The organism is Mycobacterium heidelbergense, from assembly GCF_010730745.1.
In the GTDB taxonomy this organism is placed as follows: domain Bacteria; phylum Actinomycetota; class Actinomycetes; order Mycobacteriales; family Mycobacteriaceae; genus Mycobacterium; species Mycobacterium heidelbergense.
In genome coordinates, this window is sequence record NZ_AP022615.1 from 1,593,521 (window position 1) to 1,708,863 (window position 115,343).

102 protein-coding genes, 1 tRNA gene and 2 pseudogenes (2 of these 105 running past the window's edge) are annotated in these 115,343 nt (G+C 69.0%); 52 read left to right on the forward strand and 53 right to left on the reverse strand.

All coding sequences use genetic code 11. The features are described from left to right. The 3 genes in view from rfbA to G6N25_RS07625 are tightly spaced (at most 26 nt apart) and all read right to left on the reverse strand, a layout consistent with a single transcriptional unit that may run on beyond the window. Window positions 1–637: the 5' portion of a glucose-1-phosphate thymidylyltransferase RfbA gene (gene rfbA / locus G6N25_RS07615; protein ID WP_083077099.1), read on the reverse strand. It extends 230 nt beyond the left edge of the window; the window shows 637 of its 867 coding nt (coding positions 1–637); the start codon lies at window positions 635–637; its stop codon lies off the left edge, out of view. Window positions 638–660: 23 nt separating this feature from the next. Further along, the gene (locus G6N25_RS07620) at window positions 661–1,029 is read right to left on the reverse strand and encodes a nuclear transport factor 2 family protein (RefSeq protein WP_083077114.1); all 369 of its coding nucleotides are present in this window, start codon (window positions 1,027–1,029) and stop codon (window positions 661–663) included. Between the two features lie 26 nt (window positions 1,030–1,055). After that, window positions 1,056–1,811 (reverse strand): maleylpyruvate isomerase family mycothiol-dependent enzyme, encoded by a 756-nt coding sequence (locus G6N25_RS07625; RefSeq protein ID WP_083077103.1) that lies wholly within the window; start codon window positions 1,809–1,811, stop codon window positions 1,056–1,058. 265 nt (window positions 1,812–2,076) lie between these two features. Here G6N25_RS07625 and G6N25_RS07630 point away from each other — a divergent pair, with 265 nt between their 5' ends. Further along, complete coding sequence (locus G6N25_RS07630) at window positions 2,077–2,367, forward strand: CDGP domain-containing protein (protein ID WP_083077106.1); 291 nt, start codon at window positions 2,077–2,079, stop codon at window positions 2,365–2,367. A 36-nt stretch (window positions 2,368–2,403) separates the two neighbouring features. On the opposite strand, the gene G6N25_RS07635 is transcribed toward G6N25_RS07630, so the two are convergent. The 7 genes from G6N25_RS07635 to G6N25_RS07665 form a co-directional block, all read right to left on the reverse strand. Further along, complete coding sequence (locus G6N25_RS07635; RefSeq protein ID WP_083077110.1) at window positions 2,404–3,729, reverse strand: UDP-glucose dehydrogenase family protein; 1,326 nt, start codon at window positions 3,727–3,729, stop codon at window positions 2,404–2,406. An 88-nt stretch (window positions 3,730–3,817) separates the two neighbouring features. Beyond that, entirely contained in the window at window positions 3,818–5,317 is a 1,500-nt protein-coding gene (locus G6N25_RS07640; protein ID WP_456299215.1) for a DUF7159 family protein, read from the reverse strand. A 21-nt stretch (window positions 5,318–5,338) separates the two neighbouring features. Continuing rightward, complete coding sequence (locus G6N25_RS07645) at window positions 5,339–6,571, reverse strand: DUF7159 family protein (RefSeq protein WP_232065714.1); 1,233 nt, start codon at window positions 6,569–6,571, stop codon at window positions 5,339–5,341. 168 nt (window positions 6,572–6,739) lie between these two features. Then, window positions 6,740–8,233, reverse strand: coding sequence for a DUF7159 family protein (locus G6N25_RS07650; RefSeq protein WP_083077116.1), 1,494 nt, complete (start codon window positions 8,231–8,233; stop codon window positions 6,740–6,742). 254 nt (window positions 8,234–8,487) lie between these two features. Beyond that, complete coding sequence (locus G6N25_RS07655) at window positions 8,488–10,362, reverse strand: DUF7159 family protein (RefSeq protein ID WP_083077118.1); 1,875 nt, start codon at window positions 10,360–10,362, stop codon at window positions 8,488–8,490. 107 nt (window positions 10,363–10,469) lie between these two features. Continuing rightward, a complete protein-coding gene (dcd, locus tag G6N25_RS07660) occupies window positions 10,470–11,042 on the reverse strand; it encodes a dCTP deaminase (protein ID WP_083077120.1) in 573 nt (190 codons plus the stop codon). A 45-nt stretch (window positions 11,043–11,087) separates the two neighbouring features. After that, complete coding sequence (locus G6N25_RS07665; protein WP_083077152.1) at window positions 11,088–11,723, reverse strand: hypothetical protein; 636 nt, start codon at window positions 11,721–11,723, stop codon at window positions 11,088–11,090. A gap of 186 nt (window positions 11,724–11,909) precedes the next feature. Between G6N25_RS07665 and G6N25_RS07670 the strand changes: the two genes are divergently transcribed. The 3 genes from G6N25_RS07670 to G6N25_RS07680 all read left to right on the forward strand — a co-directional run bounded on the left by G6N25_RS07670 (window position 11,910) and on the right by G6N25_RS07680 (window position 13,564). After that, window positions 11,910–11,983: transfer RNA gene (locus tag G6N25_RS07670), tRNA-Gly, on the forward strand. 154 nt (window positions 11,984–12,137) lie between these two features. Next, complete coding sequence (locus G6N25_RS07675; RefSeq protein ID WP_142272862.1) at window positions 12,138–12,437, forward strand: hypothetical protein; 300 nt, start codon at window positions 12,138–12,140, stop codon at window positions 12,435–12,437. Continuing rightward, window positions 12,434–13,564 (forward strand): LPO_1073/Vpar_1526 family protein, encoded by a 1,131-nt coding sequence (locus G6N25_RS07680; RefSeq protein ID WP_142272863.1) that lies wholly within the window; start codon window positions 12,434–12,436, stop codon window positions 13,562–13,564. Before G6N25_RS07675 ends, G6N25_RS07680 begins: the two co-directional genes overlap by 4 nt. Here G6N25_RS07680 and G6N25_RS07685 read toward each other — a convergent pair. Further along, window positions 13,561–14,850: a tyrosine-type recombinase/integrase gene (locus tag G6N25_RS07685; RefSeq protein WP_232065716.1), complete on the reverse strand. Its 1,290-nt coding sequence runs from the start codon at window positions 14,848–14,850 to the stop codon at window positions 13,561–13,563. The genes G6N25_RS07680 and G6N25_RS07685 overlap by 4 nt on opposite strands. 392 nt (window positions 14,851–15,242) lie before the next feature. Between G6N25_RS07685 and G6N25_RS23490 the strand changes: the two genes are divergently transcribed. From G6N25_RS23490 to G6N25_RS07705, 5 genes are all read left to right on the forward strand, one after another. Further along, window positions 15,243–15,410, forward strand: a complete 168-nt coding sequence (locus tag G6N25_RS23490; protein WP_169924630.1) for a hypothetical protein — start codon at window positions 15,243–15,245, stop codon at window positions 15,408–15,410. A 2-nt stretch (window positions 15,411–15,412) separates the two neighbouring features. Beyond that, a complete protein-coding gene (locus G6N25_RS07690; protein ID WP_083077125.1) occupies window positions 15,413–16,333 on the forward strand; it encodes an SDH family Clp fold serine proteinase in 921 nt (306 codons plus the stop codon). A 534-nt stretch (window positions 16,334–16,867) separates the two neighbouring features. After that, window positions 16,868–17,446: a Panacea domain-containing protein gene (locus tag G6N25_RS07695; protein WP_158084934.1), complete on the forward strand. Its 579-nt coding sequence runs from the start codon at window positions 16,868–16,870 to the stop codon at window positions 17,444–17,446. Between the two features lie 255 nt (window positions 17,447–17,701). Next, window positions 17,702–19,612, forward strand: coding sequence for a DUF7159 family protein (locus G6N25_RS07700; RefSeq protein WP_083077134.1), 1,911 nt, complete (start codon window positions 17,702–17,704; stop codon window positions 19,610–19,612). 983 nt (window positions 19,613–20,595) lie between these two features. Further along, on the forward strand, window positions 20,596–20,934 hold the full coding sequence (locus tag G6N25_RS07705) for a DUF732 domain-containing protein (RefSeq protein WP_083077141.1): 339 nt from the start codon (window positions 20,596–20,598) through the stop codon (window positions 20,932–20,934). Between the two features lie 82 nt (window positions 20,935–21,016). Here G6N25_RS07705 and G6N25_RS07710 read toward each other — a convergent pair whose 3' ends face one another. Together G6N25_RS07710 and G6N25_RS07715 are read right to left on the reverse strand one after the other, a co-directional pair. Next, a complete protein-coding gene (locus tag G6N25_RS07710) occupies window positions 21,017–21,697 on the reverse strand; it encodes a GAP family protein (protein WP_083077144.1) in 681 nt (226 codons plus the stop codon). A gap of 29 nt (window positions 21,698–21,726) precedes the next feature. Beyond that, complete coding sequence (locus G6N25_RS07715; RefSeq protein ID WP_083077155.1) at window positions 21,727–22,398, reverse strand: GAP family protein; 672 nt, start codon at window positions 22,396–22,398, stop codon at window positions 21,727–21,729. A 188-nt stretch (window positions 22,399–22,586) separates the two neighbouring features. On the opposite strand from G6N25_RS07715, the gene G6N25_RS07720 reads away from it, so the two are divergent. Further along, window positions 22,587–24,104 carry a glycosyltransferase family 39 protein gene (locus G6N25_RS07720; RefSeq protein ID WP_163672588.1) on the forward strand — a complete coding sequence of 506 codons (1,518 nt, stop codon included), beginning with the start codon at window positions 22,587–22,589 and terminating at the stop codon, window positions 24,102–24,104. A gap of 6 nt (window positions 24,105–24,110) precedes the next feature. Here the strand turns inward: G6N25_RS07720 and G6N25_RS07725 are convergent, their stop codons facing one another. Together G6N25_RS07725 and G6N25_RS07730 are read right to left on the reverse strand one after the other, a co-directional pair. Then, entirely contained in the window at window positions 24,111–24,947 is an 837-nt protein-coding gene (locus G6N25_RS07725; RefSeq protein ID WP_083077146.1) for a glycoside hydrolase family 16 protein, read from the reverse strand. A gap of 128 nt (window positions 24,948–25,075) precedes the next feature. Then, window positions 25,076–25,513: a MarR family winged helix-turn-helix transcriptional regulator gene (locus G6N25_RS07730; protein ID WP_083077158.1), complete on the reverse strand. Its 438-nt coding sequence runs from the start codon at window positions 25,511–25,513 to the stop codon at window positions 25,076–25,078. 123 nt (window positions 25,514–25,636) lie between these two features. On the opposite strand from G6N25_RS07730, the gene G6N25_RS07735 reads away from it, so the two are divergent. Further along, complete coding sequence (locus G6N25_RS07735) at window positions 25,637–26,275, forward strand: hypothetical protein (protein WP_083077160.1); 639 nt, start codon at window positions 25,637–25,639, stop codon at window positions 26,273–26,275. Here G6N25_RS07735 and G6N25_RS07740 read toward each other — a convergent pair. Further along, entirely contained in the window at window positions 26,272–27,309 is a 1,038-nt protein-coding gene (locus tag G6N25_RS07740) for an NADP-dependent oxidoreductase (protein ID WP_083077147.1), read from the reverse strand. The genes G6N25_RS07735 and G6N25_RS07740 overlap by 4 nt on opposite strands. A 46-nt stretch (window positions 27,310–27,355) precedes the next feature. On the opposite strand from G6N25_RS07740, the gene G6N25_RS07745 reads away from it, so the two are divergent. Next, window positions 27,356–27,985 (forward strand): DUF3060 domain-containing protein, encoded by a 630-nt coding sequence (locus G6N25_RS07745; RefSeq protein WP_083077149.1) that lies wholly within the window; start codon window positions 27,356–27,358, stop codon window positions 27,983–27,985. A gap of 14 nt (window positions 27,986–27,999) precedes the next feature. Here the strand turns inward: G6N25_RS07745 and G6N25_RS07750 are convergent, their stop codons facing one another. The 3 genes from G6N25_RS07750 to G6N25_RS07760 all read right to left on the reverse strand — a co-directional run bounded on the left by G6N25_RS07750 (window position 28,000) and on the right by G6N25_RS07760 (window position 31,780). Then, the gene (locus G6N25_RS07750) at window positions 28,000–28,386 is read right to left on the reverse strand and encodes a hypothetical protein (protein ID WP_083077151.1); all 387 of its coding nucleotides are present in this window, start codon (window positions 28,384–28,386) and stop codon (window positions 28,000–28,002) included. 80 nt (window positions 28,387–28,466) lie between these two features. Next, window positions 28,467–30,389: an Hsp70 family protein gene (locus tag G6N25_RS07755; RefSeq protein ID WP_163672401.1), complete on the reverse strand. Its 1,923-nt coding sequence runs from the start codon at window positions 30,387–30,389 to the stop codon at window positions 28,467–28,469. A 164-nt stretch (window positions 30,390–30,553) separates the two neighbouring features. Beyond that, window positions 30,554–31,780: a hypothetical protein gene (locus G6N25_RS07760; protein WP_083076007.1), complete on the reverse strand. Its 1,227-nt coding sequence runs from the start codon at window positions 31,778–31,780 to the stop codon at window positions 30,554–30,556. Window positions 31,781–31,818: 38 nt separating this feature from the next. On the opposite strand from G6N25_RS07760, the gene G6N25_RS07765 reads away from it, so the two are divergent. Then, window positions 31,819–32,439 carry a TetR/AcrR family transcriptional regulator gene (locus tag G6N25_RS07765; protein ID WP_083076008.1) on the forward strand — a complete coding sequence of 207 codons (621 nt, stop codon included), beginning with the start codon at window positions 31,819–31,821 and terminating at the stop codon, window positions 32,437–32,439. Further along, window positions 32,426–32,920: a nuclear transport factor 2 family protein gene (locus G6N25_RS07770; protein WP_083076010.1), complete on the forward strand. Its 495-nt coding sequence runs from the start codon at window positions 32,426–32,428 to the stop codon at window positions 32,918–32,920. Before G6N25_RS07765 ends, G6N25_RS07770 begins: the two co-directional genes overlap by 14 nt. Here the strand turns inward: G6N25_RS07770 and G6N25_RS07775 are convergent. Further along, window positions 32,910–33,563, reverse strand: coding sequence for a L,D-transpeptidase family protein (locus G6N25_RS07775; protein ID WP_083076011.1), 654 nt, complete (start codon window positions 33,561–33,563; stop codon window positions 32,910–32,912). The two genes, G6N25_RS07770 and G6N25_RS07775, sit on opposite strands and share 11 nt — an antisense overlap. Before the next feature lie 60 nt (window positions 33,564–33,623). Further along, entirely contained in the window at window positions 33,624–34,283 is a 660-nt protein-coding gene (locus G6N25_RS07780) for a phosphatase PAP2 family protein (protein ID WP_083076013.1), read from the reverse strand. Between the two features lie 59 nt (window positions 34,284–34,342). Here G6N25_RS07780 and G6N25_RS07785 point away from each other — a divergent pair, with 59 nt between their 5' ends. Genes G6N25_RS07785 through G6N25_RS07795 form a run of 3 tightly spaced genes read left to right on the forward strand, consistent with a single transcriptional unit; the run spans window position 34,343 to window position 36,955 of the window. Then, window positions 34,343–34,825: a hypothetical protein gene (locus G6N25_RS07785; RefSeq protein WP_083076056.1), complete on the forward strand. Its 483-nt coding sequence runs from the start codon at window positions 34,343–34,345 to the stop codon at window positions 34,823–34,825. A gap of 30 nt (window positions 34,826–34,855) precedes the next feature. Further along, window positions 34,856–35,530, forward strand: coding sequence for a 5,6-dimethylbenzimidazole synthase (gene bluB / locus G6N25_RS07790; protein ID WP_083076014.1), 675 nt, complete (start codon window positions 34,856–34,858; stop codon window positions 35,528–35,530). A gap of 45 nt (window positions 35,531–35,575) precedes the next feature. Further along, window positions 35,576–36,955 (forward strand): sulfatase family protein, encoded by a 1,380-nt coding sequence (locus tag G6N25_RS07795; protein ID WP_083076016.1) that lies wholly within the window; start codon window positions 35,576–35,578, stop codon window positions 36,953–36,955. Window positions 36,956–36,958: 3 nt separating this feature from the next. Here G6N25_RS07795 and G6N25_RS07800 read toward each other — a convergent pair whose 3' ends face one another. Next, window positions 36,959–37,744, reverse strand: a complete 786-nt coding sequence (locus G6N25_RS07800; protein WP_083076018.1) for a trans-aconitate 2-methyltransferase — start codon at window positions 37,742–37,744, stop codon at window positions 36,959–36,961. 103 nt (window positions 37,745–37,847) lie between these two features. Between G6N25_RS07800 and G6N25_RS07805 the strand changes: the two genes are divergently transcribed. Beyond that, window positions 37,848–39,050, forward strand: coding sequence for an alpha/beta hydrolase family protein (locus G6N25_RS07805; protein WP_083076019.1), 1,203 nt, complete (start codon window positions 37,848–37,850; stop codon window positions 39,048–39,050). Here G6N25_RS07805 and eccE read toward each other — a convergent pair. From eccE to G6N25_RS07865, 12 genes and pseudogenes are all read right to left on the reverse strand, one after another. Next, complete coding sequence (eccE, locus tag G6N25_RS07810; RefSeq protein ID WP_142272799.1) at window positions 39,040–40,044, reverse strand: type VII secretion protein EccE; 1,005 nt, start codon at window positions 40,042–40,044, stop codon at window positions 39,040–39,042. The genes G6N25_RS07805 and eccE overlap by 11 nt on opposite strands. Next, window positions 40,040–41,438 (reverse strand): annotated as a pseudogene (mycP, locus tag G6N25_RS07815) (type VII secretion-associated serine protease mycosin); the annotation flags it as partial. The gene eccE and the pseudogene mycP, both read right to left, overlap by 5 nt. Then, window positions 41,438–42,844, reverse strand: coding sequence for a type VII secretion integral membrane protein EccD (gene eccD, locus G6N25_RS07820; protein ID WP_142272803.1), 1,407 nt, complete (start codon window positions 42,842–42,844; stop codon window positions 41,438–41,440). The gene eccD and the pseudogene mycP, both read right to left, overlap by 1 nt. 83 nt (window positions 42,845–42,927) lie before the next feature. Beyond that, window positions 42,928–43,806 (reverse strand): ESX secretion-associated protein EspG, encoded by an 879-nt coding sequence (locus G6N25_RS07825; RefSeq protein WP_083076024.1) that lies wholly within the window; start codon window positions 43,804–43,806, stop codon window positions 42,928–42,930. A gap of 20 nt (window positions 43,807–43,826) precedes the next feature. Further along, entirely contained in the window at window positions 43,827–44,117 is a 291-nt protein-coding gene (locus tag G6N25_RS07830) for a WXG100 family type VII secretion target (protein ID WP_083076025.1), read from the reverse strand. A gap of 29 nt (window positions 44,118–44,146) precedes the next feature. Continuing rightward, on the reverse strand, window positions 44,147–44,440 hold the full coding sequence (locus tag G6N25_RS07835) for a WXG100 family type VII secretion target (protein ID WP_083076027.1): 294 nt from the start codon (window positions 44,438–44,440) through the stop codon (window positions 44,147–44,149). Between the two features lie 51 nt (window positions 44,441–44,491). Then, window positions 44,492–46,018, reverse strand: a complete 1,527-nt coding sequence (locus G6N25_RS07840) for a PPE family protein (protein WP_083076028.1) — start codon at window positions 46,016–46,018, stop codon at window positions 44,492–44,494. Window positions 46,019–46,020: 2 nt separating this feature from the next. Beyond that, a complete protein-coding gene (locus G6N25_RS07845; RefSeq protein WP_083076030.1) occupies window positions 46,021–46,329 on the reverse strand; it encodes a PE family protein in 309 nt (102 codons plus the stop codon). Between the two features lie 11 nt (window positions 46,330–46,340). Beyond that, window positions 46,341–50,324, reverse strand: coding sequence for a type VII secretion protein EccCa (gene eccCa, locus G6N25_RS07850; RefSeq protein WP_083076032.1), 3,984 nt, complete (start codon window positions 50,322–50,324; stop codon window positions 46,341–46,343). Next, window positions 50,321–51,943: a type VII secretion protein EccB gene (gene eccB, locus G6N25_RS07855; RefSeq protein ID WP_083076033.1), complete on the reverse strand. Its 1,623-nt coding sequence runs from the start codon at window positions 51,941–51,943 to the stop codon at window positions 50,321–50,323. Before eccB ends, eccCa begins: the two co-directional genes overlap by 4 nt. Beyond that, complete coding sequence (gene eccA, locus G6N25_RS07860; protein ID WP_083076035.1) at window positions 51,940–53,802, reverse strand: type VII secretion AAA-ATPase EccA; 1,863 nt, start codon at window positions 53,800–53,802, stop codon at window positions 51,940–51,942. Before eccA ends, eccB begins: the two co-directional genes overlap by 4 nt. 512 nt (window positions 53,803–54,314) lie before the next feature. Continuing rightward, window positions 54,315–55,223, reverse strand: a complete 909-nt coding sequence (locus G6N25_RS07865; RefSeq protein WP_083076036.1) for a class I SAM-dependent methyltransferase — start codon at window positions 55,221–55,223, stop codon at window positions 54,315–54,317. 324 nt (window positions 55,224–55,547) lie between these two features. Between G6N25_RS07865 and G6N25_RS23615 the strand changes: the two are divergent. The 8 genes and pseudogenes from G6N25_RS23615 to G6N25_RS07905 all read left to right on the forward strand — a co-directional run. After that, window positions 55,548–57,221, forward strand: a pseudogene (locus G6N25_RS23615) (PPE domain-containing protein); the annotation flags it as partial. 94 nt (window positions 57,222–57,315) lie between these two features. After that, window positions 57,316–58,329, forward strand: a complete 1,014-nt coding sequence (locus tag G6N25_RS07875) for an LLM class flavin-dependent oxidoreductase (RefSeq protein WP_158084917.1) — start codon at window positions 57,316–57,318, stop codon at window positions 58,327–58,329. Continuing rightward, the gene (locus tag G6N25_RS07880; RefSeq protein WP_083076041.1) at window positions 58,326–59,387 is read left to right on the forward strand and encodes an ABC transporter substrate-binding protein; all 1,062 of its coding nucleotides are present in this window, start codon (window positions 58,326–58,328) and stop codon (window positions 59,385–59,387) included. Before G6N25_RS07875 ends, G6N25_RS07880 begins: the two co-directional genes overlap by 4 nt. Window positions 59,388–59,401: 14 nt before the next feature. Continuing rightward, window positions 59,402–59,698: a hypothetical protein gene (locus tag G6N25_RS07885; protein WP_141772881.1), complete on the forward strand. Its 297-nt coding sequence runs from the start codon at window positions 59,402–59,404 to the stop codon at window positions 59,696–59,698. Next, a complete protein-coding gene (locus tag G6N25_RS07890; protein WP_269473861.1) occupies window positions 59,699–60,901 on the forward strand; it encodes a cytochrome P450 in 1,203 nt (400 codons plus the stop codon). Continuing rightward, entirely contained in the window at window positions 60,898–61,962 is a 1,065-nt protein-coding gene (locus G6N25_RS07895) for a FecCD family ABC transporter permease (protein ID WP_232065719.1), read from the forward strand. The genes G6N25_RS07890 and G6N25_RS07895 overlap by 4 nt, the downstream gene beginning before the upstream one ends. Continuing rightward, window positions 61,953–62,837, forward strand: a complete 885-nt coding sequence (locus tag G6N25_RS07900; protein WP_232065720.1) for an ABC transporter ATP-binding protein — start codon at window positions 61,953–61,955, stop codon at window positions 62,835–62,837. The genes G6N25_RS07895 and G6N25_RS07900 overlap by 10 nt, the downstream gene beginning before the upstream one ends. A 3-nt stretch (window positions 62,838–62,840) precedes the next feature. Then, a complete protein-coding gene (locus G6N25_RS07905) occupies window positions 62,841–63,983 on the forward strand; it encodes a GTP-binding protein (protein WP_083076043.1) in 1,143 nt (380 codons plus the stop codon). A 386-nt stretch (window positions 63,984–64,369) separates the two neighbouring features. Here the strand turns inward: G6N25_RS07905 and G6N25_RS07910 are convergent, their stop codons facing one another. Further along, window positions 64,370–66,154 carry a PPE family protein gene (locus G6N25_RS07910; RefSeq protein ID WP_083076044.1) on the reverse strand — a complete coding sequence of 595 codons (1,785 nt, stop codon included), beginning with the start codon at window positions 66,152–66,154 and terminating at the stop codon, window positions 64,370–64,372. Window positions 66,155–66,376: 222 nt separating this feature from the next. Between G6N25_RS07910 and cmtR the strand changes: the two genes are divergently transcribed. Next, window positions 66,377–66,739 carry a Cd(II)/Pb(II)-sensing metalloregulatory transcriptional regulator CmtR gene (gene cmtR, locus G6N25_RS07915; protein WP_083076046.1) on the forward strand — a complete coding sequence of 121 codons (363 nt, stop codon included), beginning with the start codon at window positions 66,377–66,379 and terminating at the stop codon, window positions 66,737–66,739. Between the two features lie 106 nt (window positions 66,740–66,845). Then, the gene (locus G6N25_RS07920; protein ID WP_083076064.1) at window positions 66,846–67,403 is read left to right on the forward strand and encodes a cation transporter; all 558 of its coding nucleotides are present in this window, start codon (window positions 66,846–66,848) and stop codon (window positions 67,401–67,403) included. Window positions 67,404–67,420: 17 nt separating this feature from the next. Here the strand turns inward: G6N25_RS07920 and G6N25_RS07925 are convergent, their stop codons facing one another. Then, window positions 67,421–68,311, reverse strand: coding sequence for an oxygenase MpaB family protein (locus G6N25_RS07925; protein WP_083076047.1), 891 nt, complete (start codon window positions 68,309–68,311; stop codon window positions 67,421–67,423). A 93-nt stretch (window positions 68,312–68,404) separates the two neighbouring features. Here G6N25_RS07925 and G6N25_RS07930 point away from each other — a divergent pair, with 93 nt between their 5' ends. Continuing rightward, window positions 68,405–69,079 (forward strand): TetR/AcrR family transcriptional regulator, encoded by a 675-nt coding sequence (locus G6N25_RS07930; RefSeq protein WP_142272801.1) that lies wholly within the window; start codon window positions 68,405–68,407, stop codon window positions 69,077–69,079. On the opposite strand, the gene G6N25_RS07935 is transcribed toward G6N25_RS07930, so the two are convergent. Beyond that, a complete protein-coding gene (locus G6N25_RS07935; RefSeq protein ID WP_083076049.1) occupies window positions 69,036–69,584 on the reverse strand; it encodes a hypothetical protein in 549 nt (182 codons plus the stop codon). The genes G6N25_RS07930 and G6N25_RS07935 overlap by 44 nt on opposite strands. A 7-nt stretch (window positions 69,585–69,591) precedes the next feature. Further along, on the reverse strand, window positions 69,592–70,173 hold the full coding sequence (locus G6N25_RS07940; RefSeq protein ID WP_083076050.1) for a VOC family protein: 582 nt from the start codon (window positions 70,171–70,173) through the stop codon (window positions 69,592–69,594). Window positions 70,174–70,311: 138 nt separating this feature from the next. Here G6N25_RS07940 and G6N25_RS07945 point away from each other — a divergent pair, with 138 nt between their 5' ends. Both G6N25_RS07945 and G6N25_RS07950 read left to right on the forward strand, forming a co-directional pair. Then, window positions 70,312–71,445 carry an alpha/beta hydrolase gene (locus G6N25_RS07945; RefSeq protein WP_083076052.1) on the forward strand — a complete coding sequence of 378 codons (1,134 nt, stop codon included), beginning with the start codon at window positions 70,312–70,314 and terminating at the stop codon, window positions 71,443–71,445. A gap of 92 nt (window positions 71,446–71,537) precedes the next feature. Then, window positions 71,538–73,742 (forward strand): acyl-CoA dehydrogenase, encoded by a 2,205-nt coding sequence (locus tag G6N25_RS07950; RefSeq protein WP_083076053.1) that lies wholly within the window; start codon window positions 71,538–71,540, stop codon window positions 73,740–73,742. A 23-nt stretch (window positions 73,743–73,765) separates the two neighbouring features. Here G6N25_RS07950 and G6N25_RS23620 read toward each other — a convergent pair whose 3' ends face one another. Beyond that, window positions 73,766–74,140, reverse strand: coding sequence for a hypothetical protein (locus G6N25_RS23620; RefSeq protein WP_083076055.1), 375 nt, complete (start codon window positions 74,138–74,140; stop codon window positions 73,766–73,768). A 515-nt stretch (window positions 74,141–74,655) separates the two neighbouring features. On the opposite strand from G6N25_RS23620, the gene G6N25_RS07960 reads away from it, so the two are divergent. Continuing rightward, entirely contained in the window at window positions 74,656–75,000 is a 345-nt protein-coding gene (locus G6N25_RS07960; protein WP_163672403.1) for an ATPase, read from the forward strand. Window positions 75,001–75,058: 58 nt separating this feature from the next. Here G6N25_RS07960 and fadD2 read toward each other — a convergent pair whose 3' ends face one another. Then, window positions 75,059–76,738 (reverse strand): long-chain-fatty-acid--CoA ligase FadD2, encoded by a 1,680-nt coding sequence (gene fadD2, locus G6N25_RS07965; protein WP_083075532.1) that lies wholly within the window; start codon window positions 76,736–76,738, stop codon window positions 75,059–75,061. A 57-nt stretch (window positions 76,739–76,795) separates the two neighbouring features. Between fadD2 and G6N25_RS07970 the strand changes: the two genes are divergently transcribed. After that, a complete protein-coding gene (locus tag G6N25_RS07970; protein WP_083075531.1) occupies window positions 76,796–78,049 on the forward strand; it encodes a DNA polymerase domain-containing protein in 1,254 nt (417 codons plus the stop codon). Here the strand turns inward: G6N25_RS07970 and G6N25_RS07975 are convergent. Further along, entirely contained in the window at window positions 78,046–79,425 is a 1,380-nt protein-coding gene (locus G6N25_RS07975) for an MFS transporter (protein WP_232065935.1), read from the reverse strand. The genes G6N25_RS07970 and G6N25_RS07975 overlap by 4 nt on opposite strands. A 158-nt stretch (window positions 79,426–79,583) precedes the next feature. On the opposite strand from G6N25_RS07975, the gene G6N25_RS07980 reads away from it, so the two are divergent. From G6N25_RS07980 to G6N25_RS08015, 8 genes are all read left to right on the forward strand, one after another. Then, the gene (locus G6N25_RS07980) at window positions 79,584–80,579 is read left to right on the forward strand and encodes an ABC transporter substrate-binding protein (RefSeq protein WP_179961656.1); all 996 of its coding nucleotides are present in this window, start codon (window positions 79,584–79,586) and stop codon (window positions 80,577–80,579) included. 102 nt (window positions 80,580–80,681) lie between these two features. Then, on the forward strand, window positions 80,682–81,344 hold the full coding sequence (locus G6N25_RS07985) for a 5-oxoprolinase subunit B family protein (RefSeq protein ID WP_083075526.1): 663 nt from the start codon (window positions 80,682–80,684) through the stop codon (window positions 81,342–81,344). A gap of 81 nt (window positions 81,345–81,425) precedes the next feature. Next, window positions 81,426–82,340 (forward strand): 5-oxoprolinase/urea amidolyase family protein, encoded by a 915-nt coding sequence (locus G6N25_RS07990; RefSeq protein WP_179961709.1) that lies wholly within the window; start codon window positions 81,426–81,428, stop codon window positions 82,338–82,340. 35 nt (window positions 82,341–82,375) lie between these two features. Then, window positions 82,376–82,909: a GNAT family N-acetyltransferase gene (locus tag G6N25_RS07995; RefSeq protein ID WP_232065721.1), complete on the forward strand. Its 534-nt coding sequence runs from the start codon at window positions 82,376–82,378 to the stop codon at window positions 82,907–82,909. A 585-nt stretch (window positions 82,910–83,494) separates the two neighbouring features. Continuing rightward, window positions 83,495–84,889 (forward strand): nitrate/nitrite transporter, encoded by a 1,395-nt coding sequence (locus G6N25_RS08000; protein ID WP_083075523.1) that lies wholly within the window; start codon window positions 83,495–83,497, stop codon window positions 84,887–84,889. A gap of 77 nt (window positions 84,890–84,966) precedes the next feature. After that, the gene (locus G6N25_RS08005) at window positions 84,967–86,118 is read left to right on the forward strand and encodes a uroporphyrinogen-III synthase (RefSeq protein WP_083075522.1); all 1,152 of its coding nucleotides are present in this window, start codon (window positions 84,967–84,969) and stop codon (window positions 86,116–86,118) included. Then, a complete protein-coding gene (locus G6N25_RS08010; protein WP_083075520.1) occupies window positions 86,109–86,861 on the forward strand; it encodes a sirohydrochlorin chelatase in 753 nt (250 codons plus the stop codon). The genes G6N25_RS08005 and G6N25_RS08010 overlap by 10 nt, the downstream gene beginning before the upstream one ends. Before the next feature lie 24 nt (window positions 86,862–86,885). Continuing rightward, entirely contained in the window at window positions 86,886–87,338 is a 453-nt protein-coding gene (locus tag G6N25_RS08015; RefSeq protein WP_083075519.1) for a TetR/AcrR family transcriptional regulator, read from the forward strand. A gap of 2 nt (window positions 87,339–87,340) precedes the next feature. Here the strand turns inward: G6N25_RS08015 and nirD are convergent, their stop codons facing one another. Continuing rightward, on the reverse strand, window positions 87,341–87,697 hold the full coding sequence (gene nirD, locus G6N25_RS08020) for a nitrite reductase small subunit NirD (RefSeq protein WP_083075517.1): 357 nt from the start codon (window positions 87,695–87,697) through the stop codon (window positions 87,341–87,343). After that, window positions 87,694–90,297, reverse strand: coding sequence for a nitrite reductase large subunit NirB (gene nirB, locus G6N25_RS08025; RefSeq protein WP_083075516.1), 2,604 nt, complete (start codon window positions 90,295–90,297; stop codon window positions 87,694–87,696). Before nirB ends, nirD begins: the two co-directional genes overlap by 4 nt. Window positions 90,298–90,532: 235 nt before the next feature. On the opposite strand from nirB, the gene G6N25_RS08030 reads away from it, so the two are divergent. From G6N25_RS08030 to G6N25_RS08050, 5 genes are all read left to right on the forward strand, one after another. Beyond that, window positions 90,533–90,973 (forward strand): Hsp20/alpha crystallin family protein, encoded by a 441-nt coding sequence (locus G6N25_RS08030; protein WP_083075540.1) that lies wholly within the window; start codon window positions 90,533–90,535, stop codon window positions 90,971–90,973. 412 nt (window positions 90,974–91,385) lie between these two features. Next, a complete protein-coding gene (locus G6N25_RS08035) occupies window positions 91,386–91,682 on the forward strand; it encodes a hypothetical protein (RefSeq protein WP_083075538.1) in 297 nt (98 codons plus the stop codon). A gap of 81 nt (window positions 91,683–91,763) precedes the next feature. After that, window positions 91,764–92,594 (forward strand): hypothetical protein, encoded by an 831-nt coding sequence (locus tag G6N25_RS08040; protein WP_083075514.1) that lies wholly within the window; start codon window positions 91,764–91,766, stop codon window positions 92,592–92,594. Between the two features lie 52 nt (window positions 92,595–92,646). Further along, window positions 92,647–94,575, forward strand: coding sequence for a fumarate reductase/succinate dehydrogenase flavoprotein subunit (locus G6N25_RS08045; protein ID WP_083075512.1), 1,929 nt, complete (start codon window positions 92,647–92,649; stop codon window positions 94,573–94,575). After that, window positions 94,575–95,321: a succinate dehydrogenase/fumarate reductase iron-sulfur subunit gene (locus G6N25_RS08050; RefSeq protein WP_083075511.1), complete on the forward strand. Its 747-nt coding sequence runs from the start codon at window positions 94,575–94,577 to the stop codon at window positions 95,319–95,321. Before G6N25_RS08045 ends, G6N25_RS08050 begins: the two co-directional genes overlap by 1 nt. 67 nt (window positions 95,322–95,388) lie before the next feature. Here the strand turns inward: G6N25_RS08050 and G6N25_RS08055 are convergent, their stop codons facing one another. Beyond that, window positions 95,389–95,874 carry a flavin reductase family protein gene (locus G6N25_RS08055; RefSeq protein WP_083075509.1) on the reverse strand — a complete coding sequence of 162 codons (486 nt, stop codon included), beginning with the start codon at window positions 95,872–95,874 and terminating at the stop codon, window positions 95,389–95,391. Between the two features lie 6 nt (window positions 95,875–95,880). Further along, on the reverse strand, window positions 95,881–96,021 hold the full coding sequence (locus tag G6N25_RS08060) for a hypothetical protein (protein WP_158084909.1): 141 nt from the start codon (window positions 96,019–96,021) through the stop codon (window positions 95,881–95,883). Window positions 96,022–96,215: 194 nt separating this feature from the next. On the opposite strand from G6N25_RS08060, the gene G6N25_RS08065 reads away from it, so the two are divergent. After that, window positions 96,216–98,051, forward strand: coding sequence for an acyl-CoA dehydrogenase (locus tag G6N25_RS08065; protein ID WP_083075508.1), 1,836 nt, complete (start codon window positions 96,216–96,218; stop codon window positions 98,049–98,051). Window positions 98,052–98,457: 406 nt separating this feature from the next. Here G6N25_RS08065 and G6N25_RS08070 read toward each other — a convergent pair whose 3' ends face one another. Then, window positions 98,458–99,774 (reverse strand): acetyl-CoA C-acetyltransferase, encoded by a 1,317-nt coding sequence (locus tag G6N25_RS08070; RefSeq protein WP_083075506.1) that lies wholly within the window; start codon window positions 99,772–99,774, stop codon window positions 98,458–98,460. A gap of 130 nt (window positions 99,775–99,904) precedes the next feature. Here G6N25_RS08070 and G6N25_RS08075 point away from each other — a divergent pair, with 130 nt between their 5' ends. Both G6N25_RS08075 and G6N25_RS08080 read left to right on the forward strand, forming a co-directional pair. Beyond that, a complete protein-coding gene (locus tag G6N25_RS08075; RefSeq protein WP_083075505.1) occupies window positions 99,905–101,269 on the forward strand; it encodes a 3-oxoacyl-ACP reductase in 1,365 nt (454 codons plus the stop codon). Further along, on the forward strand, window positions 101,269–102,120 hold the full coding sequence (locus tag G6N25_RS08080) for a MaoC/PaaZ C-terminal domain-containing protein (RefSeq protein ID WP_083075503.1): 852 nt from the start codon (window positions 101,269–101,271) through the stop codon (window positions 102,118–102,120). Before G6N25_RS08075 ends, G6N25_RS08080 begins: the two co-directional genes overlap by 1 nt. Window positions 102,121–102,122: 2 nt before the next feature. Here G6N25_RS08080 and G6N25_RS08085 read toward each other — a convergent pair whose 3' ends face one another. The 3 genes from G6N25_RS08085 to G6N25_RS08095 are packed head-to-tail and all read right to left on the reverse strand — an operon-like array spanning window position 102,123 to window position 105,289. Then, window positions 102,123–103,412, reverse strand: coding sequence for a chloride channel protein (locus tag G6N25_RS08085; RefSeq protein WP_232065722.1), 1,290 nt, complete (start codon window positions 103,410–103,412; stop codon window positions 102,123–102,125). Between the two features lie 16 nt (window positions 103,413–103,428). Continuing rightward, a complete protein-coding gene (locus G6N25_RS08090; protein WP_083075502.1) occupies window positions 103,429–104,079 on the reverse strand; it encodes a TetR/AcrR family transcriptional regulator in 651 nt (216 codons plus the stop codon). Between the two features lie 55 nt (window positions 104,080–104,134). Next, window positions 104,135–105,289 carry a glycoside hydrolase family 3 N-terminal domain-containing protein gene (locus G6N25_RS08095; RefSeq protein WP_083075500.1) on the reverse strand — a complete coding sequence of 385 codons (1,155 nt, stop codon included), beginning with the start codon at window positions 105,287–105,289 and terminating at the stop codon, window positions 104,135–104,137. 133 nt (window positions 105,290–105,422) lie between these two features. Between G6N25_RS08095 and G6N25_RS08100 the strand changes: the two genes are divergently transcribed. The 3 genes from G6N25_RS08100 (at window position 105,423) to G6N25_RS08110 (ending at window position 111,382) form a co-directional block, all read left to right on the forward strand. After that, window positions 105,423–105,596, forward strand: coding sequence for a DUF2613 domain-containing protein (locus tag G6N25_RS08100; RefSeq protein WP_083075499.1), 174 nt, complete (start codon window positions 105,423–105,425; stop codon window positions 105,594–105,596). Window positions 105,597–105,666: 70 nt separating this feature from the next. Then, complete coding sequence (locus G6N25_RS08105; protein WP_083075497.1) at window positions 105,667–109,863, forward strand: alpha-(1->3)-arabinofuranosyltransferase; 4,197 nt, start codon at window positions 105,667–105,669, stop codon at window positions 109,861–109,863. Window positions 109,864–109,939: 76 nt separating this feature from the next. Next, complete coding sequence (locus tag G6N25_RS08110; RefSeq protein ID WP_083075496.1) at window positions 109,940–111,382, forward strand: lipase maturation factor family protein; 1,443 nt, start codon at window positions 109,940–109,942, stop codon at window positions 111,380–111,382. A gap of 130 nt (window positions 111,383–111,512) precedes the next feature. Here G6N25_RS08110 and G6N25_RS08115 read toward each other — a convergent pair whose 3' ends face one another. The 4 genes from G6N25_RS08115 to G6N25_RS08130 all read right to left on the reverse strand — a co-directional run. Next, on the reverse strand, window positions 111,513–112,667 hold the full coding sequence (locus tag G6N25_RS08115; RefSeq protein ID WP_083075494.1) for an NAD-dependent formate dehydrogenase: 1,155 nt from the start codon (window positions 112,665–112,667) through the stop codon (window positions 111,513–111,515). A gap of 89 nt (window positions 112,668–112,756) precedes the next feature. Then, entirely contained in the window at window positions 112,757–113,650 is an 894-nt protein-coding gene (locus tag G6N25_RS08120; RefSeq protein ID WP_083075493.1) for a LysR family transcriptional regulator, read from the reverse strand. Window positions 113,651–113,691: 41 nt separating this feature from the next. Further along, on the reverse strand, window positions 113,692–115,068 hold the full coding sequence (locus G6N25_RS08125; RefSeq protein WP_083075491.1) for an HNH endonuclease signature motif containing protein: 1,377 nt from the start codon (window positions 115,066–115,068) through the stop codon (window positions 113,692–113,694). A gap of 83 nt (window positions 115,069–115,151) precedes the next feature. Beyond that, window positions 115,152–115,343, reverse strand: the end of a protein-coding gene (locus G6N25_RS08130; protein WP_083075490.1) for an acetolactate synthase large subunit. 1,455 nt of this gene lie beyond the right edge of the window; the window shows 192 of its 1,647 coding nt (coding positions 1,456–1,647); its start codon lies off the right edge, out of view — the gene reads right to left on this strand; the stop codon is at window positions 115,152–115,154.

Sequence of the window (115,343 nt, forward strand, 5' to 3'; positions counted from 1 at the left end):
CCTCGACCGACAGCCTGCCCCGGTTGAGATAGATCTGGTTGATCTCGGTGATCTCGTACTCGCCGCGCGCCGATTTCTTTAAGCCCTTGGCTATTTCGATCACGTCATTGTCGTAGAAATACAGGCCCGGCACCGCGTACTGAGACTTCGGCGTGGCCGGTTTCTCCTCCAACGACAGCGCCATGCCGTCGGGCCCGAATTCGACGACACCGTAGGCCGACGGGTTGGCCACCCAATACGCGAAAATGGCTCCGCCGTCGATGCTTTGGAAGCGCCTGAGGTTGGTTCCCAACCCTGGGCCGTAGAAGATGTTGTCTCCCAACACCAAAGCCGCGGAATCGTTGCCGATGTGGTTGGCGCCGAGCACGAATGCCTGCGCCAGGCCGTCGGGTTGATCTTGCGTCACGTAGGTGAGGTCGATGCCGAATTGCGAGCCGTCACCGAGCAGGCGCTGGAAACCGGTCGCGTCGTGGGGGGTGGTGATCACCAGGATGTCGCGGATTCCCGCCATCATCAGCGTGGACAGCGGGTAGTAGATCATCGGTTTGTCGTAGACCGGAAGCAACTGCTTGCTGATGCCGATGGTGATCGGATGCAGCCGGGTGCCCGAGCCGCCGGCCAGGATGATCCCACGCATGAATGGCTCCTTCTACTCGGCCCCTAATTTACGAGGTCTGCCTCGGTCAGCTCGGTTGCCGCCAGCGCCGAGGCCAAGTCGGCGTGCCGGAACACCGAGGTGACACGATCGTGGACCACCCGGAATGCCGACGCGGCGTTCGTCACGGCCCCGTCCGGGGTTTTGACCTTCTGTTCGACGACCACGACGCCGTCGTGCACGTATATCCGGCCGAGCTCCGCCGTCCCTTCGCGGGAGGCGGCCCAGCTGCGGAGGGCCTCGTGGCCCTGAGCGGCGCCGTGCGCGTCGCCGATCTCGATGTCGTCGCTGGATAAGGCGACCAGGGTGTCCAGGTCGGCTGCGTTGAGGGCGTCGTGCCACGCCAAAACGGTGGCGATCTCCGATGTGGTCATGGTCAGCAAGTTACCGTGCCCGGTGGCTAGAGCGGCGTGCGATCCAACCAGTTTTGCCACGCGGCGTCGTCACCGAACAGCTGGATGCCCGTCTCGGCCAGCGGGACCCGGCGCAGCATCGCGAGCAGGAGCTCGGTGGCGCCGCCGCGCAGCGCCGCGCTGCCCTTGCCGTGCTCGTGGGACCAGGCGATGGCGCCCCCGTCGACGCCGATGGTCCATTCCCCGGCTTCACCGAGCCCCGCGTCGGTGGCGTGCAGGTGCAGGGTGTTGCCGTCCTCGAGCGGGAGTGGCGCGCCCTTGCTTCCGGCCTGAATCGCCACTCGCTCAAGCCATTCGGTGATCCCGTCGGCCGCGACGTCGGCGTCGAGCGCGAATTCGCCGCCGGTCGCGATGGCGGCGTCGGCGCGGTGCACGGCCGTTTCGTGCAGCCGGCGCCGGATCCACCAGTTCGCCGGGCGCGCCCCGAGGAAGGTCCATACCGGCGTTTCCGCGCCCGACGACTCGACGGCGTCGACGAGCCGCCGCGCGCCGTCGTGCAACCAGGAGATCGCGTCGGCGGGATCCGGTGGCGGCTTGCCGCCCTCGACGGTGCGGGGGTCGAGATAACGGTTCAGGCGGTCGCGCACGATCTGCGCCGCCCAGCGGTCACCGCGTCCGACATGGCGCAACAGTTGCGTGAGGCTCCAGCCCGGGCATGTCGGGACCGGCCTGGACTCGTCGACGTCGCGGAAAAGCTCCGCAAAAGCGCGGTTCTCTTCCAGGAAGGCGGCCGCGTAATCCACGGGCGCCAGGCTACCTGCCGGGTTATGCCGGCCGGCGAGTGACCGATGTGACACCTGGGGACTGACGCCCGACCTTTGGCCCACCGCGCGCCGGCCGGGGCGACATCACCCGCAGATTCCCGCCAACCGCCGTTCATGGTTGTGGCAAATGCTTCGGATCGCGACCTCAAGGGCGACAAAACCAGTACATAAGCGGTAGCGTCATTGGTCGCTGACACCCCAAGCACTCGGCAACGCCCCAGCGGCGATGTGACGGGAGACAACCATGAAGCGAGGCATCGTCGGAGGATTGGCTGCTCTGCTGATGGCCGCAGGGCTGATCGCCTCGGCGCCACCGGCCAGCGCCGGCTGCCAATACGGAGGGCCCGTTCTCAGCAAGTGCGACGGACCCGTCCAGCCTGATGGCACCTGGCAACGTTGCGTGGCAGTTCCCCGCTGGATTCCCAGCGGCGCCAGTTCCTTCCTGATACCCGACGGGCACTGCGACGTGATGGGTCCCGGCCAGCCCCCTGCGGATTTCACCTTCGCCGACCCACCGACGCACATCGACGGCTGAGCCGGGAACCCCGGGAGTCGCCCGCCCACCGGCGTTTTAAGGCCGCGGCGCTCCCAGCCGGAACACTCGCCACCCCGCCTGCCGCCAGCGGCAGACGTCAAGGCAGTTGCGGCCGTCGACGATGACCCGGGCCCGCACCCGATCGGCCAGGTCGTCGGGGTCGAGGTCGATGAACTGCCGCCACTCGGTCAGCACCAGCACCGCATCCGCGCGCTCGCACGCTTCTTCGACCGAGACCGCATAGTTCAGCGTCGGGAACAGCCGCAGCGCGTTGTCCAGGGCTTTCGGGTCGTACACGTTGACCGCGGCACCATTGAGCTGCAGTTGGCCGGCGACGTTGAGGGCGGGTGAGTCGCGCACATCGTCGGATTCCGGTTTGAACGCCGCCCCGAGCACGGCGATGTTGGCGCCCAGCAGCGAGCCGCCGCACGCGGTGGTGGCCAGCTCGACCATCCGCGTGCGTCGGCGCATGTTGATGCTGTCCACCTCGCGCAGGAACGTCAGCGCCTGGTTGGCTCCCAGCTCGCCGGCGCGGGCCATGAAGGCGCGGATGTCCTTGGGCAGGCAGCCGCCGCCGAAACCCAAACCGGCGTTGAGGAATTGGCGTCCGATCCGGGGGTCGTATCCGAGGGCATCGGCCAGCAGGCTGACGTCGGCGCCCGCGGCCTCGCACACCTCGGAAATGGCGTTGATGAACGAAATCTTGGTCGCCAGAAAGGCATTGGCGGAAACCTTGACCAATTCCGCGGTCTGCAGGTCCGTCACCAGGAACGGGACACCCGCGTCGAGCAGTGGCCCGTACAGCTCGCGAACGGCAGCCTCGGCGCGCGTCGAATCCTGTTGGATTCCAAGGACTATGCGGTCCGGATGGAGGGTGTCGTGCACGGCGTAGCCCTCGCGCAGAAACTCAGGATTCCAGGCGATTTCGACGTCCACCCCGCGCGGCGCCAGCGCGGCCGCCCGTTGGTTCAGCTCGGCCGCGGTGCCCACCGGGACGGTCGATTTCCCGACTAGCACCGAAGATTTCGTCAGCCGTGGCACCAGCCCATCGATGACGGCGTAAACGTGGCGCAGGTCGGCGCCGTATTCGCCCTTCTTCTGTGGCGTGCCCACGCCCAGGAAGTGCACGTCGGCGAACGCGGCGGCCATGTCGTAGTCGGTGGTGAACCGCAGCCGGCCCGCGGCCAGGTTGTCGGTCAACAGCTTCCGCAGGCCGGGCTCGTAAAAGGGGATGTCGCCCCCGGCCAGCTTGGCGACCTTCCCCGGATCGATGTCGACCCCCAGGACGTCGTGTCCGAGTTCCGCCATCCCGACCGCATGGGTAGCACCGAGGTAACCAGTGCCGAAGACGGTGCATCGCATACAACCGGTGTAGGTTGCCGCGATGAGCTAACCGCATCGCCCTGTTGAGCGGTAGGCAAACGGCAGATGACAGATGGCTGCGTAAAAGTTAGTGGCGACCGAACCCGCCATGACCTCCGCCGAAACCGCCGTGGCCACCGCCGCCGGGGAACCCGGGAAGCCCGGGGAACCCGCCGCCGCCGTGCCCGGGGCCGCCGGGGAACCCGCCGCCGCCGTGCCCGGGGCCGCCGGGGAACCCGCCGCCACCGTGAGGTCCGGGCCCGAACCCGCCGCCCGGCGGCCCGCCGATGATCGGGGGCAGGGGTAGCGGGATTGGCACCGGAACGGGTGCCACCGGCGGTGGTGCGGGAGCAGGGGCCTCGGGCACCGGCGCGGGTACCGGGGCAGGCGCTTCGGGCACCGGCGCGGGAGCCTCCGGCATCGGTGCGGGGGCGGGAGCCTGAACGGGCGCGGGAGCCGGAGCCTCGGCAGGCGCGGGAGCGGGAGCCTGAGCCGGCGCCGGCGCGGGGGCGGCTGGTGCGGGCGCGGGGGCGGCTGGTGCCGGGGCCGGCTGGGCGGGGGCGACGACGTTGTGGCCGGGCACGGGCCGCACACCCGCGGTCGGCCGAATGGCGACCGCCAGCGAAACGACCAGCGCCGTCACGCCGATGATGAAGATCCCCGCCAGCGCGGTTCCCACCAGCCTGAACGACCGGCGTTCGCCATGGCCCGCGCCGACGAGCTGGGTCGCGGCGGTCTGCGAGCCGGTATAGGCGTCGTCGAAGTCGTCGGGGACGGCGCTGTAAGCCAGCGCGTTGGCGCCGGCATCGCCGGGAGTATCGAAATAGCCCGGGGCCACCGCGAACGGGTCGATGGCGCCGGTGCCCGGGTCCTGCGCATAGGCCAGCGCCGCGGTGGACGAGGCGAACAGCGGAGCATTCGCCGACGCCAGCGCCGCCCCCCGGGCCAGCGCCGTGTCGGGCTCCTCGGGCGCCGTCAACGGAAGCGTGGTTGCCGCCTCCAGCACCGGCTTGATCATCGGGAGGTCGATGCCGGAGCCGACGACGAACACGGCGTCGGGCCGCGTGTCCAACGCTTCGGCACCCGAGACCATCGTGGTCAGCTGGGCTACGGCCGCCTCGTCGTCGTCGGGAAGGGGCTGCCGGTGAACGTCTTTGACCGACCCATCCGCGCTGTCGACGACGGCCAGCGTCGCCGTATCGGGCTCGATGTAGAGCAGCGCCGTGTGGTCGTAGTTGGTTCGGTTACCCACCGCCTGGGCCAGCGCGGCCGCGGCCAGAAACGCCGAGACCAACATCACGTTTTCGATCTTGTGGGCGGCCAGGGCGTCGCGCAGCGCGGCGGCCTCGATCGGATCCGTAAAGGTGACGCCGGTCGATGCCAGTTGGTAGCCGCCCGCGGCCGCGCCCTCCCGGGTTCCCAGGATCGCCGAGACTACCTGATCGGCTGCGCTGATCGTTGCGGCGTCGTCGTCAGCGGCCACCGCGAAATTGTCTTCGTCGACGGTGGCGCCATCGCCGTTTTCCCCTTCGACCAGCACCATACGGACTGCCGTCGGCGCCATCGACACGCCAAGTACGGTGTCCAAAGCTCCTCCATTGTCGTTTTGCTAGTCTGCGATGTCCGGCGAGATGGTGGTCGCAGGCTTCAGCGGACCTAGCACCTCGACGGTCCCCACCCCGTATTCCCCAAGTCCCCCGATTTTACGCCGCTCCGTCGGTTGGGACGGGCTAGCGAACCAGGATCCCGCGTCCCAGACGGCGACGAAGCCAACGATCGTCGTGGTCGCCGTCCCTGGGGTGCGGCGGTAGCCATTGCCGTGGCGGATTCGAGCTCGGCCCCGGATTCGGGGCAACCGGTGCGGGCGCCGGTGCCGCGGATTGTGGGGCGGGGATCGCCGACGGGGCGACCGGCGCGGGCGCCCGAGGCACGGGGCGACGACGTTTTTGCCGATGCCGGGTCGCTGCTCGACGTGCGGCCGGATGCCGACAGCGAGCGCCAGCGCCACCACGCCGGCAACGAAGATCGCCGTCGCGCCGAGGATGGCCAACAACTTTCGGTTGCGCCGATCGCCGGCATCGCGGTAGCTGCCGTCGGTTTCGTGGTCCGCCTCGGCGCTGTAGGCGAGCTCGCGCACCGGATCCTGGGCGTAGGGCATCGCGACCGTGCGCGGCGCTCCCAACTGGTCATTCGCGGAAGCCAGCGCGGCACCTCGCGCCAAGGCCATCTCGGGTTCCTCGGACGCGGTGACCGACAGCGAAGTCGCAGCCTCCAGCGCCTGCTTGAGCACCGCGACCTCCACACCGGAGCCGACGACGAACACGCCATCCGGGCGACCATCCATCGATTCCGCGCCGGCGACCATCGCGGCCAGCTCCGCCAGCGCCGCGTCGTCGCCGCTGGGCAGGGGCCGCCGGTCGACATCGGCGACCGACCCGTCGGAGGTGTCCACGACGGCCAGCGTCGCGATAGTCGGCTCGACGAACAGCAGAGCGGTGCGGGCCCAATTGGTCGCGCTGCCGACCGCCTGCGCGAGCGCCGCCGCGGCGGTAACGGCCGACACCAGCACGACATTCTCAATCTTGTTTGCCGCCAACGCGTTCCGCAGCGCGGTCGCCTCGGTTTGATCGGTCCAGGTCACTCCGCTCGACGTCAGCTGATAGCCACTCTGGGCCGCGCTTTCTTCGGTCCCGCGGATTGCCGCGATCACCTGATCCGCCGCCGCGTCACCGGGGATGTCGAAGTCGGCCTGATCGACGATGACACCGCCGGCGCCCTCCCCTTCAACGAGCACCATGCGGACCGTCTCGGGTGCCATGGCCACCCCAAGTACGACGTCCACCGCTCCTCCAAGTTCCGCGAAACCGCCTTGCTGACAGCTTCATTGCCACCACGTCGCAGGTACGCAATTTCAGGGTCACCCGGACTTCGTGCGGGAGTTCGGTCGCGGCGAAACCCTAGTCCGCCACCCTAGCCCCCGGGGCGGGACACTCGCGCCGCCGCGGAACGGTTACCTGTGCCCGAAGCCACCGAATCCGTGGCCGCCGCCAAACCCGCCGAATCCATGCCCGCCGCCAAAGCCGCCAAAGCCGTGGCCACCGCCGAAGAGACCATGGCCACCGCCGAATCCGTGGCCACCGCCGAACGGACCATGGCCACCGCCGAAGGGACCACCCCCGAAGGGCCCGCGACCGCCGCCGAAGGGCCCACGCGGGCCCGGCCCGCCGCCGAAGGGTCCGTGGCCACCCCCCAGCCTGGGCACCGGAGGTTGGACGATCGGCACGCGGGGCACGGGAACGAACACCGGCGGCGGAATCACCGGGACGGGGGCCGCGGGGGCCGGCGCTATCGCGGGCGGATTCATCGGATGGGGCGCGGCCACCGGCGCCGGCGCCGGGATTTTCGGCTTCGCCTGAATCTGTGGCGGCGCCGGAGCGGGCTTGGTTGGCGCGATGATGTTTTCGTTGGGGCTGGGCCGCAACGCGACCGTCGGGCGGATGCTGATCGCCAGCGCAATCTCAAGCGCCACAACCGCGGTGATGAATATCACCGCCAGCGTGCTACCCACCAGCAGGACAGACCTGCGCCGCTGCGCGCCCTCGTCCAGGCCGATGGCGGTGTGCACCTCGGCGTCCTCGTCGGGCAGGGCGCTGTAGGCAACATTGGGCTTGCCCCTGTCGGCATTCGCGGAAAGCTCTGAGACGCTTCGGTATTCGGGCAGGTATCCGGGTAGTAATCCCGGCGACTGTCCGGCGAGCGCCAACGGGTCGATCTCGCCGGTGCCGGGGTCCAGCGCGTACGCCAGTGCGGCCGTGGACGACGCGAACAACGGCGCATTCGCCGACGCCAGCGCCGCGCCCCGGGCCAGGGCCATCTCCGGCTCGTCGGGCGCGGACAGCTCGAGGGCGGTCGCGGCCTCCAACGCCGGCTTGATCAGCGGGATATCGACGCCAGAACCGACGACGACCACGCCCTCCGGGCGCGCTTCCAGCGCGTCGGCGCCGGAGACCATGTCGACGAGCTCGGCCACCGCCAGGTCTTCGTCGTCGGCGAGAACGCGCCGGTGCACGTCGGAGATCGATCCGTCACAGGTGTCCACCACGGCCAAGGTCGCGGTGTACGGCTCGACGAAGAGCAGCGCGGTGCGCGCATAGTTGGTGGCATCGCCGACGGCCTGGGTCAGCGCCGCGGCCGCCATGAAGGCCGAGACGAGCATGACGTTCTCGATCTTGTGGGCGATCAGGGCGTCACGCAGCAGCGCGGCCTCGACATGATCGGTCCACGTCACTCCGGTCGACAGGAGCTGGTAGCCGCCCTCGGCGGCGCCCTCCCGAGTGCCCAAGATGGCGGAGATCACCCGATTGGGCGCCGTGGTCGGCGATCCGTCCCCATCGACGTCGAAGTTGTCCTGGTCGACGGTGACCCCATCGCCGTTTTCACCTTCGACCAGCACCATGCGGACCTTCGTCGGCGCCATCGACACGCCAAGCACGATGCCCACCACCGCTTAAGTGCCCCCTCAGCAGTTCGCTGCGTTGCCCGACAACTGCATCGACAACGCAATTATTTAGCTTTCCACCATGGGCTTTCTTGCCACAGCAGCGCGCGGCCCTGCAATCGAAGATTAGCTAGCGCGCGTGTCTTCGGCTTGCCCCAATAATTCGACTTTACGCGCGTAGCCACAGGATGGGTGGTCGCGAGTCGGCTCGCGTTAACCCTGTCGCCACGCCGAGCGACATCCCGCTGCCAGTGGGACGGCTACCGGTGGCCGCCGCCCCCGCCGAAACCGCCGCCACCAAATCCGCCACCGCCATGGCCACCGCCGAAGCCACCGAAGCCGCCGAAGCCGCCATGGCCTCCGCCGCCGAAGCCGCCCCCGCCAAACGGACCGCCACCGCCGTGCCCGCCACCGAACGGACCAGCACCACCAAAGGGCCCGCCACCGCCGAACGGCCCCGGTACAGCCGGCGCACCGCCGCCGCCGAACGGCCCCGGCCCCGTCGGCGCACCGCCGTGGCCGCCGCCAAAGGGACCAGCACCACCAAAGGGCCCCGGCCCGGCCGGCGGAGCGCCGCCACCGAACGGGCCAGGCCCCGACGGCGGCGCAGCGCCGCCCACATCACCCGGACCGCCGCCGGGTACGTGAATGGGCCCAACGCCCCCGTCGCCACCGGGACCCGCGCCGGGGGCCGGCAGGTGTCCGCCGCCCTCACCGCCGAGGCCGCCCGGCCGGGGCAACGGGCCTTGCTCGGGTGGAGCTTGGTGCGGCGGCGAGTGTGGCACCGTGTCACCGCCTTGGTACGGCGACTGCGGCTGAGAGACGTGCACGGGCGCTTTGGGCACGACGGGGTGCGGCGGGGCCTGCACGACCGGCGGGCTTACTACGGGGTTGGGAATGGGCAAGTGGACCGGCGGAACGGGAACCGGCACCAACGGAGGGACCACCAGTGGAGCCGGCGCCACCGGATTCACAGGGAGCGGCGCCGCCGGAACTGGAGGAGCCGCGGGGAGCGGCGCCGCGGGAGGGTTCGCCGGCCTGGGCGCCGCCATCTGTGCCGGCAGGCTGATCTTCGGCTGCGCGGGGACAGCCGCAGCGGGCGCCGCCACCGGGGCCTGTTGCGTTGGGACGATGAGGTTTTGACCGGGGGTGGGCCGCAGCGCGACGGTGGTGCGGATGCCGATGGCCAGCGCGATTTCCAGCGCCAGCACCGCGCTGATACCGACGACCGCCAACCCGCTACCGATCAGCAGCACCGGCCTGCGACGCGGTTGGTCTTGTTCGGGGGCGAAGAGCCTCTCGATGAGGACGGTCGGGGATTCGGCGTCCTCGTCCGTCACGGCGCTGTACGCCCGCTCGTCGTCGCCGAGCTGATCCCCATAGGCGTACAGATCGACCGCGCCGGTGCCGGGATCTTGGGCGTAGGCCAGCGCCGCGGTCGAGGAGGCGAACAACGGCGCGTTCGCCGACGCCAACGCCGCACCGCGGGCCAGCGCCGTCTCGGGCTCCTCCGGCGCACTCACGTCGAGCGCGGTCGCCGACTCCAGCGCCGGCTTGATGGGGGCGATGTCGACGCCCGAGCCGACCAAGAACAGGCCGCCCGGAAGCGCTTCGAGCCTGTCCAGCCCCGCGACCATGCCGGTCAGCTGCGCGGTGGCCTGGTCGTAGGACTCGGCGTAGATCTGTTGCTTGTGGACATCGGCGATCGAGCCGTCGGAGGTTTCGACGATGGCCAACGTCGCGGCATCCGGCTCCACGAAGAGCACCGCGGTGCGCTCGTAACCCATTGCGCCGCCGACGCTTTGAGCCAGCGCCGTCGCGGCCAAAAACGCCGACACCAGCATGACGTTCTCGATCTTGTGGGCGGCCAGCGCGTCGCGCAGGGCGGCCGCCTCGAATTGGTCGGTCCACGTCACACCGATGGCCGACAGCTCCAGGCCGGCGTCGGCCGCGCCTTCGCGGGTGCCGAGGATCGCGGCGATCACCTGATCGGGCGCACCAGCGGTGGCCGCGTCGTCGGCGGCGGTGACGTCGAACTCGTCCTCTTCTACCGTGGGGCCGTCGGCGTTCTCGCCTTCCAGCACGACCATCTTGATCGACGCCGGCGCCATCGACACCCCGAGCACGATATCCAATACAAACCCCTCCAAAAGTATTGCTGGGCAAGCCATGGTCGGGCGGAGGAGAGAACCACGGACCAGCTCATCATCGCGCAGAACGCTGTGCGGTCGCTCTATCGAACCTAGGTAGTTCTTATGAAATTCTGGTAGGAGCGAGACGGCGTCGGTCCCCGCTGGCCCTGATACTTCGACCCCACGCGAGAGCTGCCATACGGGTGCTGCGCGGGGCTCGTCAGTCGCAGGATGCACAGCTGACCGATCTTCATGCCGGGCCACAGGGTGATCGGCAGATTGGCGACGTTGGACAGCTCGAGCGTGATGTGACCGCTGAAGCCGGGATCGATGAAGCCGGCGGTCGAATGCGTCAGCAGACCCAGGCGGCCCAGGGACGACTTGCCCTCCAAGCGCCCCGCGAGGTCGTCGGGCAGGGTGAAGAGCTCCAGCGTCGAGCCGAGCACGAACTCGCCGGGATGCAGCACGAACGGTTCCCCGTCAACCGGTTCCACCAGGCTCGTCAGCTCGTCCTGCTGTTGCGCGGGGTCGATGTGCGTGTAGCGGGTGTTGTTGAACACCCGGAACATGCAGTCGAGGCGGACGTCGATGCTGGACGGCTGCACCAAGGTGTCGTCGAACGGGTCGACGCCCACCCGGCCGGCGGAGATTTCGGCCCTGAGGTCGCGATCGGAGAGCAGCACCCGTTGAGCCTATCCGCTGCGTACGTGCGAGCCGCCCGCCGTGACTCAGCGGAGGTACATTTCTCCGCCCGCGGGATATCCGCCGCCGGTGGTGGTGACGTGAACGTGGTCATAGTGGCCAAGCCTGCTCGGTTGCGCTCCACCGGGTGTGTAGTAGACGCCACGCCAAATCGCGTCTTGTATCCCGAATCGCGTCGCATTCTGCAGCACGTAGGCCACGATCGCGTTTCCCAGCGCTATGCCCTCGGCGCTGCCGGGGTTGGGGATCATCACGTCGAGCGCCAGGCCACGGGGATGCCAGGGCAGGGAATCCGGTCGGACGCCACCGATTTCATGAATCTGGGGGAACGCTGCGCTGATGCTGCGGGCGGCCAAGATCGTTCTGACCTGGAGGCCCCGCTCCGACGCGACCCCGACGGGCAAGAAACGGGATCGCGTGTGGTACCTCGAGGCCGCGGGCTGGCCGTCAACCACCGCGGCTTTACCCGGCGCATTGCGTGCGGCCGTGACGATTTCCAGGCAGCACGGCGCGCTGTCGTTGATAACGGGCTTGGCATCGTCGTGGGCGGGTAATGGGCGGATGTCCCCCGCGGCCGCGAAGAAGACGGCGGCGGGAGCGAGCACCGCAGCCAGCACTCCACGCGACTTTCGTCGCTTCCTGGCTAATTCATGCCGACCCACGCAGAGCACATTACGGCCAGATCACGAAATAATAAAATACCGATAGGAACGGCCCGAATCCCACGCCTCGATTTCCGCGCTTTCCGGGCCGAAATGGCGTCGTTTGCCTCGGATAGGCTCCCGGCCGTCGCGCCGGTGCCCGGCGAGCGCTTCCGGCGCCGGATGCTAGCCTTTCGGAGCAACCGCGCCGATGTAGTTCAATGGCAGAACATCAGCTTCCCAAGCTGAATACGCGGGTTCGATTCCCGTCATCGGCTCCACGAAACCGCTGGTAAGCGGCTTACGCGAGACTCCCAACCACCCGCCAAGGGCGATCTTGACCGTTGTTTGACCGTGGGTCGGCGAAACGCTGGTGTCGAAACGGTTTGCTGAGTTGTCAGTGCGTGCGGGGATACTCGTCGCTGGGAGGTAGCGATGAAATTTGAGCGACTTGCGTGGTGCGGCAATCTGGCGTTGGCGGCCATCGCGATAGTTCTCGCGTGGGTGCCGATCAAAGGCGATCTTGGAAAGTGGGGGACAGTCGGAATCGCTGTCGTGGTTGTGCTCGCTGCGGTAGCTCTTTTCCCGTGGCGTCGCCCTGACGACTCGACCGTCAGGATGGTCGATCGCTTCCGGTCAAGTGTGAGCGGCAGCGGAAACAACGTGCAGATCGCGCGCGACCACGCGACACAAACGATGCGCAACGAGGGCAACACCAGGAACTCCACGCGATGAGCGATAGTCAAAAGGCGCGCGACTACGCCGATCAAAAGCAGCTTACGGCCGATACGATTAACTATTCGGAACATAAGCATTACAACATCGACGGCAAAGAAGCAGACGAATACGTTCTAAAGCTATTCGAGAACAACTTCCCTAAGCTCCACAGCGAAGCAATGGAAGTGGCGTCGACTTGCGCTAAGGAAATGGCGATGGCGATCATAGTGAACGTATGCGAAGAAGATCCAGATTTATTGCTGAATTTGCGGCGACCGAATGTTCAAGCGGCCCTACTTTCGGCTCAACAAAGCTATGCCGAGACTGGCGACCCAGATTCCGGGACAGGCGACGCATCCTTAGGGTTGCTCCTTTCGCGCCTTGTCGCGAAACTCATTACAAATCCGAACCGCGGCCTGACGGAAATTGTTACCCGGCGAGCAATCGCGCTTGCACCCCACCTCACGCGGCAACAGATCAATAGTCTGACCGCGGCTGCAATTTTTCGTTCTTGTATATTCAGATGCAGTGACGCGAGTGAACTGTTGGACGTCATGGACGATTTCTATAAACACTACTATGGCGACCTGGCGGTGGGATACAACGAGTACAGCTACATGGAGTCGGTCGGAGTAGGATCAGTTTCGCTTATGACGGGATGGGGTGACGATCCCTTTGAAACGCTGTGTAAGAAGTACCGACAACAGCTGCGCAAGAGCTTCCGTGAAGACGAATTGCCGGCCGCGATCGAAGCACATGAGCGCGGCGAATATCTCGAATTAGCCCCAACGAACGACGGCTTCCTCTGGTTGCGTTCCGACCGAATCAACGACTTACTTGGCGACGGCGGAATGGAAGATATTAAACTTTCTTTCGCTGGGTCGAAGTCTACGCGAGCGCTAAGAAGCTTCGTCAGCAAGCAGTTCATCAGCCCTGACGAGTTAAAACTTCAGGCCGAAACCGAAAAACCTGAGCTTCTTAGCAATCTCACTGCCCTTCATAAAGCAGGAGGATTCGGATTCCAATTGAACACGATTGGGTACGTCTTGGCGAAACAGGAACTTGACATACGCTTTCCAGGCAACGAGCTACTCGTGAATCTAGTTAGTACCGAACCCGCCGAGGCAGAGGTAACCGAGAACTAGCCCCGCCGACGCAGCTGAGTGACATTCGGCGCCTCGATTGGTCGGCTCATCGCTTCCAGCGCCGCCATCGTTTCGGCGTGATCGTCATCGAACAGGTGCGTGTAGATCGCCAGAGTCGTCGTCACCTTGGCGTGCCCCATGAACCGCGAAAGCTGCAACGGTGGGATACCCGCCGCAACGCACAGACTCGCGTAGGTGTGCCGCAACGCGTGGAACTTGAGCGCTGGCGGCAGCACCAGCGATGAAACCGCCGATTCGGGCGAAACCCCGCCAAGGCGGTTGGCGCGCGCAACGGCGGGACGGAACACGGCTTTGTAGAACGTCTGGTGACGGATGGCCTGCGACCAGTCCAGAATCAGCCGTTCGGCAGCTTCGTCGGCAGACAGCGCAGCGAGCGCATCGACTGCGGTCGGGGTGATCCGCTTTCCGTCCGCGTCGGTGGCACGCCTGCCGGTCGGTTTCGACGGTTTCAGCGTCACCGAGCAGAACAGTGGTGCGTCGGGTTCGTCGCAGCGCGGGTGTACGGCCAGGTAGTCGCGCAGAAGCTCGGTCGTCGCGCCCATCAGCGGAACGCGCCGCCGTGAGCCTTTCGTTTTCGGCGAGTCGTAGACCAGAGCGCCGTCAACCGTGATGACGGTTCGTTGCACGTGCAGCATTCCCGGTTTCGTCCGTGCGTTCGGATTGATCACGGGTTCGGGCAACTCCACGTCACCAACCTGCAACCCCGCCAGCTCGGCGGCGCGCAGACCCGACCACGCGGCCAGATGGACCAGCACCGAGCATGGCCACGGCGTTGCATCGACCAGCGCCGCAACCTGCGCAGCGGTCAGGAACATGTCGGGATCGTCAACCACGCCGGGAGTCCCACCCGCCGCGCTTCGTTCGTTCGGCAGCTTCACGTAATCGGCAGGATTGACCGTGAGCCTGCCATCTGCGACACACTCCGAAAGCACCTGACGCACAACGAAATAGTGATGCCTAACTGTCGATGCTGACTTGCCAGCCGCCGACAGCTTGCCGACCCAATCGGCAATGTCGGCGCGGGTGATTTCGTTTACGGGCCGATGGTCGAATGTTGCCGAGATCGACAGATCCGCCGTGCTCTCGCCGTCGCCGTTTCGCCGCGCTCGCGTCTTGTCGCTCAACAGGTTTGCGTACTCGGCACGGGTGCGCGGCTTGAGATCGTGACGGCTTTCGAGCCACTTCGCCGCCACGACGCCGAACGTCTCTTTGCCGCGTTCACGCAAACTGGCCGCTGACTGACCTTGCGACAGTAGCGTTTTCACCTTGTCTAGCTTGTCCTGCGCTAGCTCGCGGGTGTCGAACGTCTCGCGGTACTCGCGGCCTTTCTCGTACCAGACCGATTGGTAGCGCTTGACCAGCTTGCCGTTGACGCGGCGCGACGATTTCCCAAGCTGAATACGCGGGTTCGATTCCCGTCATCGGCTCCACGTTGACCTAGGCTTTTAGGTCGCGAGGCCTGTCCGACTGTCGATTCCGCACCCCGCCTGTACCCCGAGTGGCGAACGTCGGACTGCCCTCATCCGCAGGCAACAATCAGATGTACCCACGCTCACGCCACAACCACTTGACCTGCCGATTTCCCTAGCAGGGTCTGACTGGGCGTGTACGGTCAGCGGCACAATACCGCTAAAGTAGGGATTGTGAGGAGCCTGAAGTGACTGACGAGGACACCGTTCGCCTGCAGGAAATCGAATCCACCTACGAGCAGTTGGGCCTGGGGTCTGCTGCTGCACGCGCGCAGTTCTCCGACTGGTTCATCCCCGAGCGACCAAGGCTCCAATTCGACGTCGTCATCGGCACCACGTCGAATCTTCCCAGCTAGCAGTGCCTAGCTGGGACGAAGTCCAGTCGCAGATTCGAGCGGCTGGATCGGGGCACGATGTCGTACGGCGGCGCGCTCTGGCGGAACTCTCGGAGCACACCAAGCGCAACACGATTCTGTATTACTCGGGATGGCTCGAAAAGCAACATCTGATCAACCAAGGGCTTACTGGGCTCGACGTAAACGACAGCGATAAAAACGGATTCATGGCCACGGTCCACAAAATGGATCGCTCAAAGGGCTTGGACCTTATCTTGCACACGCCAGGTGGCAGCGTGGCGGCTACCGAGTCACTAGTCGACTACTTGCGATCGATGTTCGGGACCAACATCCGAGCCATCGTGCCCCAGCTAGCCATGTCAGCTGGAACCATGATCGCCCTTTCTGCTAAATCGATTGTGATGGGCAAGCATTCGAGCCTCGGCCCGATCGACCCTCAGCTGAATGGCGCCGCCGCGCACGGCATCGTCGAAGAGTTCAAACGTGCGCAGCGCGAAATCAAGGCCGATCCTTCTACCATCGCAACGTGGCAACCGATCATCGCCAAGTACCCGCCAACCCTCGTGGGAGAGTGCGAGAAATCGATCAGCTGGGCCAACAGGATTGTCGGCGACTGGCTTACGAGCGGCATGTTCGCCGACGCGGAGGATCCGACAGCGTCTGCCGCTAAAGTTGTCAATGAGCTTGCCGACCATTCCCTCACGCTTTCTCACGATCGCCACATCTCGGCCGCCAAAGCGAACGATCTCGGCATCACGGTCGAGATACTGGAAGATGACAATGATCTACAAGAGCGTGTGCTGACGGTTCACCATGCTTGCGCCCAGACAATCACCGAGACGCCAGCATTCAAGATCATCGAGAATCAACTAGGCGTCGCACAGATATCGATGGTGAACATCGTGCGTAGCCCTAACTCCTAAGCGGCACAACATCCGCCGCATGCTAACGACTCGTGACCAGGGTCAGCGCGGCTGCGCAGCACTGGTTTCTCCAGCTTCCCCGTTGCGGCGCCCCATAACCGGTTCCATCTGCGCGCCTCGGACACAGCACAAGTCCGACCCACCGTCCAAGGGCACGAGAGCGACACTATGGGTGGCTGAAGGGACATCGCGATACACAGAGAGCGTCGTACCCCAGAGCTAGCCTCGTTTGGTGCCGAAAATCTGGGTTGCCGTCCTTCACATCAGTGAACGCACAGCGCAAAAGATTATTAATGTGCACAAAGTCCATCCCGACGAAGTTCGAAGCACTTATCTGCCAATCCGGGCTCAACGCGTGGACCGACTGGGACGAGGATCGTGGCCTGCGATGGATCATCGAGGTGTACATCCGAAGCCGGAGGTGGGAAGCCGTGTTGTACGACTACGACCCGGATGTGTTTGCGCTGGTTAGCTGCTATCTACGCTGACAATGCTGCTATTTATTTGTCATGACAGTGGTGCACACTGATGGATATGAGCACCGCGCGAGATTGGAGTGACTTCTACGAAGAGGACGAACCTCCAGAAGTAATTGAGCGCATCATCTCCCGACGTCCAGATGCAGTGACAGGCAAGCGGCCTTCCGTTCTAGACGTCGCCGCGGCTGTCCTCGAAGAACTGCAACTTGAACCTGTCGACGCCTGGACGCTGCAGAAGCTCTGCTACTTCATTGAAGGGCGGCACCTCGCGGAGACGGGACTTCCGGCCTTCCAGGAACCGATCGAAGCCTGGAAGAACGGACCAGTCGTTGATCGCCTTTACCAAGACCACAAAGGCGGAACAATCGTGGTGCACGTTCAGGGCGACGCCAAAAAAGTGCGTTCAGACTCTGTACTGAACGAGATCGTCAAGCGGACCGTCCGGGACTATAGAGGCTGGTCGGGACGACAACTTGCCGAGCTTACACACAGCCAACTGCCTTGGCTGGAGGCTCGTAAGGGGCTCGCCCCGGATCAGCGGTCACGCCGGAAGGTCTCTCTGGCGTCAATGCGGGAATGGTTCCGACTGCAAGGGAGCCTCCCAGACACTGACGATGATGGACCGCCATTCTGACGAGCACTTGGCAACGCCCGCGCAATTAATTCCTTAGCTGGCACTGCCAAAGCGCGCCCCTCGCAGCTGGTCGAGCCTGGAGACATAAAGCGCTGAGCCTTCCGCCGTCTTGCTCCCTATCTTGAGCTTCTTAAGGCCTACATAACTTCGGCAGGGTCCTGCTACAGCTTCCCCGGCGACGATCAGTTAGCGGTCCGTGTGTTTCTCCTCCACGCAGACCGTGGCTGGCCGTCAAGATGCTGGGAGGTATGGGTCGTGGATATCGTGCTCGGAGTCTCGATGGCGCCAGACTCGGTTCAGATGGTGCTGTTGCAAGGCGAAAACGCTGACGGCGCCACGGTGGACGAGACGGAGTTCGCCCTCACCGCTGCCGACGATTCGCCCACCGTCAGCGCGTCTGATCGAGTGATCGCCGCCATTCTGGGGACCCGCGACGACGCGGCCGGTGCCGGCCTCGAGCTGTCCGCCGTCGGGGTGGCATGCACCGACCAGCTCGAAGCGAAAGCCGTGCGCGACGCGCTGGCCGCCCACAAGCTCGAGAACGTCATGCTGGTCTCGACGTTTCTAGCCGCAACCTCATTGACCCAATTTGTTGGCGGCGCAATGGGTTACGAGCGGACCGCGGTGCTTTTCGTGGAGCCCGGCACCGCGACCTCGGCCGTTGTCGAGACCTCCGACGGTTCTATCGCCGATATCCACAAAGCACAGTTGAACAGCACGTCCGGCGAGATTGCCACCGCAGAGCTTATGGAGATGGTCGCCGGGCTCGACCAACTGCCAACGCGCCCGGGCGGCCTGTTTGTGATCGGCTCCGGTGTCGACATCGCCCGGATCAAGCCGCAATTGGAAGAGGCGACGTCGCTTATCGTGAGCGCGCCGGAAGAGCCGGACACGGCGCTGGCCCGCGGGGCGGCCCTGGCGTCCGCGAATGCGCCGTTGTTCGCTTCGTCGACGGCCGCGCAGGCCTATGCACAAGACCCCGGCACGGGTGCGAGTGCCATACCCGAATACCTGAGCGTCGTCGATGCCGAGCTGGGCGAGGACGACATCGCCTATAGCGCGGTGGCAGACGATGAAGCCGGTGCCCCCACTGTCGTCCTGGCCGCTCCGGGTGAGCGCGAGCCCCGCCCAAGGCCCGGCCTGCTGGTCGGAAGCGCGGTGGCGGTGGCCGGCTTTAGCGCGGCGTTGGCGCTGGAGGTAGCCCTGACAGTCGGCGTCCACACGACGGTGGGTTTGCTGCCCGCTCCGCTCCACAATCTCATTGCGCCGGCCGAGCAGATATTCGCGCCTGCACCTGGGCAAGTAGCGGCCACGAAAGCGGTGGCGCCCAAGCAATTTAATCCGCCTGCGGACGCGCCGCCGCCGGTAGCCCCGGCCCCCGCTGCCCCCGTTCCGGCGGCTCCTGTCCCGCCGGCTCCGGTTCCGGCGGCTCCTGTCGCGCCGGCTCCGGTTCCGGCCGGCCCGGTAGTGCCGGTTCCACTTGTGATGCCACCGCTAGCGCCGGTTCCCCTTCCGCCGGTTCACCTGGCCGATCCGCCAGCTGCTCCGCCCGTGGTCCAGGCCCCGCCGCACCCGTCGCCGCCGGCTGAGCCACCGCCGGTCCACGTGACCCCGCCGCACTCGCCGCCACCGGCTGAACCACCGCCGGTCCACGTGACCCCGCCGCACTCGCCGCCACCCCATCAAACTCCTCCGGGACAAGGTCCTGGCGGCAGGGGAGGCGGCCTCCCGGGCAACCCGGGAGGGCCCGTTAACGGCCCGGGCCCTATCCACCGGAATCCCAGCGGCGGTGGGCCCCACGACGGCGGACCTGTTACTGGTCCCGGTCCGAGCCACGGGTCTCCCGGCGGCCCGCCTCCTGAAGGTGGCGGACCGGTCGGCGGGGGTACGCCTCCTGGTAATAGCGGGCCGGTCGGCGGAGGTGCGCCTCCTGAGGGTGGCGGACCAGTCGGCGGGGGTACGCCTCCTGGTAATAGCGGGCCGGTCGGCGGAGGTGCGCCTCCTGAAGGCGGCGGGCCGGTCGGTGGTGGCGGGAGCTCCAGCAGCGGCGGCGGGAGTTCCAGCAGCGGCGGTGGGAGTTCCAGCAGCGGCGGCGGGAGCTCTAGCTCTAGCAGCGGTGGCAGTTCTGGTGGCGGCGCCGAGAGTGGCGGCGGCGGCCACCGGTAGCCGTCGCACTGACACGTCCAACGCATTGCGTTAGGAGGCAAGCGCTGGACCATCGCCTTGGCCAGATGCCAAGGGCTTCAGCACTTCTTGCAAGTCGTCGTTGATATACCTGCCGCTGGCGCCGAGTCTGCGCTGGTGGCATCGAGTCTGCGGTCACGGCTGGCTTTTCGCCTCGGGTGCCGCTCCCACCGCAGTCTCGGCGCCCCGGTCGGGGCGCGGTGAGCCCAAGGTCGCGCGCCAATCCCCAGGTGTCACATCGGTCACTGGCTGGCCTGCATACACCGACGTGCCCACCTACGCGCGACAGCCCACCGCACTTGTCGCTGTAAGGCGGGGCAAAGAAGTATGTGCCTCCGAAGCCGAGACGCGAGTGACACCTGTGACCACCACGACGTGTCCGGCGGTTCACGCTCTCTCAATGACGCAGCACACCATCCCATTTCGTCCTGATCCGCAGACACCCAGGACCCGACAGCGTTCAACGCCGACGAGTCTGCGCTGGTGGCATCGAGCCTACGCCCACGGCTAGCTTTGAGGCTCGAGCGCCGCAACCACCGCAGTCTCGACGCGCCCGCAGCGAACAGCGCCCCGACGAACCTCAGGGCGAGACCGCTAGGATTCCAGCGATTCTTGGTGGTCGCGTTCGACCATCTGCCGGTGTTGACGGTAAACCGTGTGGAATTCCGGTGTTTCGGCTTGCCGGCGGACAGCGAATAGCACCCGGCCATTCTTGGAAGGGTTACAACGAGCCCAACAATCGCGCCAACAGGCGGCGACGACGAAGTCGCGGGCGAACCCGCCCTCGATGACGGTGCGCAGCGGGATCGGTTTGATCACCGCATCGGCGCCGTATCAAAGACGACGGGCCCGCCGCTTTTAATTTCCCACACGTTCACCGCGCGGTGCGTTTGCTGAACTGCTTTCATGTAAGGATGCGTCGTCCAATTTTTTTGGGGCGGCAAACAGTCAAAGGAGATGCAGCTATGGCAGCACCGACGCGCTATGGCCAGTTCGTGGGCTCGGCACTGGTAGGTGGCCCACTTCTCGTCGCCGGGATCGTCTTGGCCAGCCCAGCGCGGGCTGACGCGACCGCCTACCTCAATGACCTGCACAACGTCGGAATCCACGACGTCGGCGGCGGCGACCAGGCGCTGCTGCAGACGGGCTTGAAGCTATGCACCCAGCTGAGTTACGGGGCAACGCCGCAACAGCTGAGGGACCTGGCGCTGCAACGCTCCGACGGCGCTCTGGGCAGCAACGGTCTCACCGTCCAACAGGCCGACGACCTCATTAACTACGCCAGGATCGATCTGTGCCCATGAGGCGTGGCGGCACGGCCTGACGGCTCCAACGGGACCACGGCCGGGAACCGGCCCGCGTGTGGGCAAGACAAAGACAGCCAGGCTACAGCCAGCCCAAAGCGTGAATTCCGTTGTAGAGCACCATCACACCGATCACGACCAGAATGCCCGCCATCAGCGCGGCGTTGTTCTTGTCCATCCAGTCTTTGAGCCGCGCCATCGTGTCGTCGAGGCGGTGACCGGCGACCGTGTAGGCCAGTATCGGGATGGCCACCGTCGATGCGGCGACGGCGACGAAGAACGCCGCGGCGATCCAGTCGTCGGCGACGCTCAACCCGCTGGCGCCGATGGCCAATCCGGCGGGAACGCAGATGAGCAGCACGTCGGGCCGTATCACCACCAGCGCCAGCGCCGTCAGCACCGCGCGCGCCGGGGTGATGTTGGCGAACGACCGCATCCAGGCCGGCGACTCGGTGTGCCGATGCCGGGTCAGCCAGCGGTAGAGCCCGAACACGACCAGGGCCGCCCCGAGGACCACGCGCAGCCAGGACGCCCAGGCCGGCGGCGACTGGTGCAGACCGCCGAGCGCGTCGGAGGCCGCGACGGACAGCGCCGTCAGCGCCGCCAGGCCCAGCACCCAGCCGCCGAGGAAAGCGAGGCCGCTCGGCCGCGGCCGGGCCGCCTGCAGCACCAGCACGGCCGGGATGACCGTGATCGGTGAAAGCGCGATGACGAGTCCGAGCGGGATGAGCCCGGTGAGCACAGAGCCCCAGCTGCCTGCCACGGTCAGCAATCTTCGCACGGCCAAGCGGGTTACAGCGCACGGACGCCGTTGTAGACCACCATCACGCCGATCAAAACCAGGATGACCGCGAGCATGGCCGCGTGGTTTTGCTCCATCCAGACTTTGAGCCGTTCCAGCGGATCATCGAGGCGGTCACCGGCCCCGACATAGGCCAGTATCGGAACGGCAACCGTTGACGCGGAGACGACGACGAGGACGGCGCCGGACGTCCAGACGCCCGCGACGCTCAGCCCGCCGGTGCCGATCGCCAGGCCGGCCGCCGCGCACAGGAGGAGCACCTCGGGTCTCAGCGCCACCAGCGCCGCCCCGGTCACCCCCGCCCGCGCGGGCGTGAGTCGGGAAAAGGAACGCATCCAGCCCGGAGTCTTGCCGTGCCGATGCCGCCTCAGCCAGCGGAACACGCCGAACGCGATCAGCGCCAGTCCCAGCACCACCCGCAGCCACGAAGCCCAGGTCGGCGGCGACTGGTGCAGACCGCCGAGCAGGTCGGAGGCCCCGACGAACGCCGCGGTGACGGCAACCAGACCCAGCACCCAGCCGCCGAGGAAGGCGAGGCCGGCCGGCCGGGGCCGCGGCGCGTGTAAGACCAGCACCGCCGGAATGACCGTGATCGGTGAAAGCGCGATGACCAGCCCGAGCGGAATGAGCTTGGTCAGTACGGAACCCCAGTTGCCTGCCACGGGCAGCAATCATCGCATTGACCGGACGCGGGGGCACCGATTAGCCACTGCCGTTTTACAACTATTGGCCTTTCCGGCGCGACGTCCACCCTGGGCATCCAGCGGCCCCGCTTCTGGCAACATAACGGACGGTGAGCGTCTCCGACATCCGCGAATCACGACGTGACCGTGGTGCGCTTCGCGCCGGCGTGCCGGCACGGCCGTCGGCTGCGCTCGACCCGCTGCTCGTCGGAGCCTTGGCCACCGCACTAAGCCTGGGCGGGGCCGCCCGACCGTCTTTCTGGTACGACGAGGCCGCGACCATTTCGGCCTCATACAGTCGATCTCTGGGCCAGCTGTGGCAGATGCTGGGCAACGTCGACGCGGTCCACGGCCTGTACTACGCATTCATGCATGCCTGGTTCCAGGTCTTCCCGCCCACGGAGTTCTGGTCCCGCGCCCCGAGCGGCCTGGCCGTCGGCGGGGCCGCGGCGGGAATCGTGGTGCTGGCCAGGCAGTTCTCGTCACGCACCGTCGCGGTGACGTCGGGCGTCGTCTGCGCGATCCTGCCCCGGACGACGTGGGCGGGCATCGAGGCTCGCCCGTACGCCTTTTCGATGATGGCCGCGGCGTGGCTGACGGTGCTGCTTGTTGTCGCCGCGCGCCGCGAAAGCCGTTGGGTGTGGCTGTGTTACGGCATCGGCCTGGCAATCTCGACCCTGCTTGACATGTACCTCGCGCTGGTGCTGCTGGCGCACGCCATCTTCGTCTGCGCCTTCCGGCGCCGGCGAACGGTCCTTGTCCCGTTCGCCATCACGTCGGTGCTCACGATGTGCGCCCTGGCGCCGTTCGTAATCGAGGTCGTCGGTCAAGTCCACCAGATCAAGTGGATCGCACCGATCGGGCACCGCACGATCGAGGACGTGGCGGTTCAGCAGTATTTCGAAAGAAGCCCCCCGTTCGCGGTCTTGTCGGCGCTCATCGTCGCGGCGGCAATGGTCGTGTGGCTCGGCACGTCCGCGCAACTCGCCGACGCGGACCGGCAGCTGTTGACCATTGCCGTGGCGTGGCTGCTGGTGCCGACCGCCCTGATCGTGGTCTGGTCGGCCGCGGTGCACCCGATTTACACGCCGCGCTACCTGGCCTTCACCGCACCCGCGCTGGCGCTGATCCTGGGCGTCTGCATCGGCGCCCTGGCCGTCAAACCGTGGGCATCGGCGGCGCTCGTCACCCTCTTGGCCGTCGCGGCAGCGCCGAATTACATTCGGGCACAACGTAACCCGTACGCCAAATATGGCATGGACTACAGCCAGGTGGCCGATCTGATCGTCGCCAAGGCGCGGCCGGGTGATTGCCTGCTCGTCAACGACACGGTGACGTTCATGCCCGCTCCGATGCGGCCGTTGCTGGCCGCGCGGCCCGACGCCTATCGGAAGCTGGTCGACCTGACCCTGTGGCAACGGGCGACGGACCGCCGCGAAGTCTTCGACACCAACCTCATCCCGGAAGTCGTCGCCAAGCCGTTAAGCCGGTGCGGCGTCGTGTGGATCATCACCCAAGCCGACAAGGCAATGCCCGCCCACGAGCGGGGTCCGGCGCTCGGGCCCGGCCCGCTCTACGGGGCAACACCCGCGTTCGCGGTTCCGCACGACCTCGGCTTCCGGCTCGTCGAGCGCTGGCAGTTCAACCTGGTTCAGGTGATCAAAGCTGAGAATTCGGCGCGATAGCGCTCCCTACCAGATGCGGATGTAGTCGATGAGCATGGCCGCGGGGAAGGTGCCCAGCGCGGGATCGCCGGCGCCGACCCCCCCGACCGCAAGCGTGAACATGGGCGTCATCCAGTAGCCGGGGTTGTTGAAGGGCCAGCGCATGTCGTCGGGGGCGCCGCCGTGGACGTGGATGGGCTTGTTCGGCACGCTGAAGTACGGCGCCCCGTCCCGCGAGAATTGGAATCCGTTCTCGCCCCAATGCATTCGCCACGTGTGCCAAGCGCCGTCCACCAGACCGGGAATCGATTTCCCCTCCCAGGTTTTCCCGTTAGACGCCGCGTGGACCGTGGTTCCCGCGGGCCACTGGCCGTTGCCGTACCACTCGAAGAGATCGACCTCGCCGTCCGGCAGCGGATCCTCGTTGACACCCCAGAACGAGGGCCATAAGCCGGGGAACAAACAGTCCAGCTTTATCCGCGCTTCCCAGGTCTGGTTGATCATGCTGCGGAAGTTGCCGCGCAGCTTGCCGCTGTAGTAGGTGCCGAATTCTTGGGTGGCGCACAGGACGAGGTTGGAGTTGCCATCCTGGAACACGTTTCGGCGGTCGTCGCGGTATATCCCCGCGACAGGCGGGAACACGTCGTCCTGCCACGTCTGCACCGTCCACTTGCCCGGATCGGGACCCGAGCCCGCCGGGCCGTCGAACTCGTCGGAGAAAATGTAGGGCCCGCCGCCACCGGCCGACGGCGCCTCCGGCGGTGCCGGGTGGGACGGGTCGGCGTGGGCCTCCGGGATGGGGGTCGCGGCCGCGGCCGCCAGCATGCCGAGCCCCGTGGTCAGCAACATGCTGCGACGATCCATCTGCAATACCACCAATCTCTACCAGCCGGGACCCAGACTTGGTCGGATCCCCCTAAGGCAACTTTCGCAAACGGTGTTATGAAACCATGCGGCGGGGCAGGCCCGCATCTCGCCTGATGGCACGCACCCTATTCACACTCGCCCGCGGCGCGGGTCCCCGCCGCGTAAAGCAGCTGCTTGAGTTGGCGTTGCTCGTCGGCGGTCAGTCGGGTCAAGATCCGTTGGTCGGCCACGTGCGCGGCGGCCTCGGCACGCTTGAGCAGCGCCTTGCCGCTGCGGGTGAGCTCGGCCGGCATGGCGCGGCCCGCCGGGCTCGACGCCGGACGGGTGATCGCGCCGCGCCCCTCCAGCGCGTGCAGCACCTGGTTGGCCGCCTGGGCGGAGACGTTGGTGCCGCGAGCCAGCTCGGCGCTGGTGAGCCCGGGATGCTTCGACAGGATCCGCAGGCACACGAATTCCGGCAGTCCGAGCCCCAGCGGCTTGAGTTCCGCGGCCACCTCGGGCCGCAGCGCCGCCACCACGCGATAGAGCAGAAACCCCAGCGGCTCCTCAGGCGATTGACTCATGCCCCACATGCTGGCATGCGCGACGTGGTTTTCCGCAAGCAAATCAATTTTCTTGACATCGCCGCGTCCGGTGGTATCAAGGAGCTTGATAGTCCTCATGTGGAATGGAAAGGAACGACAGCGATGTCTGGTGGTGGATTCTTCGGCGGATTCGGCGGACCCGGATTCGGCGGTCCCGGCTTTGGTGGGCCTGGGTTCAGTGGGCCCGGCTTTGGCGGTCCCGGCTTTGGCGGTTGGGGCGAAAAGGGCTGGGGACAGGGCGGGTTCGGCGGCCCCGGCTTCAAGGGCGGCTTCGGCCCCGGCGGTCGGCACCGCCTCAAGCGAGCCGCGTTCGTGACGGCGGCGCTGCTGCTCGACGGGCCGGCCGACGCCGCGCAGGTCGTGCAGCGGGTGTCCGACGCCACCGAGGGCGCGTTCACCCCGCCGCAGGACGTGGCGGAGCTCGCCATTGGGCTGCTCGCCGGCCGCGGCGTCGTCACGGTCGACAACGGCGTGGCGACCCTGACCGAACTCGGCCGGAACCTGCTGGCCTGGCGCGGCGTCAGCAGCGAGACCGCGCACGCCTTCCTGGGGCGGGCGGCCAAGTTCGGCGACGTCTTCAAGATTCGCAGGGAACTTTTCGAGATCGCGGGGCTGGCCCGCACCATCACCTGGACGGGCACCGACGAGCAGAAGCAGCAGCTCGCCGAGACCCGGACCAAGGTGTTGGAAACCCTGACCGAGGCCAAGAAGGCGCTGCACCGCGCGCTCGGCGAGGGTTAACCCGAAGCCGGTTCGCTCAGCTTGACCAACATCTTGCCGATGTTGGCCCCGGTGAAGAGGCCGTTGAGGGCGTCGACGCACGAGTCGACGCCCTCAAAAACGGTCTGGCGCGCCTTGATCCGGCCCTCGCTCTCCCACTGGCGAAGCGCGGCATGGGCTTCGTCGAAGCGGCCCCACTCGTCGAGCGCGTTGAACCCCTGCATGAGCGCGGTCTTGGACAGCAGGTTCACGTAGTTGGCCGGTCCCGGGTGCTGCCCGCTGAGATAGCTGGAGATGACCCCGCACAGCACCACCCGCGCCTTGGTGGCCAGGCGGCCCAGCACGGCGTCCAGGATCGGCCCGCCGACGTTGTCGAAGTAGACGTTGACCCGGCGCGGGCAATGCCGCTTGAGCGCCGCCGCGACATCCTCGTTCTTGTAGTCGATGCACGCGTCGAACCCGAAGTCCTCCACCACCGCCCGGCACTTCTCCGGGCCGCCCGCGATGCCCACCACCCGCGCGCCGGCGATCTTGGCGATCTGCCCGGCCACCGACCCGGTGGCGCCCGCGGCGGCCGACACCACCACCGTCTCCCCGGGCTGGGGCCGGCCGATGTCCATCATCCCGATGTAGGCGGTGGCCCCGGTCGGGCCGTACACCGACATCACCGCCAGCTGATCGACTTTCTCGGCTGGGTGGGCCCTGCCGGGGATGGGCGTGCTGAACACGTCGTCGCGGACGATCACGTACTCCTGGAAACCGGTCAGCGTGGTGACGACGTCGCCGACCTCGTAGGCGTCACAGCGCGACGAGACCACCTCGCCGATCCCGGCCGCCCGGATGACCTCGCCCAGCTGCACCGGCGGCAGGTAGCCGGGCTGGTCGTTCAGCCAGGTGCGCACCGCGGCGTCGAGGCCGACGTAGGTGGTCCGGACCAGCGCCTCACCCTCGGCGGGCTCGGGCGCCGGCGCGGTGACCAGTTCGGTGTCACCGGGCGCGACCAGCCCGGTGGGACGTCGGCGCAGCAGGATCTGGCGGTTCGGCAAGTCGGGCACGCTGCTGAAACTACCCATCGGAGCCCGCCGGTGGGAGCATCTGTGCATGGACCCGCAGGATGACCCGGAAAAACGGATCCGGGAGCTCGAGCGCCCGCTGGCCGATGCCGCACACGCATCCGAACTGGGCCAGACCCAGCCCTCCGGCGGTTACGCGTATCCGCCCGGTCCCGCGGGCCCGCCGCCGCCCGGTCCGTGGACCTACGGCGGCCCGTTCCCGGGGCCACCTCCCAAACCCCCCTCGGGCAACCGGATGTGGTGGATCCTCGGCACGTTCGTCGTCATCGCCGTGATAGCCGTCGCGGGGGGCGTCGCCGCCTTCGCCGCGCACCAGCTTTCGGGCGTCCGGTCGACCATCACGGGGACGGTTGGTCCGCCGTCGGGCGGCCCGAGCAGCCCGGGCCCGCCGACGGGCGGCAGCCTCAGCGTCTCCGGTATCGGCGAGAATCGGACGATCGGCTGCAACGGCAGCGTCGTCAGCGTCAGCGGGGTGTCCAACACGGTGGTGATCACCGGCCATTGCGCGCGCCTCACCGTGTCCGGCGTCCAAAACTCGATCGACGTCGATGCCGTCGACAGCATCGACGCCTCCGGCTTCAACAACAAGGTCATCTACCACTCCGGCATACCCAAGATCAGCAACGCCGGCGATTCGAACGTGGTGCAGCGGGGCTGAATAGCGAGCCCGTGTTACGTCGGCTCTTCCGAGTCATCGTCGAGGACGCCGACCGCAATGCCGTAGGGCAGGAAGCGCACCTTGCGCGTGGGATCGACATTGTTCTTGTTGGCGCGCAGCGCGTCGAGTTCGGTCGCATAGACCTGCTCGACGTGGGCGCCGCCATCGGCGTCCACGGTGTAGATGGCCCACACCCCGTCACCCGCCTCGCCGGCGGTCTCCGGCGCCGGGCGGGGCCGCCGCGACAGGTCCTCGACGAACGCCGACCAACCCGTCCGGGCGCCCGGACCGGCGACGAATTTGCCCACCCGGTCGAACAGGTCGCGCAGTCCCTCGCTGCCCTCCCTGATCACCCGATCGAACTCGTCCGGATCGAACCCGAACGGACCGTACTCGCTCATGCGGGGCCTCCTCGCAGTCACGGCGCTATTGGCCAGTGTGCGCTCAGCGGGCGCCGGCCGCCACGGGCGCCGATCCGCGCTCAGTAGCCGGGGCTGAGGAACGGGTTCTGCGAGTTCCCCGGGTACTGCGGGTATTGCGGATACTGCGGCGCCTGGGGGGCCTGGTTCTGCGGAACCGGCACCGGTATCGGCACCGGCAACAGCGGGACGTGGATCCACTCCGTCGTCATCGGCACCGTCGTCGTGGGGGTCGCGGTGGTCGACGGCGGGGGCGGCGTGTCAGTCGTGGTCGGCGGCGGGGGCGGAGGCGTGGTGGTCGCCGTCGTGGTCGGCGCCTGAGTCGCCGGCGGTGCGGTGTGCCGCGGGGTGTAGACCGGCGGCGGCGCCGTGGTCACGATCACCGGCGGCGGCGGTGGCGGCGGTGGGGGCGGGGGCGGCGCGGGGCTGGGGACCGGCTCGGCGCTGGGCGGCGCGGGGCTGGGGACCGGCTCGGCGCTGGGCGGCGCCGGCACGGGCGTCGGGGGCGGCGGCGGGGGCGCCGGGCTTGGCACCAGCGAGCTGACCGGCGGCACCGGCACCGGGGCGACGGTGGGCGCCGGTGGGGCCTCGCGGTTTTCTATGCCCGACAACGTGTAGGCCACGCCGCCGATCGCGGTCATCGCGACCGCGGCGCACATCCCGATGATCAACTGCGACAACCGGACCCGCCGCCAGGATCGCTCCGGTGGCTCGTCGATCACGTTCAGGCGCATCGACCAGCCGGCCGGACCGTCCTCGTCGTAGGCCGCGGGGCTGTACGGCACCCGAATGTCACCGGGGTATTCGGTTTGCGACCACGCCAACTCGCGATCCGTCAGCGCCTCGGCGTCGATCACCAGCACGTCGCCGGCCGGCAGGTCGACGACCTCGCTGGCGGCGGCCGCCGTGAGCAGGCTGATGGATGTGCGTGTCCGGAGATCCAGCTCCTCACCGCGGGAGGCCACCTGCAGGGCGCCGGCGGCGGCCGCGAACGCGGGCTGCGACGGGCTCACCACCGGTCTGCGGGAGTACACCGAAAGACGTTCCGTGACAAGCGGAATGCTGGCGCCACCGCCGACGGTGACCACCGCCGACAGGTCCGCCCAGCTCTTTTTGTGGCGCGCCAGCATGTCGTCGAACGCATAGATGAAGCCCGACAGCCGGTCCTGGATCAGGTCGCCCAGCTCGTCTCGCGTCAGCCTCATGCTGCACCTGCGCCCGCCGAGCTCGGCGGCGAATTCGGCCACCGTTTCCGTGGATAACCGCTCCTTGGCCTCACGGCACTGCTCCCGAAGCAGGCCGAGTTGACCGACCCCGGCGGTGCTGGCCGGGTCGATGCCGCTGCCGTGTCCCAGCTCCTCGAAGACCTTGAGCAACAGCGCGTGGTCGATCTCGTCACCGGAGAAGGCCGCGTAACGCATTGTGGGGCTGATGAGCTCGAAGTCCCCCGCGAGGCTGATCAAGGTGGCGGACGTGCCGCCGCCACCGAAATCGAGCAGCGCGACCACGCCCGTCGCGGCGAGGCACAGCTCCGCGTTCGCCGCGGTCAACGCGGCGATCGCGTCCGAGACCAGGCGGGGCGCCATGCCGCTCCGGACGAAGCCCAAATGCGTTCGTAGACCGTTGCGCAGCGCCTGCACGGTACTCGGTTTCCAGTACGCGGGAACCGCGATGGAGATCTCCGACGAAGCCGCGTCCGCGCCGGCGGCCAGCACCATCGCGTCGAGGGCCTCCACCATCAGGAGGTCCGGGTCGTGAGCGGACCCGTCGGCCGACACCAGCGCCACCGAATCACCGATGCGCTCCACGAAGCCGCGCATGAGCACGCCCGGCTCGCTCAGGTTCGAGTTTTCAGCGGGCAGCCCGACTTTCGGCGCGCAGTGCGGATAAAGAGTCAGCACAGCACGGCGCGAAACCGGTGGGTTTCCATTACGCGCAGCGACCAGGTTCGTGGTCCCGATCGACAACCCCAGTGGGTCGTACATAGAGCGAGAGCTTTCGTCTATAGAGGTCGGTGGCCAGCGTTAACCATAGCCGCGGACACGCGGAAAGCCGATGGCTTGCAACGTCATTGGTACTGGCTCGATGCGATTGTGTCACCTAAGCGGTACCAGAAACCCCTTGACAAATCGCGTCGGCTCGCGTCGGGCTACACCACCGTCAGCGGCAGCGAACGCCTCGGCTGGAACTGAAATGACGCCCCACCACTGACTTTGGCCACCGACACCTCTGGTAGTTCGGTTGCCGGGGCGTCGGTTTCGACCAGCTCCGCGGTCCAGTCCGTGTTCGTCCCGCTAACCCGAAATTCGAGGCGCGGATCCACCGCGGTGGCGATCGCCTGCAGCGGCTGCACGGATCCGGGCGAGCACAGCGATATCCAGCCGCGGTCGTCGTGGGCCGGCGACCGGTGCACCACCAGCCGGTTCCCCGCCGTTTCGGCGACGACGTAGCCCGCGGGGTTGAGCAGCGGGTGCAACTCGAGCACCCGGCGCGTCCCCTCGATCCCGCCGGGAAGTTTCAGAGCGCGGTGAATCCGCTCGGCGGCCAGCCCGGCCAGGCCGGTCAGGCCGCGGGTGCCGACCGAGACGGCCTCGGCGTCGTCGGCGGCGCGGGCGCGCACCGCGATGGCAAAGGAGAGATACAGCAGGTGCATCTGCAGGCAGACCTCGTCGGCCATGCGGACCAGCGCCGAGTGCGAGAAGGCACCGAAGTCGAGATCGGACAACAGCGGACCCGAGTAGTCCGCCCGCCCCTCCTCCGACGGATCGATGGGATCCAATTCCCATGTTGCGGCGCGGGTTTGGCGAACGACGTCCAGCGCCGGAATGCTCTCGGCCTCGGGGTAGGACTCGTCGATGATCACGGTCCAGGCGCAGTGCGGATGCCGATCCGAGGGCACTCGCGGCGGCCGGTGGATGGGCCGCATCTGTGCGCGCGGGTTGGTCGCCACCGCGGTGGCGTCGAACGTCGGATCCTCGATGGTGTGGCACATTCCGAAGACGTACTTCTCGCCCATCGGCTCCACGTCGAGCAGCGCGCCGCAGTGGTCGAGGTGGAATTCGCCGTACCAGCGGTCGTGGATGGTGTAGCGGAAGTCCATGAACTGCGGCGGGGCGCCGATGTCGAGCTGTAGGCCCTTGAAGATGGTGGGCACGTCGTTGCCCTCGTAGTTCAGCGCCCGCTGCATGCGCCCGGTGTAGATCGGGCTGGCGCCCGCCCACTCCTCGATGGCGATCTGCACCATCTCCTCGTGGCCGAACGAGCTGATGCACCAGGCCATGCCGGAACGGTCGATCATGTGCCCGATCAAGAGCAGTTCGGGCACCAGGACGGCGAGGTCCTGGCGGGACAGCCGCGCGTATCGGGATTGGGCCACGTGCCAAAAATAGACTCGACTATGTTATAAAGTCAACAATGCCCATCACCGCAGGCCCGACGCCCGGGCGCCCGGTCACCCCGACCCGGTGCACCAGCGCGCCGCGCAAACGCGGCGACGACACCCGCGCGAAAATCATCGACGAGACGGTGCGCTGCATCGTGGAGGAAGGTTTCGCCGCCGCCACCGCCAAGCACGTGGCCGAACGCGCGGGCGTGACGTGGGGGGTCATCCAGTACCACTTCGGCGACCGCCACGGCCTGTTGATGGCCGTCGTCGACGACGGGGTGGACAGGCTGATCGAGAGCCTGTCGTCGGCCGACGTCAGCGAGCTTCCGCTGCGCGAGCGCATCGAGGTCGTCGTCGACACCGCGTGGGCCTGCTACAGCAGCCCCACGTCGATGGCCGCCTTCGAGATCCTGCGCGCCACCCGCGGCGGCCCGGGCGCGTCGTCGCGGCGCCATCTGCTCGAAATGAACTCCGCGATCGGCCAGCTCGGCCGGCTGATCACCGACGACCCGGCCAACGCCGGTGTCGCCGAGGTGATCTGGGCCACCCTGCGGGGTGTGGTGCTGGCGCACATGATCACCGGGACGGCCATCGATTGGAGCCTGGAACGACGCGCCCTGATCGACATGGTCACCCGTGTGCTGCAATGACGTGATGAGCCCCCAAGACTTCGCAGACATCGCAGCCATCAAACAGGTGAAATACCGCTACCTGCGCGCGCTGGACACCAAGCACTGGGACGACTTCGCCGACACGCTGGCCGAGGACATCACGGCCGACTACGGCCCGTCGATCGGCAACGAGCTGCACTTCACCAACCGCGCCGACCTGGTCGAGTACATGCGCACGTCGCTCGGCCCCAACGTCATCACCGAACACCGCGTGACGCATCCGGACATCACCGTCACCGGCGACACCGCAACGGGCAACTGGTATCTGCAGGACCGGGTCATCGTCGCCGAGTTCGACTTCATGCTGATCGGCGCGGCCTTCTACCGCGACACCTACCGGCGCACCGACGCCGGCTGGAAGATCAGCGGCACCGGCTACGACAGAACCTACGACGCCACAATGTCGTTGGCGGGCATGAACTTCACGATCAAGCCCGGCCGCGCGATCGCTACTTCGTAATCGCGATCACCGCGCCGGGCCGCAGCCAGCGGATGATCTGCACCAGCGTGGGGTCGTCGATCGCCACGCAACCCTCGGTGGGGGCGCCGTCGGTGGTGTGGAAGAAGAACGCGGAACCGCCGCCCGGCGTCTTGTTCTTGTTGACGCCCATCACCACCGCGTGCTTGTACTGCGGGATCTGCAGGTTCTCGCTCGCGGCCGTGCTGAACGGGCACTGCGACTTCTGGCAGACCTGCATGGAGTTGAAGGTGGGGCTGTGGTCGTCGCCGCTCCACCAGTGGTTGGGCCCGACCTGCGTATAGGGCAGTCCCCCACCGGGATTCGGCGCCGTGCCGAAGGCGGAGTCGAGGGTGTACACGCCCATCGGGGTGGCCGGGACCCCGCTGCGGGCCTGCGGCGCCATGCCCGCGGAACCGACGTGGGTGGGGATGCCCGTCTTGAGGGTTTGCCACCCGGCGGCGGTGCGCTGGTAGATGTCCATCGTCGCGTTGGAACCCCCGGTGCTGACCACCGAAACCACCTGCGTCGCATTGCCGACGGAGTTCGCGAACCACGGGGTGGCCGCGCCGCTCACCGGTGCCGGCACCAGGGGCGCGCACATCAGGCACGCCGCGGCGCACAGCGAAGCTAGCAGTCGGCGCATGGATTCAATCGTCGGGGCGCGCCAACCTCAGGGTCAAGTAAAGCTTTAGACCCGGTTGGGTCACTGCGCCGTGATCATGGCGCGCTCCCCCGACCAGCTCGGGGGCCGGAACACCACCACGCACAACAGGAAATACAGGTAGCCCAGCGACCAGCCGGCCAGCACATCGGACGGGTGGTGCACGTTCAACGCCACCCTGGCGATCCCGACCAGCACCAGGCCCAACGCCGTCACCGCGATCGCGACGCGACCCATCGACCGGCTCATCATCGGCACCAGGAACATCAGCAGGGCGAGCAAGGCGGCCGTCGCCTCGAGCGCGTGGCCCGACGGAAACGACGTCGACGGCGCGGCCACCAGCATGGTCGACGGTCGCGGGCGGTTCGCCAGGCCCTTGGCCGCCCACGTCACCAGTTCGCTCAGCGGCCCGCACGCCACCAACACCAGCGCCGCCCGCACGTTGCGCTTCACCAGCGCGGCCACCGCCGCCACGATTCCCAGCAGCCGCAACGAAACCGGCCCCAGCACAACGGAAACCCCGTCCCAGAATCGCACCCACGCGGGGTGCTTGACGCCGACGCCGTGCGCGGCGTTCAGCAACGACCAATCGAGGCGATGCAGCCCGCTCCAGTCCTGGCGGTGGCCCACCCACATGACCGCATACACCACCGCGGCCGCCACGGCGGCGGCGACGACGGGGACGGTCCGCGCGCGGGTCACCGCATAACCGATACCAGCATCGCGGCGGCACCGGTGCGCCGGGCGGTCATACTGGCGTGATGGCGGTCTTTGTCCGACGGTTGTTCGGCATCGGCAAGCTGCCCGACGATCTGCACGCCGAGGTCGAGGCGGAAGGCCTCATCTACCTTGCCGACTACGTCGCGGTGACCCGGCGGTTCAGCGGCGTCATCCCCGGTGTGCGGTTGCCGCACAGCGTCGCCAGCTACTCCGGGTCGCTGGCCTTCACCTCGGAGCGGGCGCTCGCGACGCTGTCCATGCTGCCCAGGCTGGCCGGCCCCACCGTCAACGTCCGCTGGGACGCGCCGCGGACCGGCGCGGCGAAGGTCGAGATTTCGTCAACCGGATTGCAGGTCGGGGTCGACGTCGCCCACGTCGACAAGGCGTTCAGCGGCGAACTGTCGCTGCACTACAAGGCGACCATCCCGGCCGATGTCCTCGGCCGCCTGCCGCGGCGATCGCTGGCCTTTGACATGCCGCCCGAATACGTCTTCCGGGCGGTCGGCGTCACCTACAGCCCGTGATCGTGATTCGCGGCTCCCTACGATGACCCTGTGACCGATCAGGCGTACAGCCCCCAGGAGCGGCGGGCCGTCTACCGGGTGATCTCCGAGCGGCGCGACATGCGCCGGTTCCTGCCGGGCGGCGAGGTGGGCCCGGACGTGCTCGCCCGGTTGTTGCAGGCCGCCCACGCCGCCCCCAGCGTGGGCCTGATGCAGCCGTGGCGCTTCATCCGGATCACCGACGACGCGCTCCGGGGGCGCATCCACGCGCTCGTCGACGAGGAGCGCCCGCTCACCGCCGCGGCCCTGGGCGAGCGGGCCGAGGAGTTCCTGGCGCTGAAGGTCGAGGGCATTCTCGAGTGCGCCGAGCTGTTCGTCGTCGCGCTGTGCGACCACCGCGACGAGCACGTGTTCGGCCGGCGGACGCTACCGCAGATGGACCTCGCGTCGGTGTCGTGCGCGATCCAGAACCTGTGGCTGGCGGCGCGCTCCGAAGGCCTGGGCATGGGTTGGGTTTCCCTGTTCGACCCGCGGCGGCTGGCGGCCCTGCTGGCGATGCCCGCCGACGCCGAGCCGGTGGCCATCCTGTGCCTGGGCCCGGTGCCCGAGTTCCCGGATCGCCCGGCGCTGGAAATCGACGGGTGGACCCACGCCCGACCGCTGTCGGAGTTCGTCTGCGAGAACCGATGGGGCCGGCCGTCGCCGGCGGGGCGCGCGCGGCCGTAACGCGCGATCGGCGGCTGCGGTATCGTCGCCCGTCGAGGTGACGGTATGACAGAAAACGTGCTGATCGTGCACTGGCACGACCTGGGGCGACAGCTCGGCGCCTACGGCCACCCGGACGTGTCCAGCCCGCAGCTGGACCGGCTCGCCGCCGAGGGCATCCTGTTCACCAGGGCCCACGCCACCGCGCCGCTGTGCTCGCCGTCGCGTGGGTCGCTGTTCACCGGCCGCTACCCGCAAACCAACGGGCTGGTCGGCCTGGCCCACCACGGCTGGGAATACCGCAGCGACGTCCGGACCCTGCCGCAGATATTGGCCGAATTCGGTTGGTATTCGTCGCTTTTCGGCATGCAGCACGAGACGTCCTATCCGAAGCGGCTGGGCTTCGACGAGTTCGACGTGTCGAACTCCTTCTGCGAGTATGTGGTGGACCGGGCCTCCGAGTGGCTGCGCGATAGCACCGAAAACCTTGCGGGCCAACCGTTCCTGTTGACGGCGGGGTTCTTCGAGACGCACCGGCCCTACGAGCGGGACCGGTATGAGCCGGCCGACAGCGGAGCCGTCGACGTTCCCGCTTACCTGCCCGACACTGCCGAGGTTCGCGGCGATCTGGCCGACTTCTACGGGGCGATCGCCGCGGCCGATGCCGCGGTGGGCCGGCTGCTGGACACGCTGGCCGACACGGGGCTGGACGCCAGCACCTGGGTGGTGTTCTTCACCGATCACGGCCCCGCGTTTCCGCGCGCGAAATCCACGCTGTACGACGCCGGGACCGGCATCGGAATGATCATCCGCCCACCCACGAACCGCGCCATCGCGCCCCGCGTTTACGACGAGCTGTTCAGCGGCGTCGACCTGGTGCCGACGCTGCTCGGCCTGCTGGGCCTGCGCGTGCCGGCCGACGTGGAGGGCGTGTCGCATGCCGGCGCGCTGCTCGCGCCGGAGGAGCCGGCCGAACCGGACACCGTGCCAGTCAGGGACCACGTCTACAGCATGAAGACCTTCCACGACTCGTTCGACCCCATCCGGGCGATCCGCACCAAGGAATACAGCTACATCGAAAATTACGCGCCCCGGCCGCTGCTCGACCTGCCGTGGGACATCAAGGAAAGTCCGTCGGGGCTGGCGGTCGCGCCGTCCGTGCAAGGCCCACGGCCCGAGCGCGAACTCTACGATCTGCGCGCCGATCCCACCGAGACCAACAACCTGCTGGCCGGCGACCCGGGCGCCGACGCCGGTGTGGATGCGGTCGCCGCCGATCTGGCTGTGCGCCTACATGATTGGCGCCAGCGCACCGGCGACGTCATCCCGTCGGAGTTCGCCGGTTCCCGGATCGCGATGCGCTACGTCCAGACGTATCTGCAGATTCATCACATGACGCCGAGCAGCCGCTCGGCGATCGCCGTCGACCGCGGCGTCGAGGAGTAACCCCTACCCGCCCGAGCGGTGCGCGGCGCCGACCTCGGCGACGATGAACACCCGCCGGAACGGGAAGATCGTCGTGCCGTCCGCCCGGGGCGGGTAGGCGTCGTCCAGCAGCGGGATCAGCTCGCGGCGAAACTGCTCCCAGCCCTCGTCGTCGAGCCGCTCCCGCACCGGGACCAGCGCCGTGCCGGTGATCCATTCCAGCACCGGATGCTCGCCGGTCAGCTGATGCAGGTATGTGGTCTCCCAGACGTCGACCTTGCATCCGGCGTCCAGCATCAGGTTGGCGTAATGTATCGGCGGCTGAACCACCGCTCCGACACGAAACGGTATGTCGCGCATGAGTTTCGCGTAGGGCTCACGGCGGGCCAGGGCGCGCACCGTGGCGTGGGACGGCGTTTCGAAGTTGCCCGGGATCTGGACGCCGATCCACGACCCGGGCGCCAGCTCGCCGGCCCACCGGACCAGCAGGTCGGCGTGCTCGGGCACCCAGTGCAGGGCCGCGTTGCAGACCACCACGTCGGTGTCGGGCTTGGGCTTCCAGCTCCGCAAGTCGCCGATGACGGCGTCGATCCCGCGTTCCTTGGCCGCGGCGACCATCTCCGGCGAGCTGTCCACCGCCTCGACCACCGCGTCCGGCCAGCGCCGGCCCAGGTACTTCGTCAGGTGACCCGGCCCGCAACCGAGGTCGACCACCCGCCGCGCCTGCTTGGCGCCCACCCGCGACAGCAGGTCGTAGAAGGGCCGGCTGCGATGGTCCGCAAAGGCCAGGTAGACGTCGGGATCCCACATGTCTGGTCCTCCTGAACAACACCATGGCGGGTCGGCTGATAAACAAACCGTATTACCGCATGCCGCCCTGGCGGCGACCGAGTGGGAGGCTAGCATCGCGATTGTGACGCCCGACCCGGATCCGGTCGATCCCCCGGTTCCCGTTCCGGATGTTCCCGGCGCCTTGGAGGGTGCCGACGTATCCCCCGGCGCCGGGGGACTGCCGCCGCGCTCGGCGTTGTCGCCCCGCCAGCGACTGGTCGTCGAGGCGGCCGCGCTCTCCGATCTCGCGCTGCGCACCGCGGTCGCGTCGGTGCTGTCCACCACGGTGGCGCCGGCCGTCATCGCCGCCTCGGCGCGCTCCGGCAGCGAGCGCGGCACCCTGCGCTTCTACGCCGAGCTGGGCGCCGAGCGGGACCCGGCAAAGTCGTTTCCGGCGCCCACCGAGCTGCCCCGGGTCTCGTCGCGGCCGGCCAGCCGGATCGCGGAGCGGATCGCGCGCGGCACGGTCGACAACATCTCGTTCCCCAGCAGCTTCAGGGCGATCAATCCCGCGATGCGGGAGCGCTGGAGCGCATGGGGATCCAACAACATCGTGCACGCGCAGCACTGGCGCCATGGCGACGGACCGCACCCCACGCTGTGCGTCATACACGGCTTCATGGGGTCGTCGTACCTGGCCAACGGGCGGTTCTTCACGCTGCCGTGGTATTACCGGTCCGGCTACGACGTCCTGATGTACACGTTGCCCTTCCACGGCCGGCGGGCCGAAAAGCGCTCCCCCTTCAGCGGTTTCGGCTACTTCTCCGGCGGCCTCAGCGGTTTCGCCGAGGCGATGGCCCAGGCCGTGCACGATTTCCGGTCCATCGTCGACTATTTGCGCCACACCGGCGTCGAGCGCATCGCGCTGACCGGCATCTCGCTGGGCGGTTACACCTCCGCGCTGGTGGCTTCGGTCGACGACCGGCTCGAGGCCGTCATCCCCAACTGCCCGGTCGTGAGCCCCGCGATGATGTTCGACGAGTGGTTTCCGGCCAACAAGCTGATGGGGCTGGGACTGCGGTTGGCGAAAATCGGGCGTGCCGAGCTAGCCGCCGCGCTGTCCTACCACTCCCCGTTGAACTACCGGCCGCTGGTGCCCAAGGAACGCCGGATGATCATCACCGGCCTCGGCGACCGGATGGCCCCGCCGGCTCAGGCCGTCATGCTGTGGGAGCATTGGGATCGCTGTGCGCTGCACTGGTTTCCGGGCAGTCACGTGCTGCACGTGAGCCAGCTGGACTACCTGCGCCGGATGACGCCGTTCCTGCGCGAGTTCATGTTCTGACGGGTTCGGCCGGCGAGGCCCGATGGGCGCCGGCCACCGGGGTGGGCCAGACGAGTCGCGCCAGCAGGCCGGCGGGCTCACCCGTGTGCCCGTCGAGGCGCCGGGTGGACAGCGGATCCAACGCCGCCAGCGCCGGCCGGTGGTTTCCGCGTTGGGGAGTCAGCCCGTCCAGCGGCGCCGCGCCACCGGGGGGCGTATCGGTCTGGATCGCGCACGCGGCCGCGACCGTGCGGTGGGTGCCCTCGCCGGAGATCTCCAGCGCCGTGCACGTCTCGTGCGCCGGGTGCGACCGGATCGCGTCCAGGGTTTCGGGCAACCCGTCGTCGACGCGGACCTGGTATGCCGCAATATAATCCGAGGCGCCCCGCTGCACCCCTCGCCACGATTCGCGGGCGTCGGGCTCCAGCGGCCGCGGAACGTCGGCGGGCCCGACCGCACTCGCTTCCCATCCGATCTCACGGAGGTGGTCGGCCAGCCGGCGCGCCACGACCTGGGCGGTCTCGTGCAACGGGATTCGCGACGAGCGCGCCCGCAGGGCCGCCAGGTTGTCGGGCGCCGACACCGTGATCCCGATCCAGGTCTCCCGCCGCGACGGGTCGGATGCGTTGTCGCGGCTGGTGATCCGGATCTTGTCGGCGCGGACGCCGTAGCGGTCCAGGTACCCCGCGATCACCGGCAGCGGAAGCACATCCGAATCGCCGACGGGCGGTCCGACCCGCAGCAGCGCCGTCGTCTTTGTGGCGCAACCGGATTCGGGAACGAGCCCGGCCTTCTGGTTTCGGCCGCGGCCCACCATCGCCAGGCGGCGGCGCAGGATCGTGGTGAAATGCAGGCCGTGCCACCAGCCGAACAGCACGACCACGACGGCGGCGGCGATGCCGAGCAGCCAGTAGTCGCGCGGCGACCGCCAGGGGTAGGCCATCGCGGCGGGCACCACGACCAGCAGCGCCAGGGTGATCCGGCCGGCGCCGGGGGTCGGTATCGAGCGGCTCACGGGGTGGTCTCCTTCTTTCGGGCGATCGTGGCGACCGCGGCCGCGACGGCGACAAGCAAAGCCAGCACGGCAGTTCCGGCGAACGCGACGGTCCGCCCGGTGGTGTCCTTGGGCGCCGGCGCCGGCGGAACCGCGACCGGCTTCGCGGGCGCCGCACCGGGTTGGCCGCCGGCCGGCAGTTCCCACGTCAGCGCCGCGACCGGGTCCACGCCGCCGGCGCCGACGACGTTGGAGGGCGCCCGGGCGCCGTTGTGCGCGGTCGCGGTGATGCGCCGCACCACCTGCGTCGCGGTCAGTTGGGGATACTTGCTGCGCACCAGCGCCGCGACGCCCGACACGTAGCCGGCCGCGTAGCTGGTGCCGCTCAGCGCGACCATCTGCTGGTGGTCGTCGGGCAGGCCGTTCGCCAGGCCACCACCGTCGCGATTGCTGATCGACACGATGTTTTCGCCGGGCGCCGCGATGCCCACCCACGGCCCGGCCATGGTGAATTTCGACGGCTGCCCCTCCGGCGTGAGCGACGCCACCGACAGCACATACGGCTGCCACCACGACGGGATGGAGACCGACGTGACGCCGGCCCAGTTGCGCTGGTCTTCGGGGCGGCCCAGGTCGGTGAGCGGGTTGGACTCGCAGCCGGTGCCGCCGGCGACGGATCCGGTCGCCCCGGTGTTGCCCGCGGCGGCCACCAGCACCGCGTCCTTGTCCACCGCCGCGTACCGGATCGCCGCGCCGAGCGCGGCCTGGTCGACGGGCCGATCGGCGGGCAGGCAGGTGATCGCCGAGACGTTGATCACCCGCGCGCCGAGGTCCGCCGCGCGCACGATGGCCCGGCCCAGCGTCGCCACCTCCAGGGAAGCCTGCGCCAGCTGCGGATCGCCGCCGGGCGTGCGCGGCGAGAACCTCGCGGACGTCGTCCTGATCGACACCACCCGCGCCGCGGGCGCCACCCCCGAGAAGCCGTCGTCACCCGGCTGGCCGGCGATGAGCCCGGCGACCAGGGTGCCGTGCCCGTCGCAGTCGGTCAGGCCGTCGGTGGTCTCGACGAAATCGCCGCCGGGGTCGACGTTGGGCAGGCGCGGGCCCGGCCGCACCCCGGTGTCGATGACCGCCACGAGCTGGCCCTCGCCGCGCGAAAACTGCCACGCGGCGGGAAGGTTCAGCATCGCCTGACTGGGCGTCAGCGCACCCGGATCGCTGCCCGGGACGACCCCGGAGGCGCCGCATGGGCCGCGCTGCTCCATCGGCTGCACGGGTCCCGGGGTCCCGCTGGGCGGCGGCAGGCCGGGGTCGACCGCCGGCGGGCTGATCGCCAGCGCCGGCGGACAGGCCCACATCATCGCGGCGCAAGCCGCCGCGAGGCAGGCCAATCCGGCTTGAGGCCCCGCCCTCATCATCGATTGAGGACCCAGCTGAAGAGGCCGACGAGGTACGCCATGACGGGGATCAGCGAGGCATCGAGGCCGGCCGCCAGGAAGCCCAGGAGCCGGCGCAGCGGCAGCGAATAGCTGTCCGGCGAGGCGATGCGCGGGTTCGACGCCACCACCGCCCACACCGACGCCAGCGCGACGAGGACCAGCGCCGCGCCCAGCGCCGCGCCGTAACGGCCCGTCGCCGTGTAGATCACCAACAGGACACCCGCGACCAGGTAGGGCTGGGCGAGCAGCCACGCCTTGCAGGCGGCCGAATCCCAGACCCGGGCGCGCAGGACGGACGTGGCGGCGGTCGCCGCGACGACGTACCAGCCGAAACCGCCCAACGACTCGGGGCGCACCGCGATCGCGACCGATCCCAGGACGCTGAGCAACACCGCGGCGGCGATGAATCCGCTCTGATGGGCGTCGCCGATCCGCACCCGCCGCGGCAGGTCCTCCAGCAGGGGTAGCGACGGCGCCGACGGGGTCGGATCGCCGGGCGCGGGAATGACCGGCAACGGGAAGCGCGCCCACAGCGCGGACAACTGGGCCGCCTCGACGGTGACCAGCAGGGCCGCCACGATGAGCCCGCAGCCGATGGTCAATACCGTTGGCTGCCACAGTAATTCGGCGGCGGCGGCCAGCACGATCCCGGCCCCGACCACCGCGGTCGTGGTGAAGAAGGCGGCGGCGCGTTCGCGCTCCGGGCCGGGAACCAGCAGGACCGTCAGCGACCACGCGGCGACGCCGGCCGCGGCCAGCATCAGTTGCGCCGGCCCGAATCGCCCGGGCACCGCCAACGCCAGGGCCGCGCCGATGGGCGCCAGCGCCGCGATCGACAGCGCCAGTCCGGCGCGCGCGGAACGCGCCGTGATCAGCAAGCCGGCCAACGCGGTGAGCGCGGCGACCACGCTGACGGCGACCAGCCCGGACAGCGCGCCGGTGGTCGCCCGGTAGGTGACTCCCAGGCCGGTCGCCAGGAAGGCCACGACGACCGCCGCGGCCACCGCCCCACGCTGGATGTGCGCGGCGCCCCAGGGCCTCAGCCGGGAGGTCGAGAAGATCATGGCGGCGTCGGCGATGTCCTCGACGATGCCCGGCGCGGCCGGGCCGGCGGGGACCGGCTGCAGCGCCAGCAGGTCACCGTCGACGACCCCGACCGTGTCCAGGCTGGCGTCCAGGCTGAACGGCGCGCCACCGACGGGTGCCAGGCTCAGGTGGGAAGCCGCGAGGGTGTCCAGGGTGTCCTCGGCGTCACCATTCGCGGCCCCGGGAGCCGCCAAACGCCGGACCGCGGGCAGGATTTCGCGCAGCGGCAACTCGGCGGGCAGCGCCATCTCCGTCAGCCTGCTGTCGGCGAGAATGGCGACGCGGACGATCGGCATGACGGCGCCGGACGTCACTGCGACCTCGAAAAATGTTGGGGCCGTACAGGGGACATGCTTCTCTCTTCTCTATCTCGGTGCCGCTAGGAATATTGGAGGGAAAAATCTCGGGACAGCCGCTGGCCGGGAAACCATTGGCCATCCGGTAAGAGGGCGGTCAGCTGTTCGATCGCGACGGCGATCGCGAAGGGGGTTCCCGGGCCGAACGTCGAGACCCACTCGCCGTCGAAGGCGCGCGACGGGCTGACCAGCACCCGGCCCGCGGTGGTGTCGACGATGCTCATCCCGACCTCGGTGGTGGAGTGCCGCCCGTCGCGGTGGCAGCCGGCAACGACCTCGACGTAGCTGCGCGGGCCGGTGAACACCGACTCCACCACCGGTCGTGCCGATGCCGGGATGCCCAGGTATTCAACCACTTCGGGCAGCGAAGCGCCGGACCGCAGCCGCTCGTCGGCCCGCGCTCCGACGCACGCCGGCATGCTGAACTCCTCGAATCGCGCCGGCTGCCGCTGCGCCAGGCCGACGCCCAGGACCGGGACCAGCCCCCGCGGGTCGTCGACGTCCATGGCCGTGAACGTGACCAGCTGCGCGCTCCGCAACGCGACCACCGTCTTGTCCGTGGCGCCGGCGCGCCGCGCGACCACCCCGCGCAGCAGCTCGCCGGAACCGGTGGCCTCACCGGTCCTGGTGGGTCCCACGTAGCGCAGGTCGAGCCACCGGTCCGGAAAGCAGACCGCCCTGATCCAGTCCGCGACCGCCGGGTTGATCGCTCCGTCGTGCGACACCAGACCCATCCGGGTCAGGTCCGCGCGCTGACGCTCCAGGAACGCCCCTCGCTGCGCGGCATCGCAATACGGCGTGGTGATCGCCAGGACCCACGGAAAGCTACCCGCTCCAATGGTTTCCGCGATGTACCAGGCGTGGTCGACCGTCAGCTCGACGGCGTTGGGTGCAGCATCCATTTAAGTTATCTCGACGTTGGCTAGCCGCCCCATTTGGCGGCTTCGGCCGCGTCACGGGCGTACATGGCCAGGGTGTTGGCCTCGTGGGTGCTGGCCATCGACTGATAGGCCCGCACCAGCGATTCCATCGCCTGGTTCCACTGCGCCTGCCACACCTGATAGGTCATACCGGTGTCGCCCTGCCACGCGTTGGACAGCGCGGCCTGCTCGCTGGCGATGTCGGCGCCCAGCCCCTGCAGGGTGCCGGCGTAGCCGGACATGTCTCCCGCGTGGCCCAGCATCGCGGGGTAGTTGTACATGATCTGTGACATCACAAGTCCTTTCGCTGCTGGCGGTGTGATCAGAATGCGGTGTAGCCGGACGCGGCCGCGGCGTCGGCGGCCACGTAGGTGCCCGCGGCGTCCCCGAGGTTGGCCTGGGCGATGTCCAGCAGGGTGTTGACCCGAGCGGCCACCTCCACGAAGCGGGCATGGGCCGCCTGGAACGCCGCCGAGGCCTCCCCGACGTGAAACGCCTGCGCCGACATCGCCTCTTGCTCGGCCTGGCTGATCGTGCTGCGCATCAACGCCGCCTTGGTGCCAAACGCCGACTGCGCGGCCACCAATTGCGGAATATGAGCATCCAACATACTCATGGTGATTGGTTTCCTTTCGGTCTCTTCGGATTTCGGTTACTGACTGGCACGTTACGAACCGTCGCCGCCCCCTCTCTCCGACTCACCCGGGCCATGCCGATCGTCCGGGTCGTGTTCCCAGGTGCCCGGCACCATCGGCACCCGCGGGCCGCCGCCGAACTCGTCGCCGGCCAGCTTGGTCAGCCCGGCCGCCGACAGCGCGCTGACTTTGCGCGCGGTTCCGGCGAATCCCAGTGTCCGGGCGCCGTTGCCGGACGCCACCGCCGCCTCGCCGTAGTCGGGCGCGACACCGACGTCGGAATCCATGTCCAGGAATTCGTCGCCATACTCGCGCATTGTGGCCCGCCGGCGCCGCCGCGCCCGCCCCGCCGCCCGGCCGGGCGCGGCGGCGCCGACCGCCGGGATGGTCGCCGCCGGCGCCTTGGCGCCGCCGCGGCCGCCCACCGTCGGCCCCGACTCGGAGCCCGGGCCACCGCCGAAACCCACCATGTAGGCGAAGGTTCCGGTGGCCGTCGCCGGGGCGGGCGTCGCGGCCACGCCGGCGCCCGCGGCGCCCGCCGGCGCCGGTGCGCCGGCGGGGCTCGCCACCGTCGGGGCCATGCCCGCCGCCGGCCATGCCGGGGAACCGGTCGAGGCCAGCAGCAGTGGCGCCGCCCCGGCGACGCCCGCCGCGACGGGCGCGATCTGGGCGGGCAGCAACGTCACCGCGCCGATGCCCAGGCTGAGGCCCAGCGGTATCAGGAACGGCGAACTCAGCACCATCCCCCAGGTCGGCCAGCCAACCAGGTTGAAGAACACCTGGTAACCGAGCGCGAACAGCAGGGGACCGTAAAGCACCAGCGCCTCGGACGGATTCGTCAGGAAGGCCTCGACGAGGCCGATCGAGTTCCCCACGGGATCCTGCAGGAACGTGGCGATCTCGTTGAACATCCCGCCGTAGAAGTTGAGGTAAGTCTGCAGCAGTTGCGAGATCAACGACCCGGGGTCGAAGGCGCCTGGGGTGGCGCCGGTCGCGGCGTTGTCCGCCTCACCCACACCGGGATTCAGCACATTCGGCGCGGGGGCGGTGCGCGGCGCCGAGGCCAGCGCCGCGCCCGAGGCCGCCTGATAGGCGCTCATCGCGGTGGCGGCCTGCACCCACATGCGCACGTAGTCCGCCTCGTTGAGCGCGATCGGAATCGTGTTGATGCCAAAGAAATTCGTTGCGACCAGCACCCCGTGAATGATGTGGTTGGCGGCCAGCTCGACCAGCGTCGGCATCGCCGCCAGGGCGCTCGTGTAGGCCGTCGCCGCGACCTCGTGCTGCGCGGCCACGCCGGCGCTGTCGGCACTGGCCTGCTGCAGCCACGCCAGGTAGGGCGCGTGGGCCGCCACATACCGCTCGGCGCTCGGCCCCTGCCACGCCCCCGCCTGAACCGCCCCCAAAAGCCCACCGAGTTCGACCGCGGCCGAGGCGTATTCGGCGCTGAGCGACGACCAGGCGCCGGCGGCCGCCAACAGCGACCCCGGTCCCGGACCGGCGCTCAGCATCGCCGAATACACCTCCGGCGGCGAAGCCATCCAGATGGGCGAGCTCATCGTCAGCCGGCCGCCATCCCATAGGTCGCGGCCGCCGCGGTGTCACCCGCGAGATAGCTTGCGCCGGACTGACCCACGCCCGCGCCGGCGCGGCCCAGCTCTTCGACGCCCTGGGCCGCGACGACGGCGTGCTCCTGGCCCTGGGCGCTGAATCCGGCGGCCGTCTGCAGCGACACGGGATCGGCCGCCGGCGGTACCACCGCGGTGATCGCCGGGGCCGCCGCCGCGTGCGCGGCCGCCAGCCGTGCCGTCAGCGCTGCCACTGCCGCGCTGGTCGCGGCCAGGCCTTCGGGAACCACTCGCAACGTCATGACCAACTCCCTTACTGTTGCGTTTCACCAAACATCGCGGCCTCGCCGACGAGCGGGTTGACCAGCTGCACGTACGTCGGAGTCTCGCTGTCGCCCAACAGGATCGCCCGACCGGCGGGCAGCCGGCCGAATCGCTGCCCCCGGATCTTGCCGCTGTCCTGCGGGTTGCCCGAAAGCATCAGCGTGGTCGCCTGCAAGTCGTTGAGGCGACGCAGCAACGGGCTGGTCATCAACCCGTGCCCCGATCCGGTGGCGCGCGCCGTGACGATCACCCGCAGCCCCAGATCGGCGGCCTGCGCCAGCTGTGGGATGAGCGCGGTCCATGGCCGCTGCCCGATGTAGGGGCCGCTCATCGCCGGCGAATCCGGTATCTGGTCGACGTCGTCGATGATCAGGTAGTGGGTGTGACCCTGGTAGGTCCAGCGGGACAGCTCCGCCGCCGACAGGCCCGCCGGCGGCCGCCGCGACTCGATGAGGTTGGCCAGCCCCAGCATCGCCGGGATGACCCGGTCGATGTTCGCGGTGTACTCGTTGTCCGGGAACAACGGCTCGTCGACGAGGTGCAGCCGACGATCCAGGACGGTGAAGGCCACCCGGTCCGCGGTGGAGTGCTCGCGGACGGTGCGGATGATGTGGCGCAGCAGGGTGGTCTTGCCGGACTTGCTGTCGCCGAACACCATTAACAACGGGTTCTCGGTGAAATCCAGCACGACGGGCGCGAGGTCCTCTTCGCGCTGACCGATGACCACCTGTTCGGTGCCGCGATACAGCGGCCCCAGCGCGTCGGGCGCGAGATTGGTGGGCAGCAACCGGACCCGCGGCGCGGTGACCCCGGGGTGGCGGGCGTTGATCGCGGCGATGTGGTCCAGTTCGGGGGCGGCGAACAGGAAATGTTCGGCGGCCATGGTCAGCCCGCGGCCCGGCTGGTCGTGCGGGACGGCGTCGGCCGGGCGGCGCAGCGCGCCGACCACCCGCACGTTGCTGTCCCGCGCGTCGTGCAGCTTGAGCTCGAGCCGCAGCCCGAGGCCGTCGCGCATCGCCAGCGGCACCTCCAGCCAGCTCGGGGTGGTGACGATGACGTGAATGCCGTACGCCAGGCCGACGTTGACCAGTTCGGTCACCTTGGCCAGCAACGGGTTACGGGTGTTGAACTGGTCGGTGTTGTCGCGGCCGAACGCGTACAGGTTGTCGATGACCAGGAACACCTCGCCGAAACCGTCGTCGGGGGCGCCACCGTGCTTCTCCCGGAACAGCTCTCGCTGCTGACGCGACAGCAGCAGCTGTTCCAGCTCGCCGAAGGTGCGGCGGATGCGTTCGGGTTCCAGCGCCGACGCCACGCCGCCCACGTGCGCCAGATCCTCCAGCGCCCGCAGCTGGCCGCCGCCGTAGTCGAGGCAGTAGAACGTGACCTCGCGGGGCGAGTGCAGGCTGGCCGCCGACATGATGAACGTCTGCAGCGCAGTCGATTTCCCGGACTTGGGGCCCCCGTGGATCACCATGTTGCCGGCCGACGAGGTGGCGTCGAAGATCAGCGGGTCGCGGCGCATCTCGAAGGGCTTGTCGATCTCGCCGAGCGGCCACCGCCACTGCCCTTGCGGCACCCCGGCGCGGGCCAGCACCGTGGTCAACGGGATCGGCTCGTCCAGCGGCGGCAGCCACAGCTGCGGCGCCCGCGGCCCGTACCGCGCCAGCTGCTCGCCGATGGTCGCGATCAGCTTGCGCGGCGGCCCGGCCGCATCCTCGTCCTCGCCGGTGGAGATGACGGTGCCGTGGTCGGGCTCCACCCTTTCGGCGGGGAACAGCTTCGGCTCGGGGTTCGAGTGCACGACAAGGGCTTTGGCCGTTTGCGGCGGCTCGTAGATGCCGTCGACGTAGGTGCTGCGGAACTTGATCGGGGTCGCACCGGGGGCCGGCACCAGGAAGGCCGCGCCCTTGTGCTCCTTGCCGGATTCGATGTGGTACGCGTCTTCCACGCCGATGATCTGGCGGGAAACGCTGGGACTGGCCACCTTCAACCCGATGCGGTAGGAGGTGTTCTTGTCGATGTCCTTGATCTTGCCCACGTCCAGCGTCTGGGAAGCGAACAGGATGTGGATGCGGAACGAGCGGCCCTTGCGGGCCACGTAGTCGAACAGCTCCGCGTATTCCGGATGGTCGGCCAGCATCAGGGTGAACTCGTCGGCGACCACGAATAGCGTTGGCAGCGGCGGCAGTTCGTGTCCGGCAGCGATCGCGTCCTCGTACTCGGTCACCGAGTTGAACGCGCTGCCCTGGACGCGGCGGCCCGCCTCCCGCAGCAGCGTCTCGCGGCGGGCCACCTCGCCGCGCAGCGTGTCGGCGAAGCGGTCGGCCAGCGATTTCTTTTCGGCCATGTTCGAGATCACCGCGACGACTTGCGGGAAGTTGCGGAAGCTGTCGGCTCCGGCCTCGCCCTTGAAGTCGGCGTAGATCACGATCAGCCGGTCCGCCGAGTGGGTTGTCAACAGTGACAACAGGATCGACATCAGGGTTTGCGACTTGCCGGAACCGGTCATGCCGATCATCAGGCCGTGCGGGCCCATTCCGCCCTCGGCTTCGTCCTTGAGGTCGAAGATCAGCGGCTCGCCGGTCGCGGTGACACCGATCGGGACGCGCAGCTCGTCGTCGCGGCGGCGCGGCGCCCACAGCGTCGGCACGTCCAGCCGCGACGCGTCGCCGATGCCCAGCAGCGTGGTGAAGGTGGCACCGCGGGTGGCCGCCGAGCGCAACCCGGCATGGGTGGGGTTGGAGTCCCACCGCGACAGCTGGCGGGCCAGGTGGGCGGCGTCGGCGGCGCCGAGCCCGTCGGCGCTGTCGATGTAGGGCCGCCAACCACCGGTCTGCCAGCGTTCGATGGCGCCGGCTTGGCCGCCCCCGCCGTCCCCCCCGCTGATGCGCAGGATCGGCTTTTCGGGATCCGAATACTGTTCGCGGTGCGGGGGTGTGGCGGAGCAGTGCACGACGGTGACCCCCGCCCGGCCCACGGCCAGCGCCGAGGCGTTCAGGTCGTAGTCGGGGTCGTCGACGACGATCAGCAGGTGCCGCAGCGCGTCGGCGGGCTCGCCGGTGAACTCCGGGCGGTCGGCAAGCGCGGGCCCGAGCAGCGCGATCAATTCGTCGGCGCCGGTGGACAGGAAGCGGGCCGGGCCGACGCCGTCGAGCTCGCCGGGAATGTCGACGTGCGGCAACCACTTCAGCCAGGACCAGTCGGCGCCCTCCAGGTCGCGGGTGGCCAGCGCCACCCCGAGAACCGTCGGGTCGTGCCACGTCACCGCCTGGGCGATCCAGGCACGCAACGCCGCACGCACGTCGGGCCCCTCACCGAGGACCGTGATCCGCGAGACCTTGGTCAGGTCGATCCCGGTCGGCACGTCGCGGACGGTGCGCTGGGTGTCGAGCAGGCTGCGTAACGCGCTGTGCGACACCGGTTCCAGGTCGATCTCGTCGGCGGTGTCGTTGACCCGCAGCGCGGTGGCCAGCGGCACCTGGTGCCGGCCGGCCCGCAGCACCAGGAAGTCGGGGTCGTGGGGGTCGCGCTCCCACTGCCGGCGGGAGCCGGGAACCGTGGCGAGCGCCGTCGGGTCGGGGTGGGACCACTCGGCGGCCGCGCGCTGCTGGGCGGCCTGCGTCCGGATGTTGTCCCGGACCACCGACAGGTAGCGCAGGTAGTCGGCCCGTTCGGCGTCGACCTCCTCGGTGCGCATCTTGTTGTCGTTGCCGCGATAGAGCGCGGTCGCCGCCAGCAGCAGCACGAACGGGAAGAACAGCGTCTGCGGCGAGATCATCCGCATCCCGGTGGCGACCAGCGCGACGATCATGCCGACGATCAGGATCACGATCAGATACGGCATCGCGCGCCGCAGCAGCGACGGCGGGATCACCCGGGGCAGCTCGGGGGGCGCCTCGATGGTGATGGTGCCCTTGCGGGTGGCCGGCGGCGCCAGCCGGCGGCGGGCCTCGAAGATCAATCGGCTCATCGGGACCCTCCTTCGGCCGACACCGCGCGACCGGGCTTGGCGTCGGGCGCCAGGCCGTCGTGGGCGAGCAGCGCGTCGGCGCGCGACAGTGTCGGTCCGGGTGCGAACAGCGACAGCACCGACCACGGGATGGGAACTGCGGGGGCGCTCAGACCAAGGGCCTCAACGGTTTTCCCGTGCCCTGCGGCGCCGGGCCCGTTCCCGGTTTCGGTGTCGATGCCATAGCGCACCCCGGTGTCGGAGACCCAGAACAACGACCCGGCGCCCGGTGCCGCCGGCCCGCCGCCCACCGTCTGGGTGAAGTAGCCGGTGCCCGGCGCGAGGGCGACGCGGGCGGCGGTCCCCTGAGAGCCGCCGCCGACCAGGTCCACGGTGCGCACCGCGTCCGGCACCGGCAGCACCGAGCCGGACAGCAGGCTCAGCGAACTGGTGGCGGCCCCGGCCGGCTTGCTCCAGTGCGCACAGGTGACGGGATTTGCGGCCGCGCCGACGAGGGCGACCTGCTGGTCGGGATAGCGCGTGGTGTCCAGCATCCGCGACACCGGCAGCTTGGCCACCTCGTCGGCCCCGAGCCGCGGGGGTTGGTCCAGCCCATAGGAATTGGTGTTGCGCAGGATCGCGGCCAGCACCGGCGAGATGGACTGCAGGCCGTCGGGCAACACCGCGTAGTACCGCACGGTGCCGGAGGAGTTCTGCTCCACGCCGTAGGAGACGACCACCGCGCCGATCGGGGCCGGCACCGAAAAGTCCGCCGGGCCACCGGAATTCGGGATCGGCGGCGCCGTCAGCGCCGGAGCCTCGGGTATCGCGTTGAAGAGCCCCTGCGCGATGGGCCGCGGGGTGGGCACATCGGAGACACCCAGACCCAACCCCAGGGCGTTCGTCACGGCGTGGTTGGTCAGGTCGATGGGGCTGCGCTTGCCCCCCCACAGCAGCCAGGTGCCGTTGCCGTTGTCGACCAGGATTCCCTGGTTGGCGCGGATGGTGGCCGCGCGCGCGCCGTCGCCGTCGGGCGGGCCGGCGATCACCGTGACGCCCGCGCTGTGGGCGGCGCGCGAGGTGCCGGTGACGGCATCGCACACCGTCCAGTCGGCGTCGTGCGCGGCGTTCTGCACCATGCGCTCCGGCGCCCCCGGGATTCCGATCAGGTTGCCGCGCGGAAACCGGTCCAGCTCACTGCTTTTCACCATGGTGGGGTCGACCGGCCGGCCGACGATCAGGCGGGCCGAGGTCAGGTTGAGCACCGGGTGCAGGTCGTCGCCGACGCGCACGTACAGCGCGGCGGTCGACCGGTCCGCGAGGACGGCGTTGTTTCCCGCCGTGCCGCTGGGCCGGATCAGCGAGAACACGAAACAGCCCGCCAGGCCGGTGATCAGGATGAGCGCGCCCATCAGCACCGCGCGCGATTGGGTGCGCAACGGGTCGACGAGCATCCGGGTGTCATGCAGGGCGATGCCGGAGGCGATCCGGCGCATCACGAAACGCCAGCCGCTCACCTGATGCCGGGTGACGAAACCGCGGCGGTACACCACCTTGTCGGGGTTGTCGTTCACCGGGGTCCGCGAGGCGAAGGAACGCCGGTCCCCGGCCCATTCGCCGTCGGACTCGTTGACGCTCATGCCGGCACCGACAGCCCGAGACCGCGCAGCAGCGGCTCGACCGACTTCTCGACGTCCAGGTCCGTGATCGTCATGAGCTCCTCGTCACTGAATTCGCCTGTCCCGGCGTGCTCCGAATGGTCGAGCCGGAATTCGCGTTCCTCCTCGGACCGCTCGACGATGTTGCGCACGAAGCGGCCGTTGCCGGCGATGTCGAGGCTGCGCCGCGAGATTCCGTTGGCGTCGGGCGTCGACTCCGCGGCCAGCTTCGAGAACAGGGCCTCCATGTGTTCGAGCGCGGCGGGCTCGAAGACGCTGTCGCGCTGCTCGGCCATCTTGTGCGCGATCTCCACCAACTCGCCCGGCGCGTAGGAGGGGAAGTCGATGTTGCGGGTGAACCGCGACCGCAAGCCCTCGTTGGTGTCGAGGAACTTGTCCAGGTCCGCCCGGTAACCGGCGATGATGACCACCAGCCGGTCGCGATCGTTCTCCATGCGGGCCAGCAGGGTATCGATGGCCACCAGCCCGAAGTCGTTCTTGGCGCCGGTGGCCACCAGGGCGTAGGCCTCGTCGAGGAACAGCACGCCGTCCAGCGCGCTGTCGATGATCGCGTTGGTCTTGGCCTCGGTCTCGCCGATGTGCTGACCGATGAGGTCGGCGCGGTGCACTTCCCTGATGTTCTCCCGCTTCAAAAGCCCTAGGCCGCAATAGATTTTGGCGACGACGCGGGCGATGGTGGTCTTACCGGTCCCGGGCGGCCCGGCGAAGACCAGGTGGTGGGTGCGCTGCGCCACCGTGAGCCCACGCTGCTTGCGCACCAGCTCCATGGCCACCGAACTCTTCAGCCGCGACACCTGGTTTTTGACCTCGTCCAGGCCGATGAACTCGGCCAGCTGGCGTTCGGCCTCGTGCAGCAGCGCGGCCTTGCGCTCGTGGGCCGCGGGGTCCACGAAGTCCTCCGCGTTGGGCTCGGTGGCGGGGTCCCAGGGGTTGGCGCGCGCGTCGATGCGGGCCGCCGTGGTGGTGACGATCCCAAAGCTGGTGTCGGACAACGCCTGTTGGATCTGTTCGTTCTCGGGGTGAGCCGCGTACAGGTCCTGCAGCACCTCGCTTGCCGACTCCTCGTCGACGTGCGCGCGCAGCACGAGCGCCTTGGCCAGCGCGCCGTCGACCGCCGCCACCGCGACCGGGCCGTCGGGTTCCTCGAGGTACGACAGGGCCGGGGCGAACATGCCCAGCCGGGCCAGCGCGGTGCCCAGGGCGATCCTGGCGGCGTGGGAAAAGGTGTCGTCGAGGTCGGAGTCGGTGACGATCGGGGTCAGCAGCCTGACGACGTGCGACCAGCGCTCGGCGCGGTAGTTGATGACGACGGCGACCCAGCGGGCCTCGCGCCAGCCCGGGCGGCGGTCGACGAGGCCGGTGACTATCCGGTCGGCGTCGGCCAACCGTCCGGCCTCCCCCGTCGAGGCCAGCGCCGCCGCGTAGGCGAGGTGGAAGTCGTCCGGGGTGGTGGCGCGGAACTGTAAGTACAGGCCGGTGTCGTAGCGGAAGCCCAGGGCCCCGGGGGCAAGCTCCACCTGGCGCTGCAGCGTGCCCGCGGTGGCCGCGGTGCGCGACACGGCCTCGAGCACGCGGAGGGAGGTGTCGCCGGCGGCGGCCAGCCCGGTCCAGGCGTCGCATTGGTCGTGCGCGACGCGCGTGAGCGCCGTGAAGCCGGAGCGGGCGGCCGTCAGGTCGGCCGGACGCTGGCGCTCGTAGACGGCGAGGCCGAGCGCGCGGCAGCACGTGGCGAACCGGCTGACGACGTCGCCGTCCACCCTGCCATCTGACCGAGAATTCACGGGCTGAGCTGCGAGCATGCCGGTGTCACCGCGTTCCACGGCCGCTTGTTCTCCCAAACGTAGTGTCCCCTAACCTAACCCGCCTGAAGTTAGCATTGCATAAGCTAACTGTCGAGGTGCCTGGGTCCGTCCGACTCACGATTCAGCTCCCGTTCCGATTCCGCTGTTGAGGGTGTTACGTGCGATCATTCGCCGCATTTTCGGATTTATGTCGAACCGCAAGCACTTTGCCAGTCTCCTCTCAGATTTAGCTCAGCGAAGCTTACTGAAAATCATTTTCATTATCAAACCGGGCCATGCCCCCAGGTGACCGGCGCCGGCCGGCGGGCCGCGCGGCACGGGACCGCTGCTCAACCGGGCCGAATGAGCCCCCGGCGGCACTGCCATCCACACCGGCGCGGGCCATGGCGGCGACTCCTTACCGATCACGCTGGACTTAACGGCCGCCGTGGGCCGCGGGGCGGCCTGACGACACGCTGGTAGTAGTCGGCGGACGGCGCGGAAAAGTTCCCGTCAAACGGGTTTTTGGTGGTGCCCGGATCGGCTTCTGATCAGGCCTTGATCGCGCTGACCAGGGTGTTGCGCGCGATCATCGGCCCGGCCTCGGTTTCCGGGCCCGGCAGCGGCCGGCCGACCTGGCGCAGGTAATCGGCAAGCGGGGTGCCGACGGCGGTCCAGCCTCGCCTGCCGAACCATTCGGCGGCGGGAGCGCACTGCTCGTTGTAGACCAGCTGGAAGAAGGGGCGCTCTTCGGTGCCTTCGGCCATCGCGGCCCGTTCCTCCTGGAGCTTGGCCTCGAATTCTTCCGGCGCAAGCGGGGCGCCGTCTTCGATCCCGACGTGACTGCCGTGGCCGGCCAGGCCGTCGATGCCGGTGAACAGCTGCTCCTGCGCGCTGGCCGGCAGATAGATCAGCAGACCTTCGGCGATCCACGCGGACGGCTTGGCCGCATCAAAGCCGCTGTCGCGCAAGGCTTGTGGCCAGTCCTCGCGAAGATCGACCGCGATCTCGCGGCGCTCGGCGCGCGGTTGGGCGCCGTGGCCGGTGAGCACCTCACGCTTGAAATCGAGGACCTGCGGACGGTCCAGCTCGAAGATCGTCGTCGCGGCCGGCCAGTCCAGCCGGTAGGCGCGGGAGTCCAGCCCGGCCGCCAGGATGACCACCTGCCGCACGCCGGCCGCGGCGGCCCGACGGAAGTATTCGTCGAAGTACTTGGTGCGAGCGCCCTGGAAGTTGACGAAATGCTCGCCGAAGTCGGCGCTCCTCAGCGGGTGGTCGGGTTCCTTGCCGTCGAGGACGTCGGCCGCGGGACCGCCGACGGCGCGGCAGAACAGCTCCGCGTACGGGTCGACGGCCAGCGGGTCGGGCTTCTGCGCCTCCAGCGCCCGCGCGGTCGCGACGAAGAGCGCGGTCGAACCGACGCTCGTTGTGATGTCCCAGGTATCGCCTTCGCTGCGCACCCGAACGACACTACCCGCCGGACCGTCGCCCCGAGGGGGCCGCCGCGGGCCGCGGTCGATCCGCGCAGATACGGAGCCGTCGGAGTGTTTTGACCGTAAGTACGGAGGAAACTCACAGCTGTTTCCGCACCTCGCGCCGGCCGAGCAGTCCTAAGCTGCGAGCACAGGATCTCTTCGGCCTCGGTGATTTCTCCTCGCCCGAAAGGCGGCGGGTTTCACTCGGAAGGAGCGCGGGATGACGTGGCGAGGTGTTCCCAGCGCTTTGGGCGGCAACGGGCCGGCGGCCACCGCGGCGGCGAAGCATCTCGTCACGCCGGGCTGACGATGACCGCGCCGGTCTGGATGGCGTTTCCGCCGGAGGTCCATTCGGCATTGCTGAGCAGCGGCCCCGGGCCGGGTGCGTTGCTGGCGGCCGCGGCGGCATGGAACTCGCTGAGTGCCGAATACGTCGCGGTGGCCGACGAACTCACCGCGATCGTGGCGGCCGTGCAGGGCGGGGCATGGGAGGGCCCCAGCGCCGAATCGTATGTGGCCGCCAACGCGCCCTATATAGCGTGGCTGCTCCGGAACGGCGCGGACAGCGCCGTGGTGGCCACCCAGCAGGAGACCGCCGCGACGGCCTACGTCTCCGCCCTGGCGGCGATGCCGACGCTGGTCGAGCTGGCCGCCAACCATGCCACCCACGCCGTGTTGTTGGCGACCAATTTCTTCGGCATCAACACCATTCCGATCGCGCTGAACGAGGCCGACTACGTGCGGATGTGGGTTCAGGCGGCCACCACGATGAGCACGTATCAGGTGGCTTCGACCGCGGCCGTGGCCGCGACGCCGCAGACCACCCCGGCGCCGCAAGTGGCGAAGTCCGATGCGGCGGCCAATCCGACGTCCGACTTGGAATCGAACATCGAGGCGTACCTGTATTCACAGCTGGTGCAATTTCAAACGGCCGAGAACCGTTTCGTCGATCAACTCATCTCCCAATACCTCGGCTACACGCACACCGGCGTCTTGCCGGCGCCGAAGGACCCCTTCACGGCGCAATATCCGACCGTGAGCGATTCCCAGGCATTGGCGAGCATCGAGGGTTATTACAACCAATATGTGCTCGCCGGTGGGCAGCTGACGGCGGGGAAGCCGCTGTCCTACGATCTGGGAAATGCTTTATTCTTCATCAACTACACGTTCGTCGACTTGCTGCCGGGAGACATCGGCGAGATTGCACATGGAAATATCTATCAGATATTTTCACTCGAGACGGCGGCCATCGTATTCTCATTCGTAAGCATGCGAATCAGCAACGTGCTCGAGATTATCAACGTCGGGCTTAATTCTGGGTTGATCGCGTCGGCCACGCTCCCCGTTTTCGCCACTCCCGTGACCGGCTTCGCGGGCCTCGCCGGCTTCGCGGGCCTGGCCGGCCTCGCCCAGCAGGCCGCCGCGTTGGCGCCGGCGGTGGCGGTGCCGGCGGCGATCCCGCCGCCCCTCGCGATCGCCCATGTCGTGAGCGCGGGCGCCCCGCCCGCCGCTCCGGCGGGCGTCCCCGTCACCTCGCCGGTCCACGCGGTTGCCGCCCCCGGCGCCCCGCCGCCGCCGCCGGTCGGCGCTCCGCCGCCGATCGCCACGGGCGCGGAGAGCTTCGGCTACATGGTGGGCTACACGGAGACGGAGGCTCAGGCGAGCGCGCAAGCCAAAACCCGCGAGCCGATCTATCGCAGCGCCTCGAGCATGCCGGCCGCGGCGGCCATGACCCGGCCCGCCTCGCCGCCGGTGCGACGACGCCGCCGCCGGGCCGATGCCAACCAGCTTGGCCGCCGCTACGAGTACCTCGATCTGGACCAGGACCCGGACCAACTGGTCGCCTCGGTGGCGGCCTCGGACCGGGGCGCGGGAGCCGTGGGGTTCGCCGGAGCCGCCCCCAGCCCCGTTGCGGCACACCCGGCAGGGCTGAGCACGCTGCCGGGTGATGCCTTCGGGGGCGGCCCGACCGTCCCGCTGATGCCGGGCACCTGGCGCACCGACCCCGAGCCGCACGGCGATCCCGACGGTCGGGGCCCCGGGCCCCGGTAGCCGCGGCGCCGCGATGAGTGCACACATGCGGTTCGGACTTTCGGGAGCCCTCGGCGGCCTGGAGGCGCACGGCGCCGGTGCGGTCGTCGCGCGGGCGCGGCGCGTCGAGGACCTCGGTTTCGAGTCCGTCTGGTTCAACGAGGAGCATTTCCATCGGCCGGACAGTCCGCGCACCCGGGCGGTGCTGTCGCCGATCGTGCTGGCCGCCGCCGTCGCCGCGGCGACAACCAGGCTGCGGCTTGGGTTTTCGGTGCTGCTGGTGCCGCTGCATCATCCGCTGCGGTTGGCCGAGGAGATCGCCACGCTCGACGTGCTGTCCGGCGGGCGGGTGAATTTCGGTGTGTCGCGGGCGAACGGCGACCGCTACCGCATCCCGTTCGGCTACGACGAGCGCCGCGATCCCGGCCTGGAGCAATGCCTCGACCGGATCGTCGGCTACTGGTCGGGGACGCCGTTCGTCGTCGACGGCGTCTCGTACACGCTGTCGCCGGTCCCGGTGCAACGACCCCATCCGACGATCTACGTCGGCGCCTACAGCCCGCAGACGCTGGCATGGGCCGCCGCGCGCGGCTATCCGATAATCCAGCACGGCATTCAGTCACCGACGTCGTTGCACCGCTGCCTGACCACCTACGCCGAGCACGGCGGTGACCTCGCCGCGGTGCCGGTCGGACGGTTCTGCTACGTCGGCGAATCCGACCGCCAGGCGCGCAAGGACGCCTGGCCCGTCGTGGTCCGGCAGGCGCAGCGGCTGCGCGGGATCGCCCTTCGCCGCAAGGGGGGCGTCGTCACGACCGAAGAGGACCTCGATCCGGAGCGCTTTTATCGCGAGACCGCCATCGTCGGCGGACCCGAAACCGTCGCCGGCCGGATCGCCCAGCTTCGCGACCGCTACGGGCTCACCCGCGTCAACCTGTTGTCGTCGTTCTTCGGTTTCCTCCCAGCGGAATTGCTGGACGGATCGCTGGAGCTGTTCGCGACCGAAGTCATGCCCCGCCTCGCCGCCTCACCGGACGACCACGACCGGGAAGCATCATGAGGCGCTTCACAACGGTGCTCGCGGCCGTCCTCGCCGCGGCGTGCCTGGCCGGGTGTTCGGGTTCCGGCGCCGAGGCCACCGGAAACGGTTCGCAGACGATCACCATCACCGACATGTTGGGCCGTAACGTGAAGGTGCCCAAGGGCATTCACCGCGTGCTGGCATTGCATCCGATCCCGACCACGCTGCTCGAGCTGCTGGCGCCCCAACAGATCGTCAGCGTCGACACCGTGTTCGCCCGGTCGCTCAAGCCGGACGACGCGCGGTTCACGCCGGAGCAGATGTCGTCGCTCCAGTCGTTGCCGGTCACCGGCGTCTACTTCAAGGGCTTCGATGCCGAGCAGTTGGTCAAGTTGCGGCCCGACGTCGTGATCACCATGACCGGTGACACCAACATCGACCGCGAGGAGACGCAAACGGGGATCCCCTTTTTCGCCGTGTCGAAGGCCCCCACCGCGAGCTATGAGACCACCATCCGCCTGATCGGCCAGATCGTCGGCCGGGCCGATCGGGCCGATCGGATGGCCGGATTCTGGGCTCACACCATCGCATCGGTCGAGGCCAAGGCCGCCGCCGTCGCGGCCGGACAGCGCCCGAAGGTCCTGTACACCGGCAAGAACGGCGACATCCTGGGCATCCCGGGCAAGGACACCGTCTTCGGTTCCACGATCGCGACGGCGGGCGGCAGCTATGTCGGCGACGCGTTACCCGCCGGCCATGCGCGCGCCGAAAACAATCCGGTGAGCCTCGAACAGGTCGTGGCATGGGATCCCGACGTCGTCATCGTGGCGTCGGCGGCCACCAAGGCCAAGATCATGAACGACCCGCGCTGGTGGACGGTCAGGGCCGTGCGGGACGGCCGCGTCTACGTGCCACCGCGGTACGGCGGCCTGGACGGCCTGCAGGCCGTGCTCGGAATGGCATGGACGCAAGGGGTTTTGCTGGACAACGATGACGCCACGGCGCGGGCCGCCGTGGCGTCCACCATGCAGGACTACTACACGCTGTTCTTCGGTCACCCGCTGACCTCGACACAGATCGATCAGCTGGCCAGTTGATGAAAGGGATCCGCATGTGCACCGATAACAACCCCGCCGAACAGTCTCGCCCGGAGGCCCAAACCTTCGCGACGACAGCGGAATTCCTCGCCGCGATCCAACCCGGCATGCACCTGTGCAGCAGTGACTTCAACGGCTGGGGCGTCGTCGAATCCGTCGACACCGCCGCGCCCGCGGTCGTCGGCGTCACCAACGCCGACCAGAGGCGGGTCCGCGTCCCGGCCGACACGCTCATCGACATCCGCGGCGGCCACTGCGTCCGGATCGACCGCGTGCGCGCCACGCTCGACGGGCAGGGCTGGGAGATCTGAGTGCTCGCCACGTTCCGACTGCCCACCGCCGAAACGTGGTCCGACCCGTGGCCGATGTATCGCGCGCTGCGCGACCACGACCCGGTGCACCACGTGGCGCCGCGGGCGGAGGGCGGCGGGAACTCACCCGGCTACTACGTGTTGTCCCGGCACGCCGATGTCTGGTCGGCCGCCTGCGACACCGAAACCTTTTCCTCGACCCTGGCCGCGGCCGTCGAGCACAACGGCCTGAAACCCGCCGGTTCCCAAGGCAATCCCTCGCAGGTATTGCAGGACTCGTCGGAGCACGCCGAGTTCCGCAAACTGGTCTCACACGGTTTCGCGCCGCGGCTGGGGACCATGGAATCGACGGTCCGCGAGTTTGTGGTGGAACGCATCGAGCGGATGCGCGCCGACGGCGGCGGCGACATCGTCGCCGACCTGTTCAGGCCGCTGCCTTCGGTGGTGGTCGCGGAGTACCTGGGCATCCCGGAGGATGACCGGGTCCACTTCGACGGCTGGGCGGAGGCCGTCGCCGCCGTCACCCTCGCCGAAGGCGGTCTGGCCACCGCGTTGCGGGGTGTCATCGGGCCGCTCGCGACGATGATGTCGTACTTCACCGAGCTGATCAGGCTGCGCCGACTCGTGCCCGGCGACGACACCGTCTCGCAGCTGGTGACGGCGGGGCCCGGCACGCAGTCGGTGCTCGCGTTCATCGTCGCCATGATCGCCAACGGCATCGACACCACCACGGGCATGCTCGCCGGCTCCGTGCAACTGCTGCACCAGCGTCCCGATCAACGCACACTGTTGGTCGAGAACCCCGAGTTGATCCCCGGTTCCATCGACGAGTTCCTGCGGCTGACATCCCCGGTGCAGGCCATGAGCCGCACCGTCACCCGCGACGTCACGATCCGCGGGACCGCGATCCCGAAAGGCCGCCAGGTGCTGCTGCTGTACGGCTCCGCCAACCGCGACGAACGCCAATACGGCCCGGACGCCAGCGACTTGGACGTGCGGCGGCAGCCTCGCAACGTCGTGTCTTTCAGCCAGGGCGTGAACCGTTGCCTGGGCGCGGCCGCGGCCCGGATGCAGTCGCGGGTCGTCCTGACCGAATTGCTGTCCCGCTGCCCGGATTTCGAGGTCGACGAGCCCGGCATCGTCTGGGCCAACAGCAGCCACGTGCGACGACCCGTGTCGGTTCCCTTCCGGATCGGTTCGTGACCGCCGAGGAATTGGCGCCCGGCCCGGCGGCGCCGGCGGCCGCGGAGGTGCCCGCGACCCGCGGCCGGCCGCGATGGCGGCGCCGCGGAATGGGCTGGCGCACGGCCCTATTGACGGCATTCCTGCTGGTGACCGTGGCGGCGTCGCTGACGGTGGGGCGCTATCCGGTCGGGGTCGGCGCGGTGCTCCACTTCACCGCGCTCGATCACGTCGACCAAACGGTGCTGACCAGGATCCGATTGCCGCGGATCTGGTGCGGCATCTTGGTCGGCGCCGGGCTCGCCGTCTCCGGGGCCGGGTACCAGACGATGTTCCGCAATCCCCTGGTGTCCCCGGCCATTTTGGGTGTGTCGGCCGGCGCCGGGTTCGGCGGGGCGCTCGCCCTGCTGCTCGGCCTGCCGTACTGGCAACTCGACGCGATGGCGTTTGTCGGGGGGCTGGCGGCCGCGGCCTTCTCGATGGTCGTCGCGCGCGCCATCGGCCGAGACTCGATCGTCCTGCTGGTGTTGGCGGGGGTCGTGGTCGGCAGCGTGTTCGCCGCGCTGATCTCGGTGACCGAATACCTGGCCAACCCCGACGACACCTTGCCGGCCATCACGTTCTGGCTGATGGGTGGGCTGGGCCGCCAGCAGTTGGGCGGGCTGATCGCGCCCACTGTCGTCATCGCCGTTTCCCTGGTGCTGCTCTACGCGGTGCGCTGGCCGCTGACGGTGCTGGCTTCCGGTGACGAGGACGCCCGCACCCTGGGCGTCAACACCCGCCGCACCTGGGCCACGGTCGTCGTCGCGTGCACCCTGATCACCGCCACCACCGTCAGCCTGGCCGGGGTCATCGGCTGGGTCGGCCTGTTGGTGCCGCACGCGGCACGGGCCATCGTCGGGCCCGCGTTCGGTCGGATCATGCTTGCCGCGGCGCTGCTCGGTGCGGCGTTCGTCGTGGGGGTCGACGACGTGGCCCGGGCGGCGACCTCCGTCGAGATCCCGCTGGGCATTCTCACCTCATTGATCGGGGCGCCGTTTTTCCTCCTGGTGCTGGCGAAGGTGCGGCGGCAGTGGGCGTAGCGCTCGAGGTCGAACGGTTGTCGTTCGCGTACGGCAAGGGCGGCCCCCGCCTGGTGGAGGTGTCGTTGACGGTTCCCGACGGTCGGATGTGCTGCCTGCTGGGGCCCAACGGCGCCGGCAAGACCACGCTGCTGCGCTGCCTGCTCGGGCTGCTGACGCCGCGATCGGGCGCCGTGCGGCTGGCCGGCCGGCCGATCGGCCAGCTGTCCCGCCGCCAACTGGCCCGCCGGATCGCCTACGTGCCGCAAAGCAGCAGCACCCCCTTCCCGTTTTCCACCCTCGACATCGCGGTGACCGGGCGCACCCCGCACCTGCGGGCGTCGGCCTCCCCGTCGGCGGCGGATCGGCGCGCCGCGGCCGCGGTGCTCGACGAGCTGGGCATCGGCGCGCTGGCCGACCGGCCGTTCTCGGTGCTGTCCGCCGGCGAACGCCGGCTGGCGTTGATCGCGCGCGCGATGGTCCAGGACGCGCCGGTGCTGGTGCTCGACGAGCCCACGGCGGCCCTGGATTTCGGCAACGAGGCCCGCATCCTGCAACTGGTCACCGACCTGACCCGGGCGGGGCGCACGGTGCTGATGACCACACACCAGCCCTGGCATGCGCTGCTGTGCGACGACCAGGCGGTGCTGATGCGCGACGGGCGGATCGTCGGCGACGGGCCCGCGCCGGGCGTCGTCACCGCGCAGCGGCTCAGCGAGCTCTACGAGGTGCCGGTCCGGGTGCTCACCTCCGTCGACCCGTCCACCGGGCGGCCGGTCTACGCCTGCGCGCCGATCGTCGGCGCGCCGGCCGCGGCCGCGGGCCCCAGCGCCGGGCCCGTCGCGGCCGATGCGAGGCCTTCCCCTGGCGCGCTTAATGAAAATGATTATCATTAAGGCGTGCCTTCACAGACTGCCGACCTGTTGCCCGTCACCGTGCTCTCCGGATTCCTGGGAGCCGGGAAAACGACCCTGCTCAACCACGTGCTGGCCAACCGGGAGGGCCGACGGGTCGCGGTGATCGTCAACGACATGAGCGAGGTGAACATCGACGCGGCCCTCATCGCGGGGACCGGTTATCTGGACCGCACCGAGGAGAAGCTCGTCGAGCTGACCAACGGCTGCATTTGCTGCACCCTGCGCGAGGATCTCATCGAGTCGGTGGCCCGCCTGGCGTCCGACGGCCGTTTCGATTACCTGCTGATCGAGTCGACGGGGATCTCCGAACCCATGCCCGTCGCCGCGAGCTTCAGCTGGGAATTCGACAACGGGTTCAGCCTCGGCCGGGTCGCGCGGCTGGACACCATGGTGACCGTCGTCGACGCGTCGACGTTTCTGCGCGAGATCGCCCGCGGCGAGGCGCTGGCGGCGCGCGACCTCGCCGCCGGCGACGGCGACGTCCGCACCATCGCCGACCTGCTGGTGGACCAGGTGGAATTCGCCGACGTCATCCTGCTCAACAAGACCGACCTGGTCGGCGAGGAAACCTGCGCGAGGGTGGCCGCGGTGCTGCGGCGCCTGAACCCGTCGGCGACGATCGTGCCCACCGATCACGGCCGGGTGGCGCTGTCGGAGGTGCTCGACACCGGCCTGTTCGATCCCGACCTCGCCGCGCAGTCACCGGGCTGGGAGCGGGAGATCACCGACGGGCACGCGCCCGAGACCGAGGAGTACGGCATCAGCAGTGTGACGTTTCGCGCGCGGCGGCCCCTGCATCCGCGGCGCCTGCATGCGGCGCTCGGGCAGCTTCAGGGGGTGTTGCGCAGCAAGGGTTTCTGTTGGATCGCCAGCCGGCCCGACATCGCGGCGATCTGGTCCCAAGCCGGACCCAACCTGGTGATCGAACCGGCGCAGTACTGGTCGACCGCCGACTTCCGCCCCGGCCAGGAAATCGTGTTCATCGGGGTCAAGCTCGACCGCGACCGGGTGCTGGGCCTCATGGAGGCGGCGCTGCTCACGGACGCCGAACTGGCCGAAGGCCCGCGGCGGTGGATCGGCTACCCCGATCCGCTGCCACCCTGGGACACCGTGCACGCCCACTGACCCCAGGCGCGCGGCTCGGCCCCACGCCTGGGGCCGCCGTCAACGAGCCGCTTGGCGTCCTGCTGACCCAAGCGTCCCAAAGTCGCGCGTTAATCCCTTTTGTCACATCGCTGACTCGCTGGCCGGCATAGGCGATGTGCCCGACTCACAGCGACAGCCAACCGCTTGTCGCTACGAGGCGGGCAACGAAGTAGGTGCCCGCGATGCCGAGACGCACGTGACCAATGTGACCACCACGGCGCGACCGCCGCGGCGTGGTGGTCACGTCCATAGCGCGCACGTGGTCTCGAACCTGCCTTCAGCGCTGGCTTTTTCGGCTTAGCGTCGCCACCACCGCAGTCTCGGCGGCCCAGCGAACGGCTCCCGACGATCTTCCCGGCGAGCCGCTAGTCGTCGCGCCCCTCGCTCTCGTCCGCCCCGTCCGGGTGCCAGGTGCCCGGCACCATCGGCATCTTTGGACCGCCGCCGAATTCGTCGCCCGCCAGCGTCGCCAGGCCCGCGGCCCTAACGGCGGTTTCCTTGCGCGCGGTGCCGGCGAAACCCAGGTCTCCGACGCCGTGATCCGAAGCCGACACGGCCGGCTCCCCATCGGGCGGGCCACCCCAGTCCGGATCGACGTCGACATTCATGTCCATGAATTCGTCGCCGTAGCCGCGCTGCCGCTGCCGGCGCCGCCGCCGCGCCCGGGCCGCCTCCCGCGCCGCCGCCGCGGCGGCCGCGGCGGCGGTATCGGGTTCCGGCGCCTTCCTTTTCGCGCTGGAGCTGGCCCGGCTGCTCATCCCCGAGCCGGACCCGATGCCGGGTGGGCCCACCACGTAGGGGGGCAGAAAACCCACCCCGCCCGCGGCCGCGGGCGGCGGTGGCGCCGGCGCCGGGCCGGCGGGGGCCGGCGGGCTCGGCGTCGGGGCGGGTGCCGGCGCCGTCGCAGGGGCCGCGGCCGGCGCGGCGATTGAGGTCAGCCCCACGGCCGGCAACACGCTGGGCGCGGCGGCGACGGGCGCCAGGGCGGGCGCCACGGATTGGGGCAGAGCGGCCAGCCCGGCCAGCCCCCCGAAGCCGCCCAGCGCCCCCAGGGAGGTGGCGGGGAGCGCCGCGACGGCCAGCGCCGGGTTGGAGACCGTGTAGATAAGGACTTCTTCGATGTGGGTCGGGAAGTCGAACAGTTGCCAGCTGATCAACCACTGAAAGGCCTGCACCGGATTTTGCGTCAGGTCTACCCCGAAATTCTGGAAATCCTCAAAGAGTTCGAGGCTTCGGGCGACCCAGAACATCGCCTGGCCGGGATCCGCATAATCGTCGTAGTCCAGTCCGTTGAGCGTGCCCCCCGCCGGATCCCAATTGATCCCGACGTGCTGCAGCATGCTCGCGACGAAGTTATCGAGCACATTGTCGACCGTCGGGTCGTGTGCGAGTTGACTATTTCCGACGCCGAGGTTCTGCATAAAATCCACGAACCATTGCGGCAGCCCGAGCGGGTTGTCGGTCTGGCTGTTGTTGAACAGGATGTTCACGATCTGCTGCTGCAGCCCCAGCGGGTTTTGCAGGAACTGCTCGATCTGCTGCAGGACCCCCTGCAGGAACCCCTGCACGGGGTTGGAGTCCGCCGTCGACTGGGCCGGCGTTTGCGCGTCGGATTTCAGGATTTGCGGCGCGGGGGTGGTCTGCGGCGTCGATACCACCGCCGCGCTGGATACCGCTTGGTAGGCCGCCATCGTGGTGGCGGCCTGAACCCACATCCGCACGTAGTCGGCCTCGTTGAGCGCGATCGGGATCGTGTTGAGCCCAAAGAAATTCGTGGCCACCAGCACCCCGTGAACCGCGTGGTTGGCGGCCAGTTCGGCCAGGGTCGGCATGGCGGCCAGCGCGGCGGTATAGCCCGCGGCCACGGTCTCGAGCTCGGAGGCCGCGGCGACGCTGCCGGCGCTGGCCTGCATCAACCACGCCAGATACGGCGCATGCGCGGCCACGTACGATTCCGCGCTCGGCCCGTCCCACGCGCCGGCCTGCACCCCGGCCAGCAGCGCGATGAGTTCGTCGGCCGCCGCGGTGTATTCGGCACTCAACGAGTTCCACGCCCCCGCCGCGGCCAGCAAGGGCCCCGGCCCCGGACCGCTGCTCAGCAAGGCCGAGTGCACCTCCGGCGGCGAAGCCATCCACACCGGCGCCGTCATCGTCGGCCTTCCACGAGGACATGTGACGACGCCGCGGCCGCGCCGGCGGCGGCCAGGTTTTCGGGCGCGACCCGCGAGGTCATAGGCAGGCACTCCATGATCGGAAAGGGTGGGCTGATCGACCACGCAGTCTAATGAAAATGATTGTCATTAACAACTCATCACAACCCAGGCGGGGAACCCGCCGATCTTTATGTCAGCGGACGATGTATTGTTTGGCCAATGCTGACGTATGAGGCTCGTGAATCGGCGCTGGCCCGGTTGGGCCGCGCGCTGGCCGATCCGACGCGGTGCCGAATCCTGCTGGCCTTGCTCGACGGCGCGAGCTATCCCGGCCGGCTTGCCTCCGAACTCGGAGTGACGCGGTCGAATGTCTCCAATCATTTGTCCTGTTTGCGTGGCTGCGGATTGGTGGTGGCCAGCTACGAGGGCCGGCAGGTCCGTTACGAGCTGGCCGATGCGCACCTGGGTCGCGCTCTGTCCGAGCTGGTTCAGGTGGTGCTCGCCGTCGACAGCCACGAAACATGCGTTGACGAGGCCCCACCGCCGGCGCTGACGGCCCGCGTTGAAGCGCTCGGTGGGTGACGGCGGTGTCGGCCGGCGGATCGCGCCGTCCGACGAATGCCCCGTCCCGGTTACCGCGAATCCCGTTGACGCCCAACGCCGCATCACCTTGTCGCGGCGCGTGCGCATGCTGGTCGCCGCGACGATTGCCTACAACCTCGTCGAGGCCACGGTCGCGATCGGTGCCGGGTCGGCGGCATCGTCGACCGCGTTGATCGGGTTTGGGCTGGACTCGGTGATCGAGGTGTCGTCGGCCGCCGCGGTGGCCTGGCAGTTCTGCGGCAACGATCCCGAGGCGCGAGAGCGCGCCGCTTTGCGGATCATCGCGGCGTCCTTCTTCGCGTTGGCGGGCTACGTGACCGTCGAGTCGGCGCGATCGCTGTTCGGCGGGGAAGCCGCCGGACACTCGACGATCGGAATCGCCGTGGCCGCGGTGTCGCTGGTGGTCATGCCGCTTCTGTCGTACGCGCAGCGCCGCGCCGGGCGCGAGTTGGGTTCGGCCAGCGCGGTCGCCGACTCCCAACAGACGCTGCTGTGTACCTACCTGTCCGGGGTGCTGCTGGTCGGGCTGTTGCTGAATTCCCTCGTGGGCTGGTCGTGGGCCGACCCCGTCGCCGCGTTGGTCATCGCGGCCGTCGCGGTCCGGGAGGGCCGCCGCGCGTGGCGGGGCGAGCACTGTTGCTGACGTGCCGCCCGGACCAGCTAGACCAGCGGACGCCCCGTCCTGATCCGGCGGTCGACGTCCCGCAACAGGACGTTGAACGGGAATTGCCGCACGAAGCGCGGCAGCGCGCGGTTGACCGTGCGCAGCACGGCCACCAGCCGGTCGAAGCGCCGTTGCCTGGCGGCGTCCCACGGCAGCCGCATCTCGTCGCGGAACCGCTGCGGCAGAAAGCCCGTCGTGATCAGCAGCGCGAGGCTGTCCGACGCGCGCTGCAGCGGGCGCGGCAGCGTCACGCCCCGAATGCGGCCCGCGGCAATGGGATACAGGTAATCCCGGACGGCGTCGTCGATGTGCACCGTGGCCAGCGACTCCCGCCAGTACCGGTCGAAGGCGGCCCGGTCCGCCGGCCACCGCTCCGGGGGCACCTGCAACGTGGTGACCAGCGTCATGCCCTCGCGGTAATGGCGGTCGGCGTCAGCGCCGTCCAGTTCCCCGATGAACATGCGGTGGATGTCGACCGCGCCCTTGTACAGGCAGGCCCCCACCCACAGCTGCAGGTCGACGTCGAAGGCGTTGTACGGCACCGGGCTCTCTTCGGTGGAGTACACCTGCGCATGCGCCCGGTTCACCGCCCGGCGGAACGCCTCCTTCTGGGCATCGCTGCCGGCGGTCGCCACCGCGAGATAGGTAAAGGTGGTGCGCGCCCGTTTGATCGGATGCAGGTCCACCCGGCCGCTTTCGACGCGGCTCTCCAGCACGCCGTAGCCGACGCCGGGCCGCGCCAACTGCATGATCACGTTCGCCGGGCCGGCCAGCAGCGCCACGCCCATCAAACCGTCGTCGATGCCCGGCGCGCGCCCGCGCCGGCGCGGGCGGGGCGGGTCGGCGATGGGGCGCTCCACATGCCGGGTCGGCTGGTGAATTGCCATAGTCGGTCCTCCCACGGCCCCCGCCCGCTAAATATGCGAACGACTGTTTCCTGATATTGTCCTGTGCCCGGCATCGGTGTCAAGATGGTGGTTATGCCCAAAGCTTCGCGGCCCTACGGCGGCGTCGAGGCCGCCGAGCGGCTGGCCGCCCGGCGGCGCCGCTTGCTGGCCGCCGGGCTGGAACTGCTGGGGTCGCAACGGCAGGACGTCTCGGCGCTGACGGTGCGGAGCATCTGCGCCCAATCCGGCCTCGCGGCCCGATACTTCTACGAAAGCTTCACCGACAAGGACGAATTCGTCGGTGGGGTGTTCGATTGGGTGGTCGCCGAGCTGGCCGCCACCACCCAGGCCGCGGTGGCGGCGGTGCCGGCGCACGAGCAGACCCGCGCGGGAATGGCGAACATCGTGCGAACCATCGCCGGCGATGCCCGCATCGGGCGGTTGCTGTTCAGCACGCAGCTGGCCAACCCGGTGATCGTGCGCAAGCGCGCCGAGTCCAGCGCGCTGTTCGCCATGCTGTCCGGCCAACACGTCGGCGACGCGCTGCGCGTCCCGGCAAACGACCGCATCAAGGCCGCGGCGCATTTCGTGGTCGGCGGCGTCGGACAAACGATCAGCGCCTGGCTGGCCGGCGACGTCCGGCTCGACCCGGACCAGCTCGTGGATCAGCTGGCGTCGCTGCTCGACGAGCTCGCCGAGCCAAAGCTGTACTCGGACAAGGCGGTCACGGAAACAACGGCAGCTGCCACAACCGCATCCCGGGATTGAGCAACCACAGCCGCATCATCGTGAGCCGCAACAGCCGCTGCGCGCTCAAGATCATGAAGACCGCCAGCGGCACCTCGATCAGCAGGGCGGTGGCGACCGACAGCCAGACGTCCCTGGGCCCGGCGGTCATGAGGTCAAACCACGCGTCGCAGATCAGCAACACCCCGGTGGTGAACGCGGCCGGAACCAGCAGCTGACGCCGCAGGTAGCCGAGCACCGCAGTGGCCACCATGAACGCGACCAACAGAACGTCGAAACCGATCCACGTGACGGGCCAGTTGTGGGCGACGTAGTTCCCCGGCAGCGTCACGGAGAGATACCCGAGCCAGGGGATCATCGCGATCGCGCCACCGATCATCAGGCCGAGCCGGACGCGGCGTATCCGCCCGAGGAACGCCGGGTCGATCACGTCGCTCAGGGGCTGCTCCAGCCGGGAGATCAGGTCGCGCCGCTGCTCGGGCGTCAGCGCGGCGATCTGGGCGTCGGACAAAATCCCGTCGGTCATCTCTGCCCTAACGTACGGCCTCCACCGGAGGCCGGCGGTCGGCCGCGGTCCTGGGCACGGCCTTGTTATCGCTCGTGTCGAATTCCTTGACCCAACAGGCAAATTCGAGCGTGATGCCGTCGGGGTCCTGAAAGTAGAACGAGCGCACGTACACCCCGGGATGCACCGTCGCGGACACCTGCATCGCGCTTTCGTCGTGGTTGAGCACCGGCCCCACCCGCACGCCCTTGTCCTTGAGCCGCTGCCGGTAGGTGTCGAACTTCTCGGCCGGCACGTGGAATGCCAGATGGTTCATGGTGCTCACGGCGCTGGTGATGTCCCCGATGCCCGGGATGGCACCCGGCGACGAGATGCCGGGCACCCGGTCGGGGGCGTCGGCGAACCAGAAGAACGCGACGCAGTCGCCGTTGCCGGCGTCGAAGAAGAAGTGCTGCCCCACGCCGCCGGGCAGATCCAGCGATTTGATCAGCGGCATGCCGAGGACGTTGGTGTAGAAGTCCACGGTGCGCGCCATGTCCGAACACACCAGCGCGACGTGGTTGATCCCGCCGAGCTCGAATTCGGTGTTGACGTTGTGCGGCTTGATCATCTTGCGGCTCCCATCGGTCCGCGCGGGTCCTGGCCAGGGTCCGAATCCGAATCTAACATCAGGTTCGCCGGCGTCCTTCTATAACTACTATGACTCCAAAGAGGCGATGGTCCGCCAAATGGCGAGGAGCGAGCCGAATTGACCCGTCACAACGGCGCCGCCGGGGTTGTCCGCGAGTTCGTCGGGTTGCCCTCGCCCACCGCCGGGCGCGCCGGAGCCGGCGGGCATCCGTGCCAGGGGCTGTACCACCGCGGCGTGGACCGCAAGCCGACGGTGGCGATGATCGCCACCCACTACCAGATCGACTTCTCCGAGCACTATCTCGCCGACCACATGGCCGCCCGCGGCATCGGATTCCTCGGTTGGAACACCAGGTTCCGCGGTTTCGAGAGCAGCTTTTTGCTTGACCACGCGCTGGTCGACATCGGTGTCGGCGTTCGTTGGTTGCGGGAGGTCCAGGGCGTGGACACCGTTGTGCTGCTGGGCAATTCGGGGGGAGGCTCGTTGATGGCCGCCTACCAGTCGCAGGCCGTCGAACCGAACGTGACCCCGCTGGAAGGCATGCGTCCGGCGGCCGGGCTCACCGAGCTGATTCCCGCCGACGGCTACGTCGCCACCGCCGCGCATCCCGGTCGCCCGGACGTGTTGACGTCATGGATGGATGCCGCGGTCGTCGACGAAAACGACCCGGTGGCCACCGATCCCGACCTCGACCTGTTCAACGAGGGCAACGGCCCGCCGTACTCGCCGGAGTTCCTCGCCCGCTACCGCGGCGCGCAGACCGCGCGCAACCACGCCATCACCGACTGGGCCGAGGCGGAGCTCAAACGCGTTCGTGCCGCCGGTTTTTCGGATCGGCCCTTCACCGTGATGCGAACCTGGGCCGATCCCCGCATGGTTGACCCCACCATCGAGCCCACCACGCGTCAGCCGAACATGTGTTATGCGGGCGTCCCGGCCAGGGCCAACCGGTCCGCGCGCGGCATCGCCGCGGCCTGCACCCTGCGCAACTGGCTGGGCATGTGGAGCCTGCGGGTGGCGCAGACCCGGGCGGAGCCGCACCTGGCCCGCATCGCCTGCCCGGCCCTGGTGATCGAGGCCGAGGCCGACACCGGGGTCTTTCCGTCGGACGCGCAGCGCATTTGCGATGCGCTCGCCGGCACCGACAAGGCCCGGGCGTCGATCGACACCGACCACTACTTCACCACCGACGGCGCCCGGAGCGAACAGGCCGACACGATCGCCGGGTGGATCGCCACGCGGTGGCGCTGAGGGTCCTGGCCCCGGTGGTCAACCAACCGACCGGTTGTTAGCTTGGAGGGTGCCCGGCACAACGAACCCCGAAGGCTGTGGGAAGGCGACCAATGCCGATCGCAATAACCGCTGAGCATCAAGACCTGGCCGACTCGGTGCGGTCCCTGGTCGCGCGGGTGGCGCCGTCGGAGGTGCTGCACGCGGCCTTAGAAACAGGGCTGGAGAGCCCGATCGAAAATCCCCCGCCCTACTGGCAGGCCGCGGCCGAGCAGGGGCTGCAGGGCATGCATCTGGCCGAATCGGTCGGCGGGCAGGGCTTCGGCATCCTCGAGCTGGCCATCGTGCTGGCCGAATTCGGCTACGGGGCGGTGCCCGGACCCTTTGTGCCCTCGGCGATCGCCAGCGCGTTGATCTCCGCGCACGACCCGGACGCCAAGGTGCTCTCCGAGCTGGCGTCCGGCGCCGCCATCGCCGCCTACGCGCTCGGTCCCGGCCTGACCGCGACGCGGCACGGCCCGCACGAGGAGGCGCTGGTGATCCGCGGCGAGGTCCGCGCGGTTCCGGCGGCGGCCCAGGCGTCCGTGCTGGTGCTCCCGGTGGCGATCGACAGCGGCGAGGAATGGGTGGTGCTGCGCGCCGATCAGCTCGAGATCGCGCCGGTCAAGAGTCTGGACCCGCTGCGTCCCATCGCGCATGTGCGGGCCAACGCCGTCGAGGTCGGCGACGAGGCCGTGTTGAGCGACCTGACCATGGCGACCGCGCACGCGCTGATGTTCACCCTGCTGTCCGCCGAGGCCGTCGGGGTGGCGCGCTGGGCGACCGATGCGGCGTCGCAGTACGCGAAGATCCGCGAGCAGTTCGGCAGGCCGATCGGCCAGTTCCAGGCCATCAAGCACAAGTGCGCCGAGATGATCGCCGACACCGAACGCGCCACCGCCGCGGTGTGGGACGCGGCGCGCGCCCTGGACGAGGCGCGCGGGGCCTCGCCGGACGTCGAATTCGCGGCCGCGGTGGCGGCGACGCTGGCGCCGGCGGCGGCCCAGCGGTGCACGCAGGATTGCATCCAGGTGCACGGCGGCATCGGTTACACCTGGGAGCACGACACGAACGTCTACTACCGCCGGGCGCTGATGCTGGCCGCCTGCTTCGGCCGCGCCTCGGAACACCCGCGGCGAGTGGTGGACACCGCGACGACGACGGGCATGCGGGCGGTGAACATCGACCTGGACCCCGACACCGAGAAGCTGCGGGCCGAGATCCGGGCCGAGGTCGCCGCGCTCAAGGCGATGGACCGCGAGCCGCGCAAGGTCGCGATCGCCGAGGGTGGGTGGGTGCTGCCGTACCTGCCCAGGCCGTGGGGACGCGCGGCCAGCCCGGTCGAGCAGATCATCATCGCCCAGGAATTCACCGCCGGGCGGGTCAAGCGGCCGCAGATCGCGATCGCGGCATGGATCGTGCCCTCGATCGTGGCGTTCGGAACCGAGGAGCAAAAGCAGCGCTTCCTGCCGCCGACCTTCCGCGGCGACATCTTCTGGTGCCAGCTGTTCTCCGAGCCGGGCGCCGGGTCGGACCTGGCCGGGCTGACCACCAAAGCGGTCCGGGCCGACGGCGGCTGGCGCATCACCGGGCAGAAGATCTGGACCACCGCCGCGCAGTACTCGCAATGGGGCGCGCTGCTGGCGCGGACCGACCCCTCGGCCCCGAAACACAACGGCATCACCTACTTCCTGCTCGACATGCGCAGCGAGGGCGTCACGGTCAAGCCGCTGCGCGAGCTCACCGGGAACGCCATGTTCAACACCGTCTACATCGACGACGTGTTCGTGCCCGACGAGTGCGTGCTGGGCGAGGTGAACCGGGGCTGGGAGGTCAGCCGCAACACCCTGACCGCGGAGCGGGTGTCGATCGGGGGCAGCGACGCGAACTTCCTGGCGACCCTTCCCGAGTTCGTCGAGTTCGTGCGCGACGGGCAGTTCGACCAGGTGGCGCAACACCGGGCCGGGCAGCTGATCGCCGAGGGCCACGCCGCCAAGGTGCTCAACCTGCGCTCCACGCTGTTGACGCTGGCCGGCGGTGACGCGATGCCGTCGGCGGCGATCTCCAAGCTGTTGTCGATGCGCACCGGCCAGGGCTACGCCGAGTTCGCGGTGTCCTCGTTCGGCACCGACGCCGCGATCGGCGACACCGACGAGTTAGCGGGCAAGTGGGGCGAGTACCTGCTGGCCAGCCGGGCCACCACCATCTACGGCGGCACGTCGGAGGTGCAGCTCAACATCATCGCCGAGCGGTTGCTGGGCCTGCCCCGCGACCCCTGAGCGACGGTCGCGGCGCCGTCGGCTCACCACCACCAGCTCCACCAGGGCCGCCAGCCCCAGCCACCGCGACCCCAGTGCCCGCCGCGACCCCAGCCGCCGTGGCCCCAGTGACCGCCGCGGCCCCAGTGACCGGCGCGGCCAAATCCACCATGGCCAAACCCACCGCGGCCAAATCCACCATGGCCGAATCCGCCGTGGCCGCCGTGGCCCCAGCCGCCGCCTTTGGCCGGGAGGCCAGGAGCGCCATGGGGGCCGGCCATCTCGAAGCTTGTCCCGGGGGCGGGCGGCGGAGCGGCCTGCGCGACCGGCGCGCCACCGAAGAGCATCGCCCCGGTCACCATCCCGGCGCCCACCGCGCCAACCATCGCCTTGCGGGCCGAAAGCAGTGACGTCAACATTTGTGAACTCCTTCCACGATGTTGAACAGTTAAAGCCTTACCGACATCTAATTCGTCATAGGAATCATATGCACATTTCAAAGCCATTCGCAAGTATAGCTACTCAATATTGGTGCCAGACAGTGGCCCGGACAGAATTTATACAGATTGGCCCACAAATGAGCTGCGCTATTTCGATGATACTGATCTCAGTACATATGTAAGTATAGTAGTGGCTGTTCATTGGCATTTTACTGAAATACGGACTCACGGAATCGCGCTGCTCATCAACGGCTGATTCGCTGATATACGATTTGTCGCATCACCGAGCAATAGACTCTTATCTCCGCGCCACAGCAAACGATGCTGGTGCGAAATAACTACGGTGGAACCTTTTCGGCCGTCGTACCAGGCGCTATCGCGCGGGCGGGCTTCGAAAGCCGGGGTTGCGGCGCGACGCCCACGCCGGGGTCGCTCGACGACGTGCATACTGATAGGCGGATCTACTGATTCCACCTCAGAGAGGGTCAGCCGCGATGAGTCCCAACCCCGGCCACAACGAGCCCGCCCCCAACCGGTTCGCCCGGCACCCCATGGGCGCCACGCCACCCCCGCCCGGGCAGACGGGGCCCACCCAGCGCTTCACCATGCTCGGCCAGGCGCCGCCCGCTCAGCCAACGCGCGACCGGCGAACGCGAAGGACCGTCGATCTGCCGCTCGCCACGCACCGCGCGCTCGACGTGTGGCAGCGAGAGGCCGCCGACCGCATCGGCGTCGCCCGGGTGACCGGGCAGGAGGTGCTGACCGCGCTGATCGACCAGCTCCTGGTCGACCCCAAGCTGTCGAGCCAGATCACCCGCGCCATCCAAGCCCGCAGGTGACCGCTGGACGGCATGGCCCACTGGCGGTCTGGCCCGTACGTTCGTCGGGGCGAGACCGCTAGTCGACCTCCATCTCGCGCAGCTCGCGCTTGAGGATCTTGCCGGTGGGGTTGCGCGGCAGCTCGCTGAGGAAGATCACCTCGCGGGGCACCTTGTAGCGGGCCAGGTGGTCGCGCACGTAGTGCTTGACGGTGTCCTCGTCGAGGCTGGCGTCCTCCTTCTTGACCACGAAGGCGCGCAGCCGGTGGCCCCACTCCTTGTCCTCGACGCCGATGGCGGTGGCCTCCACGACGTCGGGATGCCCGCTGATCAGGTCCTCCACCTCGGCGGGGAAGACGTTCTCGCCGCCGGAGACGATCATCTCGTCGTCGCGTCCGCTGACATAGAGCAGGCCGTGTTCGTCGAAGTAGCCGACGTCGCCGGAGGACAACAGCCCGTCGATGATCTGCTTGCCGCCGCCGCCGGTGTAGCCCTCGAAGGGGAACGCGTTGCCGACGAAGATCCGGCCGACCTCGCCCTGCGGCAGCTCGATGCCGTTGTCGTCCAGGATCCTGACCCTGACGCCCTTGACCACCGGGCCGACCGTCGCCGCATTGCGCTGCAGGTCCTTGGGCCCGGCGATGGTGGCGAAGGCGATCTCGGTCGAGCCGTACATGTTGTAGACGACCGGGCCGAGGTCCTTGAGCGCGCGGCCGGCCAGCTCGGCGCCCAGCTGCGATCCGGATACGAACACGATCCGCAGGCTGGACAGGTCGGGCTTCTTCTCCATCTTTTCGATCGCATCGAGGATGCGCGACAGCATCACGGGGACGACGACCATCGCGGTCACCCTGTGCTTCCCGATGTCTTCCAGCACCAGCGGCGGCCGGAACTTGCGGCGCAGCACCAGCGTCGAGCCCAGGAACATCGCGATGGTGGCGTGCAGGTAGCCCAGCGCGTGGAACATCGGCGCCGGCAGCGACGTCACCTCGCCCGCCTTGAACGGGACGTGCGACAGGATGCCGCCGACCGGCGCCAGCGTCGGCGGGGTGCTGCGGTTCGCGCCCTTCGGGGTGCCGGTGGTCCCGCTGGTCAGGATGATGATCGACGCGTGCTTGCCGGCCTTCGGGGCGGGTGATTTGCTGCTGCGGGCGACCAGCTCGGCGAGCGTCTCGTCGGTGCTGCCGGACGCATCGGCAGCGTCGGGGTTGACGCCGAGCGCGCGCAGCTTGCCCAGCGGCGGCTCGGCCTTGCTGACCGCGCTGGTGTACTCGTCGTCGTAGATGATCACCTTGGCGCCCTCGCGCTCGGCCACCTCTTTGATCTGCGGGCCGGAGAACTCGCTGTTGAGCAGGATGATGCGGGCGCCCGCCCGGGCGGCGCCGTAGTTGGCGATGACGAACCAGCGGTGATTGCGCGCCAGGATGGCCACGCCGTCGCCGCCGCGCACGCCCTTGTCGATCAGGCCGTTGGCCACCGCGTGCGCGGCCTCGTCGAGCTCGGCGTAGGTCAGCGTCCCCTCTTCGTCGATGAGCGCCGCGCCGCCCGGATTGCGTCTGGCGTTGAGCGACGGCAGCATGCCGAACTCGCCCCACTTGTAGATGTCGTTGGCCATCGCCGCGTAGTTCTGCGGCGGCTCCAGCCGGAATGCGCCCGCTTCGATGATCTTGCGCACGTAATGCAATTCGGCCGAGCCGCGTGCCAGGTACTGCTGGGCCTTCGCCACCGCCTGGCCAGGCAGGTCAATCAGGTTAGGCATCACTTCACCATATGTGACGTCCGTCGCAATGCGGCCAGAAAGTTTCGCCGAATTACCATGAACCCCATGACCGGTCCGGCGTCACTGGAAGTGGCCGGACGTCGGGTGACCGTCACCCATCCCGACAAGGTCGTGTTCGAACGCCGCGGCGGCGCGGGCCCGTACACGAAGCTCGATCTCGTCCGCTACTACCTGTCCGTCGACGAGGGGGCGCTGCGCGGTGTGGCCGGCCGGCCGATGATCCTCAAGCGCTTCGTCAAGGGCATCGCGCAAGAGGCCGTGTTCCAGAAGCGGGCGCCCACGAATCGGCCCGACTATGTCGACGTCGCCGAATTGCACTACGCGCGAGGCACTTCCGCCGCGGAGGCCGTCATCCACGACGCCGCCGGGCTGGCGTGGGTGATCAACCTGGGGTGTGTGGACCTCAACCCGCACCCGGTGCTCGCCGGCGACCTCGACCACCCCGACGAACTGCGGGTCGACCTGGATCCGATGCCCGGGGTCACCTGGCGGCGGATCGTGGACGTCGCGCTGGTCGCCCGCGAGGTGCTGGAGGACTACGGCCTGGTCGCCTGGCCGAAGACGTCCGGGTCGCGGGGCTTTCACATCTACGCCCGGATCGCCCCGCGCTGGGGATTCCGCCAGGTTCGGCTGGCCGCGCAGACCGTCGCCCGTGAGGTCGAGCGGCGGGTGCCCGACGCAGCGACCAGCCGCTGGTGGAAGGAGGAGCGGGAGGGCGTGTTCGTCGACTTCAACCAGAACGCCAAGGACCGCACCGTCGCCTCGGCCTACTCCGTGCGGGCCACCCCCGACGCCCGGGTGTCGACGCCGCTGCACTGGGACGAGGTCGCCGGCTGCAAGCCCGAGGCGTTCACCATCGACACCGTGCCCGCCCGGTTCGCCGAAATGGGCGACCCGTGGGCGGGGATGGACTCCTCCAACGCCGCAGCGGTTGGCTCCCTCGATCGGCTGCTGGCGCTGGCCGAGGAGATGGGCCCCCCGGAACGCGCGCCCAAGGGATCGGGCACCCGCACCGAAGGCCGGCGGCAATCCCAGAAGCCGCTCATCGAGATCGCCCGCACCAAGACCAGGGACGAGGCGATGGCCGCGCTGGACGCCTGGCGCGACCGCCATCCCGCCGCGGCCGGCCTGCTGCGGCCGGCCGACGTCCTGGTCGACGGGATGCGGGGGCCCAGCTCGATCTGGTACCGGATCCGGATCAACCTGCAGCACGTGCCGGCCGGCCAGCGCCCGCCGCAGGAGGAGCTGATCGCCGACTACAGCCCCTGGGAAAGGCGTGACGACCGCTAAACGCCCAGCTGTCCCGTCCGGGTGTTCTTGCGCAGGTAGAAGCGCCACGTGACGACCAGCAGCGCGAGGAAGAACGCCACGTAGAACCGCAGGGCCGGCTCGATGCCGCCGAAGTGCGACTTCGACCAGGCGTACGCCAGCGGCACGACGAACCCGCCGAAGGCGCCGACCGACGAGATGACGCCGAGCGCGCCCGCGGCCTGGCGGCGCATGTGCACCATGGTGTCCGGGTCGCCGCCGGCGAGCTCGCCCTTGACCTTGAAGATCCGCGAGATCATCCGGTAGGTGGAGCCGTTGCCGATCCCGGTGGCGACGAACAAGAACATGAAGCTGGCGAAGAAGACCGGCAGGCTCTTGGCGTGGACGGACCACAGCGCCGCCGCCGCGCCAGCGGCGAGCATGACGAAGCTGGCGGCGGTGATGCGGGCCCCGCCGATCCGGTCGGCGAGCCTGCCGCCCACCGGGCGGATGACCGATCCGATGCCCGCGCCCAGGAACGCCCACGCCAACGCGATGTCGCCGCGGCCGAACACGGTCTTGAGCAGGGTCGGGAACGCCGCCGAGTAGCCGATGAAGGACCCGAACGTGCCGACATAGAGCAGCGACATGATCCAGGTGTCGGCGTGCCGCAGCGACTGCCAGACCGGCCGCACGTCCGCTTTCGCCTCGCTGAGGTTGTCCATGAACAGGAACGCGCACACCGCGGCGACGACGGCCAGCGGCACGTAGAACAGCCCGGCGCGCGACAGGGCTATCCCACCGCCGGCGACGACGATGGGCGGGACGATCTTCTGCACGACCGCCACGCCGAGGTTGCCGCCGGCCGCGTTGAGGCCCAGCGCCCAGCCCTTGTCCTTCTCGGGGTAAAAGAACGAGATGTTGGCCATCGACGAGGCGAAGTTGCCGCCCCCGAAGCCGGCCGTCGCGGCGATCGCCACCAGCGCCGCGAACGACAGGTGGGGATGGCTCACCGCCCAGGCCAGCAACAGGCAGGGGACCAGCAACAGCGTCGCCGAGACGGTCGTCCAGTTGCGGCCGCCGAAGACCGGGACCGCGAAGGTGTACGGCAGCCGCAGGAAGGCGCCGACGCCGCTGGGGACGGCGACCAGACACAACGCCTGGCTGGCGGTCAGCGCCCAGCCGGACGCGGCCGGGTGCCCGTGCGGACCCGCGGTCATCTGGACGACCACGATGCTCCAGAGCATCCACACGCTGAACCCGATGTGCTCGGCGAAGACGGAAAAGATCAGGTTGCGACGGGCGATCGCGCTGCCGGTCGCCTCCCAGAACGCGGGATCTTCGGGCCGCCAGTCGTCGATCCAGTGCCGTCCCCGGTGATGCCCGCGCGGCGGCGCGGGGGCGAGGACCGGGGCGATGGTTTCCGGGGTGGTGGTCACGGCTCGACGGTAGGGACGGACTGTTACCGGTCGGCTCGCGCGCAGTTACGTCACCGATACGCAAAGATCGCACCGGCCCGTCGGCGTTTGTCAGAACTTTGGGGCAAAGCGCGTCGCGCACGCGATACTCTCACGCGGTGCGACAAGGGCGACAAGGGCCGAATCGACGGGGATTCTTGCAGCTCGCAGGGGTCACCGGGGCGGCCGCGGTCGCCGGGATCTCGGGGGCCTGCTCGTCACGCAAACCGGCGGCCGGTGCCGCCGGCGCCGGATCGGTGACGATCACCCACCTTTTCGGTCAGACCGTCATCAGGGAGCCACCCAAGCGCGTCGTCAGCGCCGGCTACACCGAGCAGGACGACCTGCTCGCGCTGGGCGTGGTGCCCGTCGCGGTGACCAACTGGTTCGGTGATCAGCCGTTCGCGGTGTGGCCGTGGGCCCAGCCCAAGCTCGGCGCGGCCCGGCCGGTGGTGCTGAACCTGGACAACGGAATCCCGGTCGACCAGATCGCCGGGCTCAAACCGGACCTGATCGTGGCCGTCAACGCCGGCGTGGACGCCGACACCTATCAGAAGCTGTCGGCGATCGCCCCGACCGTCGCGCAGTCGGACGGCGACGCGTTCTTCGAACCGTGGAAGGAGCAGGCCACCGCCGTCGGCCAGGCGGTGTTCCAGGCGGGCCGGATGACGTCGCTGATCGACGCCGTCGACCAGGGCTTCGCCGCCGTCGCCCAAAAGAATCCGCAGTGGAAGGGCAGGAAGGCGTTGCTGATGCAGGGCACGCTCTTTCAGGGCACGGTGGTGGCGACCCTGGCGGGCTGGCGGACCGACTTCCTGAACCAGATGGGCCTCGTCGTCGCCGACAGCATCAAGCCCTTCGGCGGCGACCACCGCGCCGTCATCCCGCGCGATCAGATCAAGGCGGTGCTCGATTCGGCCGACGTGGTGATCTGGACGACCGAGGGCCCCGACGACCAGAAGGCGTTACTGGCCGACCCCGAGGTCGCGGCGTCGCAGGCGCGCCATATTTTCACCACCAAGGACCTGGCCGGCGCGATCGCCTTCTCGTCGCCGCTGAGCTACCCGTTGGTGGCGGATCAACTGCCCCCGCGGATCGCGAAAATCCTGGGTTAGGTTCCCGCCTGTTTGAACGTTTGCTAAGGCAGCTCTGGCAGTGCTCGAAAATCCCGCGACATCCCCTCCCGCCTGCCCCGATTCCGGGGTTACCGTCGAGTAATGAGCGTGACGGACCTATCCGGCGACCTGTCGACCGAGCTGGTCGGCAACACCGTTTTCGACTATGGCGACCAGGCGCTGATGGTGCAGTGCGGCAGCACGGCCGAGGTGTTGGCGTGGGTGGATGCGTTGCGCGGCGCGGCATTTCCCGGTGTGGTCGACATCGTCCCCGCCGCCCGTACCGTGCTGATCAAGCTCGACAACCCGCGCTGGCAGGGGGTCACCCGCCAGCGGCTGCGCAAGATGCGCGTCAGCGCCGACGCCGGTGCCCCGGCGGAGCGCGGCGCCGACGTGGTGATCGACGTCGTCTACGACGGCCCGGACCTCGCCGAGGTCGCCGAGGTCACCGGGCTGAGCGCGGCGCAGGTGATCAACGCCCACACCCGTTCCTTGTGGCGGGTCGGATTCAGCGGATTCGCCCCGGGCTTCGCGTACCTGGTCGACGGCGACGCGCGACTGCGGGTGCCGCGCCGGTCCGAGCCGCGGACGTCGGTGCCGGCCGGCTCCGTCGCCCTGGCCGGCGAGTTCAGCGCGATCTATCCGCGTCAATCGCCCGGCGGCTGGCAACTCATCGGCCACACCGACACCGTCCTGTGGGATCTCGAGCGCCCCGGCCCGGCGTTACTGACGCAGGGCATGTGGGTGCGGTTCCGGGCCGTCTAACCCGTGGCGATCGCGAGCGCGGCGCAGCCGGGCGAAGCGGGTCGCCACCATAACCGAGGAGAAGCCGTGACCAACCCCGAAATCAGCCTGGAGATTCTGCGCACCGGACCGTTCGCCGTCGTCCAGGACCTCGGCCGCCCGGGGCTGGCCCACCTCGGCGTCAGCCGGTCCGGGGCCGCCGACCGCCGCGCGCACAAGCTGGCCAACCGGCTGGTCGCCAACCCCGACGACCGGGCCACCGTCGAGGTGACGTTCGGCGGTCTGGTGGCCCGGGTCCGCGGCGGCGATGTCGACATCGCGGTCACGGGCGCCGACGCCGGCCCCACCGTGAACGGGATCAAGTTCGGCACCAACAGCATTCAGCATGTCCGCGACGGCCAGGTGATCTCCCTGGGCGCCCCGCGGGCCGGGCTGCGGACCTACCTGGCGGTGCGCGGCGGCGTCTGCGTGGAGCCGGTGCTGGGCTCGCGCAGCTACGACGTGATGTCGGCGATCGGTCCGTCACCGCTACGCGGCGGGGACCGGCTGCCCGTCGGCGAGCACACCGACGATTACCCCGAACTCGACCAGGCCCCCATGGCCGCCATCACCGGCGACGTCGTCGAGCTGTCGGCGGTCCCCGGGCCGCGCGACGACTGGTTCGTCGACCCCGACGCCCTGGTGCACACCGACTGGGTGGCCTCCGACCGCAGCGACCGGGTGGGAATGCGCTTGATGGGCCGCCCGCTGCAGTACCGCTACCCCGACCGGCAGCTGCCCAGCGAGGGCGCCACCCGCGGCGCGATCCAGGTGCCGCCCAACGGTTTACCGGTGATCCTGGGACCCGATCACCCGGTCACCGGCGGTTACCCGGTGGTCGGCGTGGTGATCGACGAGGACGTCGACGCGATCGCGCAGGTGCGGCCCGGCCAGCGGGTGCGGCTGCACTGGGCGCGGCCCAGGTCTGCGGTGGGTGCCCGGCCGCGCGCGGGCGCCGCGGGCTGGCCGTTCTCGTAGCGCCGGCCGCCGCACGGGGCTGGTAAACAGGGACCGTGCACACCGCCCGCCTGGTCCACACCGCCGACCTCGACGCCGAGACCCGGCAGCGCGTGTGCCAGATGGTCACCGCCGCGTTCGCCGGAGATTTCACCGACCACGACTGGGAGCACACCCTGGGCGGCATGCACGCCCTGATCTGGCGGCACGGCGCGATCATCGCGCACGCCGCCGTGGTCCAGCGGCGGCTGCTGTACGGCGGCGACCCGCTGCGCTGCGGCTACGTCGAAGGTGTCGCGGTCCGGGAGGACTGCCGGGGCCAGGGCCTGGTGCACGCCCTGCTGGACGGCTGCGAGCAGGTGATCCGCGGCGCCTACCAGTTGGGCGCGGCCAGCTCGTCGCCCCTGGCCCGCGGGGCCTGGACCGCGCGGGGCTGGCTGCCCTGGCGCGGCCCGACGTCCGTGCTGGCCCCCGCCGGCCCGACCCGCACGCCCGACGACGACGGCGCCGTGTTCGTCCTGCCCGTCGGGATCGACCTGGACACCTCCGCGGACTTGATGTGCGACTGGCGCGCGGGGGACGTCTGGTAGGCCGGAGCAAGCCGCCTTGCCTTGCGCCGAAGGAGAATTCGAATGTCTACCACCGACTGGTGTCGACGTTTCGGGGCCGCGGCACGTTCGGCGGCCGGGGCGTGAATCCGTCGGGCCCATACCGATTCGGTAACGAAGCCGCATAGCGCGGAATGTATTCCAGCTCACACCGAATTCCGTGACCGCGTGAAATCACTTGGCACGGGGCGCATTAACCCGGTGCTCGAAGGCCGCCCGCCTTGTCCTCAGGGACTTACCAGACAACTGGGATTCAACTTACAGGCGATATCGGCGGAATCGAGTTGACGGACTTCCGGTCTTAATGTGAGCATCGAAATATACGGCAGGGCATGCCTCTTCGTTCGGGACTCCCACATGCCATAGGCGGCCGCCAGCTGCGCCGGTTAGTGGAAGGGTCTGACGAGAGGAAAGTGTATGCGCGCCTCGCCGGGGGGCGCTTTCAGCGTACGTGCGGTTGGTGCCATCCCGTCATTTCAACGTGCCCAATCGATTTCGCCTCACACGGCAGCGCAATGCGGCGTCGCCCCCGAGAAACAACCCCCCTTGACGAAAGGCGCAGACCGCATGGGCCGCAACCACCGCATCGCGGACTGGAATCCGGAAGACACGGCGGCCTGGGAAGCCGGCAACAGGAACATCGCGCGCCGCAACCTGCTGTGCACGGTGGCGGCCGACCACGTCGCCTTTTCGATCTGGACCCTGTGGCCCGTGATGGCGCTGTTCATGCCCGCATCCGTCTATGGCTTCTCGACCGGCGACAAGCTGCTGCTCGGCGCGGTCGCCACCCTGGTCGGCGGCTGCGCGCGCATCCCGTACACGTTGGGCATCGCCGCCTTCGGCGGCCGTAACTGGACGGCTTTCTCCGCGTTTGTCCTGTTGATCCCGACGCTCGGCACCATCGTGCTGCTGGCCAACCCCGGCCTGCCGCTGTGGCCTTATCTGGTGTGCGCGGCGCTGACCGGGCTGGGCGGCGGCAACTACGCGGCCTCGCTGGCCAACGTCAACGCCTTCTACCCGCAGCGGCTCAAGGGCGCGGCGCTGGCGATCAACGCCGGCGTCGGCAACCTGGGGGTCGCGGTCATCCAGCTGGTCGGCCTGCTGGTGCTTGCCACCGCGGGGCACGAGGCGCCGTACTGGGTGTGCGCGGTCTATCTGGTCTTGCTGGCGATCGTCGGGATCACCGCGGCGCTGTTCATGGACAACCTGCACCACGGCACCGAGGTCAACACCATGCGCTCGATCCTGTTCGAGCGCGACACCCATGTGATCTCGCTGCTCTACATCTGCACCTTCGGCTCCTGGATCGGGTTCTCGTTCGCCTTCGGCCAGGTGATGCAGGTCAACTTCCTGGCCAACGGGGAGACCGCCAAGCACGCGGCGCTGCACGCGGCGCAGATCGCCTTCGTGGGACCGTTATTGGGGTCGCTGGCGCGAATCTACGGCGGCCGGCTGGCAGATCGGCTCGGCGGAAGCCGCGTCACCCTGGGCGTCCTGGGCGGCATGGTGCTGGGCGCCGGGTTGCTGGTCGCGATCAGCACCTTCGACGACCGCAATGGCGGGGGCGGCGCCGCCCTGATCGGCTACGCCCTCGGCTTCATCCTCCTGTTCATCCTGTCCGGGATGGGCAATGGTTCGGTGTTCAAACTGATCCCGTCGATCTACGAGGCGCGCAGCCGCTCACTGGATGTCAGCGAAGCCGAACGCCGCCATTGGGCCCGCGCGAAGGCGGGGTCGCTGATCGGCATCTGCTCGGCGGTCGGCGCGCTCGGCGGTGTGGGAATCAACATGGCGCTGCGCCAGTCCTACCTCAGCAGCGGCACCGAGACGTCGGCGTACTGGACGTTCCTGGGCTCCTACTTCGTCGCCGCGATCCTGACCTGGACGCTCTACGTTCGCCGGCCCGCCCCGGGGCCGAGCACGCCCGGAGCCGTCCCCGAAGCCGCGCCCGTCAGAGTGTGATGGCGCTCGCAACAGGGGCAATGCGTCAGCAATTGCGTGGTAACGCACCGGAAACGTCCTAGGCATACACAGGTCATATGGCTCAGCCCAGATCCGCGCCACTCGCCGGCTACCGGGTGGCGGTCACGTCGGCCCGCCGCGCCGAGGAGTTGTGCGCGCTGCTGAGCCGGCAGGGCGCCGAGGTCTGCAGCGCGCCCGCGATCAACATGATCGCGCTGCCCGACGATGACGAATTACACAGCAACACAGAGGATTTGATCGCCGAGCCGCCCGACATCCTGGTCGTGCACACCGGCATCGGCTTCCGCGGCTGGCTGGCGGCGGCCGAGGGATGGGGGCTGGCCAACCAGCTCATCGCGTCGCTGTCGAAGGCCCGGATCGTGTCGCGCGGACCGAAGGGGACCGGCGCGGTGCGCGCCGCCGGCCTGCACGAGGAGTGGTCTCCTGAGTCCGAATCCTCACAGGAGGTGCTCGAATATCTCCTCGCGTCGGGCATCTCCGGGATGCGCGTCGCCGTCCAGCTGCACGGCGCCGCCGACGCGTGGGACCCGTTCCCGGAATTTCTCGGCGGCCTGCGCTTCGCGGGCGCCGAAGTGATGCCCCTGCGGGTGTACCGGTGGAAGCCAACGCCATTGGGTGGCGACTTCGACCAGCTGGTGACCGGGATCGCGCGGCGACAATTCGATGCGGTCACCTTCACGTCGGCGCCCGCCGCGGCGGCGGTGCTGGAACGCAGTCGCGAGCTGGGCATCGAGGACCAGGTGCTGGAGGCCCTGCGCACCGATGTGCACGCGATGTGCGTCGGCCCGGTGACGTCAAAGCCGCTGATCCGAAAGGGCGTCCCCACGTCGTCGCCGGAACGAATGCGGTTGGGGGCCTTGGCCCGGCACATCGCCGAGGAGCTGCCTCTGCTGGGGTCGTGCACGGTGCGGGCCGCCGGCCACACCGTCGACATCCGCGGGACCTGCGTGCTGGTCGACGGTTCCATCAAGCTGCTGTCGCCATCCGGGATGTCGATGCTGCGGGCGCTGGCGCAGCGACCGGGCGACGTCGTCGCGCGTACCGACCTGTTACGGGCGCTGCCCGGCAACAGCAACGACCCGCACGCGGTCGACACGGCCGTGCTTCGGCTGCGAACGGCCTTGGGCGACAAGAACATCGTCGCGACCGTGGTGAAGCGCGGTTACCGGCTCGTCATCGACGACCCGCAGGGTGGCCCATGGACCTGATCCTGGCCGCGCATGGCACCCGCAGGCCCGGCGGCGTCGAGATGATCGGGGACCTCGCGGCGCGGGTGGGCGCGCTTCTCGACCGCCGGGTGCAGGTCGCGTTCGTCGACGTGCTGGGCCCCACCCCCACCGAGGTGCTGTCGCGGGCCGCGGCCGGCGGCCGGCCCGCCGTCGTGGTGCCGGCGTTCCTGTCGCGCGGATACCACGTGCGCACGGATCTGCCCGCCCATGTCGCGGCCAGCGGACACCCGGATGTCATCGTCACCCCGGCCCTGGGGCCCGGCGGTGAAATCGCCCGGATAGCCGCCGACCAGCTGGCGAAAACCGGTTGGCGCCCGGCTGATTCGGTGGTTCTGGCGGCGGCGGGCACGTCCGATGTCAGGGCGCGCGCGGACCTGCACGTCGCCGCGACGACGCTGTCCGCGCTGGCCGGTTCGCGGGTGCGGCTGGGGTTCGCGGCCACCGGCGATCCGCATGTGGACGACGCGGTGGCCGCCGCCCGCCGCGACGGCGCACGCCGCGTCGTGGTCGCCTCGTACCTGCTGGCCGACGGCCTGTTTCAGGAACGACTGCGCGCCTGCGGCGCCGACCTGGTCACCCGGCCGCTCGGTACCCATCCCGGGCTGGCCCGGCTGATTGCCAGCCGGTTCCGCCGCGCCGCGCCCGGGCTCGCGCCCGTGGCAACGCGGCACGCGTCGCGCCGACCGGGCCCGCGGCGGGCGCCCTGCGCGCTTGATCTTTGATCGCGCGCGGACGATCCTGACACCATGCCTCGTCGGGAAGAGCCCTCGCGCGGGCTCCTTGATCCGGTCGCGAAGATGCTGCGGTTGCCCTTCGGCACAGCGGAGTTCATCGATCGAATCGTCACCGGCGGGGTGAACCAGGTGGGCCGGCGGACGTTGCACATGCTGATCACCACGTGGGACGCGGCCGGCGGCGGCCCCTTCGCGGCCAGCGCGATCGCGTCGACGGGGATGGCCAAGACCGCCGAAATCGTGGAGGCCATGTTCATCGGCCCGGTTTTCGGTCCGTTGCTGAAAATCCTGGGGGCCGACAAGGTCGCCGTGCGGGCGTCGTTGTGCGCCTCTCAGCTGGTGGGCCTCGGCATCATGCGTTACGGAATACGCTCCGAGCCGCTGCACTCGATGCCGGTCGATACGCTCGTCGACGCGATCGGGCCGACGATGCAGCGCTACCTGGTCGGCGATATCACGCGCTGAGGTTACGCGGCGATCCGCCCGATCTGGATTTCGCCGCGGGGTGTGACACGCACCTGGTACACCGGCACCGAAACGCGTGGGTCGTCCAGGCAGGAACCGTCTTCGAGCGCGAAAGCCTGTTTCAGAAGCGGAGATTGGACCGTGGCGCGGCCGCCGCGGTCTCCGACGATCCCGCGCGAGAGCACCGCCGCCCCCGAAAAGGGATCGACGTTGCCGACCGCGTGCACGGACCCGTCGTCCAACCGGAACAGCGCCGCCTGCGTGCCGTCATCGAGGAGCACCCCGACGCCACGACCCGGAGTGAGGCGGTCGTAGGCGCAGGCGGTCGTCCACACCTGAATGTCGTTGAGAAGTGTCATCGTTCCTCCTGGTCTCCTGTGGAGATTGATGAGCGGACCCGCGGCATACCAATGGGCACAGGCACTTTGCGCCCGGAGCGCTCGGTGAACGTCACCGTCGAGTCGACGGCGTCGGGGGCGTTGACGAAGGACACGAACCGCGACAGCTTGTCGGGATCCTCCAGCACGCCCTTCCATTCGCACGTGTAGTTCTGGACGTGCCGCTCGATCGCGGCCTCGAACTCCTGGGCCAGACCGAGCGAGTCGTCACACACGACCTCGCGCACGTGATCGAGGCCGCCGTCCAGCGCCTCGACCCACGGCGCGGTGCGTTGCAGCCGGTCGGCCGTGCGGATGTAGTACATCAGGAACCGGTCGATGTAGCGGACCAGCGTCTCGGTGTCCAGGTCGCCGGCCAGCAGCTGCGCGTGCTTGGGCGTCATGCCGCCGTTGCCGCCGACGTAGAGGTTCCAGCCCTTTTCGGTGGCGATGACGCCCACGTCCTTGCCGCGCGCCTCGGCGCACTCCCGCGCGCAACCCGACACCCCGAGCTTGATCTTGTGCGGGGCGCGCAGGCCGCGATACCGCAGTTCCAGGTCGATGGCCAGCTGCACCGAATCCTGTTGGCCGTAGCGGCACCAGTCGCTGCCGACGCAGCTCTTCACGGTGCGCAGCGCCTTGCCGTAGGCGTGGCCCGATTCCATGCCGCCGTCGACCAGCCGCTTCCAGATCTGGGGCAACTGGTCCACCCGGGCGCCGAACATGTCGATCCGCTGGCCGCCGGTGATCTTGGTGTAAAGCCCGAATTCCTGGGCGATCTGGCCGATCAGGATCAGGTGCTCCGGCTTGATGTCCCCGCCGGGGACCCGCGGGACCACCGAGTAGCTGCCGTTCTTTTGGATGTTGGCCAGGAAGTGGTCGTTGGAATCCTGCAGGGAGGCCTGTTCGCCGTCGAGGATGTGACCGGAGCCGATGGACGCCAGAATGGACGCGACGACGGGTTTGCAGATGTCGCAACCCTTTCCGCGGCCGAAGCGCTCCAGCAGGCCCGAGAAGGTGCGGATCTCGGTGGCGGAAATGATCTCGAAAAGCTCCGCCCGCGACTGGCCGAAGTGCTCGCACAGCGCCTTGGACTGTTCCACGCCCTCGGCTTCCAGCAGCTGCTTGAGCAACGGCACGCACGACCCGCACGAGGTGCCGGCCGCCGTGCACGACTTGAGCGCGGGGACGTCGGCGCAGCCGCCGGCGATCGCGCACTTCAGATCGCCCTTGGTGACGTTGTTGCAGGAGCAGATCTGCGCCGAATCCGGCAGCGCCCCAACGCCCAAAGCCGGGGCGCCGTCGGATTGGGCGGGCGCGATCAGCGCGAGCGGATCCCCCGGCAGCTCGCTGCCGACCATGGGCCGCAACACCCCGTACGAGGAGGCGTCGCCGACCAGCACCCCGCCGAGGAGGGTCTTGGCGTCGTCGGACAGCACCAGTTTGGCGTAGGTCCGGTTCACCGCGTCGTTGACGGCGACCTCGAGGCAGTTCTCGGTCGCGCCCATCGCGTCGCCGAAGCTGGCGACGTCGACCCCCAGCAGTTTCAGCTTCGTCGACAGGTCCGCTTCAGGGAATTCCGCGGCGCCGCCCAGCAGCCGGTCCGCCACCACCTCGGCGGACGTGTAGCCCGGAGCGACCAGGCCGTAGCACCGCCCCTCGATCGCGGCGACCTCGCCGACCGCATAGATATCGGGATCGCTTGTCCGGCAAGATAAGTCGGTCAGCACGCCGCCCCGCTCGGCGAGCGTCAGCCCGGCGGCCGCCGCCAGCTCGTCGCGGGGCCGGATGCCGGCGGCGAAGATCACCACGCCGGCGTCGATGGCTTTCTCGTTCGCGCCGTCACGCACTCGCACCCGCACCGACGTCGAGCCGTCCGGTCGCGCAACGGATTCGATCGATTCGGTGGCCGTCCCGACGTGCACCGCGATACCCAGGTCGCCGATCATCCTGGCCAGCAGCGCGCCGCCGGCCTCGTCGATCTGCTGGGCCATCAATCGGGGCATCATCTCGACGACGTGCGTGCGCAAGCCGAACTGGCGCAGCGCATTCGCGGCCTCGAGCCCCAACAGGCCGCCGCCGATGACCACCCCTTCGGTGGCGTGACCGGCTTTCAGGGCGCGCTGGGCGTCGGCGCGGATGGCGTCGAGGTCGTCGAGCGTGCGGTACACGTGGCACTGGGGCAGGTCGTGGCCGGGCACCGGCGGAACGAAGGCATAGGAGCCGGTGGCCAGGACCAGGGCGTCGTAGCCGTGCCGTTGGCCGTCGGCGGTCACCACGGACTTTGTGGCACGGTCGATTTCGGTGACCCGCGCATTCAGCAGCAACCGAACCCGCTCGTCACCGGCGTAGCCGTTGCCGGGCAGGGCCAGCAGCGCGCGGTCCCAGCTTTCGGTGTAGGAGGTCAGGCCGACGCGGTCGTAGGCGGCGTCGGACTCCTCGGCGAAAACCGTGACGCGCCAAGACCCCTCGGTGTCGCGGGCGCGGAGCGCCTCCACCAGCCGGTGGCCCACCATGCCATGCCCGATGACGACGACGTGACGCGCGGCACAGTGCACGCGCGCACTTTCGGATGGGGCCATGCCATGAGGGTAGGGGCGCCAAATTAAGGAAAAATCGCGAAATGTGACGCCCACATGACAGCGGCCTCACACCTCACAGGTGCCTGTGTGAAGGTGTGGCGAAGACGTTCGCTCCGGGCGAACGCCCACGTGGAACTTAAGCGGGGTCGACTCATGTTTCTAGAAATAGCCGCCCGGCAAGGCGCCGGTCACAGCTAACTCACATGAAAGCATAAGGATGCAGAAGGAGAAACCCATGAGCAGCCTCACATTGTGGTCGCGACCGGCCGGGGACACCGACCGGTGGGTGCGCGACTTTTTCGGGCCCGCCGCGACGGCGGACTGGTTCAAGCCGGTGATCAGCGGATTTAGGCCGGCCGCCGAGATCGTCAAGGACGGCGACGACGCGGTGGTCCGCCTGGAACTGCCGGGTGTCGACGTGGAGAAGGACGTCAATGTCGAGGTCGACAAGGGCCGCCTGGTCATCCACGGCGAACACCGCGACGAGCGCGCGGGCGAGGAAGACGGCCGCACCTTGCGCGAGATCCGCTACGGATCGTTCCGCCGGACGTTCCAGCTGCCCGCGCACGTCACCGGCGAGGCCATCGCGGCCTCCTACGACGCCGGCGTGTTGACGGTGCGGGTCACCGGGGCCTACTCCGGGACTCAGGCGCAGCGCATCGCGATCACGAAGTAAGCCCCGAGCAATCCGGCGGGGCCGCACCGACTCCGGGCGGCCTCGCCGGCTTTGCTTCGCGTGTGAAGCGTGGGCTTCGCGTGTGAACCCTCGGCTTTCAGTGTGAAGCGTGGGCGGAAAAGTCCGCCGCCGAATCGACACCCTAGCTTCACACTGAAAGCCCTGAATTCACACTCAACGCGGCAGCCCCGGCCTTAAAAAGACGCGTTGGCTGCCGAAGGTCAGCGCCGCGAATCCGGCGCCGGCGCCCTGGCGCGCTCCGCGAGTTCTCGACTTGTCATGGCGTGCGCTCCCCGGTCCCCCGAAGTCCCCCGAAGTGATCTGTCTGACATTAGGGCCGAGCCGTGGATACTATCGAGAACGTACTGTGATCCGTAACACCGTCCAGCGCGGGGAGATCCGAGGAGATCCGTTGTCGAGCACGACTGAACTCGCCGAACTGCACGACCTCATCGGCGGCCTGCGGCGGTGCGTGAGCTCCATGAAGGCGCGCTACGGCGACAGCCCGGCGATGCGGCGCATCGTCATCGACGCCGATCGGATCCTGTCCGACGTCGAATTGCTCGATACCGACGTCTCCGAATTGGATCTGGCCCGCGCAACCGTGCAGCAGTCCGGCGAGAAGATCGTCATTCCCGACACCCCCTATGACGCCGATTTCTGGCGCGATGTCGACGACGAAGGTGTCGGGGGTCACAACAGGTCGTAACAACTCAAGCCCCCCGAAAAAGGGAGGCTTCTCTCTGTGTACCCTTCGTCCAGACAGCCCGTTCGAAGAGGAACACATTAGATGAGCGCACCCACGGCGAACCGTCCTGCGTCCGGCGTTTTCTCACCTGGCCGCGCCCAAATACCCGAGCGCACCCTGCGCACCGACCGGTGGTGGCAGGCGCCGCTGCTGACCAACATCGGGCTGTTGGCGTTCATCGTCTACGCGACGACGCGGATTTTTCTGGGCAACAACTATTGGGTCGATAAATACCACTACCTGACGCCGTTCTACTCGCCGTGCGTCAGCGCCTCGTGCGCGCCGGGCTCCAGCCACTTCGGGGTGTGGCTTGGACATTTCCCGTGGTGGATTCCATTGGGCATGTTGGCATTACCGTTCCTGCTCTTGTTCCGGCTTACCTGCTACTACTACCGCAAGGCCTACTACCGGTCGGTGTGGCAGTCGCCGACGGCCTGCGCGGTCCCCGAACCGCGCGTCCACTACACCGGCGAGACCCGTTTCCCGCTGATCCTGCAGAACGCCCATAGGTACTTCTTCTATGTCGCGCTTGTGGTCTCGCTGATCAATACCTACGACGCGATAATGGCGTTCCACTCGGACTCGGGTCCCGGCGGTTTCGGTTTTGGTCTGGGCAACCTCGTTTTGGTGGGCAACGTCCTCCTGTTGTGGGCCTACACCGTCTCGTGCCATTCCTGCCGGCACGTCACCGGCGGTCGCCTTAAGCACTTCTCCAAACACCCCGTGCGGTACTGGATCTGGACACAGGTCAGCAAGCTGAACACGCGGCATATGCAATTCGCGTGGACCACGTTGGGGACGCTGGCGCTCACCGACTTTTACGTCGTGCTGGTGGCCAGCGGCACCATCGCGGATCTCAGATTTGTTGGCTGAAAAGCAATTTCGGGGCTAACAGGAATTATCAGGCAGAACTGAGCGAGGTTTCATGGTTGAGGTCGAGCGGCACTCCTACGACGTCGTCGTGATCGGTGCCGGCGGCGCGGGGTTGCGCGCGGTCATCGAGGCGCGCGAGCGCGGCCTCAAGGTCGCGGTGGTGTGCAAATCCCTGTTCGGCAAGGCGCACACGGTGATGGCCGAGGGCGGCGCCGCGGCGGCCATGGGTAACGCCAACCCGAAGGACAACTGGAAGACCCACTACGGCGACACGATGCGCGGTGGGAAGTTCCTCAACAACTGGCGGATGGCCGAACTGCACGCCAAGGAGGCACCGGACCGGGTCTGGGAGCTGGAGACCTACGGCGCGCTGTTCGACCGCACCAAGGACGGCAAGATCAGCCAGCGCAACTTCGGCGGGCACACCTATCCGCGGCTGGCCCACGTCGGCGACCGCACGGGCCTGGAGCTGATCCGCACGCTGCAGCAGAAGATCGTCTCGCTGCAGCAGGAGGACCACGCCGAACTCGGTGACTACGAGGCGCGGATCAAGGTGTTCGCCGAGTGCACGATCACCGAGCTGCTCAAGGACGGTGACGCGATCGCCGGGGCGTTCGGCTACTGGCGCGAAAGCGGCCGGTTCGTCCTGTTCGAGGCCCCCGCCGTGGTGTTGGCTACCGGCGGGATCGGCAAGTCGTTCAAGGTGACCTCGAATTCCTGGGAGTACACCGGCGACGGCCACGCGCTGGCGCTGCGGGCGGGCGCGTCGCTGATCAACATGGAGTTCGTCCAGTTCCACCCGACGGGCATGGTGTGGCCGCCGAGCGTGAAGGGGATCCTGGTCACCGAGGGCGTTCGCGGTGACGGCGGGGTGCTGAAGAATTCCGACGGCAAGCGGTTCATGTTCGACTACATCCCGCCGGTGTTCAAGGGCCAGTACGCCGAGTCCGAGCAAGAGGCCGACCAGTGGCTCAAGGACAACGACTCGGCGCGTCGCACCCCGGACCTGCTGCCCCGCGACGAGGTCGCGCGCGCGATCAACTCGGAGGTCAAGGCGGGCCGCGGCAGCCCGCACGGCGGCGTCTACCTCGACATCGCGTCCCGGCTGACGCCCGAGGAGATCAAGCGGCGCCTGCCGTCGATGTACCACCAGTTCAAGGAGCTGGCCGGGGTCGACATCACCAAGGAGCCGATGGAAGTCGGGCCCACCTGCCACTACGTCATGGGCGGCATCGAGGTCGACGCCGACACGGGCGCGGCCACGGTCCCCGGGCTCTTCGCCGCCGGCGAATGTTCCGGCGGCATGCACGGCTCCAACCGGCTGGGCGGCAACTCGCTGTCGGACCTGCTGGTGTTCGGCCGGCGCGCCGGCCTGGGGGCCGCCGACTACGTGCGCGCGCTGAGCAGCCGCCCGTCGGTCGCCGACGACGCCGTCGACACCGCGGCGAAGCGGGCGGTGGCCCCCTTCGAGGGACCGACCGACGGCGTCGCGGCCGAGAATCCCTACACCCTGCACCTGGAGCTGCAGCAGTCGATGAACGACCTGGTGGGCATCATCCGCAAGGCCGACGAGGTCTCCGAGGCCCTCGGCCGGCTCGACCAACTCCGTGAGCGGTTCAAGAACATCCAGGTCGAGGGGCATCGGCAGTACAACCCCGGCTGGAACCTGGCCATCGACCTGCGCAACATGCTGCTGGTCAGCGAATGCGTCGCCAAGGCCGCGCTGACCCGCACCGAGAGCCGCGGCGGCCACACCCGCGACGATCACCCGTCGATGGACGCGAACTGGCGCAAGGTGTTGCTGGTCTGCCGCGCGTCCGGCGGCGACGAGGTGATCCCGGACGTCACCGTCACGCGGGAGGACCAGGTGCCGATGCGGCCCGATCTGCTGGAGCTCTTCGAGATCTCCGAGCTGGAGAAGTACTACACCGATGACGAGCTGGCCGACCACCCAGGACGGACCCCCAGGACGGAGGGCTGATGACCTACAACGCCACCATGCGGGTGTGGCGCGGCGACGAGGCCGGCGGCGCGCTCGAGGATTTCACGGTTGAGGTCAACGAGGGCGAGGTGGTGCTCGACATCATCCATCGGCTGCAGCAGACCCAGACGCCCGACCTCGCGGTGCGGTGGAACTGCAAGGCGGGCAAGTGCGGATCGTGTTCGGCGGAGATCAACGGCAAGCCGCGGCTGATGTGCATGACCCGGATGTCCACGTTCGCCGAGGACGAGGTCGTGAGCGTGACGCCGCTGCGGACCTTCCCGGTGATTCGCGACCTGGTCACCGACGTCTCGTTCAACTACGAGAAGGCCCGCGAGATCCCGTCTTTCGCGCCGCCCAAGGAGCTGCAGCCCGGCGAGTACCGGATGGCGCAGGTCGACGTCCAGCGCTCGCAGGAGTTCCGCAAGTGCATCGAATGCTTCCTGTGTCAGAACGTCTGCCACGTGGTCCGCGACCACGAGGAGAACAAGAAGGCGTTCGCCGGCCCGCGCTTCCTGATGCGCATCGCCGAACTCGAAATGCATCCGCTGGACACGCTCGACCGGCGCAACCAAGCCCAGGAAGAGCACGGCCTGGGCTACTGCAACATCACCAAGTGCTGCACCGAGGTGTGCCCGGAAAACATCAAGATCACCGACAACGCGCTGATCCCGATGAAAGAGCGGGTCGCCGACCGCAAATACGACCCGATCGTCTGGCTGGGCAACAAGCTGTTCCGGCGTTAGTCTCCCGCGAGGCTGTAACTACCGACGCCGCGTCTCGCGAAATGCGTCAGTAGTTACAGTCTCGCGGTCAAAGCAGACTGCGGAACGTGCTGCGGTGGAACACAATCGGCGCCACCTCGGCGTCCACCGTCACCTCGCTGACCCGCAGAACCACGATGGTGTGATCGCCGGCCGGGATCAGTTGCTCGATCGCGCTCTCCAGCCACAGGCCGGTGCCCTTGATGAAGACCGCGCCGCTGGTGCGCGACACCGTCTGCAGGCCGGCGAACCGGTCGCCGGTCTTGGCGGCCAACGCGCGCGCGGCCTCGTCGTGGGCCTCGCCGAGCACGCTGATGCCCAGCCTCGGCAAGCCCTTGAGCTTGGGCCATGTCGTCGAGGTGTTCTGCACGCAGAACGACACCAGCGGCGGGTCGAGCGAGACGGGCACAAAGGTGCTGGCGGCCAAGCCTTGCCGGACGCCTTCGACTTCGGCGGCGATGGCCACCACGCCGGACGGAAAGTGTCCGAAGGCCTCACGAAGGGTGGACGGTGTCAGCTTGTTCGTCGAGTTCACCGGACCTCAGTCGCCCCTTTCTGCCCATACGACCCTACTCGACGAGTACCCGTGCGCGGCGGCCACATCCGGGTGGGCCCGCAGCCGCGCCGCACGCGCCCGCAGGTCCACCACGGGCAGGGCAGTGACGGGCCTCACGTCGCTCATGGGCACATCGTCCTCGCAGGTCAGCCGCGCAAAACGAGCCTTCCCAACCGGTTGGTTAGTTAGATGTTGAAATTTAGCTCACACTCGCTTGCGTTGGACTGGACAACGGTTATATTTTAGTCGTGTTACTGGTGGGTAACTTAGAACTGAGTACCCAACCACAAAGTGGCATTCTCAACGAGGAGGAACACGTAGTGAGCCACTACAAGAGCAACGTCCGCGACCAGGTATTCAACCTGTTCGAGGTGTTGGGCGTTGACAAGGCGTTAGGTCAGGGCGAGTACAGCGACCTCGACATCGACACTGTCCAAGAAATGCTGACAGAGATGAGCCGGCTCGCCGAGGGACCGGTCGCGGAGTCGTTCGTCGAGGGCGACCGCAACCCGCCGGTGTTCGACCCGCAGACCCACTCGGTGACGCTGCCGGAGGCCTTCAAGAAGTCCGTTCGAGCGGTCCAGGAGGCCGGCTGGGACAAGGCCGGCATCGACGAGGCGCTCGGCGGCATGCCGATGCCCAAGGCGCTGGTGTGGGCGCTGCACGAGCACATCCTCGGCGCCAACCCCGCCGTCTGGATGTACGGCGGCGGCGCGGGCTTCGCAAACGTCGTCTACCACCTCGGCACCGAGGAACAGAAGAAGTGGGCCATGATCGCCGCCGAGCGCGGCTGGGGCGCGACCATGGTGCTCACCGAGCCGGACGCCGGCTCCGACGTCGGCGCCGGGCGGACCAAGGCGGTCCAACAGGAGGACGGCTCCTGGCACATCGACGGCGTGAAGCGGTTCATCACCTCCGCCGATTCGGACGATTTGTTCGAGAACATCGTCCATTTGGTGCTGGCCCGCCCGGAGGGTGCCGGTCCCGGTACCAAGGGCCTGTCGCTGTTCATCGTGCCCAAGTTCCTGTTCGACTTCGAGACGGGCGATCTCGGCGAGCGCAACGGTGTGTTCGTGACCAACGTCGAGCACAAGATGGGCCTGAAGGTCTCGGCGACGTGCGAGCTGTCGTTCGGCCAGCACGGCGTGCCCGCCAAGGGCTGGCTGGTCGGCGAGGTGCACAACGGCATCGCGCAGATGTTCGACGTCATCGAGATGGCCCGGATGATGGTCGGCACCAAGGCGATCGCCACGCTGTCGACCGGTTACCTGAACGCCCTCGAATACGCCAAGTCCCGGGTGCAGGGCGCCGACCTGACCCAGATGACCGACAAGACCGCGCCGCGGGTGACCATCACGCATCACCCGGACGTGCGCCGCTCGCTGATGACGCAGAAGGCCTACGCCGAGGGCCTGCGGGCGCTGTACCTCTACACCGCGACCTTCCAGGACGCGGCGGTCGCCGAGGCGCTGCACGGCGTGGACGCCGGCCTGGCCGTCACGATCAACGACCTGATGCTGCCGGTGGTCAAGGGCGTGGGCTCCGAGCAGGCGTACGCGAAGCTGACCGAGAGCCTGCAGACGTTCGGCGGGTCCGGCTTCCTGCAGGACTACCCGATCGAGCAGTACATCCGGGACTCCAAGATCGACTCGCTCTACGAGGGCACCACCGCCATCCAGGCGCAGGACTTCTTCTTCCGCAAGATCGTCCGCGACAAGGGTGTGGCGCTGGCCCACGTCTCCGGGGAGATCCAGGCGTTCATCAACAGCGAGTCCGGCAACGGCCGGCTGAAGACCGAGCGCGAGCTGCTGGCCAAGGCGCTGGCCGACGTGCAGGCGATGGCGGCGACGCTGACCGGCTACCTGATGGCCGCGCAGGACGATGTGACCAGCCTGTACAAGGTCGGCCTGGGCTCGGTGCGCTTCCTGATGAGCGTCGGCGACCTGGTCATCGGCTGGTTGCTGCAGCGTCAGGCGGCGGTGGCGGTGCAGGCGCTCGACGCCGGCGCCGGCGGGGCGGAGCGGTCCTTCTACGAGGGCAAGATCGCGGTGGCCTCGTTCTTCGCGAAGAACTTCCTGCCGCTGCTGACCAGCACCCGCGAGGTGATCGAGACGCTGGACAACGACATCATGGAGCTCGACGAGGCCGCCTTCTAGTCGCCTTCTGAGGGCCGACGGCCGACGACGATGTGGCCGCGGGGCAGCTGAGGGGTTGTCCCGCGTGCGGCAGGAGTCGCCTGATCGGGCCACAGGGCGAACGCAAGGTTCCCCGCTTCCACGCCGAAGCGGGGTCTTGTGTGTTCGGGTGGCGGGAGATGCCAAAAAGACCGCCGCTGGATCCCCTCACTCCAGCGGCGGCCCTTTTCGCACGCCCGGTGCGATTTTCCGCCGACCGGGCGACCGACCAAGGGATGCCCCGTATTGCCGTCGGGGTCGGGGGGTCAGACCACAACACGGGGCCATCCGGACGTTGGGGTACCCGGCCGGCCAAGTCTGTAATCGGCTGTGACCAAATTCATCCGGGCGGCCGGCGGGGCTCACGCCGCGAGCCGAGCCCGGCCGGTCAGGCCTCCAGGATCGCGGCCACGCCCTGGCCGCCGGCGGCGCAGATCGATATCAGCGCCCGGCCCGTCCCGCCGCCTTTGTGCTCGCCTTTGCGCTCGAAGAGCTGCTTGGCCGCCTGGGCGAGGATGCGCCCGCCGGTGGCCGCGAAGGGGTGGCCGGCGGCCAGCGACGAACCGTTGACGTTGAGCTTGGACCGATCGATCGGGCCGAGCGCGGCGTCGAGGCCCAGCCGCTCCTTGCAGTACTCCTCGGATTCCCACGCCTGCAGGTGCGCCAGCACCACCGACGCGAACGCCTCGTGGATCTCGTAGAAATCAAAATCCTGCAGGCTCAGCCCGTTTCGGGCCAGCAGCCGGGGCACCGCATAGGTCGGCGCCATCAGCAGGCCGTCGCGTCCGTTGACGTAGTCGACGGCGGCGGTCTCGGCGTCCACCAGGTAGGCGAGCGGGGCCAGCGAATGCGCGGCCGCCCACTCCTCGCTGGCCAGCAGCGCGACCGAGGCACCGTCGGTCAGCGGGGTCGAATTGCCGGCCGTCATCGTCGCGTCGCCGGCCTTCACCCCGAAGACCGGGCGCAGCGTGGCCAGCTTTTCCACGGTGGAGTCGGGCCGCAGGTTGTCGTCTCGGTACAGCCCCAGAAACGGCGTGACGAGGTCGTCGAAGAAGCCCCGGTCGTAGGCGGCGGCCATGTTGCGGTGGCTGGCGACGGCCAGCTCGTCCTGGTCGACGCGCTTGATGCCCAGCTGCTTGGCGGTGATGGCGGCGTGCTCGCCCATCGACAGCCCGGTGCGGGGTTCGCTGTTGGCCGGGATCTCGATGCCGAGGGTGGCGGGTAGCGCGCCCACCAGCCTCAGCCGTTGCAGGTTGGATTTGGACCGCCGCAGCTTCAGCAGCTGGCGGCGCAGGTTGTCGCCGAGGCCGATCGGCGGGTCGGAGGTGGTGTCCACCCCGCCGGCCGCGGCCACGTCGTAACGGCCGGCCGCGATGCCGTCGGCCGCGGCGATCGCCGCCTGCAGGCCGGTCCCGCACGCCTGCTGAACGTCGAACGCCGGCGTGTACGACGACAGCTCGGAACCCAGCACACATTCGCGCGTCAGGTTGAAGTCGCGGCTGTGCTTGAGCACGGCGCCGCCGACCACCACGCCCAGGCGTTCGCCGGCCAGCCCGAACCGGTCCACCAGCCCGTCCAGGACCGCGGTGAACATGTCCTGGTTGGTCGCCTCGGCGTACGCGCCGTCCGATCGCGCGAACGGGATGCGGTTGCCGCCCAGCACGGCGACTCGACGCCTGGTCTTAGAACTAGCAGGGGCCACCATTCTTCTCCGTGAATCTCCCGGTCCGTCGGTGGCCATACTACCCACTGTTCTTACTCTGAAGTAAGTTCGTCCCCGATACGGTTGGCTGGTAAGGCGTTCCGGACCTGGAAACACAAGGAAGGCGGCTCAGGTGGCTCCCAAGCGCACGTCCGATCTGTTCTCGCAGGTCGTCAACTCCGGCCCCGGATCGTTTCTGGCGAGGCAGATCGGCATCCCGCAGCCCGAGACGCTGCGCCGCTACCGGCCCGGCGATCCGCCGCTGACCGGCTCCCTGTTGATCGGGGGCGAGGGCAGGGTGGTCGCGCCGCTGCGCGCGGCGCTGGGCAAGGACTACGACCTGGTGGGCAACAACCTCGGCGGCCGCTGGGCCGACCGGTTCGGCGGCCTGGTTTTCGACGCCACCGGCATCACGGCGCCGGCCGCGCTGGGGGCCTTGCACGAATTCTTCACGCCCGTCCTGCGCAACCTGGGCCGCTGCGCGCGCGTCGTGGTCGTCGGCACCACGCCCGACCTGGCGGCCAGCACCGACGAGCGGATCGCGCAGCGCGCGCTGGAGGGCTTCACCCGCTCGCTCGGCAAGGAGCTGCGCCACGGTTCCACCGTGGCGCTGGTGTATCTGTCGCCGGCCGCCAAACCCGCCGCGACGGGCCTGGAATCGACGATGCGGTTCATCCTGTCGGCCAAGTCGGCGTACGTCGACGGCCAGGTGTTCTACGTCGGGGAGGCCGACTCCACGCCGCCGGCCGACTGGGACCGGCCGCTGGACTCCAAGGTCGCCATCGTGACGGGCGCGGCCCGCGGAATCGGCGCGACGATCGCCGATGTGTTCGCCCGCGACGGCGCCCGCGTCGTCGCGATCGACGTGGAATCGGCGGCGGAGGCCCTGGCCGAAATCGCCAGCCGGGTCGGGGGCACCGCGCTGTGGCTGGACGTCACCGCCGACGATGCCGTCGACACGATCACCGAGCACCTGCGCGACCACTACGCGGGGCGCGCCGACATCCTGGTCAACAACGCCGGCATCACCCGCGACAAGCTGCTGGCCAACATGGACGACGCCCGCTGGGATGCCGTCCTTGCCGTCAATCTTCTTGCCCCGCAACGGCTTACCGAGGGGCTGATCGGCAACGGCACCATCGGCGAAGGGGGCCGGGTGGTCGGGCTGTCGTCGATGGCCGGCATCGCGGGCAACCGCGGGCAGACCAACTACGCCACCACCAAGGCCGGCATGATCGGGCTCACCCAGGCGCTGGCGCCCGGGCTCTACGAGAAGGGCATCACGATCAACGCCGTGGCGCCGGGGTTCATCGAAACCCAGATGACCGCGGCGATCCCGCTGGCCACCCGCGAGGTGGGCCGCCGGATGAACTCGCTGCTGCAGGGCGGGCAGCCCGTCGACGTCGCCGAGACCATCGCCTACTTCGCCAGCCCGGCGTCGAACGCGGTGACCGGCAACGTGATTCGGGTCTGCGGCCAGGCCATGCTGGGCGCATGATGAGCCAGCCGAGCGGCCTGAGGAACATGCTGCGCGCGGCGGCCGGGGCGTTGCCGCTGGTGCCGCGCGGCGATCGGCTGCCCGGCCGCACGGTGACCGTCGAGGAACTACCCATCGACCGGGCGAACGTGGCCGAGTATGCGGCGGTCACCGGGCTGCGCTACGGCAACCACGTGCCGCTGACCTACCCGTTCGCGCTGACCTTTCCCGCGCTGATGTCGCTGGTGACCGGCTTCGACTTTCCTTTCGCCGCAATGGGATCGGTGCACACCGAGAACCGCATCACGCAGCGCCGCCCGATCGCGGTGACCGACACGGTCGGCGTGCGCGTGCGCGCCGAGAACCTCCGCGAGCACCGCAGGGGCCTGCTGGTGGACCTGGTGACGGACGTCAGCGTCGGCGGGGATTTCCAAGACCCCGCGTGGCATCAGGTGACCACCTTCCTGCACCAGCAACGCACCAGCCTGTCCGACGAGCCCAAACCGCCGCCGCCGAAGCGGCCGAAGCTGCCCCCGCCCAGCGCGGTGCTGCGGATCACGCCCGGCCGCATCCGGCGCTACGCCGTCGTCGGCGGCGACCACAACCCGATCCACACCAACCCGATCGCCGCCAGGCTGTTCGGATTCCCGACGGTCATCGCGCACGGGATGTACAGCGCCGCGGCGGTATTGGCCAACATCGAGGCCAGGATTCCGGACGCGGTGGAGTATTCGGTGCGGTTCGGCAAGCCGGTGGTGCTGCCCGCGACGACGGGGCTCTACATCGATGACCGCGACGACGGCTGGGATCTTTCGTTGCGCAACATCGCCAAGGGATACCCGTACCTGACCGGCAGCATCCGGGCGCTCTAGCTCTAGCCCGCGTGCGTCGGGTTGGGGCGCCCACGCCCCACCGCGAGGACCTTCAATCCGTATGCGCCGCAAGCGGTCAGCAGGAAGATCGGGAACAACCAGAGCGGCGGATGGGCGAGTTCCCAGACGAAGATCGCCGCCCAGATCGGTGAGCCCTGGGTGACCGCGAGCACCCCGGCGGCTCCGGCGAGCGAGACCGCCGGCGTGTGCAGCTGTGTCCCGGCCGCCCAATTGATCGCCAACACCAGCGCCGAACCCGCCGCCGCGCCGGTGGCCAGCGAGGGTGTCAGCATTCCGCCCGCCCCACCGGCGCGCAGGAACAGCGCCGTCAGCAGCGGTTTGAGAACCAGGATCGCGGCCGCCGCGGACAGCGTCATGCCGCTGGCGAGGCTGACCGTCAGGATGCTCCGGCCGTTGCCGGGCAACTCGGGCCACCAGTGCGAGCACAGGCCCATCACCAACCCGGCCGCGGCCAGCGCGGGGATCAGCACCCAGGTTCGCATCACGCGGGCCGGCCGCGCCGCGGCCATGAGCCGGTTGAACGCCAACCCGACCGCGAGGGTCACCGGCGCCAAAATCAGTGCGTGCGCGGTCAACACGTACGACGATTCCGCGTTGGGCCAGTCCAGATCCGGTTGATCGTGCGTGACGGCCGAGCAGGTCGCGACGGCCAGGCTGGAAGTGACCAGGGCCGCGCCCAGCGCCCGCGGATGCCAGGTGTTCAGCATGATCCGGACGGCGAACAGGGCGCCGGCCAGCGGAACGGCGTAGACGGCGCCGAGCCCCGCGCCGGCCGCGCAGGCCAGCAGGATCCGGCGGTCGTCGCCGGACAGCCGCTTCAGCCGGGCGGTGCCGAAATCGCTTAGGGCCGCGGCGAATTGGCGTGGGGCGCCCTCCCGGCCGAGGGAGGCCCCGGAGCCGACCAGCAGCACCTGCAGCGCGGCGTCGACGCTCCACGCCCGCCGCGGGATCCGGTCCGGGCCGGCGATGGTCTGCGCGAGCGGCGGCACGCGGGTGCTGCGCCGCAGGATCCACCAGCCGAATCCCGCCAGCGCGCCGCCGACCACCGGGCCCAGGACGCGGCGGACCGGACTGCTGCCCGCGATCCCGGCGAGCAACGTGCCGAAGCTGTAGTGGTAGGTGGCGTGCTCGACGAAGCGCAGCACCGCCGTCGTCGCCAGGCCCGCGAACCCGGCCAGCAATCCCACGATTATTACGGCGCAAAAGAAGTCGGGGGTGAAGCGGGGCGTGCGGCGAGAGGGCGAGGGGCGCAATCGAGCCGGTTCGGCCACCCCACGAATGTAGGGCCTAGCGGGCGGCGGCGCTGGGTTTGCCCGCCTTGGGCAGCGCCGCGGCGGCTTCCCGGTCCTCCGGCGCGCCCCTGAGGCCGTGCCAGAACAGGTCGATCATCAGCCCCGCCGCGTCGTCGACGCCGATGTCGTCGGTGGTGAGCCGGGTGGCCATCGCCTCGCCGGCGCCCACCAGCGCCACGGCCATCATCTCGTAGTCGCGGTCCGACCGCGGGGCGCGGCTGCCGACCCGCATCAGCCCGGCGACCAGTTCGATGATCTGCCCGCGTCCCTCGCGCACCGTCTGGGCGAACGTCTGCGAGCTGATGGCCTGGGTGTACATCACGGTCCACGAGGCCCGGTTGGCGTCGATGTAGCGCAGGAACGACACGATGGCGTTGCGCAGCAGGTCCTTCGGGCCCTGGCCGAAGCGGATGTCGGCGCGCACCACGTCGATGAACCGGCCCAGCTCGCGGTTCAGGCAGGCGCCGAACAGGTCCTCTTTGGAGCCGTAATACAGGTACAGCATGGGCTTGGAGATCTGCGCCGCGGCGGCGATGGCGTCCATCGAGGTCTCGTGATAGCCGTTGACCGAGAACATCTGCACGGCGGCGTCGAGCATCTGCTGCTCGCGGACGGCGCGCGGTAGCCGCTTGGTACCACCCGCCATCGTTGTGCCTTTCCGGTCCGTTTATCTGACCCCAGGGTAACGACCGTGCGGCGCGTTAGTGGCCACATCCGCGATTGGGGCCCTTCATCGTCGCGACCCGGACCAGGGCGGCGTCGACGGCGGGCATGGTCAATTCGCCCGCGGCGACGGCCTTTTCCAGCCGGTCGAGGACCGCGGGGACCTCGTCGGTGGTGACCCACAGCGCGACGTCGGTGCCGGCCTGCAGGGTGCGCAGCACCGCCTCGGATACGCCGTACCGATCGGAGATCGCGGCCATGCTGGACAGGTCGTCGCTGAACACCGGGCCGGTGAAGGGCGGGGCGCCGTAGCCGGTGCCGGTGCGCAGCAGCTGCAGCGCGGCCGGGCTCAGGCTGGCCGGCTCGTCGCCGGTCAGCCCGGGAACCTGCAGGTGACCCACCATCACGGCGACGGGGGTCGCGGTCACCAGGGTCCGGTAGGGCACCAGGTCGTTGTTTTGCAGGTCGCTGAGCGGCGGCGTCACCACGCCGCCGGTGTGCGAGTCGCCGGAGCCGTGGCCGTGACCGGGGAAATGCTTGAGCACCGGCAGCAGCCCGGCGTCGCGCAGGCCCTGCGCGTAGGCCCCGGCGTAGGCGGTGACCGTGGCCGGGTCCGCGCTGAACGAGCGGTCCCCGATCACGGCGTCGTCGGGCTCGTCGCTGACGTCCACGACGGGAGCGAAGTCGACGGTGATGCCCAGGTCGCGCATCTTCCTGCCGCGGTCGGCCGCCATGTCGTGGACCTGCTGGACGGTTTGCGTCCGCGCCAGCTCGCGCGGCGACGGAGCCGTCCCGATCAGCGACTTCAGCCGCGACACCCGGCCGCCCTCCTCGTCGACGCTGACCGCCAGTGGCAGCGGCCCGGCGCCGCGCGCGATGTCGGCCAGCGGGCCGTTGAAGATCGACAGGTCCGTCCAGCTGCCGATGAAGATGCCGCCGACGTGGGAGCCGTTGACGACGGCGCGGGCGTCGTCGGCGTTCTTGACCCCCACCATCAGCAGCTGGGCCAGCTTGTCGCGGGTCGACAACGTCGCCGGGAGGGTGGTCGGGTCGGCGCAAACCGGCGGCGCGGGCTTGCTGGCGGCGGGCGTGGACTGCGGCGAGGCGCCCGGGGGCCGCGCGGCGTGGTGGCCGCAGGCCGCCACCAGGGCCGACGCGGCCGCGAGCACGGCCAGGGTGCGCGGAAAAGCCATCGGGCCATGTTGTCATGGGCGACGTTTCGTCCCCGGCTCCGGGGCGTCGGCGGTCCCCGGGCCGCGGCGGCCGTTCTGCTAGGTTGGCTTTGGGTTCCCCGAGCCACGACCGCGAATTCCTGAGGAGCAATCGATGAACCGGATCGTTGCGCCCGCCGCGGCGAGCGTGGTGGTCGGTCTGTTGCTGGGCGCGGCCGCGGTCTTCGGGGTCACCCTGATGGTGCAGCAGGACACGAAGCCGCCATTGCCCGGGGGCGATCCGCAGTCGTCAGTGCTCAACCGGGTCGAGTACGGCAACCGTAGCTAGCCGCGCGGACAGGGCGGCGCCCGCGGGAACGGCCCCGGGCTCGCCGGCCGGTCCGCCGTCACGCCGGTGGTTGCTGTTGGTCGGCGCGGTCGCGCTCGCCCTGACGTTCGCGCAATCCCCGGGGCGGGTCTCCCCCGACACCAAGCTCGACCTCACCGCCAACCCGCTGCGCTTCCTGGCCCGGGCGACCAACCTGTGGAACAGCGAGCTGCCTTTCGGCCAGGCGCAGAATCAGGCCTACGGCTACCTGTTTCCGCACGGCGCCTTCTTCCTGGCCGGCCACGTGCTGGGATTGCCCGGCTGGATCACCCAGCGGCTGTGGTGGGCGCTGCTGCTCGGCGTGGGCTTTTGGGGGCTGCTGCGCGTCGCCGAGGCGCTGGGGATCGGCAGCCCGGCGTCGCGCGTGATCGGCGCGGCGGCGTTCGCGCTGTCGCCGCGGGTGCTGACCACCCTGGGATCGATCTCGTCGGAAACCCTGCCGATGATGCTGGCGCCGTGGGTACTACTGCCGACGATCCTGGCGTTGCGGGGGACGTCCGGCAGGTCGGTGCGGGCGCTGGCCGGGCAGGCCGGGCTGGCCGTCGCGTTGATGGGCGCGGTCAACGCCATCGCGACGCTGGCCGGTTGCCTGCCGGCGGTGATCTGGTGGGCGTGTCACCGGCCGAACCGGTTGTGGTGGCGCTACACCGCGTGGTGGGCGTTGGCCCTGTTCCTGGCCATGCTGTGGTGGGTGGTGGCGCTGGTGTGCCTGCGCGGCGTCAGCCCCCCGTTCCTGGACTTCATCGAATCCTCCGGCGTGACGACGCAGTGGTCGTCGCTGACGGAGATCCTGCGCGGCACCGACAGCTGGACCCCGTTCGTGGCGCCGACGGCCACCGCCGGCGCGCCGCTGGTCACCGGGTCAGCGGCGATCCTGGGCACCTGCCTGGTGGCGGCGGCCGGGCTCGCCGGGCTGGCCGGCCGCGCAATGCCGGCACGGGGACGGCTGGTGACGATGCTGTTGGTCGGTGTGGTGTTGATGGCCGCCGGCTACGGCGGCGGGCTGGGGTCGCCGTTCGCCCACCAGGTCCAGGCGTTCCTGGACGCCGCCGGGGCGCCGCTGCGCAACGCGCACAAGCTGGGGTCGGTGATCCGGATCCCGGTGGTGCTGGGCCTCGCCCAGCTGCTGGGCCGGATACCGCTTCCTGGTTGGGGGCCGGGCAGCGCGCCGCTGTCGGTGTGGCTGCGCGCGTTCGCCCACCCCGAGCGCGACAGGCGGGTCGCGGTGGCGGTCGTGGTGTTGACGGCGCTGCTGGTCAGCACGTCTTTGGCGTGGACCGGCCGGCTCGCCCCGCCCGGCACGTTCGTCGCGATACCGCGGTACTGGCACGACGCCGCCGACTGGCTCGACCACCACAACACCGGGACGCCGACCCCCGGGCGCGTGCTGGTGGTCCCGGGGGCGCCGTTCGCCACCCAGGTGTGGGGCACCAGCCACGACGAGCCGCTGCAGGTGCTGGGCGGCAGCCCGTGGGGCGTGCGCGACTCCATCCCGTTGACCCCTCCGCAGACCATCCGGGCGCTGGATTCGGTGCAACGCCTGTTCGCGGCCGGGCGGCCCTCGCTCGGCCTGGCCGATACCCTTGCCCGCCAAGGCATTTCGTACGTGGTGCTGCGCAACGACCTGGACCCCGAGACGTCCCGCTCGGCGCGCCCCATCCTGGTGCACCGGGCCATCGAGGGCTCGCCGGGGCTGCCGAAGGTGGCGCAGTTCGGCGCGCCGGTGGGCCCCGGCACGCTGGCCGGTTTCGTCGCGGACGGCGGGCTGCGCCCGCGCTACCCCGCGGTCGAGATCTACCGGGTCGCCCGGGACGGTAATCCCGGCGCGCCCTACTTCGTCGACGCCGACCGGTTGCCCCGGGTCGACGGCGGGCCGGAGGTGCTGCTGCGCCTCGACGAGCGGCGACGGCTGCTGGGCCGGGCCCCGCTGGGCCCGGTGCTGATGACCCCGGATTTTGGGGCCGCCCGACGCGCCGGGTCGCCGGCCCCGCTCGTCACGGTCACCGACACCCCGGTGGCCCGCGAGACCGACTACGGCCGGGTCGACCAGCATTCGTCGGCCATCCGGGCGCCCGGCGACGCGCGGCACACCTACAACCGGGTGCCCGACTATCCCGTCCCGGGCGCCGACCCGGTGTTCGGCGCCTGGACCGGCGGCCGGATCGCGGTGTCGAGCTCGTCGTCGGATTCCACCGCCATGCCCGACGTCGCGCCGGCGACGTCCCCCGCCGCGGCGATCGACGGGGACTCGGGGACCGCGTGGGTGTCCAGCGCGCTGCAATCCGCCGTCGGGCAGTGGCTGCGGGTGGATTTCGACCACCCGGTGGCCAACGGCGCCATCACCCTCACGCCGAGCGCGACCGCCGTCGGCGCCCAGGTGCGCCGCATCCTGATCGAGACCGCCAACGGCAGCACCACCCTGCGGTTCGACGAGCCCGGCAAGCCGCTGGCCGCGGCGCTGCCCTACGGCGAGACCCCCTGGGTGCGGATCACCGCCGCCGGCACCGACGACGGCTCCCCCGGGGTGCAGTTCGGCATCACCGACCTGTCGATCACCCAGTACGACGCGTCCGGATTCGCCCACCCGGTCGACCTGCGGCACACGGTGCAGGTGCCCGGGCCGCCGCCGGGGTCGGCGATCGCCGGCTGGGACCTGGGTTCGGAACTGCTCGGCAGGCCGGGCTGCGCCCCCGCGCCCGACGGCGTGCGCTGCGCGGCGTCGATGGCGCTGGCACCGGAGGAGCCGGTCAACTTCAGCCGCACCCTGACCGTTGCGGCCCCGGTGTCGGTGACCCCCGCGGTGTGGGTGCGGCCGCGGCAGGGACCCAAGCTGGCCGACCTGATCGCCGAGTCGAATACCGTTCGCGCGCAAGGCGATTCCGACGGGGTCGACGTTGCGGGTTCGGCGTATGCGGCCACCGACGGCGACCCCGGCACCGCGTGGACGGCGCCGCAGCGGGTGGTGCAACACAAGACCCCACCGACGCTGACCGTCACGCTGCCGCGCGCGACGGAGGTCGCGGGCCTGCGCGTGGTGCCCAGCCGGTCGGCGCTGCCGGCGCACCCGACGGTGGTGGCCGTCAACCTTGGCGACGGCCCGCAGGTCCGCGAGCTGAAGGCCGGCCAGCCGCAAACCCTGGCGCTCAAGCCCCGGGTGACCGACACCGTCACCATCAGCCTGCTCGACTGGGAAGACGTCATCGACCGCAACGCCCTGGGTTTCGACCAGCTCAAGCCGCCGGGGCTGGCCGAGGTCGCGGTGCTCGGCGCCGACGGCGACCCGATCGCGCCCGCCGACGCCGCCCGCAATCGCGCGCGTGAGGTCTTTGTTGACTGCGATCACGGCCCGGTCATCGCCGTCGCCGGGCGGTTCGTGCACACCTCGATCCGCGCCACCGTGGGCGCGCTGCTGGACGGCGACGCCGTCGCGGCGGCGCCCTGCGAGCGCGACCCGATCGCCCTGCCGGCCGGCCGCCAGGAACTGCTGATCAGCCCGGGCGTCCAGTTCGTCGTGGACGGGGCCCAGCTGTCGACCCCGTCGGCCGCCGGCCTGCCCACCGCCGCCCCGGTCCGCGCCGACACCGGAGCGTGGGGTCCGAGCCGGCGCGAGGTGCGGGCGCCCGCGTCGGCCACCCCGCGGGTGCTGGTCATCCCCGAGAGCATCAATCCCGGCTGGGTGGCGCGCACCGGCGGCGGGGCCCGGTTGACGCCGGTCGCCGTCAACGGGTGGCAGCAGGGCTGGCTGGTCCCGCCGGGCGACCCCGGCACCATCACGCTGGTCTTCGCCTCCAATTCGCTGTACCGGGCGGGCCTGGCGGTCGGGCTGGCGCTGCTGCCGCTGCTGGCCTTGCTCGCGCTGTGGCGCACGCGGCGCGGGGGTAGCGACGACGCGCCCGCGCGACCGTGGCCGTCGGGGGGCTGGGCGGCGGTCGCGGTGCTGGCCGCCGGGGTGGTGGTCGCGGGCGCGGTGGGGGCCGTCGTGGTCGGCGCCGCCCTCGGCCTGCGGTACGCGTTGCGCCACCGCCACTCCGACGCCGTGACCGTCGCGCTCAGCGCGGGCGGGTTGATTCTGGCCGGGGCCGTGTTGTCCCGCCACCCCTGGCGCTCGGTCGACGGCTACGCCGGGCATTCCGCGAATGTGCAACTGCTGGCGCTGATTTCGCTCGCCGCCCTGGCGGCTTCGGCGGTGACCATGCCCGGCCGGGCGGCCCGGGCTCGCGACGAATAGTTGGCTACCGGTTTCCCTGCTGGTTGACTGGTTACACGGCTCGGTGTGATCGCCGCCGCCCGAGGGAGTTACGGCCATGGGATGGTTTTCGGCACCCGGATACTGGCTGGGCAGGCTGGTGCTGGAGCGCGGCGTCGCGGCGGTCTACCTGATCGCGTTCGTCGGGGCCGCGCTTCAGTTCCGGGCGTTGATCGGCGAGCACGGAATCCTGCCGGTGCCGCGGTTTTTGGCCGGGCAGTCGTTCTGGCGATCGCCGAGCCTCTTTCACCTCCGCTATTCCGATCGCGTGTTCGCGGGCGTGTCCTGGCTGGGCGCGGCGGTGTCGGCGGGCGTCGTCGCCGGTATGGCCGACCTGGCGCCGCTGTGGGCCGCGATGCTGGCGTGGCTGACGCTGTGGGTGCTGTACCTCTCGATCGTCAACGTGGGACAGGCCTGGTACGGCTTCGGCTGGGAGTCGCTGCTGCTCGAGGCCGGGTTTTTGATGGTCTTTCTCGGCAACGACCGGGTGGCGCCCCCGCTGCTGACGCTGTGGATGGCGCGGTTGCTGCTCTTCCGGGTCGAGTTCGGCGCCGGGCTGATCAAGATGCGCGGCGATCCGTGCTGGCGCGACCTGACGTGCCTGTACTACCACCACGAGACGCAGCCGATGCCGGGGCCGTTGAGCTGGTTCTTCCATCACCTGCCCAGGCCGCTGCACCGGATCGAGGTGGCGGGCAACCACTTCGCGCAGCTCGTCGTGCCGTTCGGGTTGTTCGCGCCGCAGCCGGTGGCCGGCGTGGCCGCGGGGATCGTCGTGGTGACCCAGCTGTGGCTGGTGGCGTCCGGCAATTTCGCCTGGCTGAACTGGGTGACGATCGTCTTGGCGTTCAGCGCCATCGACGACTCCTCGGTGGCGCGGCTGCTGCCGGTGCCGGCGCATCCGGCGTGGTCGGCGACGCCGCCGTGGTTCGCCGGGCTGGTGATCGCGTTCACCGGCGCGGTGCTGTTCCTGAGCTACTGGCCGGTGCGCAACATGCTCTCGCCGCGGCAGCGAATGAACATGTCGTTCAACCCCTTTCACCTGGTGAACACCTACGGCGCCTTCGGCAGCATCGGGCGCGTGCGCCGCGAGGTGGTGATCGAGGGCACCGAGGAGGAGCGGCTCACCCAGCACACCGTCTGGAAGGAATACGAATTCAAGGGCAAGCCCGGCGCCGTGCGCCGGCTACCGCGCCAATGGGCGCCCTATCACCTGCGCCTGGACTGGCTGATGTGGTTCGCGGCCATCTCGCGGGCCTACGCCCAGCCCTGGCTGATCCCGCTGCTGCAGCGGCTGTTGTGCAATGATCGGCCGACGCTTCGCCTGTTGCGGCACAATCCCTTTCCGGATTCGCCACCGCGGTATGTGCGCGCGCAGCTTTACCAGTACCGCTTCACCACGGCGGCCGAACTGCGGCGCGAGCGAGCGTGGTGGCATCGGACGCTGATCGGTCACTACGTTCCGCCCATGGCGCTGCGGAACGTGGCCCATCGGCCGTAGTCACATCCGCCCCATGCGTCTCCGCGCGGGAGGGGGCACCCGATGTGCCCACCTCAGCGCGACAACCGGAGAGGCGGGCACGGCACCCAGAACCCCCGTGGCAGAGGTGGTTTGGGCCGGACGGGAGGCGCTACTTCTGGTAGGACAGCGCCCCGGTGCCCGCGAGCTTTCCGCCCTCGACGATCAGGTACTCCGGGCGGATGGGCCGGCCGGCGAACCAGCATTCCAGGATCTCGCGGGTGCCCGCGGCGTACCGGGCCTGGGCCGACAGCGTGGTGCCCGAAACGTGCGGGGTCATGGCGTTATTCGGCATGGTCCGCCACGGGTGATCGGCCGGCGGCGGTTGCGGGTACCACACGTCGCCGGCGTAACCGGCGAGCTGGCCGCTGCGGAGCGCGGCCGCGATGGCCTCGGGGACGGTCTCTTCGCCGCGGGCGGTGTTGACGATGTAGGAGCCGCGCCGCATCGTGCCCAGCAGCCTCTCGTTGAACATCCGCCGCGTCGCGTCGTACAGCGGCGAGTGGACGGACACCACGTCGACGGAGCGCACCAGCGACTCGACGTCGGGGTGGAACGTGACGTTCAGTTCCTTCTCGACCTGGGGGGACAACCGACGCGTGTCGGTGTAATGCAGCTTGACGTCGAATGGGGCCAGGCGGCGCAGCACCGCGCGTCCGATCCGCCCCGCGGCGATCACCCCGACGTCCATGCCCTCCAGGTCGTAGGCGCGCTCCACGCAGTCGGCGATGTTCCATCCGCCTTCGGCGGCCCACCGATGCGATGGGACGAAATTGCGGACCAGCGTGAGGATTTGCATCACCGCGTGCTCGGCGACGCTGATGCTGTTGCTGTAGGTCACCTCGGCGACGGTGATCCCGCGCTCTTTGGCGACCTCGAGGTCGACGTGGTCGGAGCCGATGCCGGCGGTCAGCGCCAGCTTGAGTTTGGGCGCCTTGGCGATGCGCTCCTTGGTCAGGTACGCCGGCCAAAATGGTTGGGAGATCACGATATCGGTGTCGGGCAATTCACGTTCGAGCTCCGAGTCCGGGCCGTCCTTGTCCGAGGTCACCACCAGCTCGTGCCCGCCGTCCTCGAAGAACTTGCGCAGCCCCAGCGCACCGGAGACGCAGCCGAGCAGCTCACCGGGGGTGAAGTCGATCGTCGACGGGGACGGCACCGTGCTGCCGTCCGGGTAGTTGTGGATCGTCGGGATGCTGTCGCGGGCGTATTTCGGCGGGTACCCGTCGACGGGGTCCGGGTAGAGCACCATCACACATTTGGCCATTGTTTCCTCCCTAGAAGTGCTTTCAGTCTCGTCCGGCGGCACCGGGGTTGTCCAAGACGTAATTCCGACCGGTCGATAGGCCCGGCCGATCAGGCCTCGTAGATGCGCTGGTTCGCCGCCGTCTGCACCAGCGCGCGGGTCACCACCGAGCCCGGTTCCGCCGCGTTGGTGACGAGCACCATCGGGGCGGTGACGGACGGATTGTGCAGCCGCAGCACGGAAGCCCCGGCGGGCACGCCAAGGATGCGGATCCAGGTCTGCGGGACGATGCTGGCCCACCGGCCGGTGGCGACGTGGGCCAAAAGCGTGGCGACAGAGTCGGTTTCCAGTTGCGGCGCCACCGCAAGCCCCTGGGTGTCCAGCGCGTCGTCGATGACGCGGCGCCCGCGCATCCCCTCGGTCAGCAGGCACAGCGGTAATTCCAGCGCTTCTGACCAGCTCATGGTGTCCGATTTTCCGGTGAGCAGCTCGCCGCCGACGACGAGCACCTGCTGCTCCTGATACAGCGGGGTGACCAGCAACTCGGCGGTGTCATGGTCGGGATAGAGAATCCCCGCGTCCAGCTCGAACCGGACGATTCGTTCGACGATCTCGGCCGACCGCAGGTTCGTCTCGAGGCGAACGCGCACCAACGGGTGCTCCGCACAAAACGGATCCGTCAGCAGCGCAACGGTAGTGGCGGCGGCCGGGACCACCCCCAGCCGAAGCTCGCCGACGAGGCCGGTCTGCAGCGCCGTGACTTCAAGTTTCAGAGCGTCGCGGTCGGCCAGGATGCGCCTCGCCCAATGCACGAGCCGCTCACCTTCGGGGGTCAGGCCCTCGAACTTCTGCCCGCGCCGCACCAGCGGCACCTTCAGCTCGTGTTCGAGCTTGCGGATGGCTTCCGACAGCGCCGGCTGCGACGCGTGGCAGGCGCTGGCCGCGCGGGCGAAGTGACGCTCCCGCGCCAGTGCGACGAAGTACTCGAGCTGACGAAACAGCACGAGCCCATTCGATCATGTCTGGCGCGCGGCGGTGTCCCGCGCTACGGGTCGTCGTCTTCGTCGTCGTGGCGGAGGAGTTTTTCCGGGTGCCAGTAGGTGTTGGTCCTGGGTTGGCCGTGGTCGAGGTGGGCCGGCGGTATCCATTCGGTGTCGCCGTGGGTGTTTTTGCGGGTGCTCCAGCCTCCGGGTTGCACGATGTGGTGTTGGGTGGGACACCCGAAGGCCAGGTTGTTCACATCCGTGCAGCCACAGACGGCGAAGGGCTCGACGTGATGCACCTCGCACCAGTACCCGGGCACGGTGCAGCCCGGCGCGGTGCAGCCACGATCCCGGCCATACAACACGATCCGCTGCGCGGGGGAAGCCAACCTTTTCGTGTGGTACAGGGCCAGGGCTTTGCCTTTGTCGAAGATGGCCAGGTAGTGGCGGGCGTGGCGGGCTAGGCGGATCACATCGCTCATGGGCAGGATGCTGCCCCCGCCGGTCAGGCCCCGCCCGGCAGCGGCCTCCAACTCGGCCAGGGTGGTGGTCACGATGATCGACGCGGGCAGCCCATTGTGTTGGCCCAGTTTTCCGGAGGCCAACAGCGCGCGGTGGGCGGCCAGCAGCGCGTCGTGTTGGCGCTGCGCCGGGGAACGGGTGTCTTTATCGATGGCGTCTTGCGACGGGGTGCCGTCCACGGTGGGGGTCTGATCGTCAGGGTTGCACATGCCGGGGGCGGCCAGCTTCGCGAACACGGCCTCCAACGTGGCCCGGGCTTCCGGGGTGAGCCAGCCGTGTAGTGCGGACATGCCGTCGGCTTCTTGTTTACCCAATGTGACGCCGCGCCGGCGCGCGCGATCGTCGTCGCTATACAGGCCGTCGGGGTTGAGGCAGTCGGCGAGGGTGTCGGCCAGCCCGGTCAGTTGTTCGGGTCGATGTTGGGTGCCCAGGCGGGCCAGGTGTTTTTCGGCGCGTTCGCGGGTCGCCGCGTCGATCCAGCCGGGTAGCCGGTGGTAAAACCGGCGGATCACCGCCACCTGTCCGCCCCCCAGTTTCCCGTCACGCTGGGCGGCGGCGGTTTCGGCCAGCACCGGCGCCAACGGTTCCCCGGTCAACGCGCGGCGGGGCCCCAGATCGGCCGCCTCGTGAATGCGCCGACCCGCCTCGGCGCGGGTGATCAACACCCACTCGGCGATCGCATGCGACAGCGTGCCACCCAGTTCTTCGGGAGTGGCCTGGCGGGCCAGCTGGTTGATCAGCGGATGCTCGATGGCCGGCACGCGGCGACGCACCCGCTCACAGCGCTCCAACAACACCAACCGCTCCCGGGTACTCAACGCCTCAAAATCCAACCCAACCACCCCATCAACCGCGGCATCCAGGGCATCAAAGGCAGCCGTGATCGCCTCCCGATCCACAACCCCGCTGCCAGCCATGACCCGAAACTATCGAAGCCCACCGACAAAAAACCCGGCCCAGTGACCACTGAAACCAAAGTGACACAAGTTATTTAAGAAACTTAGAGCGTCTCGTCCAGCTCGCCGAGCCGGTCGGTCAACCGCAGGTTCTCCGAATAGTCGACCGGGCAGCCGATCAGCGAGACACCGTCATCGTCGAGCGCGGCCTTCAGCGTCGGCAACAGCTCCTCGGCGCTGTTGATCCGATACCCCTTGGCGCCGAAGCTTTCCGCGTAGGCCACGATGTCCGGGTT

Coding starts and splice junctions, on each gene's coding strand:
- G6N25_RS07620 (WP_083077114.1), bottom strand. CDS start 1,029: ATGACCACATCGGAGATCGCCACCGTTTTGGCGTGGCACGACGCCCTC.
- G6N25_RS07630 (WP_083077106.1), top strand. CDS start 2,077: ATGAAGCGAGGCATCGTCGGAGGATTGGCTGCTCTGCTGATGGCCGCA.
- G6N25_RS07635 (WP_083077110.1), bottom strand. CDS start 3,729: ATGCGATGCACCGTCTTCGGCACTGGTTACCTCGGTGCTACCCATGCG.
- G6N25_RS07675 (WP_142272862.1), top strand. CDS start 12,138: ATGAAATTTGAGCGACTTGCGTGGTGCGGCAATCTGGCGTTGGCGGCC.
- G6N25_RS07680 (WP_142272863.1), top strand. CDS start 12,434: ATGAGCGATAGTCAAAAGGCGCGCGACTACGCCGATCAAAAGCAGCTT.
- G6N25_RS07695 (WP_158084934.1), top strand. CDS start 16,868: ATGAGCACCGCGCGAGATTGGAGTGACTTCTACGAAGAGGACGAACCT.
- G6N25_RS07705 (WP_083077141.1), top strand. CDS start 20,596: ATGGCAGCACCGACGCGCTATGGCCAGTTCGTGGGCTCGGCACTGGTA.
- G6N25_RS07725 (WP_083077146.1), bottom strand. CDS start 24,947: ATGGATCGTCGCAGCATGTTGCTGACCACGGGGCTCGGCATGCTGGCG.
- G6N25_RS07730 (WP_083077158.1), bottom strand. CDS start 25,513: ATGAGTCAATCGCCTGAGGAGCCGCTGGGGTTTCTGCTCTATCGCGTG.
- G6N25_RS07735 (WP_083077160.1), top strand. CDS start 25,637: ATGTCTGGTGGTGGATTCTTCGGCGGATTCGGCGGACCCGGATTCGGC.
- G6N25_RS07745 (WP_083077149.1), top strand. CDS start 27,356: ATGGACCCGCAGGATGACCCGGAAAAACGGATCCGGGAGCTCGAGCGC.
- G6N25_RS07750 (WP_083077151.1), bottom strand. CDS start 28,386: ATGAGCGAGTACGGTCCGTTCGGGTTCGATCCGGACGAGTTCGATCGG.
- G6N25_RS07755 (WP_163672401.1), bottom strand. CDS start 30,389: ATGTACGACCCACTGGGGTTGTCGATCGGGACCACGAACCTGGTCGCT.
- G6N25_RS07765 (WP_083076008.1), top strand. CDS start 31,819: ATGCCCATCACCGCAGGCCCGACGCCCGGGCGCCCGGTCACCCCGACC.
- G6N25_RS07775 (WP_083076011.1), bottom strand. CDS start 33,563: ATGCGCCGACTGCTAGCTTCGCTGTGCGCCGCGGCGTGCCTGATGTGC.
- G6N25_RS07785 (WP_083076056.1), top strand. CDS start 34,343: ATGGCGGTCTTTGTCCGACGGTTGTTCGGCATCGGCAAGCTGCCCGAC.
- G6N25_RS07795 (WP_083076016.1), top strand. CDS start 35,576: ATGACAGAAAACGTGCTGATCGTGCACTGGCACGACCTGGGGCGACAG.
- G6N25_RS07800 (WP_083076018.1), bottom strand. CDS start 37,744: ATGTGGGATCCCGACGTCTACCTGGCCTTTGCGGACCATCGCAGCCGG.
- eccD (WP_142272803.1), bottom strand. CDS start 42,844: ATGCCGATCGTCCGCGTCGCCATTCTCGCCGACAGCAGGCTGACGGAG.
- G6N25_RS07825 (WP_083076024.1), bottom strand. CDS start 43,806: ATGGATGCTGCACCCAACGCCGTCGAGCTGACGGTCGACCACGCCTGG.
- G6N25_RS07830 (WP_083076025.1), bottom strand. CDS start 44,117: ATGTCACAGATCATGTACAACTACCCCGCGATGCTGGGCCACGCGGGA.
- G6N25_RS07835 (WP_083076027.1), bottom strand. CDS start 44,440: ATGAGTATGTTGGATGCTCATATTCCGCAATTGGTGGCCGCGCAGTCG.
- G6N25_RS07840 (WP_083076028.1), bottom strand. CDS start 46,018: ATGAGCTCGCCCATCTGGATGGCTTCGCCGCCGGAGGTGTATTCGGCG.
- G6N25_RS07845 (WP_083076030.1), bottom strand. CDS start 46,329: ATGACGTTGCGAGTGGTTCCCGAAGGCCTGGCCGCGACCAGCGCGGCA.
- eccCa (WP_083076032.1), bottom strand. CDS start 50,324: ATGAGCCGATTGATCTTCGAGGCCCGCCGCCGGCTGGCGCCGCCGGCC.
- eccB (WP_083076033.1), bottom strand. CDS start 51,943: ATGAGCGTCAACGAGTCCGACGGCGAATGGGCCGGGGACCGGCGTTCC.
- G6N25_RS07875 (WP_158084917.1), top strand. CDS start 57,316: ATGCGGTTCGGACTTTCGGGAGCCCTCGGCGGCCTGGAGGCGCACGGC.
- G6N25_RS07880 (WP_083076041.1), top strand. CDS start 58,326: ATGAGGCGCTTCACAACGGTGCTCGCGGCCGTCCTCGCCGCGGCGTGC.
- G6N25_RS07885 (WP_141772881.1), top strand. CDS start 59,402: ATGTGCACCGATAACAACCCCGCCGAACAGTCTCGCCCGGAGGCCCAA.
- G6N25_RS07910 (WP_083076044.1), bottom strand. CDS start 66,154: ATGACGGCGCCGGTGTGGATGGCTTCGCCGCCGGAGGTGCACTCGGCC.
- cmtR (WP_083076046.1), top strand. CDS start 66,377: ATGCTGACGTATGAGGCTCGTGAATCGGCGCTGGCCCGGTTGGGCCGC.
- G6N25_RS07920 (WP_083076064.1), top strand. CDS start 66,846: ATGCTGGTCGCCGCGACGATTGCCTACAACCTCGTCGAGGCCACGGTC.
- G6N25_RS07925 (WP_083076047.1), bottom strand. CDS start 68,311: ATGGCAATTCACCAGCCGACCCGGCATGTGGAGCGCCCCATCGCCGAC.
- G6N25_RS07930 (WP_142272801.1), top strand. CDS start 68,405: ATGCCCAAAGCTTCGCGGCCCTACGGCGGCGTCGAGGCCGCCGAGCGG.
- G6N25_RS07935 (WP_083076049.1), bottom strand. CDS start 69,584: ATGACCGACGGGATTTTGTCCGACGCCCAGATCGCCGCGCTGACGCCC.
- G6N25_RS07940 (WP_083076050.1), bottom strand. CDS start 70,173: ATGATCAAGCCGCACAACGTCAACACCGAATTCGAGCTCGGCGGGATC.
- G6N25_RS07950 (WP_083076053.1), top strand. CDS start 71,538: ATGCCGATCGCAATAACCGCTGAGCATCAAGACCTGGCCGACTCGGTG.
- G6N25_RS23620 (WP_083076055.1), bottom strand. CDS start 74,140: ATGTTGACGTCACTGCTTTCGGCCCGCAAGGCGATGGTTGGCGCGGTG.
- G6N25_RS07960 (WP_163672403.1), top strand. CDS start 74,656: ATGAGTCCCAACCCCGGCCACAACGAGCCCGCCCCCAACCGGTTCGCC.
- fadD2 (WP_083075532.1), bottom strand. CDS start 76,738: ATGCCTAACCTGATTGACCTGCCTGGCCAGGCGGTGGCGAAGGCCCAG.
- G6N25_RS07970 (WP_083075531.1), top strand. CDS start 76,796: ATGAACCCCATGACCGGTCCGGCGTCACTGGAAGTGGCCGGACGTCGG.
- G6N25_RS07985 (WP_083075526.1), top strand. CDS start 80,682: ATGAGCGTGACGGACCTATCCGGCGACCTGTCGACCGAGCTGGTCGGC.
- G6N25_RS08000 (WP_083075523.1), top strand. CDS start 83,495: ATGGGCCGCAACCACCGCATCGCGGACTGGAATCCGGAAGACACGGCG.
- G6N25_RS08005 (WP_083075522.1), top strand. CDS start 84,967: ATGGCTCAGCCCAGATCCGCGCCACTCGCCGGCTACCGGGTGGCGGTC.
- G6N25_RS08010 (WP_083075520.1), top strand. CDS start 86,109: ATGGACCTGATCCTGGCCGCGCATGGCACCCGCAGGCCCGGCGGCGTC.
- G6N25_RS08015 (WP_083075519.1), top strand. CDS start 86,886: ATGCCTCGTCGGGAAGAGCCCTCGCGCGGGCTCCTTGATCCGGTCGCG.
- nirD (WP_083075517.1), bottom strand. CDS start 87,697: ATGACACTTCTCAACGACATTCAGGTGTGGACGACCGCCTGCGCCTAC.
- nirB (WP_083075516.1), bottom strand. CDS start 90,297: ATGGCCCCATCCGAAAGTGCGCGCGTGCACTGTGCCGCGCGTCACGTC.
- G6N25_RS08030 (WP_083075540.1), top strand. CDS start 90,533: ATGAGCAGCCTCACATTGTGGTCGCGACCGGCCGGGGACACCGACCGG.
- G6N25_RS08040 (WP_083075514.1), top strand. CDS start 91,764: ATGAGCGCACCCACGGCGAACCGTCCTGCGTCCGGCGTTTTCTCACCT.
- G6N25_RS08045 (WP_083075512.1), top strand. CDS start 92,647: ATGGTTGAGGTCGAGCGGCACTCCTACGACGTCGTCGTGATCGGTGCC.
- G6N25_RS08050 (WP_083075511.1), top strand. CDS start 94,575: ATGACCTACAACGCCACCATGCGGGTGTGGCGCGGCGACGAGGCCGGC.
- G6N25_RS08060 (WP_158084909.1), bottom strand. CDS start 96,021: ATGAGCGACGTGAGGCCCGTCACTGCCCTGCCCGTGGTGGACCTGCGG.
- G6N25_RS08070 (WP_083075506.1), bottom strand. CDS start 99,774: ATGGTGGCCCCTGCTAGTTCTAAGACCAGGCGTCGAGTCGCCGTGCTG.
- G6N25_RS08080 (WP_083075503.1), top strand. CDS start 101,269: ATGAGCCAGCCGAGCGGCCTGAGGAACATGCTGCGCGCGGCGGCCGGG.
- G6N25_RS08090 (WP_083075502.1), bottom strand. CDS start 104,079: ATGGCGGGTGGTACCAAGCGGCTACCGCGCGCCGTCCGCGAGCAGCAG.
- G6N25_RS08095 (WP_083075500.1), bottom strand. CDS start 105,289: ATGGCTTTTCCGCGCACCCTGGCCGTGCTCGCGGCCGCGTCGGCCCTG.
- G6N25_RS08100 (WP_083075499.1), top strand. CDS start 105,423: ATGAACCGGATCGTTGCGCCCGCCGCGGCGAGCGTGGTGGTCGGTCTG.
- G6N25_RS08110 (WP_083075496.1), top strand. CDS start 109,940: ATGGGATGGTTTTCGGCACCCGGATACTGGCTGGGCAGGCTGGTGCTG.
- G6N25_RS08115 (WP_083075494.1), bottom strand. CDS start 112,667: ATGGCCAAATGTGTGATGGTGCTCTACCCGGACCCCGTCGACGGGTAC.
- G6N25_RS08125 (WP_083075491.1), bottom strand. CDS start 115,068: ATGGCTGGCAGCGGGGTTGTGGATCGGGAGGCGATCACGGCTGCCTTT.